Annotated in this window: 105 protein-coding genes; 56 read left to right on the forward strand and 49 right to left on the reverse strand. The window is 61.6% G+C overall.

All coding sequences use genetic code 11. The annotated features are described in order from the left end of the window. Genes dnaA through gyrB form a run of 4 tightly spaced genes read left to right on the forward strand, consistent with a single transcriptional unit; the run spans nt 1 to nt 6,209 of the window. Nucleotides 1–1,521, forward strand: coding sequence for a chromosomal replication initiator protein DnaA (gene dnaA / locus ACI7M0_RS00005; protein WP_010951427.1), 1,521 nt, complete (start codon nt 1–3; stop codon nt 1,519–1,521). Nucleotides 1,522–1,561: 40 nt separating this feature from the next. Continuing rightward, entirely contained in the window at nt 1,562–2,665 is a 1,104-nt protein-coding gene (gene dnaN / locus ACI7M0_RS00010; RefSeq protein ID WP_020192712.1) for a DNA polymerase III subunit beta, read from the forward strand. A 15-nt stretch (nt 2,666–2,680) separates the two neighbouring features. After that, nucleotides 2,681–3,784: a DNA replication/repair protein RecF gene (recF, locus tag ACI7M0_RS00015; RefSeq protein WP_003253154.1), complete on the forward strand. Its 1,104-nt coding sequence runs from the start codon at nt 2,681–2,683 to the stop codon at nt 3,782–3,784. 4 nt (nt 3,785–3,788) lie between these two features. Continuing rightward, the gene (gyrB, locus tag ACI7M0_RS00020) at nt 3,789–6,209 is read left to right on the forward strand and encodes a DNA topoisomerase (ATP-hydrolyzing) subunit B (RefSeq protein WP_003253152.1); all 2,421 of its coding nucleotides are present in this window, start codon (nt 3,789–3,791) and stop codon (nt 6,207–6,209) included. Between the two features lie 64 nt (nt 6,210–6,273). Here the strand turns inward: gyrB and ACI7M0_RS00025 are convergent, their stop codons facing one another. Both ACI7M0_RS00025 and ACI7M0_RS00030 read right to left on the reverse strand, forming a co-directional pair. Next, nucleotides 6,274–6,681: an RcnB family protein gene (locus ACI7M0_RS00025; protein ID WP_010951459.1), complete on the reverse strand. Its 408-nt coding sequence runs from the start codon at nt 6,679–6,681 to the stop codon at nt 6,274–6,276. Nucleotides 6,682–6,812: 131 nt separating this feature from the next. Further along, the gene (locus ACI7M0_RS00030; RefSeq protein WP_003253147.1) at nt 6,813–8,105 is read right to left on the reverse strand and encodes a sigma-54-dependent Fis family transcriptional regulator; all 1,293 of its coding nucleotides are present in this window, start codon (nt 8,103–8,105) and stop codon (nt 6,813–6,815) included. A 222-nt stretch (nt 8,106–8,327) separates the two neighbouring features. On the opposite strand from ACI7M0_RS00030, the gene ACI7M0_RS00035 reads away from it, so the two are divergent. From ACI7M0_RS00035 to ACI7M0_RS00045, 3 genes are read left to right on the forward strand one after another with little or no spacing between them, the layout of a single operon-like run. Then, nucleotides 8,328–9,212, forward strand: coding sequence for an MBL fold metallo-hydrolase (locus ACI7M0_RS00035; RefSeq protein WP_010951461.1), 885 nt, complete (start codon nt 8,328–8,330; stop codon nt 9,210–9,212). A gap of 40 nt (nt 9,213–9,252) precedes the next feature. After that, nucleotides 9,253–10,521: an FAD/NAD(P)-binding oxidoreductase gene (locus tag ACI7M0_RS00040; RefSeq protein ID WP_129931857.1), complete on the forward strand. Its 1,269-nt coding sequence runs from the start codon at nt 9,253–9,255 to the stop codon at nt 10,519–10,521. Beyond that, nucleotides 10,518–11,336: a sulfite exporter TauE/SafE family protein gene (locus ACI7M0_RS00045; protein WP_104886847.1), complete on the forward strand. Its 819-nt coding sequence runs from the start codon at nt 10,518–10,520 to the stop codon at nt 11,334–11,336. The genes ACI7M0_RS00040 and ACI7M0_RS00045 overlap by 4 nt, the downstream gene beginning before the upstream one ends. Here ACI7M0_RS00045 and ACI7M0_RS00050 read toward each other — a convergent pair. Beyond that, on the reverse strand, nt 11,325–12,212 hold the full coding sequence (locus tag ACI7M0_RS00050) for a LysR family transcriptional regulator (RefSeq protein WP_014589207.1): 888 nt from the start codon (nt 12,210–12,212) through the stop codon (nt 11,325–11,327). The genes ACI7M0_RS00045 and ACI7M0_RS00050 overlap by 12 nt on opposite strands. 234 nt (nt 12,213–12,446) lie before the next feature. Here ACI7M0_RS00050 and ACI7M0_RS00055 point away from each other — a divergent pair, with 234 nt between their 5' ends. Both ACI7M0_RS00055 and ACI7M0_RS00060 read left to right on the forward strand, forming a co-directional pair. Further along, a complete protein-coding gene (locus ACI7M0_RS00055) occupies nt 12,447–14,093 on the forward strand; it encodes a GMC family oxidoreductase (protein WP_129931858.1) in 1,647 nt (548 codons plus the stop codon). 97 nt (nt 14,094–14,190) lie between these two features. Then, nucleotides 14,191–15,810 carry an MFS transporter gene (locus tag ACI7M0_RS00060; protein ID WP_010951466.1) on the forward strand — a complete coding sequence of 540 codons (1,620 nt, stop codon included), beginning with the start codon at nt 14,191–14,193 and terminating at the stop codon, nt 15,808–15,810. Between the two features lie 174 nt (nt 15,811–15,984). Here the strand turns inward: ACI7M0_RS00060 and ACI7M0_RS00065 are convergent, their stop codons facing one another. From ACI7M0_RS00065 to glyQ, 4 genes are read right to left on the reverse strand one after another with little or no spacing between them, the layout of a single operon-like run. Beyond that, the gene (locus tag ACI7M0_RS00065) at nt 15,985–16,770 is read right to left on the reverse strand and encodes a 1-acyl-sn-glycerol-3-phosphate acyltransferase (RefSeq protein ID WP_010951467.1); all 786 of its coding nucleotides are present in this window, start codon (nt 16,768–16,770) and stop codon (nt 15,985–15,987) included. A 46-nt stretch (nt 16,771–16,816) separates the two neighbouring features. Beyond that, the gene (gene gmhB, locus ACI7M0_RS00070) at nt 16,817–17,344 is read right to left on the reverse strand and encodes a D-glycero-beta-D-manno-heptose 1,7-bisphosphate 7-phosphatase (protein ID WP_003253129.1); all 528 of its coding nucleotides are present in this window, start codon (nt 17,342–17,344) and stop codon (nt 16,817–16,819) included. Nucleotides 17,345–17,347: 3 nt separating this feature from the next. Continuing rightward, complete coding sequence (gene glyS / locus ACI7M0_RS00075; protein ID WP_020192531.1) at nt 17,348–19,402, reverse strand: glycine--tRNA ligase subunit beta; 2,055 nt, start codon at nt 19,400–19,402, stop codon at nt 17,348–17,350. After that, entirely contained in the window at nt 19,399–20,346 is a 948-nt protein-coding gene (gene glyQ, locus ACI7M0_RS00080; protein ID WP_003253126.1) for a glycine--tRNA ligase subunit alpha, read from the reverse strand. Before glyQ ends, glyS begins: the two co-directional genes overlap by 4 nt. A gap of 83 nt (nt 20,347–20,429) precedes the next feature. On the opposite strand from glyQ, the gene ACI7M0_RS00085 reads away from it, so the two are divergent. Together ACI7M0_RS00085 and ACI7M0_RS00090 are read left to right on the forward strand one after the other, a co-directional pair. Next, the gene (locus tag ACI7M0_RS00085) at nt 20,430–20,981 is read left to right on the forward strand and encodes a DNA-3-methyladenine glycosylase I (protein WP_020192530.1); all 552 of its coding nucleotides are present in this window, start codon (nt 20,430–20,432) and stop codon (nt 20,979–20,981) included. 41 nt (nt 20,982–21,022) lie between these two features. Next, nucleotides 21,023–21,910 carry a lysophospholipid acyltransferase gene (locus tag ACI7M0_RS00090; RefSeq protein ID WP_003253121.1) on the forward strand — a complete coding sequence of 296 codons (888 nt, stop codon included), beginning with the start codon at nt 21,023–21,025 and terminating at the stop codon, nt 21,908–21,910. 96 nt (nt 21,911–22,006) lie between these two features. Here the strand turns inward: ACI7M0_RS00090 and ACI7M0_RS00095 are convergent, their stop codons facing one another. Genes ACI7M0_RS00095 through def form a run of 5 tightly spaced genes read right to left on the reverse strand, consistent with a single transcriptional unit; the run spans nt 22,007 to nt 26,536 of the window. After that, on the reverse strand, nt 22,007–22,321 hold the full coding sequence (locus tag ACI7M0_RS00095; RefSeq protein WP_047603763.1) for a tetratricopeptide repeat protein: 315 nt from the start codon (nt 22,319–22,321) through the stop codon (nt 22,007–22,009). A gap of 11 nt (nt 22,322–22,332) precedes the next feature. After that, nucleotides 22,333–23,706 (reverse strand): Trk system potassium transporter TrkA, encoded by a 1,374-nt coding sequence (gene trkA, locus ACI7M0_RS00100; protein ID WP_010951472.1) that lies wholly within the window; start codon nt 23,704–23,706, stop codon nt 22,333–22,335. 23 nt (nt 23,707–23,729) lie between these two features. Next, on the reverse strand, nt 23,730–25,040 hold the full coding sequence (gene rsmB, locus ACI7M0_RS00105) for a 16S rRNA (cytosine(967)-C(5))-methyltransferase RsmB (protein WP_129931859.1): 1,311 nt from the start codon (nt 25,038–25,040) through the stop codon (nt 23,730–23,732). Then, the gene (fmt, locus tag ACI7M0_RS00110; RefSeq protein WP_129931860.1) at nt 25,037–25,969 is read right to left on the reverse strand and encodes a methionyl-tRNA formyltransferase; all 933 of its coding nucleotides are present in this window, start codon (nt 25,967–25,969) and stop codon (nt 25,037–25,039) included. The genes rsmB and fmt overlap by 4 nt, the downstream gene beginning before the upstream one ends. Nucleotides 25,970–26,029: 60 nt before the next feature. After that, nucleotides 26,030–26,536 (reverse strand): peptide deformylase, encoded by a 507-nt coding sequence (def, locus tag ACI7M0_RS00115; RefSeq protein WP_003253111.1) that lies wholly within the window; start codon nt 26,534–26,536, stop codon nt 26,030–26,032. Nucleotides 26,537–26,742: 206 nt separating this feature from the next. On the opposite strand from def, the gene dprA reads away from it, so the two are divergent. The 3 genes from dprA (at nt 26,743) to ACI7M0_RS00130 (ending at nt 29,205) form a co-directional block, all read left to right on the forward strand. Then, a complete protein-coding gene (gene dprA / locus ACI7M0_RS00120) occupies nt 26,743–27,840 on the forward strand; it encodes a DNA-processing protein DprA (RefSeq protein ID WP_104960525.1) in 1,098 nt (365 codons plus the stop codon). A gap of 42 nt (nt 27,841–27,882) precedes the next feature. Beyond that, nucleotides 27,883–28,440, forward strand: a complete 558-nt coding sequence (locus ACI7M0_RS00125; RefSeq protein WP_014859478.1) for an L-threonylcarbamoyladenylate synthase — start codon at nt 27,883–27,885, stop codon at nt 28,438–28,440. A gap of 447 nt (nt 28,441–28,887) precedes the next feature. Continuing rightward, nucleotides 28,888–29,205: a hypothetical protein gene (locus ACI7M0_RS00130; RefSeq protein WP_129931861.1), complete on the forward strand. Its 318-nt coding sequence runs from the start codon at nt 28,888–28,890 to the stop codon at nt 29,203–29,205. Between the two features lie 127 nt (nt 29,206–29,332). Here the strand turns inward: ACI7M0_RS00130 and ACI7M0_RS00135 are convergent, their stop codons facing one another. Continuing rightward, nucleotides 29,333–30,310, reverse strand: a complete 978-nt coding sequence (locus ACI7M0_RS00135; RefSeq protein ID WP_129931862.1) for an NADPH:quinone reductase — start codon at nt 30,308–30,310, stop codon at nt 29,333–29,335. 134 nt (nt 30,311–30,444) lie between these two features. On the opposite strand from ACI7M0_RS00135, the gene hemF reads away from it, so the two are divergent. Then, a complete protein-coding gene (gene hemF, locus ACI7M0_RS00140) occupies nt 30,445–31,356 on the forward strand; it encodes an oxygen-dependent coproporphyrinogen oxidase (RefSeq protein WP_104886843.1) in 912 nt (303 codons plus the stop codon). Nucleotides 31,357–31,381: 25 nt separating this feature from the next. Beyond that, the gene (aroE, locus tag ACI7M0_RS00145) at nt 31,382–32,206 is read left to right on the forward strand and encodes a shikimate dehydrogenase (protein WP_010951480.1); all 825 of its coding nucleotides are present in this window, start codon (nt 31,382–31,384) and stop codon (nt 32,204–32,206) included. A 129-nt stretch (nt 32,207–32,335) separates the two neighbouring features. Here the strand turns inward: aroE and ACI7M0_RS00150 are convergent, their stop codons facing one another. From ACI7M0_RS00150 to betC, 3 genes are all read right to left on the reverse strand, one after another. After that, a complete protein-coding gene (locus ACI7M0_RS00150; RefSeq protein WP_020192351.1) occupies nt 32,336–33,901 on the reverse strand; it encodes a SulP family inorganic anion transporter in 1,566 nt (521 codons plus the stop codon). A 144-nt stretch (nt 33,902–34,045) separates the two neighbouring features. Continuing rightward, nucleotides 34,046–34,969: a choline ABC transporter substrate-binding protein gene (gene choX, locus ACI7M0_RS00155; protein WP_129931863.1), complete on the reverse strand. Its 924-nt coding sequence runs from the start codon at nt 34,967–34,969 to the stop codon at nt 34,046–34,048. Between the two features lie 14 nt (nt 34,970–34,983). Further along, nucleotides 34,984–36,501, reverse strand: coding sequence for a choline-sulfatase (betC, locus tag ACI7M0_RS00160; RefSeq protein ID WP_129931864.1), 1,518 nt, complete (start codon nt 36,499–36,501; stop codon nt 34,984–34,986). A 108-nt stretch (nt 36,502–36,609) separates the two neighbouring features. Between betC and ACI7M0_RS00165 the strand changes: the two genes are divergently transcribed. Then, entirely contained in the window at nt 36,610–37,509 is a 900-nt protein-coding gene (locus ACI7M0_RS00165; RefSeq protein WP_104960529.1) for a choline sulfate utilization transcriptional regulator, read from the forward strand. Between the two features lie 111 nt (nt 37,510–37,620). Here the strand turns inward: ACI7M0_RS00165 and ACI7M0_RS00170 are convergent, their stop codons facing one another. Next, nucleotides 37,621–38,238 (reverse strand): NAD(P)-dependent oxidoreductase, encoded by a 618-nt coding sequence (locus ACI7M0_RS00170; RefSeq protein ID WP_129931865.1) that lies wholly within the window; start codon nt 38,236–38,238, stop codon nt 37,621–37,623. Between the two features lie 52 nt (nt 38,239–38,290). On the opposite strand from ACI7M0_RS00170, the gene ACI7M0_RS00175 reads away from it, so the two are divergent. After that, nucleotides 38,291–38,623, forward strand: a complete 333-nt coding sequence (locus tag ACI7M0_RS00175; protein WP_020189868.1) for a DOPA 4,5-dioxygenase family protein — start codon at nt 38,291–38,293, stop codon at nt 38,621–38,623. Nucleotides 38,624–38,743: 120 nt separating this feature from the next. Here the strand turns inward: ACI7M0_RS00175 and trpA are convergent, their stop codons facing one another. Continuing rightward, the gene (trpA, locus tag ACI7M0_RS00180) at nt 38,744–39,553 is read right to left on the reverse strand and encodes a tryptophan synthase subunit alpha (protein WP_020189869.1); all 810 of its coding nucleotides are present in this window, start codon (nt 39,551–39,553) and stop codon (nt 38,744–38,746) included. Further along, nucleotides 39,550–40,767, reverse strand: a complete 1,218-nt coding sequence (gene trpB / locus ACI7M0_RS00185; RefSeq protein WP_004575268.1) for a tryptophan synthase subunit beta — start codon at nt 40,765–40,767, stop codon at nt 39,550–39,552. The genes trpA and trpB overlap by 4 nt, the downstream gene beginning before the upstream one ends. Before the next feature lie 110 nt (nt 40,768–40,877). On the opposite strand from trpB, the gene ACI7M0_RS00190 reads away from it, so the two are divergent. After that, nucleotides 40,878–41,774, forward strand: a complete 897-nt coding sequence (locus ACI7M0_RS00190; protein ID WP_129931866.1) for a LysR family transcriptional regulator — start codon at nt 40,878–40,880, stop codon at nt 41,772–41,774. On the opposite strand, the gene ACI7M0_RS00195 is transcribed toward ACI7M0_RS00190, so the two are convergent. Continuing rightward, nucleotides 41,771–42,094 (reverse strand): YqjD family protein, encoded by a 324-nt coding sequence (locus tag ACI7M0_RS00195; protein ID WP_014589231.1) that lies wholly within the window; start codon nt 42,092–42,094, stop codon nt 41,771–41,773. The two genes, ACI7M0_RS00190 and ACI7M0_RS00195, sit on opposite strands and share 4 nt — an antisense overlap. Nucleotides 42,095–42,243: 149 nt before the next feature. On the opposite strand from ACI7M0_RS00195, the gene ACI7M0_RS00200 reads away from it, so the two are divergent. Together ACI7M0_RS00200 and ACI7M0_RS00205 are read left to right on the forward strand one after the other, a co-directional pair. Beyond that, on the forward strand, nt 42,244–42,459 hold the full coding sequence (locus tag ACI7M0_RS00200) for a dodecin (RefSeq protein ID WP_104960532.1): 216 nt from the start codon (nt 42,244–42,246) through the stop codon (nt 42,457–42,459). A 100-nt stretch (nt 42,460–42,559) separates the two neighbouring features. Beyond that, complete coding sequence (locus tag ACI7M0_RS00205; RefSeq protein WP_020191565.1) at nt 42,560–42,781, forward strand: DUF1161 domain-containing protein; 222 nt, start codon at nt 42,560–42,562, stop codon at nt 42,779–42,781. A 71-nt stretch (nt 42,782–42,852) separates the two neighbouring features. Here ACI7M0_RS00205 and ACI7M0_RS00210 read toward each other — a convergent pair whose 3' ends face one another. Beyond that, nucleotides 42,853–43,857, reverse strand: coding sequence for an LLM class flavin-dependent oxidoreductase (locus tag ACI7M0_RS00210; protein WP_129931867.1), 1,005 nt, complete (start codon nt 43,855–43,857; stop codon nt 42,853–42,855). 152 nt (nt 43,858–44,009) lie between these two features. Between ACI7M0_RS00210 and ACI7M0_RS00215 the strand changes: the two genes are divergently transcribed. Continuing rightward, on the forward strand, nt 44,010–44,435 hold the full coding sequence (locus ACI7M0_RS00215; RefSeq protein ID WP_003253070.1) for an OsmC family protein: 426 nt from the start codon (nt 44,010–44,012) through the stop codon (nt 44,433–44,435). A 75-nt stretch (nt 44,436–44,510) separates the two neighbouring features. Then, the gene (locus ACI7M0_RS00220; protein ID WP_020191563.1) at nt 44,511–44,744 is read left to right on the forward strand and encodes a DUF1161 domain-containing protein; all 234 of its coding nucleotides are present in this window, start codon (nt 44,511–44,513) and stop codon (nt 44,742–44,744) included. A 35-nt stretch (nt 44,745–44,779) separates the two neighbouring features. Here ACI7M0_RS00220 and ACI7M0_RS00225 read toward each other — a convergent pair whose 3' ends face one another. Continuing rightward, nucleotides 44,780–45,193, reverse strand: coding sequence for a lipoprotein (locus ACI7M0_RS00225; protein ID WP_010951495.1), 414 nt, complete (start codon nt 45,191–45,193; stop codon nt 44,780–44,782). 55 nt (nt 45,194–45,248) lie between these two features. Further along, nucleotides 45,249–45,662 (reverse strand): hypothetical protein, encoded by a 414-nt coding sequence (locus ACI7M0_RS00230; RefSeq protein ID WP_129931868.1) that lies wholly within the window; start codon nt 45,660–45,662, stop codon nt 45,249–45,251. A gap of 85 nt (nt 45,663–45,747) precedes the next feature. On the opposite strand from ACI7M0_RS00230, the gene ACI7M0_RS00235 reads away from it, so the two are divergent. Further along, nucleotides 45,748–46,824: an aminopeptidase gene (locus tag ACI7M0_RS00235; RefSeq protein WP_129931869.1), complete on the forward strand. Its 1,077-nt coding sequence runs from the start codon at nt 45,748–45,750 to the stop codon at nt 46,822–46,824. Between the two features lie 106 nt (nt 46,825–46,930). Here the strand turns inward: ACI7M0_RS00235 and ACI7M0_RS00240 are convergent, their stop codons facing one another. Continuing rightward, on the reverse strand, nt 46,931–47,581 hold the full coding sequence (locus ACI7M0_RS00240) for an HAD family hydrolase (RefSeq protein WP_129931870.1): 651 nt from the start codon (nt 47,579–47,581) through the stop codon (nt 46,931–46,933). A gap of 121 nt (nt 47,582–47,702) precedes the next feature. Continuing rightward, the gene (locus ACI7M0_RS00245) at nt 47,703–48,251 is read right to left on the reverse strand and encodes a gamma carbonic anhydrase family protein (protein WP_004575263.1); all 549 of its coding nucleotides are present in this window, start codon (nt 48,249–48,251) and stop codon (nt 47,703–47,705) included. Between the two features lie 66 nt (nt 48,252–48,317). Here ACI7M0_RS00245 and prlC point away from each other — a divergent pair, with 66 nt between their 5' ends. From prlC to ACI7M0_RS00275, 6 genes are all read left to right on the forward strand, one after another. Beyond that, nucleotides 48,318–50,405, forward strand: coding sequence for an oligopeptidase A (gene prlC, locus ACI7M0_RS00250; protein WP_019436839.1), 2,088 nt, complete (start codon nt 48,318–48,320; stop codon nt 50,403–50,405). Further along, nucleotides 50,402–50,683, forward strand: coding sequence for a YheV family putative zinc ribbon protein (locus ACI7M0_RS00255; protein WP_010951500.1), 282 nt, complete (start codon nt 50,402–50,404; stop codon nt 50,681–50,683). The genes prlC and ACI7M0_RS00255 overlap by 4 nt, the downstream gene beginning before the upstream one ends. Nucleotides 50,684–50,807: 124 nt before the next feature. Beyond that, nucleotides 50,808–52,802, forward strand: coding sequence for a M3 family metallopeptidase (locus ACI7M0_RS00260; RefSeq protein ID WP_129931871.1), 1,995 nt, complete (start codon nt 50,808–50,810; stop codon nt 52,800–52,802). A gap of 70 nt (nt 52,803–52,872) precedes the next feature. Beyond that, a complete protein-coding gene (locus ACI7M0_RS00265; protein WP_064492522.1) occupies nt 52,873–53,931 on the forward strand; it encodes a PA0069 family radical SAM protein in 1,059 nt (352 codons plus the stop codon). 305 nt (nt 53,932–54,236) lie between these two features. Further along, the gene (locus ACI7M0_RS00270) at nt 54,237–54,956 is read left to right on the forward strand and encodes a carbonic anhydrase (RefSeq protein ID WP_003253046.1); all 720 of its coding nucleotides are present in this window, start codon (nt 54,237–54,239) and stop codon (nt 54,954–54,956) included. Between the two features lie 192 nt (nt 54,957–55,148). Continuing rightward, nucleotides 55,149–56,681, forward strand: a complete 1,533-nt coding sequence (locus tag ACI7M0_RS00275) for a SulP family inorganic anion transporter (protein ID WP_129931872.1) — start codon at nt 55,149–55,151, stop codon at nt 56,679–56,681. A gap of 281 nt (nt 56,682–56,962) precedes the next feature. Here ACI7M0_RS00275 and ACI7M0_RS00280 read toward each other — a convergent pair whose 3' ends face one another. After that, nucleotides 56,963–57,604 carry a hypothetical protein gene (locus ACI7M0_RS00280; RefSeq protein ID WP_064490959.1) on the reverse strand — a complete coding sequence of 214 codons (642 nt, stop codon included), beginning with the start codon at nt 57,602–57,604 and terminating at the stop codon, nt 56,963–56,965. Nucleotides 57,605–57,973: 369 nt separating this feature from the next. Between ACI7M0_RS00280 and coxB the strand changes: the two genes are divergently transcribed. From coxB to ACI7M0_RS00300, 4 genes are read left to right on the forward strand one after another with little or no spacing between them, the layout of a single operon-like run. Beyond that, nucleotides 57,974–59,101, forward strand: coding sequence for a cytochrome c oxidase subunit II (gene coxB, locus ACI7M0_RS00285; protein WP_019436842.1), 1,128 nt, complete (start codon nt 57,974–57,976; stop codon nt 59,099–59,101). Nucleotides 59,102–59,144: 43 nt separating this feature from the next. Continuing rightward, nucleotides 59,145–60,734 (forward strand): cytochrome c oxidase subunit I, encoded by a 1,590-nt coding sequence (gene ctaD, locus ACI7M0_RS00290; protein ID WP_014589242.1) that lies wholly within the window; start codon nt 59,145–59,147, stop codon nt 60,732–60,734. A gap of 9 nt (nt 60,735–60,743) precedes the next feature. Next, complete coding sequence (locus ACI7M0_RS00295) at nt 60,744–61,310, forward strand: cytochrome c oxidase assembly protein (RefSeq protein ID WP_003253035.1); 567 nt, start codon at nt 60,744–60,746, stop codon at nt 61,308–61,310. A 16-nt stretch (nt 61,311–61,326) separates the two neighbouring features. Continuing rightward, complete coding sequence (locus ACI7M0_RS00300) at nt 61,327–62,214, forward strand: cytochrome c oxidase subunit 3 (protein WP_020191170.1); 888 nt, start codon at nt 61,327–61,329, stop codon at nt 62,212–62,214. Nucleotides 62,215–62,246: 32 nt separating this feature from the next. On the opposite strand, the gene ACI7M0_RS00305 is transcribed toward ACI7M0_RS00300, so the two are convergent. Beyond that, entirely contained in the window at nt 62,247–62,450 is a 204-nt protein-coding gene (locus ACI7M0_RS00305) for a twin transmembrane helix small protein (RefSeq protein ID WP_020191169.1), read from the reverse strand. A gap of 51 nt (nt 62,451–62,501) precedes the next feature. On the opposite strand from ACI7M0_RS00305, the gene ACI7M0_RS00310 reads away from it, so the two are divergent. The 6 genes from ACI7M0_RS00310 to ACI7M0_RS00335 all read left to right on the forward strand — a co-directional run bounded on the left by ACI7M0_RS00310 (nt 62,502) and on the right by ACI7M0_RS00335 (nt 67,924). Next, the gene (locus ACI7M0_RS00310) at nt 62,502–63,239 is read left to right on the forward strand and encodes an SURF1 family protein (RefSeq protein ID WP_104960544.1); all 738 of its coding nucleotides are present in this window, start codon (nt 62,502–62,504) and stop codon (nt 63,237–63,239) included. Beyond that, nucleotides 63,208–63,789 (forward strand): hypothetical protein, encoded by a 582-nt coding sequence (locus tag ACI7M0_RS00315; protein WP_020191167.1) that lies wholly within the window; start codon nt 63,208–63,210, stop codon nt 63,787–63,789. Before ACI7M0_RS00310 ends, ACI7M0_RS00315 begins: the two co-directional genes overlap by 32 nt. A gap of 9 nt (nt 63,790–63,798) precedes the next feature. Continuing rightward, a complete protein-coding gene (locus ACI7M0_RS00320; protein WP_104960545.1) occupies nt 63,799–64,878 on the forward strand; it encodes a heme A synthase in 1,080 nt (359 codons plus the stop codon). Continuing rightward, nucleotides 64,863–65,756: a heme o synthase gene (gene cyoE / locus ACI7M0_RS00325; protein WP_010951511.1), complete on the forward strand. Its 894-nt coding sequence runs from the start codon at nt 64,863–64,865 to the stop codon at nt 65,754–65,756. Before ACI7M0_RS00320 ends, cyoE begins: the two co-directional genes overlap by 16 nt. Then, nucleotides 65,753–66,385 (forward strand): SCO family protein, encoded by a 633-nt coding sequence (locus ACI7M0_RS00330; RefSeq protein ID WP_003253019.1) that lies wholly within the window; start codon nt 65,753–65,755, stop codon nt 66,383–66,385. The genes cyoE and ACI7M0_RS00330 overlap by 4 nt, the downstream gene beginning before the upstream one ends. Nucleotides 66,386–66,569: 184 nt before the next feature. After that, nucleotides 66,570–67,924 (forward strand): IS3 family transposase gene (locus ACI7M0_RS00335; protein ID WP_405314508.1). Its coding sequence is split into 2 segments (ribosomal slippage): nt 66,570–67,043 and nt 67,046–67,924, totalling 1,353 coding nucleotides; the frame shifts between segments, so codons are not numbered across the junction. Nucleotides 67,925–68,077: 153 nt separating this feature from the next. Here the strand turns inward: ACI7M0_RS00335 and ACI7M0_RS00340 are convergent. The 3 genes from ACI7M0_RS00340 to ACI7M0_RS00350 form a co-directional block, all read right to left on the reverse strand. After that, nucleotides 68,078–68,848: a MetQ/NlpA family ABC transporter substrate-binding protein gene (locus ACI7M0_RS00340; RefSeq protein WP_020191163.1), complete on the reverse strand. Its 771-nt coding sequence runs from the start codon at nt 68,846–68,848 to the stop codon at nt 68,078–68,080. Between the two features lie 64 nt (nt 68,849–68,912). Further along, on the reverse strand, nt 68,913–69,584 hold the full coding sequence (locus ACI7M0_RS00345; protein ID WP_010951513.1) for a methionine ABC transporter permease: 672 nt from the start codon (nt 69,582–69,584) through the stop codon (nt 68,913–68,915). Continuing rightward, the gene (locus ACI7M0_RS00350; protein WP_003253013.1) at nt 69,584–70,591 is read right to left on the reverse strand and encodes a methionine ABC transporter ATP-binding protein; all 1,008 of its coding nucleotides are present in this window, start codon (nt 70,589–70,591) and stop codon (nt 69,584–69,586) included. Before ACI7M0_RS00350 ends, ACI7M0_RS00345 begins: the two co-directional genes overlap by 1 nt. Nucleotides 70,592–70,818: 227 nt before the next feature. Between ACI7M0_RS00350 and katE the strand changes: the two genes are divergently transcribed. Continuing rightward, nucleotides 70,819–72,954 carry a catalase HPII gene (gene katE / locus ACI7M0_RS00355; RefSeq protein WP_104960546.1) on the forward strand — a complete coding sequence of 712 codons (2,136 nt, stop codon included), beginning with the start codon at nt 70,819–70,821 and terminating at the stop codon, nt 72,952–72,954. A 60-nt stretch (nt 72,955–73,014) separates the two neighbouring features. Here the strand turns inward: katE and ACI7M0_RS00360 are convergent, their stop codons facing one another. The 4 genes from ACI7M0_RS00360 to zur all read right to left on the reverse strand — a co-directional run bounded on the left by ACI7M0_RS00360 (nt 73,015) and on the right by zur (nt 75,879). After that, nucleotides 73,015–73,722 carry a PA5502 family lipoprotein gene (locus tag ACI7M0_RS00360; RefSeq protein WP_010951515.1) on the reverse strand — a complete coding sequence of 236 codons (708 nt, stop codon included), beginning with the start codon at nt 73,720–73,722 and terminating at the stop codon, nt 73,015–73,017. Nucleotides 73,723–73,848: 126 nt separating this feature from the next. Further along, nucleotides 73,849–74,631: a zinc ABC transporter permease subunit ZnuB gene (znuB, locus tag ACI7M0_RS00365; protein WP_004575255.1), complete on the reverse strand. Its 783-nt coding sequence runs from the start codon at nt 74,629–74,631 to the stop codon at nt 73,849–73,851. Continuing rightward, nucleotides 74,624–75,397 (reverse strand): zinc ABC transporter ATP-binding protein ZnuC, encoded by a 774-nt coding sequence (gene znuC, locus ACI7M0_RS00370; protein WP_010951517.1) that lies wholly within the window; start codon nt 75,395–75,397, stop codon nt 74,624–74,626. The genes znuB and znuC overlap by 8 nt, the downstream gene beginning before the upstream one ends. Then, nucleotides 75,394–75,879 (reverse strand): zinc uptake transcriptional repressor Zur, encoded by a 486-nt coding sequence (gene zur, locus ACI7M0_RS00375; RefSeq protein WP_020191160.1) that lies wholly within the window; start codon nt 75,877–75,879, stop codon nt 75,394–75,396. The genes znuC and zur overlap by 4 nt, the downstream gene beginning before the upstream one ends. Nucleotides 75,880–75,945: 66 nt before the next feature. On the opposite strand from zur, the gene ACI7M0_RS00380 reads away from it, so the two are divergent. Next, a complete protein-coding gene (locus ACI7M0_RS00380; protein ID WP_104960547.1) occupies nt 75,946–76,854 on the forward strand; it encodes a zinc ABC transporter substrate-binding protein in 909 nt (302 codons plus the stop codon). Nucleotides 76,855–76,966: 112 nt separating this feature from the next. On the opposite strand, the gene ACI7M0_RS00385 is transcribed toward ACI7M0_RS00380, so the two are convergent. Together ACI7M0_RS00385 and ACI7M0_RS00390 are read right to left on the reverse strand one after the other, a co-directional pair. Beyond that, nucleotides 76,967–77,917: a homoserine kinase gene (locus ACI7M0_RS00385; protein ID WP_003252998.1), complete on the reverse strand. Its 951-nt coding sequence runs from the start codon at nt 77,915–77,917 to the stop codon at nt 76,967–76,969. Nucleotides 77,918–77,986: 69 nt separating this feature from the next. After that, nucleotides 77,987–78,274, reverse strand: coding sequence for a DUF2782 domain-containing protein (locus ACI7M0_RS00390; protein ID WP_010951520.1), 288 nt, complete (start codon nt 78,272–78,274; stop codon nt 77,987–77,989). Nucleotides 78,275–78,349: 75 nt separating this feature from the next. On the opposite strand from ACI7M0_RS00390, the gene polA reads away from it, so the two are divergent. Continuing rightward, nucleotides 78,350–81,097 (forward strand): DNA polymerase I, encoded by a 2,748-nt coding sequence (gene polA / locus ACI7M0_RS00395; protein WP_129933909.1) that lies wholly within the window; start codon nt 78,350–78,352, stop codon nt 81,095–81,097. 637 nt (nt 81,098–81,734) lie between these two features. Here the strand turns inward: polA and ACI7M0_RS00400 are convergent. Further along, nucleotides 81,735–82,793 carry an IS110-like element ISPpu11 family transposase gene (locus ACI7M0_RS00400; protein WP_405314606.1) on the reverse strand — a complete coding sequence of 353 codons (1,059 nt, stop codon included), beginning with the start codon at nt 82,791–82,793 and terminating at the stop codon, nt 81,735–81,737. Nucleotides 82,794–83,072: 279 nt separating this feature from the next. Beyond that, complete coding sequence (gene yihA / locus ACI7M0_RS00405) at nt 83,073–83,705, reverse strand: ribosome biogenesis GTP-binding protein YihA/YsxC (RefSeq protein ID WP_010951522.1); 633 nt, start codon at nt 83,703–83,705, stop codon at nt 83,073–83,075. 201 nt (nt 83,706–83,906) lie between these two features. On the opposite strand from yihA, the gene ACI7M0_RS00410 reads away from it, so the two are divergent. The 7 genes from ACI7M0_RS00410 (at nt 83,907) to ACI7M0_RS00440 (ending at nt 91,140) form a co-directional block, all read left to right on the forward strand. After that, nucleotides 83,907–84,209: a cytochrome c5 family protein gene (locus ACI7M0_RS00410; RefSeq protein ID WP_003252992.1), complete on the forward strand. Its 303-nt coding sequence runs from the start codon at nt 83,907–83,909 to the stop codon at nt 84,207–84,209. A gap of 31 nt (nt 84,210–84,240) precedes the next feature. Beyond that, a complete protein-coding gene (locus ACI7M0_RS00415) occupies nt 84,241–84,858 on the forward strand; it encodes a cytochrome c (protein WP_003252989.1) in 618 nt (205 codons plus the stop codon). 151 nt (nt 84,859–85,009) lie between these two features. Further along, a complete protein-coding gene (gene dsbA / locus ACI7M0_RS00420) occupies nt 85,010–85,642 on the forward strand; it encodes a thiol:disulfide interchange protein DsbA (protein WP_010951523.1) in 633 nt (210 codons plus the stop codon). Nucleotides 85,643–85,654: 12 nt separating this feature from the next. Then, complete coding sequence (locus tag ACI7M0_RS00425; protein WP_003252985.1) at nt 85,655–86,509, forward strand: endonuclease/exonuclease/phosphatase family protein; 855 nt, start codon at nt 85,655–85,657, stop codon at nt 86,507–86,509. 27 nt (nt 86,510–86,536) lie between these two features. Further along, nucleotides 86,537–88,474: a GGDEF domain-containing protein gene (locus ACI7M0_RS00430; RefSeq protein ID WP_129932997.1), complete on the forward strand. Its 1,938-nt coding sequence runs from the start codon at nt 86,537–86,539 to the stop codon at nt 88,472–88,474. Between the two features lie 73 nt (nt 88,475–88,547). Beyond that, the gene (locus ACI7M0_RS00435) at nt 88,548–89,336 is read left to right on the forward strand and encodes an N-acetylmuramoyl-L-alanine amidase (RefSeq protein WP_020191154.1); all 789 of its coding nucleotides are present in this window, start codon (nt 88,548–88,550) and stop codon (nt 89,334–89,336) included. Nucleotides 89,337–89,541: 205 nt separating this feature from the next. After that, nucleotides 89,542–91,140 (forward strand): EAL domain-containing protein, encoded by a 1,599-nt coding sequence (locus tag ACI7M0_RS00440; protein ID WP_019437393.1) that lies wholly within the window; start codon nt 89,542–89,544, stop codon nt 91,138–91,140. A 14-nt stretch (nt 91,141–91,154) separates the two neighbouring features. On the opposite strand, the gene ACI7M0_RS00445 is transcribed toward ACI7M0_RS00440, so the two are convergent. Together ACI7M0_RS00445 and algB are read right to left on the reverse strand one after the other, a co-directional pair. After that, on the reverse strand, nt 91,155–92,936 hold the full coding sequence (locus ACI7M0_RS00445) for a KinB sensor domain-containing domain (RefSeq protein WP_010951527.1): 1,782 nt from the start codon (nt 92,934–92,936) through the stop codon (nt 91,155–91,157). Further along, complete coding sequence (gene algB, locus ACI7M0_RS00450; RefSeq protein ID WP_014589262.1) at nt 92,933–94,279, reverse strand: sigma-54-dependent response regulator transcription factor AlgB; 1,347 nt, start codon at nt 94,277–94,279, stop codon at nt 92,933–92,935. The genes ACI7M0_RS00445 and algB overlap by 4 nt, the downstream gene beginning before the upstream one ends. A 210-nt stretch (nt 94,280–94,489) precedes the next feature. On the opposite strand from algB, the gene ACI7M0_RS00455 reads away from it, so the two are divergent. From ACI7M0_RS00455 to ACI7M0_RS00480, 6 genes are all read left to right on the forward strand, one after another. Next, entirely contained in the window at nt 94,490–95,311 is an 822-nt protein-coding gene (locus ACI7M0_RS00455; RefSeq protein WP_020191152.1) for a BON domain-containing protein, read from the forward strand. Between the two features lie 174 nt (nt 95,312–95,485). Then, nucleotides 95,486–95,776, forward strand: a complete 291-nt coding sequence (locus ACI7M0_RS00460) for a hypothetical protein (protein ID WP_003252968.1) — start codon at nt 95,486–95,488, stop codon at nt 95,774–95,776. Between the two features lie 43 nt (nt 95,777–95,819). Beyond that, nucleotides 95,820–95,981, forward strand: a complete 162-nt coding sequence (locus ACI7M0_RS00465; protein WP_003252966.1) for a DUF1328 domain-containing protein — start codon at nt 95,820–95,822, stop codon at nt 95,979–95,981. 2 nt (nt 95,982–95,983) lie between these two features. Further along, nucleotides 95,984–96,454, forward strand: a complete 471-nt coding sequence (locus ACI7M0_RS00470) for an inhibitor of vertebrate lysozyme family protein (protein ID WP_014861521.1) — start codon at nt 95,984–95,986, stop codon at nt 96,452–96,454. A 743-nt stretch (nt 96,455–97,197) separates the two neighbouring features. Beyond that, a complete protein-coding gene (gene gltP / locus ACI7M0_RS00475; protein ID WP_129932998.1) occupies nt 97,198–98,526 on the forward strand; it encodes a glutamate/aspartate:proton symporter GltP in 1,329 nt (442 codons plus the stop codon). A gap of 147 nt (nt 98,527–98,673) precedes the next feature. Further along, a complete protein-coding gene (locus ACI7M0_RS00480) occupies nt 98,674–99,903 on the forward strand; it encodes a nucleoside recognition domain-containing protein (protein WP_129932999.1) in 1,230 nt (409 codons plus the stop codon). Here ACI7M0_RS00480 and ACI7M0_RS00485 read toward each other — a convergent pair. From ACI7M0_RS00485 to ACI7M0_RS00525, 9 genes are all read right to left on the reverse strand, one after another. Further along, complete coding sequence (locus tag ACI7M0_RS00485) at nt 99,885–100,520, reverse strand: ABC-type transport auxiliary lipoprotein family protein (protein ID WP_014589268.1); 636 nt, start codon at nt 100,518–100,520, stop codon at nt 99,885–99,887. The two genes, ACI7M0_RS00480 and ACI7M0_RS00485, sit on opposite strands and share 19 nt — an antisense overlap. Then, nucleotides 100,517–101,455 carry an MlaD family protein gene (locus tag ACI7M0_RS00490; RefSeq protein WP_010951534.1) on the reverse strand — a complete coding sequence of 313 codons (939 nt, stop codon included), beginning with the start codon at nt 101,453–101,455 and terminating at the stop codon, nt 100,517–100,519. The genes ACI7M0_RS00485 and ACI7M0_RS00490 overlap by 4 nt, the downstream gene beginning before the upstream one ends. A gap of 3 nt (nt 101,456–101,458) precedes the next feature. Further along, nucleotides 101,459–102,250 carry an ABC transporter ATP-binding protein gene (locus tag ACI7M0_RS00495; protein ID WP_010951535.1) on the reverse strand — a complete coding sequence of 264 codons (792 nt, stop codon included), beginning with the start codon at nt 102,248–102,250 and terminating at the stop codon, nt 101,459–101,461. Continuing rightward, on the reverse strand, nt 102,247–103,380 hold the full coding sequence (locus ACI7M0_RS00500) for an ABC transporter permease (RefSeq protein ID WP_129933000.1): 1,134 nt from the start codon (nt 103,378–103,380) through the stop codon (nt 102,247–102,249). The genes ACI7M0_RS00495 and ACI7M0_RS00500 overlap by 4 nt, the downstream gene beginning before the upstream one ends. Nucleotides 103,381–103,511: 131 nt before the next feature. Continuing rightward, nucleotides 103,512–104,537, reverse strand: a complete 1,026-nt coding sequence (locus ACI7M0_RS00505; RefSeq protein ID WP_104960556.1) for a DUF5924 family protein — start codon at nt 104,535–104,537, stop codon at nt 103,512–103,514. Between the two features lie 94 nt (nt 104,538–104,631). Further along, nucleotides 104,632–106,038 (reverse strand): pitrilysin family protein, encoded by a 1,407-nt coding sequence (locus ACI7M0_RS00510; RefSeq protein ID WP_010951538.1) that lies wholly within the window; start codon nt 106,036–106,038, stop codon nt 104,632–104,634. 30 nt (nt 106,039–106,068) lie between these two features. Beyond that, complete coding sequence (locus ACI7M0_RS00515; RefSeq protein WP_129933001.1) at nt 106,069–107,727, reverse strand: Na/Pi cotransporter family protein; 1,659 nt, start codon at nt 107,725–107,727, stop codon at nt 106,069–106,071. A gap of 280 nt (nt 107,728–108,007) precedes the next feature. Continuing rightward, nucleotides 108,008–108,778: a TerC family protein gene (locus tag ACI7M0_RS00520; protein ID WP_129933002.1), complete on the reverse strand. Its 771-nt coding sequence runs from the start codon at nt 108,776–108,778 to the stop codon at nt 108,008–108,010. Nucleotides 108,779–108,847: 69 nt separating this feature from the next. Continuing rightward, a complete protein-coding gene (locus ACI7M0_RS00525) occupies nt 108,848–110,155 on the reverse strand; it encodes a CitMHS family transporter (RefSeq protein ID WP_010951541.1) in 1,308 nt (435 codons plus the stop codon). Between the last annotated feature and the right edge of the window lie 170 nt (nt 110,156–110,325).

Genomic DNA, 110,325 nt, shown 5'->3' on the forward strand with positions numbered 1-110,325 from the left:
GTGTCAGTGGAACTTTGGCAGCAGTGCGTGGAGCTTCTGCGCGATGAACTGCCTGCCCAGCAATTCAACACCTGGATCCGTCCGCTACAGGTCGAAGCCGAAGGCGACGAGTTGCGCGTCTATGCGCCTAACCGTTTCGTTCTCGATTGGGTCAATGAAAAGTACCTGGGTCGCTTGCTCGAGCTGTTGGGTGAGAACGGTAGCGGCATTGCACCAGCCCTTTCCTTATTAATAGGTAGCCGTCGCAGCTCGGCCCCAAGGGCTGCGCCCAACGCGCCGGTCAGCGCTGCCGTTGCGGCTTCGCTGGCGCAGACTCAGGCACACAAGACGGCCCCGGCCGCAGCGGTTGAACCCGTTGCCGTGGCTGCAGCCGAGCCTGTACTGGTCGAGACGTCTTCGCGTGACAGCTTTGATGCCATGGCCGAGCCCGCTGCGGCGCCGCCCAGTGGTGGTGGCCGGGCTGAACAACGCACCGTGCAGGTTGAAGGTGCGCTCAAGCACACCAGTTACCTGAACCGGACCTTTACCTTTGACACCTTCGTCGAAGGTAAGTCGAACCAGCTCGCCCGCGCGGCTGCCTGGCAGGTTGCGGACAACCCTAAGCATGGCTACAACCCACTGTTCCTTTATGGTGGTGTGGGTTTGGGTAAAACCCACCTTATGCATGCTGTGGGTAACCATCTGCTGAAGAAAAATCCGAACGCCAAGGTGGTGTACCTGCATTCGGAGCGTTTCGTCGCGGACATGGTCAAAGCGCTGCAACTCAATGCCATCAACGAATTCAAGCGCTTCTACCGCTCGGTGGACGCGTTGTTGATCGACGATATCCAGTTCTTCGCTCGCAAAGAGCGCTCGCAGGAAGAGTTTTTCCACACCTTCAACGCCTTGCTTGAGGGCGGCCAGCAGGTAATCCTTACCTCTGACCGCTATCCCAAGGAAATCGAAGGCCTGGAAGAGCGTCTGAAGTCGCGCTTTGGTTGGGGCCTGACGGTGGCTGTCGAGCCACCAGAGCTGGAGACCCGCGTAGCGATCCTGATGAAGAAGGCCGACCAGGCCAAAGTCGAGCTCCCGCATGACGCAGCCTTTTTCATCGCTCAGCGCATCCGGTCCAACGTCCGTGAGCTGGAAGGTGCACTGAAGCGGGTTATCGCTCACTCGCACTTCATGGGGCGTGACATCACCATCGAGCTGATTCGTGAATCGCTCAAGGATCTGTTGGCGCTGCAAGACAAACTGGTCAGTGTGGATAACATTCAGCGTACCGTCGCTGAGTACTACAAGATCAAGATCTCCGATCTGTTGTCCAAGCGTCGTTCGCGTTCTGTCGCGCGCCCGCGTCAGGTAGCCATGGCCCTGTCCAAGGAGTTGACCAACCACAGTCTGCCGGAAATCGGCGACATGTTCGGTGGTCGCGACCATACGACCGTGCTGCACGCCTGCCGCAAAATCAATGAACTGAAGGAATCCGACGCGGACATCCGCGAGGACTACAAGAACCTGCTGCGGACGCTGACGACCTGATGGCCGTCTGCGCAGCTAATTGAAGGCAAGGGACTAGACCATGCATTTCACCATTCAACGCGAAGCCCTGTTGAAACCCCTGCAACTGGTCGCCGGTGTCGTCGAGCGCCGTCAGACCTTGCCGGTCCTGTCCAACGTATTGCTGGTCGTACAAGGCCAGCAACTGTCGTTGACCGGTACCGACCTGGAAGTCGAGCTGGTAGGCCGCGTGCAACTGGAAGAGCCGGCCGAGCCTGGCGAGATCACTGTTCCTGCGCGCAAGCTGATGGACATCTGCAAAAGCCTGCCTAACGACGCCCTGATCGATATCAAGGTCGATGAGCAGAAATTGTTGGTAAAGGCCGGCCGCAGCCGCTTCACCCTGTCGACCCTGCCTGCCAATGACTTCCCGACTGTGGAAGAAGGCCCGGGTTCGCTGACCTGCAACCTGGAGCAGAGCAAGCTGCGCCGCCTGATCGAGCGAACCAGCTTCGCCATGGCCCAGCAGGATGTGCGCTATTACCTCAACGGCATGCTGCTTGAGGTTTCCCGCAACACGTTGCGCGCTGTATCCACCGACGGTCACCGCCTGGCGCTTTGCTCGATGAGCGCGCCGATCGAGCAGGAAGATCGACACCAGGTCATCGTGCCGCGTAAAGGTATTCTGGAGTTGGCGCGCCTGCTGACCGATCCTGAAGGCATGGTCAGCATCGTGCTTGGTCAGCATCACATCCGCGCCACTACTGGCGAGTTCACCTTTACCTCCAAGCTGGTGGACGGCAAATTCCCGGACTACGAGCGCGTACTGCCCAAAGGCGGTGACAAGCTGGTCGTCGGAGACCGCCAGGCGCTGCGTGAAGCCTTCAGCCGTACAGCGATTCTTTCCAACGAAAAGTACCGCGGTATTCGCCTGCAGCTGGCTGCCGGTCAACTGAAGATCCAGGCTAACAACCCCGAGCAGGAAGAAGCTGAAGAAGAAATCAGCGTGGACTACGACGGTAGCTCGCTGGAGATCGGTTTCAACGTCAGCTACTTGCTGGACGTGCTGGGCGTGATGACTACTGAGCAAGTTCGTCTGATCTTGTCCGATTCAAACAGCAGTGCGCTGCTGCAGGAAGCTGGCAATGACGATTCTTCCTACGTTGTCATGCCGATGCGCCTGTAACCTGTAGCAGGCGAAATGTCCCTTCGACGTATCATGGTCACCGCGGTGCGCAACTTGCACCCGGTGACACTCTTACCCTCCCCCCGCATCAACATCCTTTACGGCGCCAACGGCAGCGGCAAGACCAGTGTGCTCGAAGCCGTGCATTTGCTCGGCCTGGCCCGTTCATTTCGCAGCACCCGCCTGAATCCGGTTATTCAGTACGAACAGGCTGCCTGTACTGTGTTCGGCGAGGTTCAGCTGACGGAGGGTGGTACGAGCAACCTGGGTGTGTCCCGTGAGCGACAAGGGGAGTTTACTATTCGTATTGATGGGCAGAATGCGCGCAGCGCCGCGCAATTGGCTGAGTTACTGCCGCTTCAGCTTATCAACCCAGACAGTTTCCGGCTGCTGGAAGGTGCCCCAAAAATACGCCGCCAGTTTTTGGACTGGGGGGTGTTCCACGTGGAACCTCGTTTTCTGCCAGCCTGGCAACGCCTTCAGAAGGCGCTGCGGCAGCGGAACTCATGGTTGCGTCATGGTACACTTGACCCAGCTTCGCAAGCCGCCTGGGACCGGGAATTGTGCCTGGCTAGCGCGGAAATAGATGAATACCGTCGCAACTACATCAAGGCCTTGAAGCCCGTCTTCGAGCGAACCCTGAGCGAACTGGTCGAGCTGGATGGGTTGACCCTGAGCTACTACCGAGGCTGGGACAAGGACCGGGAACTGCAAGAAGTGCTCGCCTCCTCCCTCCTTCGCGATCAGCAGATGGGCCATACCCAAGCCGGTCCGCAGCGTGCTGATCTGCGTTTGCGGTTGGCTGGCAACAATGCAGCCGACATCCTGTCGCGTGGTCAGCAAAAGTTGGTGGTATGCGCATTGCGCATTGCCCAAGGCCACCTCGTTAGTCAGGCTCGCCGCGGTCACTGTATTTATCTCGTGGATGACTTGCCGTCCGAACTGGATGACCAGCATCGCCGCGCACTGTGCCGCTTGCTTGAAGAATTACGCTGCCAGGTGTTCATCACCTGTGTAGATCACGAATTACTGAGGGAAGGCTGGCAGACGGAAACGCCAGTTGCTTTGTTCCACGTGGAACAAGGCCGTATCACCCAGACCCACGACCATCGGGAGTGAAGGCATGAGCGAAAATCAAACGTACGACTCCTCCAGCATCAAGGTGCTGAAAGGTTTGGATGCCGTACGCAAGCGTCCCGGCATGTACATTGGCGACACCGATGATGGTAGTGGCCTGCACCACATGGTCTTCGAGGTGGTCGACAACTCGATCGACGAAGCCCTCGCCGGTCACTGCGATGACATCACTGTCATCATCCACCCGGACGAATCTATCAGTGTGCGCGACAACGGTCGCGGCATTCCGGTCGATGTGCATAAGGAAGAAGGCGTTTCCGCAGCCGAGGTCATCATGACTGTGCTGCACGCCGGCGGTAAGTTCGACGACAACTCTTACAAAGTATCCGGCGGTCTGCACGGTGTAGGTGTGTCGGTTGTGAACGCCCTGTCCGAGAAGCTGGTTCTGACCGTTCGCCGTAGCGGCAAGATCTGGGAACAGACTTACGTTCACGGTGTTCCACAAGCGCCCATGGCGGTTGTCGGTGACAGTGAAACCACGGGTACCCACATCCACTTCAAGCCATCGGCTGAAACCTTCAAGAACATTCACTTCAGCTGGGACATCCTGGCCAAGCGCATCCGCGAGCTGTCGTTCCTTAACTCGGGCGTTGGCATTCTGCTGAAGGATGAGCGCAGCGGTAAGGAAGAGTTCTTCAAGTACGAAGGCGGTCTGCGTGCGTTCGTCGAGTACTTGAACACCAACAAGACGCCGGTCAACTCCCAGGTGTTCCACTTCAACGTTCAGCGTGACGATGGCGTGGGTGTTGAAGTCGCCCTGCAATGGAACGACAGCTTCAACGAAAACCTGCTGTGCTTTACCAACAATATTCCGCAGCGTGATGGCGGTACCCACCTGGTGGGTTTCCGTTCCTCGCTGACCCGTAGCCTTAACAGCTACATCGAGCAGGAAGGCCTGGCCAAGAAGAATAAGGTGGCAACCACTGGCGACGACGCCCGTGAAGGCCTGACCGCAATCATCTCGGTGAAGGTACCGGACCCGAAGTTCAGCTCGCAGACCAAGGACAAGCTGGTCTCCTCGGAGGTGAAAACCGCCGTGGAACAGGAGATGAACAAGTACTTCGCCGATTTCCTCTTGGAAAACCCGAACGAGGCGAAGGCCGTCGTTGGCAAGATGATCGACGCGGCTCGCGCCCGTGAAGCCGCCCGTAAAGCCCGTGAAATGACCCGCCGTAAAGGTGCGCTGGATATCGCGGGTCTGCCGGGCAAACTGGCCGACTGCCAAGAGAAGGATCCTGCTCTCTCCGAACTGTATCTGGTGGAGGGTGACTCTGCGGGTGGCTCGGCCAAGCAAGGCCGCAACCGTCGTACCCAGGCGATCTTGCCGCTGAAGGGTAAAATCCTCAACGTCGAGAAAGCGCGCTTCGACAAGATGATTTCGTCCCAGGAAGTGGGCACGCTGATCACTGCGCTGGGCTGTGGCATCGGCCGCGAAGAGTACAACATCGACAAACTGCGTTATCACAACATCATCATCATGACCGATGCTGACGTTGACGGTTCGCACATCCGTACGCTGCTGCTGACCTTCTTCTTCCGTCAGCTGCCGGAGCTGGTCGAGCGTGGCTACATCTATATTGCCCAGCCGCCGCTGTACAAGGTGAAACGAGGCAAGCAGGAGCAGTACATCAAGGACGATGAGGCCATGGAAGAGTACATGACCCAGTCGGCTCTGGAAGATGCCAGTCTGCACCTGGACGAATCGGCGCCAGCAGTTTCCGGTGTGCAGCTGGAAGCGCTGGTGAATGAGTTCCGTAGTGTCATGAAGACTCTCAAGCGCCTGTCGCGCTTGTACCCCGAAGAGCTGACTGAGCACTTCGTCTACCTGCCTGAGGTGACCCTGGAGCAGTTGGGTGACCACGCAGTGATGCAGGCCTGGCTGGCCCAGTTCCAGGCGCGTCTGAACTCCAGCCAGAAGTCTGGCCTGGCTTACAACGCCAGCCTGCGTGAAGACAAAGAGCGCAACGTATGGCTGCCTGAAGTGGAAATTACCTCTCACGGTCTGGCCAGCTATATCACCTTCAACCGCGATTTCTTCGGCAGCAATGACTACCGTACCGTAGTCAACATTGGTGCCAAGCTTTCGAGCCTGTTGGGTGAAGGTGCGTACGTGCAGCGCGGTGAACGCCGCAAGGCAATCGTCGAGTTCAAAGAGGGCCTGGATTGGCTGATGAACGAGACCACCAAGCGCCATACGATTCAGCGATACAAAGGGCTGGGTGAGATGAACCCGGACCAGCTGTGGGAAACCACCATGGACCCGACCGTTCGCCGTATGCTCAAGGTCACTATCGAAGATGCCATCGCCGCTGACCAGATCTTCAACACCCTGATGGGTGATGCGGTCGAGCCGCGTCGTGACTTCATCGAAAGTAACGCGCTGTCGGTGTCGAACCTGGACTTCTGATCAGGTGTAATTCGCCAGACACTAAGAAGCCCGCTGATGCGGGCTTTTTAGTGCCTGCAAACAATCAGTAGCCGGTGAGAATGTTCACGATCACACCGCTGGCAATGGCCACCAGCACATAGTCGCCATTCACATACAGCCAACGATGATCACGAGGTGGCGCATACAGGTGGCGCGCTTTCCAGTCAGTTACCCAGTAACGGTCCCCACGGTAATGTGGATCAACGGCATGACCACGCTGCCACTGCTTATGAGGTATTGGCATGCCTTGTTGTGGGCGGAAGTTTGGATCACGGTAAGCAGGTCCGCGGCCATTGTCATGTCGGCCCTGGTGCTGTGGTTGACCATGTGGCGGGTTGCCTTGGTGCGATGGGCCGCCATCATGCCGATCAGGCGGGCCCGGTTGCGCGAAGCTTGCCAGCGGTGTGCTGAGCATGAGCGCGGCGCAGATCACGGTTAGGGCTTTCTTCATTTTGATGCGGTCCTCTGCCTGTTAATCGCCTGGCAAGTATTGATTGCCAGGTTCGGTTAACTGATCAGACCACGATTTTTCCCTTTCAATGTCAGGGCGCAGGTAAAGGTCCTGTAAAGTCTGGCGTTCTTTCAGTTCAGCCCGAGCGCTTTCAAGCGGCGATACAGCGTGCGTTCACTCATGCCAAGATGACTGGCCAGTTCACTGCGCGAGCCTTTGAACTGCTCCAGCGCCTGCGCCAGCTCACCCAAGTCATTGCGACGGCCACTTCCTTTAGCCGCGCCAGTCAGCCCAGTGTCTTCCGGTAAATGCTCCGGTCTGATTACTCCGTCATCGGCAAACAAACGCGCGCGTTCCAGAATGTTGCGCAGCTCGCGGATATTGCCCGGAAACGGATGCAACGCAAGTTGCTGCAAGGCGTCTTCACTCAGCCTGGGCGTCGGCTGGCCGGCCATGCGCTGCAACAGGCTCTGTGCGAGCAGCGGCAAATCTTCCACCCGTTCGCGCAATGCAGGCAGACGAATCGGGAAGCCGCTGATGCGGTAATACAGGTCTTCACGGAAGGAGCCATCCGCGACCATTTGTTTAAGTGGTTTATGGGTGGCCGATATCAGGCGGAAATCCGAATGCACAGTGCGCAGGCTGCCCACGGGACGGAAACTCCCGGACTCTATCAGGCGCAGCAACTTCACCTGCATCGCCAGCGGCACTTCACCAATTTCATCGAGGAACAAGGTGCCGCCATGGGCTGCCTCGGCCAAGCCGATCTTGCGCTGATTCGCCCCGGTGAACGCACCCTTCTCATAGCCGAACAGTTCACTCTCGAACAACGACTCGGTCAGACCGGTGCAGTCCACCACCACCAGTGGGCCGTTGGCCCTGGGGCTGCCCATGTGCACTGCACGGGCGAACAGCTCCTTACCGGTCCCCGACTCCCCCTGCAACAACACCGGGATCTGCGCCGGTGCCGCACGCTGCAGGCTGGCCAGCGCGGCCTTGAAGGTTGGCGCGCGGCCGACCAACCCTTGCTCCTGAGGCTGCGCCGAGGCGAGGGTGATGGTGGTGAGGCGTTCGACAAAGGCCACTACCTTGCCCTGTTCATCCAGGATCGGCCGCAACTCGACATCCACATGCTCCGGGCCGCGTGGTGTGTGATGAATGTGCAATACCCGCTCCGGTACCTTGCTGTCCCACGCCTTGCGCATCGGGCAATGTTCGCCAGCCTGGTCGCACGGCACAGCGTAGTGATGCGAAACCCTGTGACACTTCTCGCCCAGTGGGGCCTGATCATGCCGCCCAAACTGACGGCGATAGGCCGCATTGGCCGCGAGGATGTTGTAGTCGGTGTCCAACACGATGGTCGGGAGGGCATCGTGCTCGAGGTAGGAAACCAGAGCTAGGATGAGGGGATGGGCTTCAGGCATGACGGCACCGTATGGATGACCGACGCAGGGTAGCAAGGACTGCCAAACACTGCCATTGGCTGTCAGTCGACTGCCATCTGGGCTGCCAGTTTTGCCGGCAGCAGTCTGCAACTGGCCGGTTTTATTGGCCAGTGAGTGGCAAAAAGCCTGGCATGCATCTTGATAAAGCTCCTGTCACTGCCTACGCCTGTACAAGGCGGGGCGGATAAATTGGAGAACGTGATGATCATCGGCAACAACCTTCACGTGGACGCCTTCTACGACGAGGCGACCTCGACCATCAGCTACCTGGTCATGGACCGTGAAACCCGACAATGCGCATTGATCGACAGCGTGCTGGATTACGACCCCAAGTCCGGGCGCACCTGCAGCGCTTCGGCTGATCGCCTGATCGAGCGTGTGAACGAGCTGAATGCCAGTGTGCGGTGGGTGCTGGAAACCCATGTACACGCCGACCACCTTTCAGCCGCTGCCTACCTGAAGGAAAAGCTGGGTGGCCATACCGCAATTGGCGCGCACATTACCCAGGTGCAGAAAGTGTTTGGCGCCTTGTTCAACGCAGAGCCCGGCTTCGCCCGTGATGGCAGCCAGTTCGATGTGCTGCTCGAAGACGAGGAAGGTTTCCGGATTGGCAACCTGCAGGCCCGTGCGTTGCACACGCCTGGGCACACACCCGCGTGCATGAGTTTCATGATCGAAGATGCCGGCGAGATCGCGGTGTTCGTTGGAGACACCTTGTTCATGCCCGACTATGGCACCGCCCGCTGCGACTTCCCCGGGGCCGATGCCCGCACCTTGTACCGCTCAATCCGTCGCCTGCTGGCTTTCCCCGATCAGACGCGGTTGTTCATGTGCCACGACTACCTGCCAGGTGGCCGCGACATGCAGTACGTCACAACTGTCGCCGAGCAGCGCGCCCACAACATTCATATCCACCAGGGTATCGATGAGGACAGTTTCGTTGCCATGCGCGAAGCGCGCGACAAGACGCTCGAAATGCCTGTGCTGATCCTGCCTTCAGTGCAGGTGAACATGCGTAGCGGCCAACTGCCCCCACCGGAGGCGAACGGTGTGAGCTATCTGAAGATCCCGCTGAACAAGCTGTAAGCGCCCTGCCCCCATAATCAGATTTCCAGGATTTACCGCCATGCCTGCCTTGTTGTCCCCTGCCAATACCGACCACCACAAGGTGGTCATCGTCGGTGCCGGTGCCGCCGGGATCGCCACTGCTTCCAGCCTGATCAGCCGCGACCCATCGTTGGACGTCGCCTTGATCGACCCTGCCGAAGTGCACTACTACCAACCCGGCTGGACCATGGTCGGCGCCGGTGTGTTCAAGGCACCCAGCACTGCCCGCACCATGGCGTCGACCATTCCTCGCGGTGTGCGCTGGGTCAAGGCGCGGGTAAAGGGATTCGACCCATTGGCCCAGTTGGTCATCCTCGATGATGGTCGCGCCATCAGCTATGAACAGCTGATCGTCTGCCCCGGCCTCAAGCTGGACTGGGCGGCCATTGATGGGCTCAGCGAGACCCTGGGCCGCAACGGTGTCACCTCCAACTATCGCTACGACCTGGCACCCTATACCTGGGAACTGGTGCAAAAGCTCAAGCAAGGACGCGCGGTGTTCAGCCAGCCGCCCATGCCGATCAAGTGCGCCGGTGCACCACAGAAGGCGCTGTATCTGTCTTGCGACCACTGGCTGCGCCATGGCCATTTGGGGGCGGTGAAAGCCAGCTTCTACAATGCGGGTGCCGTACTGTTCGGTGTCGCGGATTACGTGCCCGCGCTGATGAAGTACATCGAGAAATACGCCGTCGACCTCAACTTCTCCCACAGGTTGGTTGCAGTAGACGGCCCGGGAAGGCGCGCTACATTCTTGCGTACCCTGCCCGATGGCAGCAGCGAAACGCGCATCGAGGCCTTCGACATGCTGCACGTGGTACCGCCACAGGTGGCGCCAGACTTCATTCGCGAAAGCCCCTTGGCTGATAGCTCCGGCTGGGTTGACGTCGATCCGCATACCCTGCGTCATCGCAAATACACCAACGTTCATGCCCTAGGTGACGTGGCTAACACCAGCAATGCCAAGACCGCCGCTGCGGCGCGCAAGCAGGCACCGGTGGTCGCCAACAATGTGCTGGTGGCGCTGGGCAGGCTGGCGACCCTGGCCCAGTACGACGGCTATGGCTCGTGCCCGCTTACCGTCGAGCGCGGCAAGATCGTCCTGGCCGAGTTCACCTATGGCGGCAAGCTGGCACCGAGCTTCCCTAACTGGTTACTGGATGGCCGCAAGCCGACACGTCTGGCCTGGCTGCTCAAGGCACAGGCGCTGCCACCGCTGTACTGGCAAGGCATGCTCAAGGGGCGCGAGTGGTTGGCACGCCCGCAGCTGGTAGCCGAGGGTGGGCAGTGATCGAGCATCAACTGTTAGGGGCGGGCCTGGGCGCAATCATCGGCGCGGTGCTGGCGCTGACCGGCGCAGGCGGTGGCATTCTCGCAGTACCCTTGCTGGTGTTCGGCCTGGGGCTATCGATGGTCGAAGCGGCACCGGTGGGCCTGTTGGCTGTAGGTATGGCTGCAGCGGTTGGTGCGGTGCTGGGCTTGCGCCAAGGGCTGGTGCGTTATCGGGCTGCGCTGTTCATTGCGTTGGTTGGTGTGGCAGCAGCGCCGTTCGGGCTGATGCTGGCGCACCGCCTGCCGAATGCACCGTTGCAGGTGGTATTCGCCGGCGTGCTGGTTTATGCCTGCCTGCGCATCTGGCGCAAGGCGACCAAAGAACTGCGTGGCGAAGCCAATGACGCTCATCGCTTTATCGAGCCGTGTGTGCTGAACCCGCTGCAGGGGCGTTTGCGCTGGACTCTGCCCTGTGCGCGCGCACTGGCATTCACGGGAGCCTTGTCCGGGTTGTTGTCCGGCTTGCTGGGCGTGGGTGGGGGGTTCGTCATCATCCCTGCCCTGAACCGCTACACCAACCTGCGCATGGCCAGCATCGTTTCCACTTCGCTGGCGGTGATTGCCCTGGTCTCTACCGGCAGTGTGGTCAGCGCCAGCCTTGCGGGCGTCATGCACTGGCAGGTTGGCGCCCCGTTTGCCGTCGGCGCAGTGCTCGGTCTGCTGCTGGCGCGGCCCTTGGCAGCCAGGTTGGCCGGGCCGCGTCTGCAGCAGATGTTTGCCGTGGCAGGTTGGGCCGCTGCCCTGTTGTTGGCCGGCAAGGCACTACTCGGCTAGCAACTCGCTTTGTTCGGCCGCGCACAACGCCAGCAGGTAATCCCACACCACCCGCAGGCGCACAGACTTGTGCAGCTCACGGCGGGTGCAGATCCAGTAGCTGCGCTGGATGGTTTCACCCGGCAGCACGCGCACCAGTGTCGGGTCGTGGCGGGCCATGTAGTTGGGCAGCACGGCGATGCCCAGCCCGGCGCGGGCGGCGGCTTGCTGGGCGATCACGCTGGTGCTGCGAAACACCACGTTGGGTGCTCGGCAGAAACTGTTGAGAAACAGCAGTTCCTGGCTGAACAGCAAATCGTCAACGTAGCCGATCCAGCTGTGCCGGGCCAGGTCTTCGCGGTGGCGCAGTGGCGGCGCGCGGTCCAGGTAGTCCTGGCTGGCGTACAGCGCCAAGCGGTAGTCGGTGAGTTTGCGGGTGATCAGCAGATCGGCGTTGGGCCGCTCCAGATGGATGCTGATTTCTGCCTCGCGGTTGAGGATGCTGACGAAGCGCGGCACCGCTACCAGTTCCACCTCCAGGCCGGGGTAGCGCTCGAACAACGCGTTCATGCGTGGGGTGAAGAACATGATGCCGATGCCTTCGGTTACCCCCAGGCGAATCTTGCCCAGCGGGGTGATGGCCTGGGTGATTTCCTCCTGTGCCAGCAGGGCGACGTTCTCCATGGCTTCGGCATGCTTGAGCAGGGCTTGGCCCGAGGGGGTCAGCTCGTACCCCTGGGCATGTTGCACGAACAGCGCGGTCCCCAGGCTCTGCTCGATGCTCTCGATATGCCGGGCCACGGTGCTGTGGGTAGTGTTCAGGCGCTTGGCGGCGGTCAGCAGGCGGCCGCTGCGCTGCAATTCGAGGAAAAAACGCAGATCATTCCAGTCGAACATGCTTGTCCCTTATGGCAGTTCGTTCCGGCCTCTTCACGGGAATGCCCCACAGGTGCGGTGAACACCCTGAAGGTAACGTGATCCCTGAGGTGCGGGCGAGCCCGCGAAGAGGTCGGTACAGGCTTGCCACTGTGCTAAAACGCACAGCGGCTGCGCGAAATCTCGTGTTTCATCCACGAAATTACTCACTAAGATGGATCGGGACAAGAATAAAAAACAGGCGCGAGGTTGCACATGCCATCAGCCGATTCTGTCTTCGACTACGTGGTCGTAGGGGCCGGCCCCGCCGGATGCCTGCTGGCCAATCGTTTGTCCGCCGACCCTTCCTGCCGCGTGCTGCTGCTGGAGGCGGGGGGCCGTGACAATTATCCCTGGATCCACATCCCCGTTGGTTACCTCTACTGCATCGGCAACCCGCGCACAGACTGGTGCTTCAAGACCGAGGCACAACCTGGCCTCGGCGGTCGCGCTTTGGGTTATCCAAGGGGCAAGGTGCTAGGTGGCTGTTCGTCGATCAACGGCATGATCTACATGCGGGGCCAAGCCGCCGACTACGACCATTGGGCCGCGCAAGGCAACGACGGCTGGGCGTGGAAAGATGTGTTACCGCTGTTCAAGGCCAGCGAAAACCACTTTGCAGGCGCCAGCGAGCACCACGGCGCGGAGGGCGAATGGCGGGTCGAGCGCCAACGCTACAGCTGGCCGATCCTTGATGCTTTCCGAGATGCCGCCGAGCAGAGCGGTATTGGCAAGGTCGACGATTTCAACACCGGCGACAACCAGGGTTGTGGATATTTTCAGGTCAACCAGCGCAGTGGTGTGCGCTGGAATGCTTCCAAAGCTTTCCTGCGGCCGATCAAGGATCGCGCCAACCTCACTGTGCTGACCGGCGTGCAGGTTGACCAGGTACTGCTCGACAACACCCGCGCAAGGGCGGTGAAGGCGCTCTGGCAAGGGGCCTGGCATGAGTTTGCGGCGCGCCGCGAGATCATCCTCTGTGCTGGGGCGGTAGGTTCACCGGGCATCCTACAGCGCTCCGGCATCGGCCCGCGTCAGTTGCTGGAAAGCTTGGGTATTGGTGTTCGCCACGACATGCCAGGCGTTGGTGGCAACTTGCAGGACCACCTGCAACTGCGCCTGATCTACCAGATCCGCAACGCCCGTACCTTGAACCAGATGGCCAACAGCCTGTGGGGCAAGATGGGCATGGGCCTGCGTTACCTCTACGACCGTAGCGGGCCGCTGGCCATGGCGCCGAGCCAGTTAGGCGCGTTCGTGCGTTCAAGCCCTGAACAGGCCACCGCCAACCTTCAGTATCACGTGCAGCCGCTGTCACTGGAACGCTTCGGTGAGCCGTTGCATCAGTTCCCGGCCTTTACTGCCTCGGTGTGTAACCTGCGCCCGGCCAGCCGCGGGCGCATCGACATCTGCAGCACCGACATGAACAGCACGCCGCTGATCGACCCCAATTACCTCAGTGCTCCGCAGGACTTGCGGGTTGCTGCCGATGCCATTCGCCTTACCCGGCGCATCGTCCAGGCCCCTGCCCTCGCCGCTTTCGAGCCCAAGGAATATTTGCCGGGCCCAGCGCTGCAAAGCGAGGAAGACCTGTTCGAGGCCGCTGGCAAGATCGGCACCACCATCTTCCACCCGGTCGGTACCTGTCGCATGGGCAACGGTGCCATGGACGTTGTGGATAACCAGCTGCGCGTGCATGGCATCCCCGGTCTTCGCGTGGCTGATGCTTCGATCATGCCGCACATAACTTCCGGCAATACGTGTTCCCCCACCCTGATGATCGCCGAAAAGGCGGCGCAACTGATCCTCAAAGGAGCTGCTACCCAGACCTACCTGAACCAAGACGCGTTACCGACGCCCTGACCCGGGTGCGTGCAGTACCGGCGGCTTGCGGTCAGAAGTCGCCGACAGTGGAACAACAAGAATAATCACTGTGGCCTAAGGGCCGAGGACAGCAACGATGTCGGATTACATCCAAGAGCAGGGGGCGGCGGCCAGCAGCTCCAGCCGCCGTGAAGAACGCAAGATCATTTTCGCGTCATCTCTCGGGACGGTTTTCGAGTGGTATGACTTTTTTCTCTATGGTGCGCTGGCAGCGGTCATTAGCAAGCAGTTCTTCGCTGGCGTGAACGATACCACCGCTTTCATCTTCGCCCTGATGGCCTTCGCTGCGGGCTTTCTGGTGCGGCCGTTTGGCGCGCTGGTGTTCGGCCGCCTGGGTGACATGATCGGGCGCAAGTACACCTTCCTGGTCACCATCGTGCTGATGGGCCTGTCCACTTTCGCTGTGGGGTTGTTGCCCACCTACGCCAGCATCGGCATCGCCGCACCGATCATCCTGGTGATCCTGCGCATGCTTCAAGGGCTGGCGCTGGGCGGCGAGTATGGCGGTGCAGCCACTTACGTGGCCGAGCATGCGCCGCCCGGCAAGCGGGGCTTGCACACTGGTTTCATCCAGTCCACCGCAACGCTGGGCCTGTTGTTGTCGCTCTTGGTGGTGCTGGGTAGCCGGTATATCAGTGGCGACCAGTTCGAGACCTGGGGCTGGCGCTTGCCGTTCCTGCTGTCGATCGTGCTGCTGGCGATCTCCACCTGGATTCGCATGAGCATGCACGAGTCGCCGGCCTTTGTGAAAATGAAGGCTCAGGGTAAGGTCAGCAAGTCGCCCATCCGTGAGTCATTCACCTCCTGGCCAAACCTGAAAGTGGTGCTTACCGCCCTGTTCAGCATCAACGCGGGGCAGGCTGTGACCTTCTACACGGCGCAGTTCTACGTTCTGTTCTTCATGACCCAGATGCTGAAAATGGACTCGGCTCAGGCCAACACCCTGCTCATCATCAGCGTTGTGATTGGCGCGCCGTTCTTCGTGTTCTTCGGCTGGTTGTCCGACCGTATCGGCCGCAAGCCGATCCTGATGCTCGGCCTGTTGCTGGCCACGGTACTGTACTTCCCACTGTTCAAGGCGCTGAGCCACTACGCCAACCCGCAGATCGACGCTGCCAGCCGTCAGGCGCCGATCGTGGTCACCGCCGACCCGCAAGGCTGCACATTCCAGTTCGACCCAGTGGGCAAGGCTCGTTTTGACAGCCCGTGCGACAAGGTCAAGACCTTCCTGGTCAAGCAGGGCCTGCCGTACAGCTCGGTTAGCGTGGCCGGCAGTGAAGTGGTGGTCAACATCGGTGACAAGACCATCAACGGCTTTGACGAAACCGCCATGCGTGCTGCAATCGAGCAGGCTGGTTACCCGGCCAAGGCCGACCCTGCGCAGGTCAACCAGGTAATGGTGGTGGTACTGATCGTGGCGATGATCCTGATCGCGACCATGACCTATGGCCCGTTGGCGGCGGTGATGGTCGAGCTGTTCCCGACCCGCATCCGCTACACCTCGATGTCGCTGCCCTACCACATTGGTAATGGCTGGTTTGGTGGTTTCCTGCCTACCGTATCGTTTGCGCTGGTGGTCTATACCGGGGATATCTTCTACGGGCTGTGGTACCCGGTGCTGGTGACCGGGATCAGCCTGGTGGTTGGGATCTTCTGTCTGAGAGAAACCAAGGATGTAGATATCGACAAAGTCTGATGTCCACATGCCATAAAAAAACCGGCTGTAAAAGCCGGTTTTCTTATGCCTCAAAAAAACTTATGCACGATTTTCAGAAAAAATTCATACAAAGAAATAACTAGCAAATTCATACACTTAGCTATCAATTCAAGCATTTAATCCAAAAACTGCACACAAGTTATCCACAGAAGGTCAAGCCATCTGCTCCTGAGGTTTTTCAGCAGCTGGCGGCAGCGATCCCATGGCCCGCTGGGTCGCTTCGTTCCAAGCTGCAGCGCGGTCGTTGAGTTCGGCGATGGCACGTGGCCCTGTGCCGTTGGCGTACATCGGCTCACCAATTACCACTTCGATTGTACCGGCGCGCTTGCCCCAACCGGTCTTGGGCCAGAACTTGCCGGCGTTGTGGGCAATCGGCAGCACTGGCAGCCCGGCATTCACGGCCAGGGCGGTACCGCCGCGGGAAAACTTGCCGATGGTGCCGAACGGCACGCGGGTGCCTTCTGGGAAAATCAGCACCCATGTCTTCTGCTTGAGCAGTTCGTCACCCTTGCTCGCTACCTGGCGCAACGCTTCCTTGGGGTTGTCGCGGTTGATCGCGATGGGCCGCAGCATGGCCATGGCCCAGCCGAAGAACGGTACATACAGCAGCTCGCGCTTGAGCACCTGGCTAAGCGGCGAGAAGTACTGGGAAAGGAAGAAGGTTTCCCAGGTGCTCTGGTGATTGGACAAAATCACGCAAGGCTCAGCTGGCACGTTCTCGGCGCCAGTGATCTTGTAGTCGATGCCCAGGATGGTGCGCACCAGAAACAGCGCGCAGCGGCACCAGTACACGTTGATGAACTTGTAGCGCTTGGGGAACGACAGGAACGGCGCGACGAAGAAGCTCAGCGAGCACCACAGCAGCGAACTGGTGCCCAGCAGCAGGTAAAAAAGAAAGATTCTGATCGCCTGCAGGATCGACATAGTGGCTTGTACCATTGCGGGGCATGCCCGCCTGAGAAAAATGCGCCAGAAGGCGCACTGTTTAAATTAGTTCTCTGGCGATAGCTGCCAGATCGTCGAAAATCAGTGTAGTTTCCGGGACGCCTTTTTCCAGGGTCCGCTCGCCCTTGCCGGTCTTCACCAGCACGGGTTGTGCACCGACGGCCAGGGCGGCCTCAAGGTCACCTTTGCTGTCGCCGACGAACCAGACGCCTTCAAGGCCAATCTGGTAATGCTCGGCGATCGCCCGCAGCATGCCGGGCTTGGGCTTGCGGCAATCGCACCCTTCGTCCGGCCCATGCGGGCAATACACGATGTGGCCCACCTCGCCGCCCTGCTCGGCCACCAGCGCGCGCAGGCGCGCGTGCATGGCCTCAAGGGTTGCCAGCGGGTAGTAGCCACGGGCAATGCCAGACTGGTTGGTGGCCACGGCCACCGTCCAGCCCGCCTTGCTCAACTGCGCGATCGCATCGACCGAACCGGGGATCGGCACCCATTCTTCCAGCGTCTTGATGTACGCATCGGAGTCGTAGTTGATCACCCCGTCACGGTCGAGAATCAGCAGTTTCAAGGCTTACCCCAGCAGCGAAATGTCAGCCACGCCCAGGAACAGGCCGCGCAGGCGGCTGAGCAGGGCATAACGGTTGGCACGTACCTTGGCGTCTTCGGCGTTGACCATGACCGCCTCGAAGAAGGCATCGACCGGGTCACGCAGGGCCGCCAGGCGGGCCAGCGATTCGCTGTACTGACGTGCTGCAGCCATCGGTTGCACGGCCTGGTCGGCCTGCTGGATGGCCGAGTACAGGGAGAACTCGTTGGCATTGTCGAAGTACTTCGGCTCGACCTGCTCGGCGATGGCACCTTCGGCCTTGCTCAGCAGGTTCGACACGCGCTTGTTCACCGCGGCCAGGGCCTCGGCTTCCGGCAGTTTGCGGAACGCCTGCACGGCCTGTACGCGCTGGTCGAAGTCCAGGGCGGAGCCTGGCTGCAGTGCGCGTACCGACAGGTACGTGGCGACGTCGATGCCTTCGTCTTCGTAACGCGCGCGCAGGCGGTCGAAAATGAACTCCAGTACTTGCTCGGCCAGGCCGGGGGCCTTGACCTTGGCGCCGAACTGCTTGACTGCAAACTCAACCGCACCGGTCAGGTCCAGGTCCAGTTGCTTCTCGATCAGGATACGCAGCACGCCCAGAGCAGCGCGGCGCAGGGCGTACGGGTCCTTGCTGCCGGTAGGCAGCATGCCGATGCCAAAGATACCCACCAAGGTGTCGAGCTTGTCGGCGATGGCCACGGCAGCACCGGTGAGGGTCTGCGGCAGCTCGGCGCCTGCACCGCGCGGCATGTACTGCTCGTTCAGGGCCAGGGCTACGTCTTCCGGCTCACCGTCGTTGAGCGCGTAGTAGTAACCGGCAACACCCTGCATTTCAGGGAATTCGCCGACCATCTCGGTGGCCAGGTCGCACTTCGACAGCAGGCCGGCACGGCCAGCGCGCTGGGCGTCGCCGCCGATAAGCGGAGCAATGAAGGCGGCCAGCCTGGAAACACGTTCGGCCTTGTCGTACACGGTGCCGAGCTGAGCCTGGAACACCACGTTCTTGAGGCGCTCGTTGAAGGTTTCCAGTGGTTGCTTCTTGTCCTGCTTGAAGAAGAACTCGGCGTCGGTCAGGCGCGGGCGCACGACTTTTTCGTTGCCTTGCACGATCTGCTTCGGGTCGCGGCTTTCGACGTTGGCCACGGTAATGAAGCGCGGCAGCAGCTTGCCTTCGCTGTCCAGCAGGCAGAAGTACTTCTGGTTGTCCTGCATGGTGGTGATCAGGGCTTCTTGCGGCACCTCGAGGAAACGCTCCTCGAACGAGCACACCAGCGGCACCGGCCACTCGACCAGAGCGGTCACTTCGTCCAGCAGCGCCGGTGGCACGATGGCCGTGCCTTCCTGCTGCATGGCCAGCTCTGCGGTACGCTTGCTGATCAGCTCGCGGCGCTCGGCGAAGTCGGCAAGGACGTAGGCCTTGCGCAGGTCTTCGACGTAGTTGGCCGGGGTGGTGATGAGCACGTTTTCCGGATGGTGGAAGCGGTGGCCACGGGATTCACGCCCGGCCTTCTGCGACAGGATGGTGCAATCGACCACCTGATCGCCCAGCAGCATCACCAGCCATTGGGTCGGGCGCACGAACTCTTCACGGCTGGCCGCCCAGCGCATGCGCTTGGGAATCGGCAGGTCGTTCAGCGAATCTTCGACGATGGTCGGCAGCAGCCCAACGGTAGCCTTGCCCGGGATGTGCTGGGAGAAGCGCAGCTTGGGGCCGCTCTGGTCGATCTCGGCCAGTTCCACACCGCACTTCTTGGCGAAGCCCAGCGCAGCCTGGGTCGGCTCGCCTTCGGCGTTGAAGGCAGCCTGCAGGGGCGGGCCGTCGATGTTGATGCTGCGGTCAGGCTGCTGCACGTCCAGCTGGCGAATCAGCACGGCCAGACGACGCGGCGCGGCGTACACCTGCTTGCCGGTGTAGTTAAGGCCAGCAGCCTGCAGGCCTTTTTCGATACCGGCCAGGAAGGCGTCGCCAAGGCTGGCGAGGGCCTTGGGTGGCAGCTCTTCGGTGCCCAGTTCTACCAGGAAATCTTGAGCACTCATTGTGCAGCCTCCAGCTTAGCCAACACTTCGTCACGCAGTTCAGGGGTGGCCATCGGGAAGCCCAGGCGTGCGCGGGCTTGCAGATAGCTTTGCGCCACGTCCCGGGCCAGGGTACGTACACGCAGGATGTAACGCTGGCGCTCGGTTACCGAGATGGCGCGGCGGGCGTCCAGCAGGTTGAAGGTGTGCGAGGCCTTCAGGACCATTTCATAGGTCGGCAGCGGCAGCTCCAGCTTGATCAGGCGGTTGGCTTCGCTTTCGTAGAAATCGAACAGTTCGAACAGCTTGTCGACGTTGGCATGTTCAAAGTTGTAGGTCGACTGCTCCACCTCGTTCTGGTGGAACACGTCGCCATAGGTAACCTTGCCGAACGGGCCGTCGGCCCACACCAGGTCGTACACCGAATCGACGCCCTGGATGTACATGGCCAGGCGCTCCAGGCCGTAGGTGATTTCACCGGTGACCGGGTAGCACTCGATGCCGCCAACCTGCTGGAAGTAGGTGAACTGGGTGACTTCCATGCCGTTGAGCCAGATTTCCCAGCCCAGACCCCAGGCGCCGAGGGTCGGCGATTCCCAGTTGTCTTCGACGAAACGAATGTCGTGCACCAGCGGATCCAGACCGATGGCTTTCAGCGAGCCGAGGTACAGCTCCTGGAAGTTGGCCGGGTTCGGTTTGAGCACCACCTGGAACTGGTAGTAGTGCTGCAGGCGGTTGGGGTTTTCGCCATACCGCCCGTCGGCAGGACGACGGCTAGGCTGCACATAGGCGGCGTTCCAGGTTTCTGGACCCACGGCGCGCAGGAATGTAGCGGTGTGGAAAGTGCCGGCGCCTACTTCCATATCGTAGGGCTGAAGTACCACACAACCTTGAGCTGCCCAGTAGTTCTGCAGGGCGAGGATCAGGTCTTGGAAGGTACGCACGGCTGGCGTAGGCTGGCTCACGAAATTCACCTGTATCTGGGGATGCGGATGTAAAGAGCGGGAGTATAACCTGATTCGCCTCGCCCTCTACTCATTGGAGCCTTATGCCACGCTGCTTTTGGTGTACCGACGATCCGTTGTACCAGGCCTACCACGACCAGGAATGGGGAATGCCACAGCGCGACCCGGCGTTGCTCTTCGAGATGCTTTTGCTCGAAGGGTTCCAGGCGGGGCTTTCGTGGATTACCGTTTTGCGCAAACGCGAGCGTTATCGCGAGGTGATGTACGGCTTCGACCCGGTAAAGCTGGCGGCCATGAGCGACGAACGCATCGAAGAATTGATGCAGGATGCAGGCATCATCCGCAATCGCCTCAAGCTCAAGGCTGCGCGGCGCAATGCCCAGGCCTGGCTGGCTGTGGATAACCCTGCCGAATGGCTGTGGTCGTTCGTCGGCGGCTCACCGAAGATCAACCACTTCAAGCAGCGCAGCGACGTGCCGGCGGTCACCGATGAAGCCAAGGCAATGAGCAAGGCCCTGCAGAAAGCTGGCTTCACGTTCGTCGGTCCGACCATCTGCTATGCCTTCATGCAGGCCACCGGCATGGTCATGGACCACACCACCGACTGCGATCGCTACGCCGCCTTGTTGCGCTGAGGGGTTACAATGCGCGCCTTGCTGAAATAAGGAATTCGCCTGTGGAAAAGTTCAAGGGCGCCCTGATGGTCGGGGTGCTGCGCCTGTTTGCCAAGCTGCCCTGGGGCGCTGTGCAGCGTGTCGGCGCCGGTATTGGCTGGCTGATGTGGAAAATCCCCAACAGTTCGCGCAACGTGGTACGGATCAACCTGGCCAAGTGTTTCCCGGAGATGGACCCGGTTGCCCGTGAGCAACTGGTGGGCCAGGCGCTGCGGGATATTGGTAAATCCTTTGTCGAAAGTGCCTGTGCCTGGATCTGGCCGCCACAACGCTCGCTGGAGCTGGTCAAGGAAGTGCATGGCCTGGAAGTGCTGGAGCAGGCCCTGGCCTCGGGTAAAGGCGTGGTCGGCATCACCAGCCACCTGGGCAACTGGGAAGTGTTGAACCACTTCTACTGCAACCAGTGCAAACCGATCATCTTCTATCGCCCGCCGAAGCTGAAGGCGGTGGATGACCTGCTGCGCGAGCAGCGCGTGCAGATGGGCAATCGCGTGGCACCGTCGACCAAGGAAGGCATCCTCAGCGTGATCAAGGAAGTGCGCCGTGGTGGCCAGGTGGGTATTCCTGCCGACCCGGAGCCGGCGGAATCGGCGGGCGTGTTCGTACCGTTCCTCGGTACCCAGGCGCTGACCAGCAAGTTCGTGCCGAACATGCTGGCCGGTGGCAAGGCGGTAGGTGTGTTCCTGCATGCGCTGCGGTTGCCGGATGGCTCGGGCTTCAAGGTGTTCCTCGAAGCTGCGCCGGAAGAGATGTACAGCACCGATGTGAATGTGTCGGCGGCGGCGATGAGCAAGGTGGTCGAACGCTATGTGCGCGAGTACCCCAGCCAGTACATGTGGAGCATGAAGCGCTTCAAGAAGCGCCCGGCTGGCGAGCCGCGCTGGTATTAAGCCATTCACCGCCCCTGTAGGAGCGGGTTTACCCGCGAATGCGTCGGTGAATCCAACATCGCATTCGCGGGTAAACCCGCTCCTACAGGGGCCGCGTCAACCCGCTGCTCTGTTGAGCTTCTTCAGGAATACGGTCATTTCTTTTTCGGCCTGCTTGTCACCATGGGCCTGCGCCGCCACGATCCCGTCTTCCCACGCCTTGCGCGCCGCCGCCAGCTCGCCCTGCAGCTGATAGGCCTTGCCCAGCAGCTTCCATGCTGCCGAGTATTTCGGGTCCTGCTCTACACAGCGCGCCAGGTGCACCGCTGCTTCAGCGCCGTTGCCTTCATCCAGCCAGGCCTTGCCCAGGCCAAACCTCAGCAGCGGGTTATCCACACCTTTGGCCAGCATCTTCTCCAGCGATTCGCGCATGCTCTTTTCTCCTAGAAGAAACTCAAGCCGACGTGGAACAGCTTCTCCACATCGCGAATATGCTTTTTATCCACAACGAAGAGGATCACATGGTCCCCTGATTCGATCATGGTGTCGTCATGGGCAATCATCACCTCTTCATCACGGATGATCGCACCAATAGTGGTGCCCGGTGGCAGCGTGATGTCCTCGATTGCCTTGCCGACCACCTTGCTCGACTTCGAGTCCCCGTGTGCCACCGCCTCGATAGCCTCGGCTGCACCACGGCGCAGCGAGTGCACACTGACGATGTCGCCGCGACGGACGTGCGCCAGCAGGGTGCCGATGGTGGCCAGCTGCGGGCTGATGGCAATGTCGATATCGCCGCCCTGCACCAGGTCGACATAAGCCGGGTTGTTGATGATGGTCATCACCTTGCCTGCGCCTAGGCGCTTGGCCAGCAAGGACGACATGATGTTGGCTTCGTCATCGTTGGTCAGGGCCAGGAAAATATCGGCGTCGGCGATGTTCTCTTCGAGCATCAGGTCTTTGTCCGAGGCGCTGCCCTGCAGCACCACAGTGCTTTCGAGGGTATCGGAGAGGTGCCGGCAACGCGCCGGGCTCATCTCGATGATCTTCACCTGATATCGGCTTTCGATGGCCTCCGCCAGGCGCTCGCCGATCTGCCCGCCGCCGGCGATGACAATGCGTTTATTGGTTTCGTCGATGCGGCGCAGTTCGCCCATCACCGCACGGATATCCTTCTTCGCGGCAATGAAGAACACCTCGTCGTCGGCTTCGATCACCGTGTCGCCACGTGGGGTGATCGGCCGGTCGCGGCGGAAGATGGCTGCCACGCGGGTGTCGACGTTGGGCATATGCGCACGGATCTGGCGCAACTGCTGGCCGACCAGCGGGCCGCCATAGTAGGCCTTCACTGCCACGAGCTGGGCCTTGCCCTCGGCGAAATCGATCACCTGCAGTGAGCCTGGGTGTTCGATCAGGCGCTTGATGTAATTGGTCACCACCTGCTCGGGGCTGATCAGAACGTCGACCGGGATATGGTCGTTGTCGAACAGCTCTTCGCGGGTCAGGTAGGACGATTCGCGCACCCGTGCAATCTTGGTCGGGGTATGGAACAGCGAATAGGCCACCTGGCAGGCAACCATGTTGGTCTCGTCACTGTTGGTTACCGCCACCAGCATGTCGGCGTCGTCGGCACCGGCCTGGCGCAGCACCGTCGGCAGTGAGCCGCGGCCCTGGACAGTGCGGATGTCCAGGCGGTCGCCGAGGTCGCGCAGGCGGTCGCCGTCGGTGTCGACCACGGTAATGTCGTTGGCTTCGCTGGCCAGGTGTTCAGCCAGCGTACCGCCTACCTGCCCTGCGCCGAGGATGATGATCTTCATGCGCTACTCCCTATCCTTTGTTCTTATCCGCGCGAGGCGGCGATCTTGATCAGCTTGGCATAGTAGAAACCGTCGTGGCCGCCTTCCTGGGCCAGCAACTGACGGCCGTGGGGCTGGCGCAGGCCGGCTTCGGTCGCCAGGTCCAGCTCACGGGCGCCCGGGGTGCGGGCGAGGAAGGCTTTGATCACTTCAGTGTTCTCGGTCGGCAATGTGGAGCAGGTGGCGTATAGCAGCATGCCGCCCACTTCCAAGGTCGGCCACAGGGCATCGAGCAGCTCGCCTTGCAGCTTGGCCAAAGCCGGGATGTCGTCGGCTTGGCGGGTCATCTTGATGTCCGGGTGGCGGCGAATCACGCCGGTGGCCGAGCACGGCGCGTCGAGCAGAATGCGCTGGAATGGCTTGCCGTCCCACCAGCTGGCAGTGTCGCGGGCATCGCAGGCGATCAGCTCGGCGTCCAGCTGCAGGCGGTCGAGGTTTTCTCGCACGCGGGTCAGGCGCTTGGCTTCGAGGTCGATGGCCACCATGTGCGCCAGGCCAGCCTCGGCCTCCAGCAGGTGGCAGGTTTTGCCGCCCGGTGCGCAGCAAGCATCGAGCACGCGTTGGCCGGGGGCCAGTTCCAGCAGGTCGGCAGATAGCTGCGCGGCTTCGTCCTGCACGCTCACCCAGCCTTCGGCGAAGCCTGGCAGGCCGCGCACGTCGCAGGCTTCAGCCAGCACGATGCCATCCCGGCTGTACTGACATGCGCTGGCGCCAATGCCTGCTTCGGCCAGCAGTGCCAGGTAGGCATCGCGGCTATGGTGACGGCGATTGACCCGCAGAATCATCGGAGGGTGGGCATTGTTGGCGGCGCAGATGGCTTCCCACTGCTCTGGCCAGAAAGCTTTCAGCGCTTTTTGCAGCCAGCGCGGGTGCGCGGTACGCACCACCGGGTCGCGCTCCATGCCGGCGAGCAGCTCCTCGCCTTCGCGCTGTGCACGGCGCAGCACGGCATTGAGCAGGCCCTTGGCCCACGGCTTCTTCAGTTTGTCGGCACAGCCCACGGTCTCGCCGATGGCGGCATGGGCCGGAATGCGCGTGTAGAACAGCTGGTACAGGCCGACCAGCAGCAGCGCCTGAACATCGGCATCGGCTGCCTTGAAGGGCTTTTGCAGCAGCTGTGCGGCCAGCAGGTCGAGGCGTGGCTGCCAGCGTGCGGTGCCGAACGCCAGGTCCTGGGTCAGGCCGCGGTCGCGTTCATCTACCTTGTCCAGTTGCGCCGGCAGCGAGCTGTTCAGCGAAGCCTTGCCGCTGAGCACAGCGGCAAGCGCACGGGCGGCGGCGAGGCGTGGGTTCATTGGCCCAGCACCTTGCCGGCGGCGAACTTCTCGCGGCGGCTGTTGAACAGGTCACTGAAGCTCAATGCCTTGCCGCCAGGCAGTTGCAGGCGGGTCAGGCTCAGGGCTTGGTCACCGCACGCAACAACGAGGCCGTCCTTGCTGGCGGAAAGTATCTCGCCTGGGGCGCCTTGGCCTGTGGACAGGTTGGCGGCCAGCACCTTGATGCTTTCACCATCCAGAGTGCTGTGACACACCGGCCATGGGTTGAAGGCGCGGATAAGGCGTTCCAGCTCGACAGCCGGGCGGGTCCAGTCGATACGCGCTTCGTCCTTGTTCAGTTTGTGCGCGTAGGTGGCCAGGGCATCGTCCTGTATTTCGCCTTGCAGCGAACCGTCAGCCAGGCCGGCGATGGCCTGAACCACTGCGGGCGGGCCCATTTCGGCCAGGCGATCGTGCAAGGTGCCGCCGGTGTCCTCAGCGCTGATCGGGGTGACTACCTTGAGCAGCATCGGGCCGGTGTCCAGGCCGGCCTCCATGCGCATCACGGTCACGCCGCTTTCGGCGTCGCCAGCTTCCACGGCACGCTGGATCGGCGCGGCACCGCGCCAGCGTGGCAGCAGGGAAGCGTGGCTGTTGATGCAACCCAGGCGCGGGATATCCAGCACCACCTGCGGCAGGATCAGGCCGTAGGCGACCACTACCATCAGGTCTGGTTTCAGTGCGGCCAGTTCGGCCTGCGCATCGGCATTGCGCAGGGTCTGCGGCTGGAACACCGGGATGTCATGGGCCACGGCCAGTGCCTTGACCGCACTTGGCATCAGCTTCTGGCCACGGCCGGCCGGGCGGTCGGGCTGGGTGTAGACGGCCACGATCTCGTAGGGGCTGTCGAGCAGGGCCTTGAGGTGTTCGGCGGCAAACTCTGGAGTGCCTGCAAAGACGATGCGCATGGAGTTCTCGCTTCAAAAAAGAAAAAGGCTTGCCGGAGCAAGCCTTCAGGAAGGTGGGGATCAGGCTTGCTGGCGATGCTGCTTTTCCAGCTTCTTCTTGATCCGGTCGCGCTTGAGCTGCGACAGGTAGTCGACGAACAGCTTGCCGTTGAGGTGATCGAATTCGTGCTGTACGCACACCGCCAGCAGGCCTTCGCATTCCAGTTCGAACGGCTTGCCGTCGCGGTCCTGGGCCTTGACCCGGACACGCAGCGGACGGTCGACGTTCTCGTAGAAGCCCGGTACCGACAGGCAGCCCTCCTGGTACTGGCCCATGTCATGGGTCAGCTCTTCGACCGACGGGTTGATGAAGACGCGTGGTTCGCTGCGGTCTTCGCTGAGGTCCATGACCACAACCTGCTTGTGCACGTTCACCTGGGTAGCGGCCAGGCCGATGCCAGGGGCTTCGTACATGGTTTCAAACATGTCGTCGATCAGCTGACGCAGGGCGTCGTCGAACTCCGTCACCGGTTTGGCGAGGGTGCGCAGGCGCGGGTCCGGGAATTCGAGAATGTTCAAGATGGCCATAAGGTCAGGCAGTCACTGTGCGTTCGGTTGAAAACTGAGCACACATAATAAAGGGAAACGGGGATTTCGGCACCTGGCAAGCTCGTCTAGGGTGACTATGGGCTTGATAGCCCCCAATCAATGGACAGCTTTTCAAAGTGTTACTCACAGAGTTATCCACAGGTTGTGCCACGTAATTGGCCCCCTTTCGATCAAGGATGATCTCAATGCCCAGTCACCATTCGTCGCCCTGCCCGCCTGCCGAACTGGAGGCACGCTTACGCCTGCATCGCCTCCCCGATGCTGGACTGCGACGCTTTCGAACGTTGCTCGAAGCCTTCGGCAGTGCCTCCTCCGCGCTCAGTGCTCCCGCTTCGGCCTGGCGAGCGTTGGGCATTCCCCAAGCCACCATCGATGCCCGGCGCAGTGCCGAGGTACGCGATGGCGCACTGGCTGCTATGGCTTGGCTGGAGCGCCCTGGCCAGCATTTGCTGATGTGGGACGGCCCAGACTACCCAGCCTTGCTGGCAGAAATCGACGATGCCCCGCCGCTGCTTTTTGTCGCTGGCGAACCTGCCTTGCTCGATCGTCCTCAGCTGGCCATCGTGGGCAGCAGACGTGCCACACCCCCGGCGCTCGACACCGCCCGGGCATTTTCCCGCTACCTCGCGCAGGCTGGTTTCACCATTACCAGCGGGCTGGCGGTAGGTGTCGACGGTGCCGCTCATCGGGCCGCGTTGCAGGCTGGCGGCGGCACGATTGCCGTGCTCGGGACGGGGTTGCAAAAACTTTATCCACAGCGCCATCGGGACCTTGCGCAGGCGATGATCGACAACGGCAGCGCGCTGGTTTCCGAGTATCCCCTGGATGCCGGGCCGCTGCCTGGCAACTTCCCACGGCGCAACCGCATCATCAGTGGCCTGTCGCTAGGTGTACTGGTGGTTGAGGCGAGCCTCGCCAGTGGCTCGCTGATCACGGCGCGCCTGGCCGCAGAGCAAGGCCGTGAGGTGTACGCCATTCCGGGCTCTATTCATCACCCGGGGGCCAAGGGCTGTCACCAGCTGATTCGTGATGGGGCGCTGCTGGTGGAAACTGTGGAACAGATCCTGGAAAGCTTGCAGGGTTGGCAGAACCTGCCGCCTGCGGTTGTGGACAGATTCGACCACCCCCTGCTCGCCCTGCTGCATGCCGCACCCCAGACCAGTGAAAGCCTGGCCCACTGCAGCGAGCAGCCGCTGGCCGACGTGCTGGCGCAGTTGACCGAGCTGGAGCTGGAAGGCCGGGTCAGCAATGAAGCCGGGCGTTGGTTTGCCCGCGCGGGCTAAGTACACTGCTCACATGCAAGGTATATAGGCGGAGAAACAGCAATGGTGAGCAGTTTTCGTGTGCAACAAGCCGCACGTGAGATCCGGGCGGGCGCGGTGATCGCCTACCCGACGGAAGCGGTCTGGGGCCTGGGCTGCGACCCATGGAACGAGGACGCGGTGTATCGCCTGCTGGCGCTGAAGTCGCGTCCTGTGGATAAAGGGCTGATTCTGATCGCTGACAATATCCGTCAGTTCGACTTCCTGTTCGAGGACTTCCCCGAAGACTGGATCGACCGCATGAGCAGCACCTGGCCGGGGCCGAACACCTGGCTGGTGCCGCACCAGGACCTGTTGCCCGAATGGGTGACCGGGCAGCATGACACGGTGGCGCTGCGGGTCAGTGATCACCCGGTGGTGCGTGAGCTGTGCGCGCTGGTGGGGCCGCTGATTTCCACCTCGTGCAACCCTGGCGGGCGCCCGGCGGCGAAGACCCGCTTGCGGGTTGAGCAGTACTTCCATGGCCAGTTGGACCTGGTGCTTGGCGGGGCGCTGGGCGGGCGGAAGAACCCGAGTGTGATTCGCAACCTGGCAACCGGCGAAGTCGTTCGCCCGGGTTGATACCTATCCACAGGCCTGGCTCGGGACTCGGGCCCCTGTGGGAGCGGGCGCGCCCGCGAAGAATACAACTCGGTGCCTGGCACGGGCTTCGCCCGTGTTCGCGGGCATGCCCGCTCCCACAGGTTCGGGCCTAGCCACCGGAGATTTTTCTGATTTTGTCTCGAATGGTTGTCCGGTTTGAGGATTGGGAAATATCCTACGACCCGCGTCTCCTTCCATCACCTTCTAAGTGGGAACCTCTGCCTCTAGGCTCTATCCGTCGCCGAATAACTTGGCGATCGGGTGTGGTAGCCCGGATGCATTTTTTCCATGACAGTCTATGGTGGCTGTGCGTGGGAGGCTTTCGAGCCTGCCTGGATTGGAAAATGCCCAGGTCTACCACCTCGCGTACAGTCGCCACCCATTCACGTGGTAGTGAGGGTTGGCGGCCTTGAGGAGCATTTTCCAATGATGAAGAAAATAGTCCCCGATCCACCTCTCCCATGCACCTCCACCCGCCCCTTCGGCCACTGCGATGCCGGCCACGATCCACTCTTCACCGTCAACCCAAACATTTCTGCCGAGGACGCTCTGGTCCACGTAGCCCTGTACCTGCGCAGCGCTTACGAAACCGGCTACAAAGCTTTGGACTACATGCGTGAAGAAGGCCGTGGCATGTTCTGGTCGAACCTGCATGCGATTGAAATGGCAGAGGGTGTGATCGAGGCGATACTTGATGGCATCGAGTCGACTCCATCGCCATCACGCCCAGCCTCCAAGGCATAGCGCTGCTATCGAGGCCGACTCAATACCTGTAGGAGCGGGCTTGCCCGCGAACACCGGCAAAGCCGGTGCCATCCATTGCGGTGGCTTCTTCGCGGGTAAACCCGCTCCTACAGGGAATGTGTGTGGCTCAGGGGATTAGTACAGTCGATCCTACAGTCCGCCGCGCCGACAGCTCTGCCTGCGCCTTGGCCGCCTCGCTCAGTGGATACCGCTGCTGGATATCCACAACCAGCTTCCCGCTCGTAATCATCGCAAACAGGTCATCGGCCATGGCCTGGGTGTTCTCGGCATTGTTGGCATAGGTGGCCAAGGTCGGCCGGGTGACATACAGCGAGCCCTTTTGCGCCAGGATCCCCAGGTTCACCCCGCTCACCGCACCGGAAGCGTTGCCAAAGCTCACCATCAACCCACGCGGGCGCAGGCAGTCCAGCGAGGTCAGCCAGGTGTCGGCACCCACGCCGTCATACACCACCGGGCATTTCTTGCCGTCGGTCAGCTCCAGTACGCGCTTGGCCACGTCTTCACGGCTGTAGTCGATGGTCGCCCAAGCCCCCAGCGCTTTGGCCCGTTCGGCCTTCTCGGCAGAGCTCACGGTGCCGATCAGCTTGGCGCCCAGGGCCTTGGCCCATTGGCAGGCCAGCGACCCTACACCACCGGCTGCGGCATGGAACAGGATCACATCACCCGCCTTCACCTCATAGGTCTGCTTCAACAGGTACTGTACGGTCAAACCCTTGAGCATAACCGCCGCCGCCTGCTCGAAGCTGATGGTGTCCGGCAGCTTGACCAGGTTGGCTTCCGGTAGCGTATGCACCTCGCTGTAGGCGCCCAGCGGGCCGCCGGCATGTGCCACACGGTCTCCTACCTTCAGCCGGGACACGCCTTCGCCCACGGCCTCTACCACACCTGCCGCTTCGGTACCCAGGCCAGAAGGCAGGGACGGCGGCGCATACAGCCCGCTTCGGAAGTAGGTATCGATGAAGTTCAGGCCGATCGCATGGTTACGCACACGCACCTGCTGCGGCCCGGGCGGGGTGGGTTCGAATTCCACAAACTGCAGCACTTCCGGGCCGCCATGCTGGCTGAACTGGATACGCTTGGCCATCTCGCACTCCTGTAGTCGGGATCGGGAAAGGCCTTCTATCGGACGCCTTTGCTTGGTCGTCGTCAACTGCGGCGCGCGCGCTGGCGGTGGTATGCTACGCGGCGAATTCTTCCCTGCCCGTTCCTGGTGACCCGATGACTAGCCGCACCGAGGCCGTGAAAGCCTACCTGCTCGACCTGCAAGACCGCATCTGCTCTGCCCTCGAAACCGAAGACGGCGGTGCCCGCTTCGTCGAGGACGCCTGGGTGCGCGAAGCCGGTGGCGGGGGCCGCACGCGGGTGATCGGCGACGGTAAGGTGATCGAGAAAGGCGGAGTCAACTTCTCCCATGTGTTTGGTGCCGGCCTGCCTCCCTCGGCCAGCGCCCACCGCCCTGAACTGGCGGGCCGTGGCTTCGAGGCCCTGGGGGTGTCGCTGGTGATCCACCCGCACAACCCGTATGTGCCTACTTCCCACGCCAATGTGCGGTTCTTCATCGCCGAAAAGGAAGGTGAAGAGGCCGTATGGTGGTTCGGCGGCGGCTTCGACCTGACGCCGTACTATGGCAACGAAGAAGACTGCATCCACTGGCACCGCGTGGCCGAACAGGCCTGCGCACCGTTCGGCGCCGACGTGTATCCGCGTTACAAGGCCTGGTGCGACCGCTACTTCCACCTCAAGCACCGTGGCGAGCCACGCGGCATCGGCGGCCTGTTCTTCGACGACCTGAACGAGTGGGACTTCGACACCTGCTTCGCTTTCATCCGCGCCATCGGCGATGCCTACATCAACGCCTACTTGCCGATCGTCCAGCGCCGCAAAGACACGCCTTACACCCCGCAACAGCGCGAGTTCCAGGAATACCGCCGCGGCCGCTACGTGGAGTTCAACCTGGTCTATGACCGCGGCACCCTGTTCGGCCTGCAGTCCGGTGGCCGCACCGAATCCATCCTCATGTCGCTGCCACCGCAGGTGCGTTGGGGCTATGACTGGAAGGCCGCGCCCGGCAGTGAAGAAGCGCGCCTGACAGAGTACTTCCTGCAAGACCGCGACTGGCTCGGCCAGTAAGCCTGTGGATAAACAAGGAGCCGTCATGGACCAGTACGTCGTTTTTGGTAACCCCATCGGCCACAGCAAGTCGCCGCTGATCCACCGCCTGTTCGCCGAGCAGACCGGTCAGGACCTGGAATATGCCACGCTGCTGGCGCCACTGGACGAGTTCAGCGACTGCGCGCGCGGCTTCTTCAAGCAAGGCAGTGGCGGCAATGTCACCGTGCCGTTCAAGGAAGAGGCCTTCCGCCTGTGCGACAGCCTGACCCCACGTGCCCGGCGCGCAGGCGCAGTGAACACGCTGAGCAAGCTGGCTGATGGCACCCTGCAGGGCGACAACACCGACGGCGCTGGCCTGGTGCGCGACCTGACGGTGAATGCCGGGGTCGAGCTGGCGGGCAAGCGCATTCTCATCCTCGGTGCCGGTGGCGCCGTGCGCGGCGTGCTGGAGCCTATTCTGGCGCACAAGCCGCAGTCGCTGGTGATTGCCAACCGTACCGTGGAAAAGGCCGAGCAGCTGGCGCGCGAGTTCGATGAACTGGGGCCGGTGGTGGCCAGCGGATTTGCCTGGTTGCAGGAGCCTGTGGATGTAATCATCAACGCCACCTCGGCGAGCCTGGCCGGGGAGTTGCCACCGATTGCCGACAGCCTGGTCGAGGCGGGTCGTACGGTTTGCTACGACATGATGTATGGCAAGGAGCCGACGCCGTTTTGCCAGTGGGCTACCAAGCTGGGGGCTGCCAAGGTACTGGATGGGTTGGGGATGCTGGCTGAGCAGGCGGCTGAAGCCTTCTTTATCTGGCGTGGCGTGAGGCCGGATACGGCGCCGGTGTTGGCTGAACTGCGCCGGCAACTCGCTCGGGGCTGAGATGGCCGGGGCCGCTTGGCGGCCCTATCGCGACGCAAGGCCGTTCCCACAAAGTACGTCGTACGCCGATCCTCTGTGGGAGCGGCCTTGCGTCGCGATGGGCTGCAAAGCAGCCCCAGAATCCCAACCTCATTCCTCAAACCGGATCGGGCACAACTCCACCCCTTCCAGCTTCTGCAACTCCTCGATCACCTGCGGCCTGGCCCGGTGCAAGGTCAAACTCCCCCCCAATCGCCGCAACCGCCGCGCCTCGCGGTGCAACATGTCCACACCCGAGTAATCGATGAAATTCACCTGCCGGGCATCGATCACTACATGCGGCCCTTGGCAGCGCTGCAAGCGCACCTGCAGGTAATGCGCCGCACCAAAGAAAATCGACCCACCTACCCGCAATACATCCGCGTCCCCTTCACGGCTTTGTTGAATCCGTGGTCGTGAGGTGCGCTTCAAATAGAAGAACAGCGAAGCCAGCACCCCGGCATAGATGGCCGTCTGCAGCTCCAGCAGCAATGTCGCTGCAGCCGTCAGCGCCATCACCAGAAACTCCGAGCGGCTGACCCGGAACAATGCACGGATCCCTCGGTGGTCCACCAACCCCCAGCAGATCAGCAGAATGCTGCCGGCCATGGCCGGTATCGGCAGGTGCGCGATCAGGCCGGCGCCAGTCACCGCGAACAACGCCACCCACAGCGCTGAAAACACCCCGGCCATGGGCGAACGGGCGCCCGCCTCGTAGCTCAGACCCGAGCGGGTGAAGGAACCGGCAGACAGGTAACCAGAGAAAAATGCACCGGCAATGTTTGACAGGCCCTGTGCGCGTATTTCCTGGTCCGGGTCGATCAGTTGTTCTGAACGTGCCGACAACGAACGGGCAATCGACAGACTGGTGACCAACCCTAGCATGCCTACCGCAACGGCGCTGGGCAGCAGACGCAACATGAGCTCCACGTCTAGCAAAGGCAGCGGGCTGAAAGGCGGGAGTTGCCCGGTGAACGCTGCCACCCGCGGCACATGGCCAAAGAAGCCCGGCAGCAGCCAGGCCAGCAAGCTGACCAGGATCAGGCTTATCAACAGGCTCGGCCAGCGTGGGCGCCAGAGTTTGAAGGCCACACCGATCACTACGGTGGCCAGGCCCAGCAGCAAGGAAGGCAGGTCGACCTCGCCTGCGTGGCTGGCCAGGTCCTGTACGGTCATCAGCGCGGTGGCCTGGCTGGGCAGGGCCATGCCCAGCAGGTTGGGTAGCTGGCCCAAGGCAATGACGATGGCGGCACCCAGCGTGAAGCCGAGCACCACGGAATGGGAGACGAAGTTGACCAGCGCGCCGAAGCGCAATAGCCCGAGCAGCAGCTGGAAAATGCCGCCGAGGAAGGTCAGCAGCAACACCAGCGTGATGTAGTCAGCGCTGCCGGCCACGGCCAGCGGGCTGATGCTGGCGTAGAGCACGATGGAAATGGCAGCGGTCGGGCCGCAGATCAGGTACCAGGAAGAACCCCACAGGCAGGCGATCAGTACCGGCACGATGGCGGCGTAAAGCCCGTATTCGGCGGGCAGGCCGGCGATCAGGGCGTAGGCGATGGATTGCGGCAGGGCGAGGATGGCGCCGCTCAGGCCTACCAGCAGGTCCTGGCGCAGGCTGCGGCCCGATTGGCGGGGAAGCCAGGTGAGGAAGGGCAGCAGTAAAGAGAGGCGATGCATGGGTTATCCACAATCCTTAATGGGTCGCCAAGCCCTGTGGGAGCGGGCATGCCCGCGAAAAAGCCAACGCGTTGCTTGGCACCGGCTTTGCCGGTGTTCGCGGGCGCGCCCGCTCCCACAGGGTTGGTGTGTTGCTTTGTGAGATTACAGTTTGGCTTTGACGGCCTCCAGGGCATCCCCATCGGCCTTGGTGGTAACTCCGGCCAACCACCCATCCAACCGTTCAGGATGCGCTTTCACCCAGGCCTTGGCCGCTTCATCGAAGCTGATCTTCTTGTCTACCACCTCGGCCATGATGCTGTTTTCCATGTCCAGTGTGAACTTGAGGTTACCCAGCAGCTTCGCGGCATTCGGGCAGGCTTGTGGATAACCCTTGCGCGTCAGCGTGTATACCTCGCCCTTGCTGCCGAACCACTTTTCCCCACCGGTCAGGTAATGCATTTTCAGTTTCACGTTCATCGGGTGCGGGGTCCAGCCAAGGAAGGTGATGAATTGCTGCTTCTTCACCGCCCGGTCGACCTGGGCCAGCATCGCCTGCTCGCTGGACTCCACCAGCTTCCACTGGCCGAGGTTGAATTCATTCTTGTCGATGATTGCCTTGAGCGACAGGTTGGCCGGGGCGCCGGAGCCGATTCCGTACAGCTTTCTGTCGAACTGCCCGGCGTGTTTCTGCAGGTCAGCGAAGTCCTTCACCCCGGCATTCCACACATAGTCGGGCACTGCGAGGGTGAACTCGGTTCCCTCCAGGTTGCGCGACAGCTGCTGCACATCGCCGTTGGCGATGAACTTGTCATGGAAGCCTTGCTGCGCCGGCATCCAGTTGCCGAGGAAGGCGTCGACCTGGCCGTCCTTGAGGCCGCCGTAGATGATCGGTACGGCCAGGCTGTCGATCTTCACCTGGTAACCCAGGCTTTCCAGTAACAGGCGTGCCACGGCATTGGTCGAGGCAATATCACTCCAGCCGGGGTCGGCCATTTTCACGGTACTGCATTGCGCATCACTGTCTGCGGCGTGGGCCGTGGTGGCGCTCAGGGCCAGGACGAACACGGCGGCGGAGAACTTGTGCATGGCGGCCTCTCTTCTCAATCCAGGGGGGCGGGCTGTGGATAACGTGCCTTGCGCTCGAGGTCATCGAGATCGATGTGGTTGCGCATGTACTGTTGGCTGGCGTCCACCAGTGGTTGGTGATCCCAGCTTTTCAGCTTGCCGATGGCCAGCGCTTCGGCCACCAGGCGGCGGCGGCGCTGGCTGGCCAGCACCTGCTGGCGCAGGCTGGGGATGTCCCAGCGCTGTTGCGCTTCATCGACAAATGCCTGCAGCAGCACCTGGTGGTCCGGGCTGCCGGTGAGGTTCTCCCGCTCGTGCGGGTCGCGGCTCAGGTCATAGAGTAGGCATGGGTCGTCTTCGCTGTACACGAACTTGTAGGGCCCGCGGCGGATCATCATCAACGGGCCGACGGTGCCTTCGGCCATATACTCGCCGATCACCTCGTCGTGACCGCCCTGCCCTTGCAGGTGGCCCAGCAGTGAGCGGCCGTCCAGCTGCAGGTCTTTATCCACAGCGCCGCCAGCCAGTTCGACCAAGGTTGGCAACAGGTCGCAGGTCGACACTGAAGCAGTGACCCGGCCCGCTGCAAAGCGCTTCGGCGCATGGATCAGCAGCGGCACCCGCGCCGACATTTCGAACCAGTGCATTTTGTACCAGAGGCCACGCTCGCCAAGCATGTCGCCGTGGTCGCCGGAAAACACGATCAGTGTGTCATCGGCCAGGTTGCATTCCTCCAGGGTCTGCAGCAATTGGCCGATGTTGTCATCGATATAGCTGCACGCGCCGAAGTAGGCGCGGCGGGCATCGCGGACCTTATCCACAGGCAGTGGCTTGTTCCAAAGGTCGTAGACCTTCAGCAGGCGCTGTGAATGCGGGTCGAGTTCTGCCTGGCTGAACTCGGCACGGGGCATGGGGATATCCACACCTTCGTAGCGGTCCCAGTAGCGTTTGGCAATGGTGTAGGGGTCGTGCGGGTGCGTCATCGAAACGGTCAGGCAAAATGGCCGGCCATCGTTTTCGCGCACATGGTCGTACAGGTACTGGCGCGCCTTGAACACCACCTCCTCGTCGAAATCCAGCTGATTGGTGCGCACGCATGGACCGGCCTGCAGCACCGAGGACATGTTGTGGTACCAGCTTGGACGCACATCGGGTTCGTCCCAGTTCACCGCCCAACCGTAGTCGGCCGGGTAGATGTCGCTGGTCAGGCGTTCTTCATAGCCGTGCAACTGGTCCGGGCCGCAGAAGTGCATCTTGCCCGACAGCGCGGTGCGGTAGCCCAGGCGACGCAGGTAATGGGCGTAGGTCGGCACATCGGCAGGGAAGTCGGCCGCGTTGTCGTAGGCGCCAATGCGGCTGGGCAACTGACCGCTGACCAGGGTGAAGCGTGATGGCGCGCACAGTGGGCTGTTGCAGTAGGCCGAGTCGAACACCACGGCTTGCTCGGCCAGGCGGCCGAGGTGCGGCATCTTGATGGGCGAAGGGCCGTAGATCGGCAGCAAGGGCGCGGCCATCTGGTCGGCCATGATGAACAGGATATTCGGACGCGTCATGGTGGCTTCCATCGTTGAGAGTTATGCGAACCGCTTGCCTACCAAGATGCGACTGTGGATAACATGGGTAAAGCCCATGGCGGGCAATGACTGGGATTAGCCAAGCTTATGTTTGAGCACCTTGCCGGGTTGTCGCTGGATACCTTGCGCGTATTCGAGGCTGCTGCGCGCCTGCGTGGCTTTACCGCTGCGGCGCTGGAGTTGGGTACCACGCAGCCGGCAGTGAGCCAGCAGGTGAAGCGCCTGGAGGCACAGTTGGGCACGCGCCTGTTTGACCGCATTTACCGGGGCATCGAGCTGACCGAGGCTGGCCAGTTGCTGTTCGAACAGGTGCATCAGGGGCTGCAGTCCATGGATGACGGTATTGCCCAGGCCGGCGGGCGCGGCCAGCGCGAAGTGCTGCAGGTCGCCACCGACTTTGCCTTTGCGGCGTTCTGGCTGATGCCAAGGCTGCAGCGCTTTCATGAGGCTTATCCACAGGTGGATGTGAGTCTGGTGACGGGTGAGCGCAGCCAGGGCATGTTGCGCCCGGACATTGATGTGGCGGTGCTGTTTGGCGATGGACGCTTTCACCAAGGAGAAAGCCGCTGGCTATTCGATGAGGAAGTGTTCCCGGTGTGCAGCCCCCATCTGACTCATGGCAAAGCCTTGTCAGCTGTGGCTTTGCAACGATTGCCGCTGCTGCATTTGAAGGGCGAGCAGGCCAGCCGCTGGTTTGACTGGGCGGGGGTATTTCGTGGGTTTGGTGTGGAAAGCTCACCGCCGGCGGGGCAGCTGCGGTTTGATAACTATACCTTGCTGATTCAGGCAGCGATTGCCGGGCAAGGGGTGGCGATTGGCTGGGCGCACCTGGTGGACAGGTTGGTGGAGCAAGGGTTGCTGTGCCGGCCGCTGGAGGGGAGTTTGCGCTCGGAACGCGGCTATTACGTAGTCTTACCGCCGCGCAAGCGGCGTGGGGCGTTGATCGAGCGGTTCGTGGATTGGTTGGAGCAGGAGCGCAGCCTTTGAGATTTTGGGGGCCATCGCGACACAAGGCCGCTCCCAGAAAAACACTGCACACGCCGGCCCATGTGTGTGCGGCCTTGCGTCGCGATGGGCTGCGCAGCAGCCCCCGGCAATCTAGACCACGAAGTTCAGGTGCTCGCCCCGGTGCAAGTCCAGCTCCAGCATGTCCACCATCCCCGCTGCGATCCTGGACAAGCGCCGCAACGGCTCAGCCAGCCCAGGCTCCAGCGTGCCTTCGGTACTGCGAAAATGCTCCATGCCCAACCCGGCCAGTTCCTGCGGTGCATTGATCAGCGTCCAGTGCAAGGAACTGCGCTGCAACCCATCAACCACCTGGGCCACGCATTCCCGCTCCACCTCGCTGTACTTGCCCGGTTTATCCAGCACATCGAAATCGCCCACAAGCAGCAGCCGGCGTATAGTCGTACGCGCAAGCCCCGCCACCAGCGCCTCGCTCAAGCGTGCCTGCCCCGGCAGGTCACCCGGCGCCAGCGCTGGTAACAGGGCGATCACCGCCGAGCCGCCCGCTGCGCCCTGCTCCGCCTGGTGGGCATCACCCAGCCCCCCTATCTTGAAGTGCAGGCCCGGGCGCGGCGAATGGCGGTTGAGGTCGTCCACCACGGCGATGACTTCGTGCTGGCGCGACAGCAGCTCGACCATCAGGGCATTGCCCAGGCTGCTTTCAGGCCCGAACAGGACCAGTTTGAACACTGGGGTTTCGGCGTTTTTCACTGCATCACTCCCGTTGCAGGTGGTGATGGTTGGACCGCAATCAGGAGTTATCGTGCAGAGGATCAAGGGTTACCACGCCCACGTTTATTACGACGCAGCCACCATGGAGCAGGCCCGGGAACTGTGCGAGGAGGCGGCGCGGCTGTTCCCCGTGACCATGGGGCGCATGCACCAGAAACCGGTTGGGCCGCATCCGGACTGGAGTTGCCAGCTGGCGTTCGGGCCCGAAGTGGTGGGGGTGGTATTGCCTTGGTTGGCGCTGTACCGCAAGGGCCTGGTGGTATTCATGCATCCGGAAACCGGGGATGAACTGGCGGATCACCGGGATCATGCGATCTGGATGGGGGCCGTGCGGCCATTGAATCTATCGGTTTTTGGGGGCTAGGCGGGGGTTGCCTGTGCTGGCCTCTTCGCGGGTGAACCCGCTCCTACAACGATATCGCAGAGCCAGAGGGTGGCACTGGCCCCGTAGGAGCGGGTTTACCCGCGAAGCAGACGACGCGGTTTAGCGGCGTGCGCCACGCACCCCTTCAGCCAATGCCGAGCACAGGCTCAATACATCGGTCACCGCCTGATCGGCGCTTTTGGCCTGGGCGATCTTGTCGACCAGTGCCGAGCCCACCACCACACCATCCGCCAAGCGGGCAATGTTCGCAGCCTGTTCCGGCGTGCGAATGCCGAAGCCAACGCTGATCGGCAGATCGGTATGCCGGCGCAGGCGGGCAATGGCTTCGGTCACATGCTCGGTGGTCGCCGAACCGGCACCGGTCACACCAGCCACCGACACGTAGTAGACGAACCCGGAGCTGCGCTCCAGCACGCGCGGCAGGCGCGCGTCGTCGGTGGTCGGGGTGGTCAGGCGGATGAAGTCGATGCCTGCGGCCTGGGCCGGGGTAGCCAGTTCGGCGTCGTGCTCTGGCGGAAGGTCGACGATGATCAGGCCATCGACGCCCGCTTCCTTGGCTTGAGCCACGAACGTGTCCACGCCAAAGCGGTGGATAGGGTTGTAGTAACCCATCAGCACGATCGGCGTGGTCTGGTTATCCACACGGAATTCGCGAACCATCTGCAGGGTCTTGGCCAAGGTCTGGCCAGCTTCAAGGGCGCGCAGGGTGGCCAGCTGGATGGCCACGCCATCGGCCATCGGGTCGGTGAACGGCATGCCCAGCTCGATCACGTCGGCGCCAGCAGCCGGCAGGCCCTTGAGGATCTGCAGCGAGGCGTCGTAGCCCGGGTCGCCAGCTGTGACGAAGGTGACCAGTGCCGAGCGGCCTTCGGCCTTCAGCTCGGCGAAGCGTTGTTCAAGACGGCTCATGCGTGTTTCTCCTGGGCGGCCATGTGGTTCATGACGGTTTGCATGTCTTTGTCGCCGCGGCCCGACAGGCACACGACCATCAGGTGGTCCTTGGGCAGCTTCGGTGCGCGCTTGATCGCTTCGGCCAAGGCGTGGGAGCTTTCCAGGGCTGGAATGATGCCTTCCAGACGGCAGGTTGCGTGGAACGCATCCAATGCTTCGTCGTCGGTGATGCTGACGTACTCGACGCGCTTCACCTCATGCAGATAGGCGTGCTCCGGGCCGATGCCCGGGTAGTCCAGGCCCGCGGAAATCGAGTGGGCATCGGTGATCTGGCCGTCTTGGTCCTGCAGCAGGTAGGTGCGGTTGCCGTGCAACACGCCCGGTACGCCGCCGTTCAGGCTGGCGGCGTGCTTGTCGGTGTGTACGCCGTGGCCACCGGCTTCAACGCCGATGATCTGCACGCTCGGCTCTTCGAGGAACTCATGGAACAGGCCCATGGCATTGGAGCCACCGCCGACGCAGGCAACCAGGCTGTCTGGCAGACGGCCTTCCTTCTCTTGCAACTGGGCACGGGTCTCTTTGCCGATGATCGACTGGAAGTCGCGGACCATGGCGGGGTACGGGTGTGGGCCAGCCACGGTGCCGATCAGGTAGAAGGTGTCTTCGACGTTGGTAACCCAGTCACGCAGGGCTTCGTTCATGGCGTCTTTCAGGGTGCCGGTGCCGGCGGTAACCGGCACGATCTCGGCGCCCAGCAGCTTCATGCGGAACACGTTGGCCTGCTGGCGCTCGATGTCGGTGGCGCCCATGTAGATCACGCAAGGCAGGCCGAAGCGCGCGGCGACGGTGGCGGTGGCGACACCGTGCATGCCGGCGCCGGTTTCGGCGATCAGGCGCTTTTTGCCCATGCGCTTGGCCAGCAGCACCTGGCCGATGCAGTTGTTCACCTTGTGCGCGCCGGTATGGTTGAGCTCTTCACGCTTGAAGAAAATCTTCGCCCCGCCGCAATGCTCGGTCAGGCGCTCGGCGAAGTACAGCGGGTTGGGGCGGCCGATGTAGTCGCGCTGAAAGTAAGCCAGCTCTTCAAGGAACTTGGGGTCTGCCTTGGCCGCTTCGTATTCGCGGGCCAGGTCCAGCACCAGTGGCATCAGGGTTTCGGCCACGTAGCGGCCGCCGAACGAGCCGAACAGGCCATTGGCGTCGGGGCCGGGGCGGTATTGGGACTGGGTCATGGGGCGCTCCAAGGCGTAGTGAATGAGTGATGGGCTTTACTCTAACCACGGCAAGCTCGGCTGAAAACCGATAAGATTGCGTAAACTTGTCAGAAAAACTCACAGGTAAAATGGCCCACGACCTCCCTCCCCTCAATGCCCTGCGCGCCTTCGAGGCTGCCGCCAGGCTGAACAGTGTCAGCCAGGCGGCGGAAGCGCTGCACGTCACCCACGGCGCTGTCAGCCGGCAGATCAAGGTGCTTGAGGAGCATCTGGGCGTAGCCCTGTTCGTCAAGGACGGGCGTGGCATCAAACTCACAGATGCCGGTGTGCGTCTGCGCGACGCCAGCGGTGAGGCCTTCGACCGGCTGCGTAGCGTGTGTTCCGAGCTCAGCCGTGATGTGAGCGAGGCGCCATTCGTGCTGGGCTGCTCGGGCAGCCTGCTGGCGCGGTGGTTTATTCCGCGGCTGGGGCGGTTGCAGGCGGATTTGCCTGAGCTGCGCTTGCACCTGTCGGCGGGTGAGGGCGACCTTGACCCGCGGCGGCCCGGGCTGGATGCGTTGCTGGTGTATGCCGAGCCACCGTGGCCAGCGGACATGCAGGTGCATGTGCTGGCCGAGGAATGCATCGGGCCGGTGCTCAGCCCGCATTTCGCAGGCTTCCAGCGCTTGCAGGGCGCGCCCGCCAAGGCACTGCTGGGTGAAGCCTTGCTGCACACCACTTCACGCCCGCAAGCCTGGCCGACCTGGGCGGTGCAACAGGGCCTGGACCCGGCGGCCATTCACTATGGCCAGGCCTTCGAGCACCTGTATTACCTGCTGGAGGCTGCCGTGGCCGGATTGGGCGTGGCGATAGCACCGCAGCCGCTGGTCGCCGATGACCTGCGGGCGGGCCGATTGAGTGCGCCTTGGGGCTTTTCACCTACCCAGGCGGCGCTGGCATTGTGGGTGCCACGGCGCGCCGCAGACGGGCGCGCCGAGCAGTTGGCGCAGTGGTTACGGGCGGAACTTGCGCGGCAGAGCGCTTAGTTTCGCTTGCATATCAGGTAGGCCGCCAGCAGGCCCAGCGCACCAATGGCCACACCGGCGGTGGTGTAGGGGTGTTCCTGGGCGTAGTCCCGGGTGGCTTTGCCGGTCTGGCGGGTGCGCTGCTTCACTTCCTCGTACGCATCGCTCAGTAGGCTGCGCGAATGACGCAGTGCGCTTTCAGCGTTGCTGCGGATTGCCTTCACCGACTTCTGGGACTCTTCCGACGCATCATGCTTGAGGTTTTCCAAGCTTTTCAGAAGGCTCTCGATCTCCGCTTCCATGCTTTCCAGGGACGTTTTACGCAGCGAGTTGCGGTGCATGTTGACTCTCCTTTGCAGTATGGGCTGTAAGATTGCGACCCTTGGGCTGCGTGAAAGTGCGATCGAACTTTCGCTGACAGTGACCGCTCGCAGGTAAACCAGGCCTGCGCTGCTAGGCTGAATCTCACTGTCACCCATGGAGAGCACTCATGACCGATCATCACACCTACAAGAAAATCGAACTGGTCGGGTCTTCGCCCACCAGTATCGAAGAGGCGATCAACAATGCTTTGGCCGAAGCCGCTAAAAGCATCAAGCACCTGGAATGGTTCGAAGTGGTCGATACCCGCGGCCATATCCGCGACAACAAAGCGGCGCACTTCCAGGTCACGCTGAAGGTCGGCTTCCGTATCGCCAATAGCTGAAACAACGTCGGGTTGTATGATCCCGGCGTGATGAGGTATTCAGAAAAGGGGCGCCTTGGTGGGGCCCCTTCTGATTTCATCTGCACAAGGAACGCGAGTGATGAACAAACTGATTCTGGCGCTGGGCCTGATGACCCTGGCCGGTGGTGCGCTGGCAGCGGGCAAACCGTGCGAGGAACTGAAGGCGGAAATTGCGGCCAAGCTGGATGCCAAGGGCGTCACTGGCTACAAGCTGGAGATCGTCAAGAAAGGCGAGCCGGCGGGCAAGGTGATTGGTAGCTGCGAGGCCGGTACCAAGGAGATTGTTTACCGCCGCGGCTAATGTGTTTGCTCATTCGCGGGCTTGCTCGCTCCCAAGTCAACCTATGGGAGCGGGCGAGCCCGCGACGAGGGTCACTCGGTCTTGAGGGCCTGCGCCATCAGCTCATATGACCGAATGCGGTCCGCATGCTCATACAGGTCACAGGTAAAGATCAGCTCATCCGCACCCGTCTGTTCCAGCAGCACTTCTACCTTGGCCTTTACCTTCTGCGGGCTGCCGATCATGGCCAGCCCCAGGAAGCTGCCCACCGTCTCTCGCTCATGGGGCAACCACAGCCCATCCATGCTTTCCACGGGTGGCTTCTGCATCAGGCTCTGTCCACGAATCAGCGCCAGGATGCGCTGGTAGACCGAGGTGGCCAGGTATTCGGCCTTCTCGTCGGTTTGCGCCACCACCATGGGAATGCCCAGCATCACATACGGCTTGTCCAGCGTGGTCGAGGGCTTGAAATGGTTGCGGTACACGCGAATGGCCTCGTGCATGTAGCGTGGCGCGAAATGCGAGGCGAAGGCGTAGGGCATGCCGCGCATGCCAGCCAGCTGGGCACTGAACAGGCTGGATCCCAGCAACCACATCGGCACGTCGGTGTCGTGCCCCGGTACGGCGATCACTTTTTGATCATCAGTGCGCGGCCCGAGGTAGCGCGAAAGCTCCTCGACATCGTCCGGGAAGTCGTCCGGGCCGCCAGCGCGGTCGCGTCGCAGGGCGTAGGCCGTCATCTGGTCCGAACCCGGCGCACGGCCCAGGCCAAGGTCGATACGCCCCGGATACAGGCTGGCCAAGGTGCCGAACTGCTCGGCGATCACCAGTGGCGCATGGTTGGGCAGCATCACCCCGCCAGAGCCCACGCGAATACGTGAGGTCCCCCCGGCCAGGTAGCCGATCAGCACCGAAGTCGCCGAACTGGCGATGCCGTCCATGTTGTGGTGCTCGGCCACCCAGAAGCGGTTATAGCCAAAGCGCTCGACATGCTGCGCCAGGTCCAGCGAGTTGCGCAGCGATTGCGCGGGGCCAGCGTCGGCGCGTACGGGCACCAGGTCCAGGGTGGAAATCTTCAGGTCACGCAGCTGCGTCATGGAGCCTCCGCAAAAGTGATTGGCCAGAGGCCTTTTTGACTCTGTATGGGCGCGTTCGTTGGATTCAATGCCTGCAAGCATATTGCTCTGAACTTGCGGCAGGCGGCAGGCCTCTGAACCCTAGGTAAGCAACCCAGTGACCAGGAGGCATCATGAAAAAGACAGCATCGGCGATCTGGCAAGGTGGCCTGAAGGATGGAAAAGGCCTGCTTTCTACCGAAAGCGGCGCACTCAAGCAGAACCCTTATGGCTTCAACACACGTTTCGAGGGCACGCCCGGCACCAACCCGGAGGAGCTGATTGGCGCGGCCCATGCCGGTTGCTTCTCGATGGCGCTATCCATGATGCTCGGCGAGGCGGGGCTTACCGCAGAGCGGATCGACACGGCTGCAGAGGTGACGCTCGACAAGCAAGCTGACGGTTTTGCCATTACCGCGGTGCATCTGGTGCTCAGGGCCAAGGTACCTGGGGCCAGCGAGGCTCAGTTCCTGGAGATTGCCAACAAGGCGAAGGAAGGCTGCCCGGTGTCCAAGGTTTTGAATGCAAAGATCAGCCTGGATGCGGCGCTGGTGGGGTGAAACGGTGCAACGGTGGTGGTTTGCTGTAGTCTAAAGAACGTCGGCAGCGCCACTGCCCTTTCCAGGAGCCGTTCCATGATTCGCGTAGCTATCGCTGTGTTGGCTTCCCTTGTCGCCACGTCTGCGCTGGCGGCCGTCAAGCCTTGCGAGGAGCTGAAAGCCGAGATCGAGGCCAAGATCCAGGCCCAAGGGGTTTCGTCCTACACGCTGGAGATCGTGCCCAACAGCGAGGTCAAGGACCAGAACATGGTCGTCGGGACCTGCGATGGCGGGACGAAGAAGATCATCTATCAGAAGAACGATCGATAAGCATCAGGGCCCGGGGCTGCGAAGCAGCCCCCCACTCACGGGATGCAGAACACTTCGCTAGGCTCGTTCACTACCACCTTGCGGTTGGCGTCATATAGCAGCACCTGCGGCTCCATCACCGGCGCCCGCGCTTCCAGGCGATAGCGCTCGCCGGCCTTGAAGTTGTCAAAGCGGACGGTCAGGTAGCAGGTTCGGTCCCTGGGTTGTGACATGAGGCCGCCCGAGTAGATTTCATAATCGAAGCGCACCACCAGTTCATGCTTGCCCGGTGTCACCTGAAAGTAACGGCCATCGTCCAGGCGCTTGCCATCGAGGCGGTCGGCCATGATCACCCGACCGGGGGTCATGGTGTACAGATCGACCCAAGCCTGCTTGGGGTCGACGGGCGGCAAGGGGCTGGCGCAAGCCCCCAGTGTACTGAGGGCGATCAGCATCATGGGCTGGCGCATGGCAAAACTCCCACTTGCGATTTACAAGTAACAAGCATAGCGCCGTTTGTGCAGTTCAGGTGCGCTGACAACCCGCCGGCAGCCCTTGACCCAGCAGTTTTTGCTGGTGGTCGTAGAGTTTTATCCAAGGGCGGAAGCCAATGCTGCCAGCCTGCAGCTGATAACGCTGCCCGGCGCTGAAGTCCTTGAAGGTCAGCTTGACCTGGCAATCGCGCCACAGTGGCTGATCGACGGGGCCGATATTGCTGGGGTTAACCGGAAACTGATAGCGCACGGTCAGTTCGTGGCTGCCGGGTTGAACCTCGAAATAGCGGCTGTCAGCCCAGTCACGCTCATCGACCTGCACGGCATCCAGCGAGGTATTGTCGTAGCGGGTGAGGTCGATCCAGGCCTGGTTCGGGTCTGGGTCTGGCAATGTTGAACAGGCAGAGATCAACAACACTGAGCCGGCGACCAATAATGCACGCATGGCGAAACTCCCCCTTGGCGAGATAGTCTTGGAGCGAAATGGTCTTGAGCGAGTCAGACAGTCCCGGATGCTTCGACTTTTTCTTATGCAGCGCTCAGGCCTTGGGGCACTCGACCGCATTTTCACCCGTTTGGTTCCACTGCTTGCGGCGTTCCTGCTGAACGGTTGCAGCAATGTCGCCTACTATGGGCAGCTGGCCCAGGGCCAGTGGCAGTTGCTGCGGGCGCGGCAGCCTGTAGAGCAGGTATTGGCCGACCCTGCTACCCCTGCACCCTTGCGCGCGCACCTGCAACAGGCCGAACAGGCGCGGGTGTTTGCCAGCCAGCAATTGAAACTGCCAGACAACCGCAGCTACCGGGTATATGCCGACCTTGGCCGCCCCTACGTGGTGTGGAATGTGTTCGCCACGCCCGAGTTGTCGTTGCAACCGGTAACGCACTGCTTTCCGATTGCCGGGTGCGTGGCGTACCGCGGCTACTACCAGCAAGGCGCGGCGCGAGGTGCGGCGGCGTTGATGCGTCAGGATGGCCTGGATGTGTACGTGGGCGGCGTGGAAGCTTATTCGACCCTGGGTTGGTTCGATGACCCGATTTTGTCGTCGATGGTGGGCTGGGGCGATGAGCGCCTGGCTACGTTGATCTTTCATGAACTGGCCCACCAGCGCTTCTATGTGCAGGACGATACCGAGTTCAATGAATCGTTTGCCTCGTTCGTCGAGCAGGAAGGCACGCGGCAATGGCGGGCGGCGCGTGGGCTGGCGGCGGTTGACGCAGAGCAGAGGCAGCAGCAGCGTGACCAGTTCATCCGCCTGGTGCTGGCCTGTCGTGAGCGGTTGCAGGCCATTTATGCCGGGCCTTTGGATGATGCGCACAAGCGCCGGGCCAAGCAGGCCGAGTTTGAGCGTTTGAGGCGTGAATACCGGCAGCTGCGTGATGGCCAGTGGGGTGGTGACAAGCGCTATGACGCGTGGATGTATGGGCCGATGAATAATGCCAAGTTGTTGCCGTTCGGGCTCTATGACCAGTGGGTGCCGGCGTTTGCGGCGCTGTTTCGTGAGGTGGGTGGGGATTGGGTTCGGTTTTATGCGCGGGTCGAGCATTTGGGGCGGTTGCCGATTGAAGAAAGGAAAGCGGCGTTGCAGCGTCTGATGGTTAGCCTTTGAGATTTTGGGGCCGCTTTGCGGCCCATCGCGACACAAGGCCCCCACAAAGGCCCTGCGTACGCCGATCGAGGTGGGAGGGCCGGCTGCAAAGCAGCCCTGCTGGCGCTCAAGCCTTGATAAAAGCCTGATGCAAATCGGCTACCGTGGCGAAGTGGAAAGCGGGTTCTTCTGCCATCAGCTCTTCCCGGCTCCCAAACCCGTACCCCACCGCGACTGCTTGTAGCCCGTTGCTGCGCGCGCCGATCAGGTCATGCTTGCGGTCCCCGATCATCAGGGTGTGCGCCGGGTCCAGCCCTTCTTCATCCAGCAAATGGCGAATCAGCTCGACCTTGTTGGTGCGCGTGCCGTCCAGTTCACTGCCGTAGATCACCTTGAAGTGATGATCGAAAGCAAAGTGCCGGGCGATTTCGCGGGCGAACTCCCACGGTTTGGAGGTGGCAATGTACAGCGTGCGGCCCTGCCCGGTCAGGGCCTCAAGCAACTCCGGCACACCTTCGAACACGAGGTTCTCGTATAGACCGGTCACGCGGAAACGCTCCCGGTAGAAGTTCACCGCATCCCAGGCCTTGGCTTCGTCGAAGCTGTAGAACTGCATGAAAGCCTGCAGCAGGGGTGGGCCGATGAAGTGTTCGAGGCGGGCCAGGTCTGGTTCGTCGATGCCCAGCTTGGCCAGGGCGTACTGGATCGAGCGGGTGATGCCCAGGCGTGGGTCGGTCAGGGTGCCGTCGAGGTCGAAGAGGATGTTTTGCTGGTGCATGTACAGGGTTCCACTTGAGTGCTGCGTGGCCTTCTTCGCGGGCATGCCCGCTCCCACAGGTACAGCGCAGGCCTTGATGGCTCCACTGAACCCGTGGGAGCGGGCGTGCCCGTGAATGCGGTCATTCAGGTTGATCGTAGCCTTCGGCCAGGTGCTGGTCCTTGAGCTTCACGTAGTTGCCGGCGCTGTAAGAGAAAAATGCGCGCTCCTTGTCGTTCAGCAGCCGGGCCTGTTTCACCGGGCTGCCCATGTACAGGTAGCCACTGACCAGGCGTTTGCCCGGCGGCACCAGGCTGCCAGCGCCAATGATCACTTCGTCCTCGACGATGGCACCATCCATGATGGTGCTGCCCATACCCACCAGGATACGGTTGCCCAGGGTGCAGCCATGCAGCATCACCTTGTGCCCGATGGTCACTTCGTCGCCGATGATCAGCGGGAAACCGTCCGGGTTGAAAGGCCCGGCGTGGGTAATGTGCAGCACGCTGCCGTCCTGCACGCTGGTGCGCGCGCCAATGCGGATGCGGTGCATGTCGCCGCGCACCACGGTCAACGGCCAGACCGAACTGTCTTCACCGATCTCCACGTCGCCCAGCACCACCGCCGAACGGTCGACGAAGGCCCTGGGCCCAACTTTCGGAGTGTGTTGCTGGAAGCTGCGAATGGCCATGATAGCGTCTCTCATCTGTGCCGATAGGCAGGCTGCCTGCTGCGGTCGGCGTCGATTGTAATTAAGATGGGGCAGTGTTTCTTCTGCCAAGGTATCCAAACCGTGACTGCGAACAACCCGCTTCTGCAATCCCACGATCTGCCGCCCTTCTCGCAAATTCGTGCCGAACACGTGTTGCCGGCGATCGAAGCGATCCTGGCTGACAACCGTAAAGCCATTGCCGAGATCCTTGAAAAGCAGGGCAAGAACCCTACATGGGCCGGCCTGGTGCTGGCCATGGACGAACTGAACGACCGCCTGGGCGCCGCCTGGAGCCCGGTCAGCCACCTCAATGCGGTGTGCAACAGCGCCGAGCTGCGCGAGGCTTACGAGTCTTGCCTGCCAGCCCTGAGTGCCTACTCTACCGAACTGGGCCAGAACCGCGCGCTGTTCGAAGCCTACCAGGCGCTGATCGACAGCCCTGAGGCTGCCGGCTTCGACGTGGCGCAAAAGACTATCCTCGAGCACGCCTTGCGTGACTTCCGCCTGTCGGGTATCGACCTGCCGGCGGACAAGCAGCAGCGTTACGCCGAAGTGCAGAGCAAGCTCAGCGAGCTGGGCAGCCGTTTCTCCAATCAGCTGCTTGACGCCACCCAGGCGTGGACCAAGCATGTTACCGACGAAGCTGCGCTGGCCGGCCTGACCGATTCGGCCAAGGCGCAGATGGCCGCTGCAGCCCAGGCCAAGGGCCTGGACGGCTGGCTGATCACCCTCGAGTTCCCCAGCTACTACGCAGTGATGACCTACGCCAGCGACCGCGCCCTGCGCGAAGAGCTCTACGCCGCCTACTGCACCCGCGCCTCCGACCAGGGCCCGAATGCCGGCCAGTTCGACAATGGCCCGGTGATGCGCGAAATCCTCGACCTGCGCCAGGAGCTGGCCGAACTGCTGGGCTACAAGAACTACGCCGAGCTGAGCCTGGCCACCAAGATGGCCGAGTCCAGCGATCAGGTGCTGAGCTTCCTGCGTGACTTGGCCAAGCGTTCCAAGCCGTTCGCCGCCCAGGACCTGCAACAGCTCAAGGCCTACGCTGCCGAACAAGGCTGCCCCGAACTGGCCAGCTGGGACGCCGGCTACTTTGGCGAGAAGCTGCGCGAGCAGCGCTACAGCGTGTCGCAGGAAGCCCTGCGCGCCTACTTCCCGATCGACAAGGTGCTGGGCGGCCTGTTCAGCATTGTGCAGCGCCTGTACGGCATCGAAATCGCCGAGCTCAAAGGCTTCGACAGCTGGCACCCGGACGTACGCCTGTTCGAGATCAAGGAAAACGGTCAGCACGTTGGCCGTTTCTTCTTCGACCTGTACGCCCGCGCCAACAAGCGTGGTGGCGCCTGGATGGACGGCGCCCGTGACCGTCGCCGCACCGCCGGCGGCCAGCTGCAAAGCCCGGTGGCCAACCTGGTGTGCAACTTCACCCCGGCCGCGCCCGGCAAGCCCGCGCTGCTGACCCACGATGAAGTCACCACCCTGTTCCACGAATTCGGTCACGGCCTGCACCACATGCTGACCCGCATCGAGCATGCCGGCGTGTCCGGCATCAACGGCGTGGCCTGGGATGCGGTCGAGCTGCCAAGCCAGTTCATGGAAAACTGGTGCTGGGAGCCGGAAGGCCTGGCACTGATTTCTGGTCACTACGAAACTGGCGCCGCCCTGCCCCAGGACCTGCTGGACAAGATGCTGGCCGCGAAAAACTTCCAGTCGGGCATGATGATGGTGCGCCAGCTGGAGTTCTCGCTGTTCGATTTCGAGCTGCACGCCAGCCATGGCGACGGCCGCAGCGTATTGCAGGTGCTCGAAGGTGTGCGTGACGAGGTGTCGGTCATGCGCCCGCCGGCTTACAACCGTTTCCCCAACAGCTTTGCGCACATTTTCGCGGGCGGTTACGCGGCGGGCTACTACAGCTACAAGTGGGCCGAAGTGCTGTCGGCTGACGCCTTCTCGCGCTTCGAGGAAGAAGGCGTGCTGAACGCCGAGACCGGCCGCGCCTTCCGCGAGGCGATCCTGGCCCGTGGGGGTTCGCGCGAGCCGATGGAGCTGTTCGTCGACTTCCGTGGCCGTGAGCCTTCCATCGATGCATTGCTGCGCCACAGTGGTCTCACCGAGGACGCTGCAGCATGAGTGAGGTAGCTGTGAACAAGACCAAGAAGCGCTTCATTGCCGGTGCCGTGTGCCCGGCGTGCAGCGAGCCCGACAAGCTGATGATGTGGAACGAAGACGGCGTACCGCACCGCGAGTGTGTGGCCTGCGGCTTTACCGACACCCTCAACGAGCAGGGCTTGTCGGTGCCGAAGGAACTGGGCACGCGGGTCAACCACCTGGCGCCGAAAGCCGCGCCGGCCAAGGTGCAGACCGTGCAGTTCTTCCCAAATCCGAAGCTGAAAAAGCCGGCTGAGTAATCCTGTCATGCCGCCCGGGTGCAATGCCCGGGCTGGCATGGACAGGTGTTAGATAGTCAGGCCACCTGGCACACGCTGGCCATGCAAGCTCTCTTGCTCATTTCTATCAGCAAGGTGATGCACCATGGCCAACCCTCTTCTGCAAGATAGCCATATCCCCGTCGATTACTCTTCCATCACCCTCGAAAACATGCAGGCGGCATTCGCTCACGTGCTGCAGGCACACGAGAACGGTGTCGAACGCATCATCCGTGATCAACGAACCATGCCCACCTGGGATGACATGGTGCTGGCGGTGGATGGGCTGGATAGCCGGCTGCTGGCAGTGTTGTATGCCACCTCACCACTGGTCGGCCGGGATACGGCGTGGGCCAACGCGATCATTGATTTCTACGGGAAAGTGACGGCGCGCTTCGAGCAAAAATTCGCCAACACGGCTTTGCATGACCTGTATGCACGCTTGGCCGGCAGTGACATCGGCAAGCAACTGGATGTCGGGAAGCGTGCCACTTTGCGTTGGCACCTGGGCAAGTTCGCCGCTAGCGGGGCGTTACTCGACACCGCAGGCAAAGCGCATCTGGCAGACCTTCAAGCGCAGATTGGCACTGCACGCGAGGCGTTCCGCAGCAACATCGACCGGCCTGGGTTGAATATCACCGATGAAGCGGAGCTGAGCGGCATCCCGCAGCGGGTACGTGACGAATTGGCTGCAAGCGCACAGCAAGCAGGTAAGCAGGGGTGGTTGATTGCGTGTGACACGGTGACTACGCGTGAGGTGCTCAAACATGCTGACAACCGCCAGCTCCGTGAGCGCGTCTACCGGGCTTTTCACGCCCGTGGCGTCAGCCATGATCGGCAACAGGACAACCGCACGTATTTGCAGCAACTGGCGCAATTACTTGAGGAGAAGGCCCTCCTGCTCGGTTATTCCGGCCATCTGGAGCAGAGCCTGCAGGTGAAGAGTGCGGGTTCGGTAGCCCAGGTGTGCAGCTTTCTCCACGATCTGGCCGATCATGTGCGACCTGCCATGTTGCGGTGGCGTTCGCAGGTGGAGTGTTGGGCTGCCGAGCAGGGCCTGGGCAAACCCCAACCCTGGGATTTCGAGTACCTGCGGTGTGCTTCGCGCAGCGAGTTTCCTGCCGAAGCGCTGCGCGATTACTTCCCGCTGAATACTGTTGTCAGTGCGTTGCAGCAATTGGCGCAGACGTTGTTTGGTGCAGTGCTGCAGCCCAAAGCGCTGCCTGTCTGGGATGACAGCGTGCAGCCGTTCGAGGTTTGGCAGGACAGCGCTTTCATTGGCTTTCTGTATCTGGATGCCGTGCAACACGCAGGCAAGCAGCCAGACGCGGTGTTCACCACCTATGCAAGGAATCGCCGGGTCGATGCAGAGGGTATCTACCAGGCAGCCTCGGTGGTGGTGTTCAGTGATGTGCCGCAAGCGCTATCAGGCTCACAGCCGTTGCTCGATCATTTGTCACTGCGCAAGCTGTTCCATGAATTCGGCCATGCCCTGCACCACCTGCTGGTACGTACGACGAACCACGTCATGTCCAATGTGACCGAGCTGGGCACCGATGGTGTGGAGTTGTTCGGCAAGCTGTTCGAACGTTGGGTCTGGGACGCGGACTACCTGGTGGCGATCTCGGCGCGCACCCACGATGGCCACCAACTATCCCGCAAGCAAGCCGATGAGTGCCTGCGGCAGCTACGGCAGCAGAGCGTGGAGGAGATCGCGGGTGATCTATGCCTGGCGCTGTTCGACATGGACCTGCTTGGCACACCAAACGATGGCAGGACCTTTGAACAGCGACTGGGTGATGCCCGCGCGCGTTGCGGTTACTGGCCACTCGCTGATTTCGAACATCCGGCGCATGCCTTCGACCACCTTGTGAACGGCTACGATGCAGGTTACTACGCCTACCTGTGGTCGGATGTGCATGCCTTCGATGTGTTCACCCGCTTCGAAGCCGAGGGCCTGTTGAACGGAGCTACGGGTCGGGCACTGCAGGAAGCACTGTTCGCCCCAGGGGCATCGCGCCCATTGCGTGAAGGCATCGAGGCGTTTCTTGGGCGGCAATCGAGCCAGGCAGCGTATCTCGGCTGGCATGGCCTGAAGTAGTCAGACCAGAGGTGCTGGAAAGATCCCGGCATGCACGATACTGTATATGAATACAGTACTCGGGTGAGCCATGATTCCTCCAGCACCGCAAAAGGGCCGTGGCACGGCGCACAATCCACACAACCGCTTTGCCCCTGGTCGTTCGGTGGCGGAAGATGATGGCTGGTACCAGGAAGTGCCGCAAACCCAGGGTACCGAGGTGCGGATCGAGACAGCCAAGTCGGTGATCAGCCGCAACACTTCACCCGACCTCCCTTTCGATCGTTCCATCAACCCTTACCGTGGCTGCGAGCATGGCTGCATCTACTGCTATGCCCGCCCCTCACACGCCTACTGGGACCTTTCTCCCGGCCTGGATTTCGAGACCAAACTGATTGCCAAGACCAACGCCGCCGAGGTGCTGGCACAGCAATTGAGCAAACCGGGCTACGTGTGCGCGCCGATCAATCTGGGCTCCAACACCGACCCGTACCAGCCGATCGAGCGGGAACAGTTGCTGACCCGGCGCTTGCTCGAAGTGTTACTGCGTTTTCGTCACCCGGTGACCATTGTCACCAAGGGTTCACTGGTGCTGCGCGACCTCGACCTGCTGGCCGAGATGGCCCGCCAGCGCCTGGCACGGGTGATGATCAGCCTGACCACGCTGGACGACGGCCTCAAACGGGTGCTCGAACCCCGAGCAGCCTCACCCGGTGCGAGGTTGAGGGCCATCCGGGTATTGCGTGAAGCGGGCGTACCGGTGGGTGTTTTGTGTTCGCCGATGATTCCGATGATCAACGACAGTGAACTGGAACGCCTGCTGGAGGCGGCCAAGGAGGCTGGCGCCCAGAGTGCGGCCTACATGATGCTGCGCCTGCCGCTGGAAGTGGCGCCGTTGTTCGAGCAGTGGTTACAGGACCATTACCCGCAGCGGGCGGCGCATGTGTTGAGCCTGATCCGCCAGAGCCGCGGTGGCGAGCTGTATGACAGCCGGTTCGGCGTGCGCATGCGTGGTGAAGGGGTATTTGCCGAGTTGCTGGCGCAGCGCTTTGCCAAGGCAATGAAACGGCTGGATTTCGAAGGGCGCGAGGCGCAGGCGCTGGATTGCTCGGCGTTTTGCCCACCGGGTGGGCAGATGGCGCTGTTCTGACATGAACCCCACCCCCACAGGGGGCTGCGCATTGCTCACAACGCAACTAATAACAACCAATAATTGCGCTAATACATATTGGCAGCTGATGTTTTTTTGCTATTATCCAGTTCCCGCCTTTTTCATCTGGAACGCCCGTTCTAGAGCCTTCGAATTAAGTTTCAGTTAAGTTTTCCCCGCTAGCGTAGGTAACAAGTCCACACCGACTGTGATCTATGGCCCGTGCGTGTCATCTAAAACCCTGCATAGCCTGAATCTTTCACCGGTAAAATGGATTTACCTACACACCGTCAAGAGGATGAATCATGCCCGTCAAGGACCCATCCAAGGTCGTACCGCAGGTCCCCGCGGAAAGCGCCGATGCTGCCCTCAAGCACATCGTCGACGGCTTCCTGCGCTTTCACCATGATGTTTTCCCTGATCAGCAAGAGCTGTTCAAGAAGCTCGCCACCGCGCAAACACCACGCGCCATGTTCATCACCTGTGCCGATTCGCGCATCGTTCCCGAGCTGATCACCCAGAGCTCGCCAGGCGACCTGTTCGTGACCCGTAACGTGGGTAACGTGGTACCGCCTTATGGCCAGATGAACGGGGGCGTTTCCAGCGCCATCGAGTACGCCGTAATGGCGCTTAAAGTGCACCACATCATCATCTGTGGCCACTCCGACTGTGGCGCCATGCGTGCGGTACTCAACCCGCAGTCGCTGACCAAGATGCCTACAGTTGGCGCCTGGTTGCGCCACGCTGAAGTGGCCCGCACCGTGGTCGAGAACAACTGCTCCTGCGGCAGCGAACACGAGACGATGCAAGTGCTGACCAAAGAGAACGTCATCGCCCAGCTGCATCACTTGCGCACCCATCCTTCGGTGGCCTCGCGCCTGGCAGCCGGTGAGCTGTTCATTCATGGTTGGGTGTACGACATCGAGACCAGCAAGATCGAAGCCTACGACGCCGCCAGCGACAGCTTCCTGCCCTTGGCCGCGGGTGAACCCGTTCCCTGCGCCACTCCGAGAGGCCGCTACTAAGCGACCCGTCCGCCGCTAGAACCTTGATAGCCGGCTGCACCCTGCAGGGGTGTGGCGCGGCCTTCGGCTGCCTTGAATTCCCTGACTGCCCTGCCGGCGTGCTCGCTGGCGGCCCGCGCCTGCGCGCTTGTCAGGGGCAAACGTGCCCACGGCCAGGGGAATGGCCGTACGACTAGAGAAAGGAGAAACACGGTGAACATTACACAGTTGAAAGCGGCCCTGCCGCGTGAGTTGCTGGCGTCGGTGGTGGTCTTCCTGGTGGCCTTGCCGTTGTGCATGGGCATTGCGATCGCTTCTGGCATGCCGCCGGCAAAAGGCCTGATTACTGGGATTATCGGCGGCATTGTCGTCGGTTTCCTTGCTGGATCGCCGCTACAGGTCAGCGGCCCTGCTGCCGGTCTGGCGGTACTGGTGTTCGAGCTGGTACGCCAGCACGGCATGGCGATGCTCGGGCCAATCCTGTTGCTGGCCGGCCTGTTGCAGTTGCTTGCCGGTCGCTTGCGCCTGGGCTGCTGGTTCCGCGTGACCGCGCCGGCGGTGGTTTACGGCATGCTCGCCGGGATTGGCGTGTTGATCGTGCTTTCGCAGGTGCATGTGATGTTCGACACCGCGCCGCAACCGTCGGGCCTGCAGAACCTGCTGGCGTTCCCGGCAACTTTGTCGGCTGCCCTGCCACAGGAGAGCACCGGCGCCGGCTGGATGGCCGGTGCGCTGGGCCTGGGGACCATCGCCATCATGTGGGGCTGGGAGCGCTTGCGGCCGCAGCGGCTGCGTTTCGTGCCGGGTGCATTACTCGGCGTGGCCAGCATGACCGCTATCAGCATGTGGCTGGCCTTGCCGGTGAACCGCGTGCAGGTACCGGCCGACCTGTCCGAGGCCATCGACTGGCTTCGTCCGGAGGACCTGTTGCAGCTGGCCGACCCTGCCCTGCTGGTCGCCGCCTTTGCCTTGGCGTTCATTGCCAGCGCCGAAACCTTGCTGTCGGCCGCAGCAGTGGACCGCATGCACAGCGGCCAGCGTTCGGACTTCGACCGCGAACTGTCGGCCCAGGGCATCGGCAACATGCTGTGCGGGGTGCTGGGTGCCCTGCCGATGACCGGGGTAATCGTGCGCAGCTCGGCCAACGTCCAGGCGGGGGCGCAAACCCGGGCGTCGGCAATCTTCCATGGCTTGTGGTTGCTGGCCTTCGTGGTGGCGCTGAGCAGCGTGCTGCAGCAGATCCCGGTAGCGAGCTTGGCGGGGGTGTTGGTGTTTACCGGGGTCAAACTGGTCGACTTCAAGGCGTTCCGCGGGCTGGGCCGTTATGGGCGCATGCCGATGTTTACCTATGCGGCGACTGCGCTGGCGATTATCTTTACCGACCTGCTGACCGGTGTGCTGCTGGGCTTTGCCCTGACCTTGCTGAAGCTGGCGTTCAAGGCGGCGCGGCTGAAGATCAACCTGGTGAGCCTGGCCAAGGATGGGCACATGGAGCTGCGCCTCAGTGGCGCGGCGACCTTCCTGAAGGTGCCGGCGCTGACCCAGGTGCTGGATACCGTACCGGCGGGCACCACGCTGCATGTGCCGCTGGGAAACCTGAGTTATATCGACCACTCGTGCCTTGAATTGCTGGAGGACTGGAGCCGCAGCAATTCTGCCAATGGGTCACGGTTGCTGATAGAGCAGCGGCGCCTGAAGCGTCGGATCGAGGGGCGGTTGCGGACTACGGCGGGGGTTGGGGCGTAGGAGCGGGTTTACCCGCGAATACGGTAGCGGCGGCAACGGTGAACGGCGGGTTGAGATTGGCCAGCAGGGCCGGCCCTTTCGCGGGTGAACCCGCTCCTACGACGGCCTGTGCCGAACCACCGATGCGTGTGTAGGGGCGGGTTTACCCGCGAATACGGTAGCGGCGGCAGCGGTGATCGGCGGGTGGAGATTGGCCAGCAGGGCCGGCCCTTTCGCGGGTAAACCCGCTCCTACCACGGCCTGCGCCGAACCACCGATGCACCTAGGCCGTGACAGGTATATCAGGCCGGCTGACCCAGCTCGACACCCAGTTGGCGCGACAGGCACGGCCAGCGCTTCCACGCCGCGCCAGTTGCCGGGCTGCTCAGCTTCTCTCGATAAGCCTCCACCGATTCAACCGCAAAGCTCTCGTCATTGAGCATTTCGTCGACCGAGTGGTGCACCACCTCATCCAGCTGGTTGGCAAAGCTTTCGCCAATCAACTGGTGGGCAATCAGGTTGGCGACCGTGGTGTCGACCGGGATCAACGGCTGCTGGAAGTGGCGGATGTACAAGTCATTCACCTCTTCCACCAGGCGGTGCGCCAGGTATGCTTCATCCAAAAGGCAGTCCAGGCCTACATGCCCTTGCATCACGCTGGGCGGCTGCAGGAAGTAGGCTTCGGCAATTTTCAGTACAGGTTTGATCTGCGATTCAATCCCGGCTTCGCGGGCGACCTCGTGGGCGGCCTCCAGCAATTCCGGAACCTGATCGATGTAGGCGCTGACGAAGCGCGCCAAAGTACCCTGGGCGTCCTGCTCAGGCAGTTGGATCGAGGGGTGCAGGTGGGGCAGTTGCAGCTCGAGACGCTCTTTCAATTGGCCGGTCTGGCCTTCATGTTGATGGGCTTGGCTTACCTGCTCGCGTACAGCAGCGATGTTCATGACAACTCCAGGGACATTACGTTTCAAACGGAAGACACTAAATTAGCTCGGTATACAGAATACCTAAGACGTATTTGTTATAAGCCTCGCAAACGTGTGCGCTATCAGGCATATCGACGTGCCATTATTACGCCATGCCCTGTCAAGCACGCGGTTTTCCGGCCATTCGGCCATTTCATGAAGTTCATTTCACAGGCTTCATTGCGTGCCATTGGTCGCTGTCTATACTCCCGTTGAACGTGATTCGTTGATGAGGCCCGACTGCTTTTAGCAGGGGCTCGGTCGTCGAAGCCATGCAGTCTTGACCGCCGTTCCCTCTTGCCGCAGGCCATGCCTCCGGGACAACAAGAATTAGAAGGGGAACCCGCAATGATGCGACATCCACATGTCTGGATGGGCCTCCTGTTGTGGTCGGTTTTTGGTCAGGCCAACGCCGCCTGGACCGTGAACATGCACCCAGGGGCGACGGAAGTCTCCAACGCCGTCTTCGACCTGCACATGACCATCTTCTGGATCTGCGTGATCATCGGCATCGTGGTGTTTGGCGCGATGTTCTGGTCGATGGTCATCCACCGCCGCTCCACTGGCCAGCAGGCCGCGCATTTCCATGAGCACACGTGGGTGGAAATTCTCTGGACGGTAGTGCCCTTCCTGATTCTGGTGGTGATGGCCATTCCGGCTACCAAGACCTTGATCGACATCTATGACGCCAGCGAGTCGGACATCGACGTCCAAGTCACCGGCTACCAGTGGAAATGGCACTACAAATATCTGGGCCAGGACGTGGAGTTCTTCAGCAACCTGGCCACCCCCACCGACCAGATCCACAACAAGGCGCCCAAGGATGAGCATTACCTGCTGGAAGTCGACCAGCCGCTGGTGCTGCCGGTGGGCGCGAAAGTGCGCTTCCTGGTCACTGCTGCCGATGTGATCCACTCCTGGTGGGTGCCGGCCTTCGCGGTCAAACGCGACGCCATCCCAGGCTTTGTCAACGAAGCCTGGACCCGTATCGAAAAGCCAGGCATCTACCGCGGCCAGTGCACCGAACTGTGCGGCAAGGACCACGGCTTCATGCCGGTGGTGGTCGAGGTCAAGTCCAAGGCTGACTACGACACCTGGCTGGGCGAGCGCAAGGCTGAAGCCGCCAAGCTCAAGGAGCTGACCAGCAAGGAATGGACCCTGGAAGAGCTGGTGGAGCGCGGCGACAAGGTCTACCACACCGCCTGCGTGGCCTGTCACCAGGCCGAAGGCCAGGGCCTGCCACCAATGTTCCCGGCGCTCAAGGGCTCGAAGATTGCCACCGGGCCGAAGGAAGACCACCTGAGCATTGTCTTCCATGGCAAGCCCGGCACGGCCATGGCCGCTTTCGGCAAGCAGCTGTCGGAAGTCGACATCGCTGCTGTGGTCACCTACGAGCGCAATGCCTGGGGCAACAACAAAGGCGACATGGTGACGCCGAAGGACGTGCTGGCGCTGAAGCAGGCAGAAGCCAAGTGAACCGGGTTACTCGCGGCAATCAATGGATTGCAGGAGACAGGACATGAGTGCAGTGATCGACGACCACGCCCACGGCCACGACCATGCGCACGGCCCGGCCAAGGGCCTGATGCGCTGGGTGCTGACCACCAACCATAAAGACATCGGCACGATGTACCTGTGGTTCAGTTTCATCATGTTCCTGCTGGGTGGCTCGTTCGCCATGGTGATCCGCGCCGAGCTGTTCCAGCCTGGCTTGCAGATCGTGGAGCCGGAATTCTTCAACCAGATGACTACCATGCATGGCCTGATCATGGTGTTCGGCGCGGTGATGCCGGCCTTCGTCGGCCTGGCCAACTGGATGATTCCGCTGATGGTCGGCGCGCCCGACATGGCACTGCCACGGATGAACAACTTCAGCTTCTGGTTGCTGCCGGCGGCCTTCCTGCTGCTGGTATCGACGCTGTTCAGCCCGGGCGGAGGGCCAAACTTTGGCTGGACCTTCTACGCACCGCTTTCCACCACCTATGCGCCAGCCAGCGTCACCTTCTTCATCTTCGCCATCCACCTGATGGGTATCAGCTCGATCATGGGGGCGATCAACGTGATTGCCACCATCCTCAACCTGCGTGCCCCCGGCATGACGCTGATGAAAATGCCGCTGTTCGTCTGGACCTGGCTAATCACCGCGTTCCTGCTGATTGCGGTGATGCCAGTACTGGCCGGCGTGGTAACCATGATGCTGATGGATATCCACTTCGGTACCAGCTTTTTCAGTGCCGCAGGTGGCGGTGACCCGGTGCTGTTCCAGCATGTGTTCTGGTTCTTCGGCCACCCTGAGGTGTACATCATGATCCTGCCCGCCTTCGGTGCGGTCAGCTCGATCATCCCGGCATTCTCACGCAAGCCGCTGTTCGGTTATACCTCGATGGTGTATGCCACCGGCGCCATTGCCTTCCTGTCATTCATCGTCTGGGCCCACCATATGTTCGTGGTCGGCATCCCGGTGGTCGGCGAGTTGTTCTTCATGTACGCCACCATGCTGATTGCCGTGCCCACCGGGGTGAAGGTATTCAACTGGGTCAGCACCATGTGGGAAGGTTCGCTCACCTTCGAAACGCCGATGCTGTTCGCCATCGCCTTTGTCATCCTGTTCACCATCGGTGGTTTCTCCGGGTTGATGCTGGCGATCGCCCCGGCAGACTTCCAGTACCACGACACTTACTTCGTGGTGGCGCATTTCCATTACGTACTGGTGCCTGGTGCAATTTTCGGCATCTTTGCCTCGGCCTACTACTGGCTGCCGAAATGGACCGGCCACATGTACGACGAAACCCTCGGCAAACTGCACTTCTGGCTGTCGTTCGTCGGCATGAACATGGCCTTCTTCCCCATGCACTTCGTAGGCTTGGCCGGCATGCCACGGCGCATCCCCGACTACAACCTGCAGTTCGCCGATTTCAACATGGTGTCGTCGATCGGCGCGTTCATGTTCGGCGCCACGCAGATCTTCTTCCTGTTCATTGTCATCAAGTGCATCCGCGGTGGCGCGCCGGCACCGGCCAAACCCTGGGATGGCGCCGAGGGCCTTGAGTGGTCGATACCCTCGCCTGCGCCCTACCACACCTTCCAGACACCCCCGGAAGTGAAATAGGAACCCGCCATGAACGGCCTGTCGGTGAAACGCCTGGTAACGCGCCTGTTGATGCTGACGGTGGTGATGTTCGCCTTCGGCTTCGCGCTGGTGCCGATCTACGACGTCATGTGCAAAGCCTTCGGTATCAACGGCAAGACCGGCGGCCAGTACGAAGGTAGCCAGGTCAGTGACCCGACGCGTGCTGTGCGGGTGCAGTTCATGTCGACCAATGCCAGCGACATGGTCTGGGACTTCTACTCCACTGCCGACCAGCTGGAGGTCAACCCGGGGGCGGTGAACCAGATGATCTTCATTGCCCACAACCCGACCGACCGGCCGATGAGTGCGCAGGCAATACCCAGCATTACCCCGGCCGAGGCCGCGGCCTACTTCCACAAGACCGAGTGCTTCTGCTTTACCCAGCAGGTGCTGCAGCCCGGCGAACGCATCGAGATGCCGGTGCGCTTCATCGTCGACCGCGACCTGCCGGCCAGCGTGAAGCACCTGACACTGGCCTACACCTTGTTCGACATCACCGCTCGCCACCCGCCGGTCGCGCACGTTGCGGCGCAGGACGTCCAGGGCGCCCGTTAAGGGAAGGAGAACAGCAATGGCAAGTCATGAGCACTACTACGTTCCGGCGCAGAGCAAATGGCCGATCATCGCCACCATCGGCATGTTCATCACGGTATTCGGCCTGGGTACCTGGTTCAACGACATGAAGGCGGGCCACCCGGATTCCCACGGGCCGCTGATTTTCTTCGTGGGTGCGTTGTTTCTGGCCTACATGCTGTTCGGCTGGTTTGGAGCAGTGGTCAAGGAGAGCCGCGCCGGGTTGTACAGCCCGCAACTGGACCGCTCGTTCCGCTGGGGCATGAGCTGGTTCATCTTCTCCGAAGTGATGTTCTTCCTGGCCTTCTTCGGTGCGCTGTTCTATGTGCGCGTACTGGCGGGGCCGTGGCTGGGTGGCGAAGGAGCCAAAGGTGTTGCACACATGCTGTGGCCAACCTTCGAATTCACCTGGCCGCTGCTGCATACCCCCGACCCCAAGCTGTTTCCACCCCCCAAGGAAGTGATCGACCCGTGGCACCTGCCGCTGATCAACACCATCCTGCTGGTCAGTTCCAGTGTGACAATCACCATTGCCCACCACGCCTTGCGCCGTGACCACCGCGGCCCGCTGAAATTCTGGATGGCGCTGACCATTGTCCTGGGCATCAGCTTTATCGCACTGCAGGCCTTCGAGTACCACGAGGCCTATACCAAGCTGGGGCTGACACTGGGTTCAGGGATCTACGGTGCGACGTTTTTCATGCTTACCGGGTTTCACGGCGCCCACGTGACATTGGGCACGATCATTCTGATCGTGATGTTCGTGCGCATTCTGCGCGGGCATTTCAACCCAGAAAAACACTTCGGCTTCGAGGCAGCCAGTTGGTACTGGCACTTCGTCGATGTGGTGTGGGTGGGGTTGTTCATCTTTGTCTATGTGTTGTGAATACGAAAACCCTGTAGGGGCGGGTGAGCGCTTCAGAAAGGGGCGTGGGAGACCAGTTGACCGCTGATCAAGCCCCAGGCGACCAGGCCTATGGTCAGGGCTGCCAGGGTCACCCGTATGGTCAGCGCCTTGAGCAGACGGGTCGAGTTTTCATCATCCTTGACCAGAAACACCAGGCCACTGAACAGGCTGGCAATCGTGGCCAACAGCATCAGGACAATCGCGGCCTTGAGCATGGCGTTACTCCCGGGGGATGCGGTGATGTGGATAAGTATAGCGAGGCGCCCGTGAGGCCGTTTCGCCCAGGCTGGGTACCGACGCTGGTGGTGCTTGCATTGCTGCCGGGGCTGATTGCGCTTGGTTGCTGGCAACTCGGCCGTGCCGAGGAAAAGCGCGTGCTGCTGGCCACCTATGCAGAACGGCGGGTTGAAGCACCGATCGCCACCGCCCAGCTCTTCTCGAAAGAAGACAACGCCTTCCGCCGCGTGCACCTGTATGGCCGCTTCGACGCCGAGCACAGCGTGCTGCTGGACAACCGCATGCGCGACGGCAAAGCCGGTGTCGAGCTGCTGCAGCCCTTCCACGACCAAGCCAGCGGCCTGTGGTTGCTGATCAATCGTGGCTGGCTGCCGTGGCTGGACCGCCGGGTGCCGGTGCACTTCGAAACCCCTGCCCAGGCCTTGGCGCTGGATGCCTCTGTGTATGTCGCGCCCGGTAGCACCTTCCAGCTGCACCCGGACCCCATCGGCGGGCAATGGCCGCATCTGTTGACCGCTATCGATGCCGCGCAGCTATGGCAACAGCTTGATCGCGAAGGCTTCGCCCAGGAATTGCGCCTGGAGCCGGGCCCTGCGAGCTATCGCCTGGACTGGCCGGTTGTCGCCATGAGCCCCGATAAACACGTCGGCTATGCCGTGCAGTGGTTTGCCCTGGCTACCGCTCTGGTTCTGCTCTACCTCTACTTCGGCTGGCATCAAAACAAGGAGAAACGCCATGGCCACCGCCACTCCACTGGACGCGCCTGAACGTAGCAAACCCAGAGCCCGTGGGCGTTTGCAGCTTTTGCTGATCCTGCTGGTGGTGCTTGGGCCAATGGTTCTGGCCACCAGCATGTACAAGCTCAAATTCTGGGTACCGGAAGGCCGCAGCTACCATGGCGCCATGATTGGCAATGGGGAAAGCCGTGCCGATCTCGGCGTGGCGGGGCAGGACGATCGCTGGCAGTTGCTGGTCAGCGCACCCCAGGCCTGCACCGAAGACTGTCAGCGCCTGGTGTACCTGGCTCGGCAGATTCAGGTCGGGCTGGGGCGTGATGCCAGCCGCGCCAGCCATGCGCTGGCCGCCGCCCAGCCGCTGAGTGCCGACTATCAGGCACTGCTCGGCCGCGAGTACCCGCAGTTGCAGCGCTACCCGCTGGATGCGCAACGCTACCAGCAGAAGGTTGCCGAGCCCGGCCCGCAGCTGTGGATCGTCGACCCGCACGGCAACCTGGTGCTGCGCTACGACGGCAAGGTCAACGGCAAGCATGTGCTGGATGACCTGCGCCACCTGCTCAAGCTGTCCAATATCGGCTAGGAGCCTGCCATGGCCAGACCTGGATTTCGCCTTGCTGTGTTCGCCACCCTGCTGGCACTGCTGGTCGTCCTGCTCGGTGCCTATACCCGCCTGACCCACGCCGGCCTCGGTTGCCCCGACTGGCCCGGGTGCTATGGCTTTATCAGCGTGCCCAAGAGTGAAGCGCAGTTGGCCCATGCCGAGCTGCACTTTCCTGAGCACCCGGTGGAAGCTGCCAAGGGCTGGGCCGAGATGGTCCACCGCTACTTTGCCGGTAGCCTGGCCGTGGTGATCGCCCTGCTCGCTTTCCAGGCAATGCGCCGGCATGCACGCGATGGGCAGCCTTATCGCCTGCCGATGCTGCTACTGGGTGTGGTGCTGGCCCAGGCAGCCTTCGGTATGTGGACGGTCACCCTGAAACTATGGCCGCAGGTGGTCACGGCGCACTTGCTGGGTGGCTTTACCACGTTGAGCTTGCTGTTTCTGTTGTCTCTGCGTCTGTCCCGGGCCTTTGCGCCCTTGCCGAAACTGCCGCTGAGCCTGCGCCGGATCGCTGCGCTGGCGCTGCTGGTGGTAATCGGCCAGATCGCCCTGGGCGGTTGGGTCAGCGCCAACTACGCCGCCGTGGCCTGCATCGACCTGCCGACCTGCCATGGCCAGTGGTGGCCAGCGGCGGACTTCAGCAACGGCTTCCACCTGACCCAGCACGTCGGCCCCAATTACCTGGGCGGACAGCTGGACAGTGATGCGCGTACGGCCATCCACATCAGCCACAGGCTGGGCGCGCTGCTGGTGACCTGCGTGCTGCTGATGCTCAGCTGGAAGCTGCACCGCTGTGGTCTCCCCGGCCTGTCGCGGCTGGTGCTGCTGGCGCTGGCCCTGCAAGTGGGCCTGGGCATCAGCAACGTGGTGTTCCACCTGCCGCTGGCGGTGGCTGTTGCGCACAATGCCGGCGGGGCGATGCTGCTGCTGAGCATGGTGCTGGTGAACTACCGCATTCGAGTGGTCGACAAGGTTCGAGTGGGTGTCGGCCATGGCTGGCGTCTGCGGCCGGTGGTCGGGGTGGGCATTTCCCATCATATGAGGAACGACTCGTGGCGACGCTTCTAAGCGTACGACGGGCCCGCTGGCGCGATTACCTCGAGCTGACCAAGCCCAAGGTGGTGGTGCTGATGCTGATCACCTCGCTGGCGGGCATGTTCCTGGCCACCCGGGCGGGCGTCAGCTGGAGCGTGCTGTTGTTCGGCAACCTGGGTATCGGCCTGTGCGCGGGTGGCGCGGCAGTGGTCAATCATGTGGTGGATCGGCGCATCGATGCGCTGATGGCACGCACCCACAAACGGCCTTTGGCTCAAGGCCGAGTCGAGCCCCTGCCGGCGCTGTTGTTCGCCTTGGCCCTGGCGCTGCTGGGCATGGTCCTGCTGCTGGTGTTCACCAACGCCCTCACCGCCTGGCTGACCCTGGCCTCATTACTCGGTTATGCGGTGCTCTACACCGGCTTTCTCAAGCGCGCCACGCCACAGAACATCGTCATCGGTGGCCTGGCCGGGGCCGCTCCGCCGTTGCTCGGCTGGGTGGCGGTAAGCGGCCATGTCAGCGCCGAACCCTTGCTGCTTGTGCTGATCATTTTCGCCTGGACCCCGCCGCATTTCTGGGCGCTGGCCATCCACCGCAAGGAGGAATACGCCAAGGCCGATATCCCGATGTTGCCGGTGACCCACGGCGAGCGCTACACCAAACTGCATATCCTGCTGTACACCCTGATCCTTTTGGCAGTGAGCCTGCTCCCGTATGCCATCCACATGAGTGGCCCGCTGTACCTGGTCTGTGCCCTGGCCTTGGGCCTGCGCTTCCTGCAATGGGCTTGGGTGTTGTACCGTAGCAGCCGGCCGCACGCGGCGATCGGCACCTTCAAGTACTCTATCGGCTACCTGTTCGCGCTGTTCATTGCGTTGCTTCTTGACCACTACCTGTTGCTGAACCTATGACCCGAACCCAGAAAACCGTCTTCATCCTCGTTGCCCTGGTCGCGTTGATCCTGGGCCTGACCGTCAACAAGGTGCTTAATGGTCGTGACCAGCCCAACCCTGCCGAGCTGATCGATGCGGGCATCATCCTGCTGCCGCAGAGCCGAGCCGTGGCTGATGTCACCATGACCAACCAGGACGGCCAGCCGGTGCAGATGGATGACCTCAAGGGCAAATGGTCGCTGCTGTTCTTTGGCTACACCTACTGCCCGGACATCTGCCCGACCACCCTGGCCCAGCTGCGCCAGGTGAAGAGCGAGCTGCCCAAGGATGCCGTCGACCGGCTGCAGGTGGTGTTGGTGAGCGTGGACCCTAACCGCGATACGCCGAACCAGCTAAAGCAGTATCTGGGCTATTTCGACAAGGACTTTGTCGGCGTGGCGGGGTCGATCGAGGATACCCAGAAGCTGGCCAATGCCTTGAGCATTCCGTTCATTCCGGCGGATACCAGCAAGCCGGGGTATACCGTGGATCACAGCGGTAATCTGGCGATCGTCGGGCCGGATGGGCGACAGCGGGGGTTCATTCGGGCGCCGTTCAACAACCAGAAGCTGGGGGCGCAGTTGCCGGGGCTGGTCAAGCGGGATTGAGAGTGCTGGGCCTGCTGCGCAGGCCTTTCGCGACACAAGCGTGAGCCGCGTGGAAGCGGGCTTGCCCGCAAAGCCAACACCGTGGTGGATGGCACGGGCTTCGCCCGTGTTCGCGGGCAAGCCCGCTCCCACAGGGTGGACTGCCCCCAAGAAGTTGGACACCAATCCAACCCTTGGGGGATCTATGGGTAAGTACACCGAGCAATTCAAGCTCACAGCGATCACAGCCTACCTGGATGGCAGCAACGGTTTCAGAAAGGTGGCTCAACACTTAGGTATCGATTTCAGCCTGCTTCGACGCTGGGTGGCCAGTTATCAGGCCAATAATGGCATTGGTCCAGGCTCGCATGGGCGGCGCTATACCAGTGATTTCAAACAGCAGGTGCTTAGCTATATGCACGAGCATCGGCTTTCGCTGCGCCAGACTGCTGCCCACTTTGGTCTTGGGCAGTCCTCTCAGATAGGCATTTGGCAGCGGCAGTACTACAGTGGCAGTCCTGCACCCTCTACTGCCACCAAGCCAAGAAAGCCAATCGACGTGTCGAAGAAGATCAAGCCTGCCAAACCCACCGATACCAATGATGATCAGAAGTCTCGAGATCAGCTGATGGCTGAACTTGAGTACCTGCGCATGGAGAATGCTGTCCTAAAGGAGCTCAAGGCTCTGCGCGAGGAAAAGGAACGAACACGCGGGAAAAAGTCCTGATCGTTTCCAAACTCAAGCGCAGGTTTCCTTTGCCTGACCTCCTTCAGTTGGTCGAGCTGGCGCGCAGCACCTTCTACTACCAGCTCAAAGCTCAGCAGAAGCCAGACCGGCATGCTGAGCTCAAGGCATTGGTGCATCGCGTCTATCACGAGCAGAAACGGCTTTATGGTTATCGCCGTGTCGCACTCGTAATCAGGAAGGAAAAGCGGGTGAACAAGAAGGTCATTGAACGGCTGATGGCTGAGCAGGGATTGAAATCAGTAGTGCGCCCCAAGAAATATCGCTCCTATCGAGGTACCGTCGGCAAAGTGGCAGCGAATGTACTGGAGCGAAATTTTGTCGCTCAACGCCCAAACCAGAAGTGGGTGACTGACGTAACCGAGTTCAAAGTAGCTCAACAGAAGCTCTATCTGTCGCCCGTGATGGATTTGTACAACGGCGAAATCGTGGCCTACGAAATGGCCAGCCGCCCGTGCTATAGCCTGGTTGGGAACATGCTTGGCAAAGCGCTCGATTGCCTGGGAGAGAAACCGAAGCTCGTGCTGCATTCGGATCAGGGATGGCATTACCAGCAGGCGCAATACCGCCGTAAGCTAAGCGAATGTGGGGTAAAGCAGAGCATGTCTCGAAAAGGCAATTGCCTGGACAACGCGGCCATGGAAAGCTTCTTCGGCACGCTCAAATCTGAGTTTTTCTACCTGAAGCGTTTCGAGAGCATTGATGAGCTGAGAGCGGGTCTGGATGAGTACATTCACTACTACAACCATGATCGCATCAAGCTGAGGCTCAATGGCCTGAGCCCTGTGGAGTACAGGGCTCAGGCTGCAGCTTAAAACTGTCCAACTTTTGGGGGGCAGTCCAGGGATCGCGCCAGCTTTTAGAAATTGAGCAAGACAGTTGCTCCCACATGGATCGGCGTACGCCTTACCTTGTGGGAGCGGCCTTGCGTCGCGAAAGGGCCGCAAAGCGGCCCCGGGGATGTTGGATCAGAACGCCGGAACCACAGCGCCTTTGTACTTCTCGATGATGAACTGCTTCACCGCAGGCGAGTGCAGTGCAGCCGCCAGTTTCTTCATGTCGTCCGAGTCCTTGTTGTCCGGGCGGGCAACCAGGATGTTCACGTAAGGCGAGTCGCTGCCCTCGATGGCCAGCGCGTCTTTTTCCGGGTTCAGCTTGGCTTCCAGCGCGTAGTTGGTGTTGATCAGGGCGGCATCTACCTGGGTCAGCACACGCGGGATGGTGGCGGCTTCCAGCTCACGGAACTTCACGTTTTTCGGGTTTTCGGCAACATCCTTCACGGTCGACAGGATGTTCTTGTTGTCCTTGAGCTTGATCACGCCCGCCTTGTCCAGCAGCAGCAAGGCGCGGCCGCCGTTGGTGGCGTCGTTGGGGATGACCACGGTGGCGCCGGAGGACAGCTCGTCCAGTTTCTTGATCTTGGTCGAATACACGCCCAGTGGCTCGATGTGCACGCCGGCCACGCTCACCAGCTGGGTACCCTTGGCCTTGTTGAATTCATCCAGGTAAGGCTGGTGCTGGAAGAAGTTGGCGTCCAGGCGCTTTTCCGCCACCTGCACGTTCGGCTGGATGTAGTCGGTGAATTCCTTGACCTTCAGCTCTACGCCTTCTTTCGCCAGCTGTGGTTTGACGAAGTTGAGGATCTCGGCGTGCGGCACCGGGGTGGCGGCGACGGTAAGGGTATCGGCCTGGGCCGAGAAGGCCGCGACAGCGGCAGCGACAGCAAGCAGCTTCTTCATTGATCACTCCTTGTGAGGGCCGCGACGGCCCCCGAACGGGTCGGCCAGGCCGACCCCATTGGGGTTATTTACGGGAAAAATGCACGACCAGTTTGTCGCCCACGCTCTGCAGGACTTGAACCAGTACCAGCAGCAGTACCACGGTCACTACCATCACATCGGTCTGGAAACGCTGGTACCCGAAGCGGATAGCCAGGTCACCAAGGCCCCCGGCACCCACCACACCGGCCATGGCAGTGTAAGAAACCAGGGTGATGGCGGTTACCGTTATGGCCGCGAAGATGCCCGGACGGGCCTCCGGCAGCAGCGCACTGGTGATGATCTGGCGGGTGGTGGCGCCCATCGACTGGGTGGCTTCGATGATGCCGCGGTCCACTTCACGCAAGGCGGTTTCAACCAGGCGCGCAAAGAACGGCGTGGCACCCACCACCAGCGGCGGGATGGCGCCTGCAACGCCCAGCGAGGTACCGGTGATCAGCACGGTGAACGGGATCATCACGATCAGCAAAATGATGAATGGCAGCGAGCGCAGGATGTTGACCACCAGCGACAGCAGCGCATAGACGCCCTTCTGTTCGAACATCTGCTTTGGCCCGCAGAGGAACAGCAGCACGCCCAGTGGCAGGCCCAGCAGCACGGTGAAGAACAGCGAGCCGAACAGCATGATCATGGTATCGACGGTGGCCAGCCAGATTTCGGCCCAGTCGACGTTGGCAAAGAAATTCAGGGCGTCCATCAACGCAGTACCTCCATATGTACGTCAGCTGCCTTGAAGCGGGCGAACGCCGCTTCCATGTCTCCGCCGATCAGGGCGAGAGTGAGCTGGCCATAGGGGACATCCTTGATGCGGTCGATACGCCCGGCGAGGATGCTGTAGTCCACACCGGTTTCGCGGGCCACGGTGCCCAGCAGCGGCGCGTAGGTGGCGTCGCCCTGGAAGGTCAGGCGTACGATGCGGCCTGGCACGTGGGCAAAGTCGTCGCGCTGCTCGCCTTCGTCGACCTGCTCGTCTTCCTGGACGAAGCGCTTGGTGGTGGGGTGCTGCGGGTGCAGAAACACCTCGGCCACCGAGCCTTGCTCGACGATCTGACCGGCGTCCATCACTGCCACGCGGTCGCAGACACGGCGGATCACGTCCATCTCGTGAGTGATCAACACGATGGTCAGCTTCAGTTCACGGTTGATCTCGGCCAGCAGTTGCAGGACCGAGGCCGTGGTTTGCGGGTCGAGGGCACTGGTGGCCTCGTCGCATAGCAGGATCTTCGGGTTGGTGGACAGGGCGCGGGCGATGCCGACGCGCTGCTTCTGGCCGCCAGACAGCTGCGCCGGGTACTTTTTGGCGTGGTCCGACAGGCCAACGCGAGCCAGTAGCTCGGTGACGCGCTTGTCGATTTCGCTGCGCGACAGCTCACCGGCCAGGGCCAGTGGCAGGGCGACGTTGTCGGCGACGGTCTTGGAGGCCAGCAGGTTGAAGTGCTGGAAAATCATCCCGACCTGCTGGCGGAAGCCGCGCAACTGGCTGGCGTTGAACGCGGTGACATCTTCGCCGTCGACGATGATCGTGCCGCCGGAGGGCTCCTCCAGGCGGTTGATCAGGCGCAGCATGGTGCTTTTGCCAGCGCCGGAATGGCCGATCAGGCCGAACACCTGGCCATCTTCGATGGTCAGGCTGGTCGGATTCAGTGCGGGGATTTCCCTACCGGCAACGCGGTAGGTTTTATGTACCTGTTGGAACTCGATCACGTAGCGAACCTTGTGGGGCGCATTGAAATTTGGGTCAGCGGTTAGCTGGGGTCGCGCATTTTAGCCTTTTCCCATAGCTGTTCTTAGCATTTATTTCGTCATGCACCAATCCATCGGGCATATCGCGACAACCGGTAATCCTGATTGAACGCTCGGCAACGCCCTCCAGTCACTACTTGGACAAGCCCTGAACGGGCACGCCTTAAGACTGATGAGGAGAGCCGATCATGCCCAGCAAGAAAACGGATGCGCCCAAGCACAGCGAGGCCGCCGGTACCCAGACCCCTGACAGGGCCAACACCAATGCCAAGCTGCAGAGCCTGGAGGCCGACCGCAGCGATGCGACCGGGCAGGCGCTGCGGACCAACCAAGGCGTGCGCATTGCTGACAACCAGAACTCCCTCAAGGCGGGTGATCGCGGACCTTCGCTGCTTGAAGACTTCATCATGCGCGAGAAAATCACCCACTTCGACCATGAGCGTATCCCCGAGCGCATCGTGCACGCCCGCGGTACCGGGGCACACGGGTTCTTCCAGAGCTATGGCAACCACGCCGAGCTGACCAAGGCCGGCTTCCTGCAAGATCCGGAAAAGATCACCCCGGTTTTTGTCCGCTTCTCGACGGTTCAGGGCCCACGCGGTTCGGGCGATACGGTGCGAGATGTGCGGGGCTTTGCTGTCAAGTTCTATACAGATGAAGGCAATTTCGACTTGGTCGGCAACAACATGCCGGTGTTCTTCATCCAGGATGCCATCAAGTTCCCCGACTTTGTCCACGCGGTGAAGCCAGAGCCACACAACGAAATACCGACCGGCGGTTCGGCTCATGACACTTTCTGGGATTTCGTCTCGCTGGTGCCGGAGTCGGCTCATATGGTCATGTGGGCCATGTCTGACCGCGCCATCCCGCGCAGCCTTCGGATGATGGAAGGCTTTGGCGTGCATACCTTCCGCCTGATCAATGCCGAGGGCGTGGCCAGCTTCGTCAAGTTTCATTGGAAACCACGCCAGGGCGTGCATTCCCTGCTGTGGGACGAAGCCCAGAAACTGGCGGGCAAGGACACCGACTTCCAGCGCCGTGACCTATGGGAAGCCATCGAAACCGGTGACTACCCGGAATGGGAGCTGGGCGTGCAGATTGTGCCTGAGGCTGACGAACACAAATTCGACTTCGACCTGTTGGACCCGACCAAGATCATCCCGGAGGAACTGGTACCCGTCACGCCGCTGGGCAAGATGGTGCTCAACCGCAACCCGGACAATTTTTTTGCCGAGGTCGAACAGGTGGCGTTCTGCCCAGGCCATATCGTGCCAGGTATCGACTTTACCAACGACCCGCTGCTGCAGGGCCGGTTGTTCTCGTACACCGATACCCAGATCAGCCGCCTGGGTGGGCCGAACTTCCACCAGATCCCGATCAACCGGCCGGTAGCGCCGAACCACAACAACCAGCGTGATGCGCTGCACCAGCACGTCGTGCACAAGGGCCGGGCTTCCTACGAGCCCAACTCGATTGACGGCGGCTGGCCGAAGGAAACCCCGCCTGCGGCGCAAGACGGCGGCTTCGAGAGCTATCAGGAGCGTATCGATGCGCACAAGATTCGCCAGCGCAGTGAGTCGTTCGGCGATCACTTCTCGCAGGCTCGGCTGTTCTTCCAGAGCATGAGCCCGACCGAGCAACAGCACATCATCAAGGCTTACAGCTTCGAGTTGGGCAAAGTGGAGCGTGAACATATTCGCGCCCGGGAAGTGAATGAAATTCTCGCCAACATCGACCTGAAGCTGGCGGCGGCAGTTGCGGCCAACCTGGGCCTCCCTGCGCCGAAAGCGGGTACGGTGAAGGTGAAGGGTAGCCAGTTGGCGCAATCGCCTGCGTTGAGCCAGATGAACCACCCAGGTTCGGTGGGTATCAAGGGGCGCAAGATTGCTGTGCTGGTGGCCGATGGCGTGGACGCTGTCAGCGTGGACAAACTGGTAAAGGCCCTGGAAGCGCACAGTGCCCGGCCGATGCTGCTGGGGCCGACCTCGGCGCCGGTGAAGGCGGCGGATGGCAAGCAACTGCCGGTAGCGGCGTCGATGGAGGGGATGCCTTCGATCATGTTCGACGGGATTGTCGTGCCAGCGGGCAAGGCCTCTACGGATGCGCTGGCGGCTAGCGGATTGGCCAAGCACTTCGTGCTGGAGGGTTACAAGCACCTGAAGGCGCTGGTGCTGACCAAGGAATTGGCGAAAGCGTTGGGGCTCAAGGAGGACAAGGGGCTGTTGCTCGGGGATGAGCAGAAGGCAGTGGATGCCTTTGTAAAAGCGGTTGAAGGTCACCGGGTGTGGGAGCGGGAGGCGGCAGCTGAAGCTGTTCCTGCCTGACAAGGCCTTTTCGCGGGTAAACCCCCTCCTGATGTAGGAGCGGGTTTACCCGCGAAGCTTTTACTGCTGATGCGGGACCAGCACCACCTGCGCCGGCAGCGAGCGCTGGATCTGATGCTTCTGCTTCAGCTCGAACCCACTGTCAATCTTGCGCACGCGCTTTTCCAGCAAAGTCTTCAGCCAAGGCGCATCCTCGGTGCGCGGTACCTGGAATACCACCTCACACTGGTAACTCACCACATCGGCGGCAATGTCGTCCAGTTGGCGGCGCAGCGCACGGCTGTCAGTGGTCTTCAAGGCCACCACGGTACTTGGCGCTGTCGGGTCGATGATGCGTGCCTCGGGCTTGGCCTCGGCGGCTTTCAGCGCCGCTTCAGCCTTTTCCAGCTCGGCCTTGCGGGCCTGGGTCACGGCATCCCCGCCGGTCACCGCTGGCGCCTGCGGCATCAGTGCCCGGGCACGAGCCAGCGCGGTAGCTGCCGCGTTTACATCGCCCTTCTGCAGAACGATCTGGCTACGTTGCAGGTAAGCTTCGGCCAGTTGGCGCTGGTATTGCTCCAGGCGTGCATCATCCGGCGACTGGGCCTGCAGTGCAGCAAGCTGGTCTTCGGCGGTAGCCAGCTCATTGCTGGCGATGTTCTGTTGCAACTGCTGCCAGGCATCTGCTTGAGCAGGTGCGGTGGCCTGTTCGACCGGCGCATTGGAACAGGCAGCCAGGATCAGGGAAAACGCGGCAACAAGCAGATAACGGGAGGCGAACGGCTTCATTCCTGCGACTCTCTATTTGCGCAAAAAGCGAGCAAGTCTACACCCAGGTGCGCACGCTCGAAAATAGGCCTTACAGACCCTTTACGGGCCGAAGGTTGCAAGGCGTGCCTGCACACGCCTTGCTTTTCAGCGTTTTGGCAGAGCCAGGCTCAGCAAGAATAGCACCGCGGCGCAGACCACGATCGAGGGCCCGGCGGGGGTGTCCTTGAACCAGGACATGGCCAGGCCGCCGCACACTGCGGTGACACCCAGCAGGCTGGCACCCAGGGCCATCTGCTCTGGTGAGCGGGCGTGACGCTGTGCCGCAGCGGCAGGAATGATCAGCAGTGAGGTAATCAGCAACACGCCAACGATTTTCATGGCAACCGCAATCACCACCGCGATCAGCAGCATCAGCGCCATGCGCAAGCCGGCCACGGGCAGGCCTTCTACCATGGCCAGTTCTTCGTGCACGGTAACCGCCAGCAGCGGCCGCCACAGCACAGCGAGCAGCAGCAGGACCAGTGCACTGCCGCCGAGGATCCAGGCCAGGTCGGTGGTGCTGATGGCCAGCAGATCGCCGAACAGGTAAGCCATCAGGTCGATGCGCACATCGTGCATGAAGCTCAGCACCACCAGGCCCAGCGACAAGGTGCTGGGGGCCAGGATACCCAGGAGGGTGTCGGAGGCCAGCGGCTGGCGTTGCTGCAATGTCACCAGCAGAATCGCCAGCAACAGGCAGCCCACGGTTACCGCCAGTGCGGGGCTGACATCCAGGGCAAAGCCCAAGGCCACACCGAGCAGCGCGGCGTGAGATAGGGTGTCGCCAAAATAGGCCATGCGCCGCCATACCACGAAGGAGCCCAGTGGGCCTGCAACCAGTGCCAGGGACAAGCCGGCAAGCAAGGCGTAGAGAAGAAAATCAGCCATGCTTGCAGTGCTCTCCGTGAACATGGGTGCCAGGGGCGACCACCGAGCCATGCAGGTCATGGCTGTGGTCGTGATGGTGGTGGTAGATGGCCAGGCTCGGTGCGGTCTTGCCGAACAGCTCGACGAACGCCGGGTCACCGCTGACTTGCTCAGGGTGGCCCGAGCAGCACACGTGGCGGTTCAGGCACACCACCTGGTCGGTGGCGCTCATGACCAGGTGCAGGTCGTGGGACACCATCAGTACGCCGCAGCCGTGGCGGTCGCGCAGGCGGGTGATGAGGTTGTAAAGCTCGGTCTGGCCGACCACGTCCACACCTTGTACCGGTTCGTCGAGCACCAGCAGCTGGGGTTCGCGCAGCAAGGCGCGGGCCAGCAGCACGCGTTGCATTTCGCCGCCGGAAATAGTCTGGATCGGGCTGTCGATGACCTGCTCGGCGCCCACTTCCTGCAGCGCCGACAAGGCTGCCGCGCGGTCTACGCCGGGCACAAGGCGCAGGAAGCGCAGCACCGACAGCGGTAGCGTGGCATCAACCTGAATCTTCTGCGGCATGTAGCCAATGCGCAGCTTGGGCTTGCGCCATACCTTGCCGCGATGTGGCTTGAGCAGGCCAAGTACGGCGCGCACCAGGGTCGTCTTGCCTGCCCCATTGGGGCCAATCAGGGTGACGATCTGGCCTGGGGCGACCGACAGGTCGATGCTGTCGAGCACCGCCTCGCCGCCAAAGGTGACGCCGACCTGATCCAGGCGAATCAGGGCGTCGCTCATGCCGCGCTCCGGCAGTTACCGCACAGGCCGACCACTTCCACGGTCTGGGTCTCGACCGTGAAACCCACGCCTTTGGCGCTGTTGATGATGGCCTCGCTGATGCTGCTCTGCTCGAGCTCGATGGCTACATGGCAAGCCCGGCAGATCAGGAACTGGCCTTGGTGCACGTGCTCGGGGTGGCTGCAGCCGATGAAGGCGTTCAGCGATGCGATGCGATGTACCAGGCCGTTTTCCAGCAGGAAGTCCAGCGCGCGGTACACCGTGGGCGGCGCGGCGCGGCGGCCGTCCTGCTCACTGAGCACAGCGAGGATGTCGTAGGCGCCCAGTGGCTTGTGGCTCTGCCACACCAGCTCCAGCACACGGCGGCGCAGGGCTGTCAGGCGCAGGCCCTGGCGGGTGCACAAGGTGTCGGCTTCAGCCAGTGCGCTGTGTACGCAATGGGAGTGGTCGTGAGGACGGTTGGCCAGCGGTGTGATGGACATGGGCAGCGACGGTTCTGGACAGAGACGTTATTATGTTACCTGTTTCTGAAGATTCGAGTATCCACCGTGTCCCGATTCCTGGCTCTGTTTGTCGCTTTCATCGCATTATCCGCGCAGGCCGACGTGCGTGTGCTCACCACTATCAAGCCCTTGCAGCAGATTGCCGCTGCCGTGCAGGAGGGTGTTGGCAGCCCTGACGTGCTGCTGCCGCCCGGCGCTTCACCCCACCACTATGCGCTGCGTCCCTCCGACGTGCGGCGGGTAGGCGATGCCGACCTGCTGTACTGGATCGGCCCGGACATGGAGAACTTCCTTGCGCGTGTGCTGGGAAGCCGCAGCAAGGCCACAGTGGCTGTGCAGTCGCTGCCGGGCATGAAGCTGCGCCACTTTGGCGAGGACAGCCATTCCCATGAGGAAGAAGACCATGACGATCATGACCACGATCACCGCCCAGGCAGCCTGGATGCGCATTTGTGGCTATCGTCGGTCAATGCGCGAGTAATCGCGGCAAAAATGGCAGCTGACCTGGCCCAGGTCGACCCGGCCAATGCGGCTCGCTATCAGAGCAACCTGAAGGCCTTCGATGAACGCCTGGATGCGTTGGATGGGCGTATCAAGGCGCGCGTGACCGGTATTGCCGGCAAGCCGTACTTCGTCTTCCACGAAGCCTTCGACTATTTTGAAGCTGAATATGGCTTGAAGCACGCGGGCGTGTTCAGCGTGGCATCCGAGGTGCAGCCTGGGGCGCAACATGTGGCGGCCATGCGCAAGCGTCTTCAGGAAGTGGGCAAGACCTGCGTGTTCAGCGAGCCACCACTGCGGCCGCGATTGGCCGAGACCCTGACTGCCGGGTTGCCGGTTCGCCTGGCCGAGCTGGATGCCTTGGGTGGCACCGATCCGGTGGATGGCAAAGGGTATGAGCGCTTGCTGGAGAAGCTGGGCGGTGACCTGGCAGGCTGCCTGGAGCAGTTGTAAGCCTGTACCGGCCCCTTCGCGGGCACGCCCGCTCCCACAGAGATAAACTCAAACCTTGAGTTTGTCATTGTACCTGTGGGAGCGGGCGTGCCCGCGAAGAAGCAGGCGCGGTCTACAGCGCGAACGGCAGGTGCAAAGCCACCTGCTGGCGCTGCGCCAGACGCACTTCGAACTCGCTCGGATCGTGGATCATCACATCCATCCCGGCGAACGACTCGGCCGCAATCAGGCGCGACAGCCAGAAACGCACGCAGCCTACCCGCAACATTTCCGGCCACAGCTCGGCTTCGGCTGCAGTGAACGGCCGTAGCGCCGCATAAGCTGCCAGCAGCGCCTGGGCGCGTGGTACATCCACCGCGCCCTGCTCATCCAGGCACCAGTCGTTCACGGTGATGGCGATGTCATACAGCATCGGCCCGGAGCAGGCATTGTAGAAGTCGATCACACCGGTCAGGTGGGTGCCTTCGAACATCACGTTGTCGCGGAACAGGTCGGCATGCAGGTTGGCCCGCGGCAAGGCCAGGATCTGCGCCTTGTGTGCGCTGATTTCGTCCAGCGCTGGCTGCAGCAATGCGGCTTGCTCCGCAGTCAGGCGTGGCAGTAGCTCGGCACCCGAGGCCAGCATCCAGTCCAGGCCGCGGTCGGTGCGGCGCTCGATGATGTGCTCGCGGGTGGCCAGGTGAATGTGTGCCAGTAGTTCGCCGACCTGGGCGCAGTGCTGGTTGTTGGGTGCCTTGATGTGTTTGCCCGACAGCCTGGGCTGCAGCAATGCCGGCTTGCCGCACAGCTCGCGCAGGCCGTTGCCGTCGCGATCACGAATGGCATAGGGCACCGGCATGTCGGCACCGTGCAGGGTATCGAGCAGCTCGATGAAGAACGGCATGTCCTCGCTGGGCCCACGCTCGATCAGCGTCAGGACGAACTCCCCCTGTTCGAGGCTGACGAAGAAATTGCTGTTCTCGGTACCGGCGGCAATGCCCTGGAAGTCGAGCAGACGGCCCAGCTCGTACGGCGCCAGAAAGGTTTCCAGCTCAGGCCGGGTCACGGGGGTGAAGACTGACATGATGAAAAATTGCCCATACGGGCACTTCCGCCGGGAAGTGCCGGGTTGATGTGAACGGTGCGCGTCAGCTTACCACTCGAAGATCTTCCAGGACGGAATCAGCATGTCCGGCTGGTCGGATCGAATGAAATTGGCATCAGTGCCATCAGCGCGTACCAGAAAATAAGGCTTGCCGTTTTTCGGCGTGATCTTGATCGCATACAGGAAGCCGTTCTGCCGGTATTCCTGGATGGTTTTATCGCCTTCCGTGCGAATGGTCACCTCGGGATCGGCCGAGGGGGCGTCGTCCGCCGCCAGGGTGACGACAGGCATGGTTGCCAACAGGCCGAGCAGTAACAGGCGATTGAGTGTGCGCATGATAACCTAGTCCCTTTGTCGTCAATGATTCTGGCTATTCTAGCGCCGGACCCGTCGAAAAGGTTGATTCTGCTCATGAGCCAAGCGCCCCTCGTCCTGGTGGACGGTTCCTCCTACCTTTATCGCGCCTTCCACGCGCTGCCACCGCTGACCACCTCCAAGGGCATGCCGACCGGCGCGGTGAAGGGTGTGCTGAACATGCTCAAGAGCCTGCGCAAGCAATACCCCGACAGCCTCTTCGCCGTGGTGTTCGACGCCAAGGGCGGCACTTTCCGCGATGCCATGTTCGCCGAGTACAAGGCCAACCGCCCCAGCATGCCGGACGACCTGCGGGTACAGATCGAGCCGCTGCACGCCAGCGTCAAGGCGTTGGGCTACCCGCTGCTGTGCGTGGAGGGCGTCGAGGCTGACGACGTGATCGGCACCCTGGCGCGCAGCAGCGCCGCCCTGGGTCGCCCGGTGATCATCTCGACCGGTGACAAGGACATGGCGCAGCTGGTGGACGGGCACATTACCTTGGTCAACACCATGACCGGAAGCGTGCTGGACGTGGCTGGCGTGCACGAGAAATTCGGCGTCGGCCCGGAACACATCATCGACTTCCTGGCCCTGATGGGTGACAAGGTCGACAACATCCCCGGCGTGCCGGGTGTGGGCGAAAAAACGGCGGTGGGGCTGCTGACCGGCATCGGCGGCGGTCTCAGCGACCTTTACGCCAACCTGGACAAGGTGCCAGCGCTGGCCATTCGCGGCGCCAAGACCTTGCCGGCCAAGCTGGAGGAGCACCGCGACGCGGCATTCCTGTCCTACGAGCTGGCCACCATCAAGGTTGACGTGCCGCTGGATGTGGAGGTCGAGGCGCTGGTGTGCGGTGAACCTGACCGCGAGGCGTTGCTGGCGTTGTACACCGAGATGGAGTTCAAGAGCTGGGTCGCCGAAGTGCAGCGCGATGCGGCCAAGGCTGGTGATGATGTCGCCCCGGCCGTGGAGCCTGCGGCCAAGGTCGAGCCCAAATACGAAACCATTCTCGACCAGGCCCGTTTCGACGCCTGGCTGGAGAAGCTGCGCCAGGCACCGCTGTTTGCCTTCGACACCGAGACCACCGGCCTGGACGCCCAGCAGGCGCAGTTGGTCGGCCTGTCCTTCGCAGTCGAGCCGCATGAAGCGGCCTATGTGCCGCTGGCCCACGATTATGAAGGCGCGCCGGTCCAGCTGGACCGCGAGGCCGTGCTGCTGGCGCTGAAGCCACTGCTGGAGGACCCGGCCAAGGCCAAGGTCGGGCAGAACGCCAAGTACGACATCAACATCCTCGCCAATGGCTCCCCTGCCATCGAGATGCGCGGCGTGGCCTACGACACCATGCTCGAATCGTACGTGCTGAACTCCACCGCCACCCGTCATGACATGGACAGCCTGGCGCAGAAGTACCTCGACCACACCACGATCGCCTTCGAGGACATCGCCGGCAAGGGTGCCAAGCAGCTTACCTTCAACCAGATCAACCTGGACAAGGCCGGCCCCTACGCCGCCGAAGACGCCGACATCACGCTGCGCCTGCACCATGCATTGCAGGCCCGCCTGGCACAGACGCCGAGCGTGCAACCGGTGCTGATGGATATCGAGATGCCGCTGGTGCCGGTGCTGGCCAGGATCGAGCGCCAGGGTGCGTTGGTCGATGCCGAGCTGTTGAAAGTACAGAGCGGTGAGCTGGGCGTGAAGATGGCTGAGCTGGAGCTGCGTGCCTACGAGCTCGCCGGTGAGACGTTCAACCTCGGCTCGCCCAAGCAGCTGGGCACGATCCTTTACGACAAGCTGGGCATGCCGGTGTTGAGCAAGACCGCCAAGGGCCAGCCATCCACCGCCGAAGCAGTGCTCGACGAACTGGCCTTGCAAGGCTACCCGCTGCCAGAGGTGCTGATGCAGTACCGCAGCCTGAGCAAGCTCAAGAGCACCTACACCGACAAGTTACCGGGGCAGATCAACCCGCGCACCGGGCGTATCCACACGTCCTACCAGCAGGCCGTGGCGGCCACCGGCCGGTTGTCGTCGAGCGACCCGAACTTGCAGAACATCCCGATCCGCACCGCTGAAGGGCGGCGTATCCGCCAGGCGTTCATCGCCAGTCCGGGCTACAAGCTTCTGGCGGCGGACTATTCACAGATCGAGCTGCGCATCATGGCCCACCTGGCCAAGGACGAAGGCTTGCTGCATGCCTTCCGCAATGACCTGGACGTGCACCGCGCCACAGCAGCCGAAGTGTTCGGTGTGGCCCTGGAAGACGTGACCACCGACCAGCGCCGCAGCGCCAAGGCCATCAACTTCGGCTTGATCTACGGCATGAGCGCCTTTGGCCTGGCCAAGCAGATCGGCGTCGACCGCAAGCAGTCACAGGACTACATCGACCGCTACTTTGCCCGCTACCCAGGCGTGCTGGCCTACATGGAGCGCACCCGCGCCCAGGCGGCCGAGCAAGGCTTTGTCGAAACCCTGTTTGGCCGCCGGCTGTACTTGCCAGATATCAACGCCAAGAACCCTGCCCTGCGCAAGGGCGCCGAGCGCACGGCGATCAACGCTCCGATGCAGGGTACTGCTGCCGACATCATCAAGCGTGCCATGGTCAAGGTAGATAACTGGTTGAGCGAGAGCGGGCTGGATGCCCGGGTGATCCTGCAGGTGCACGACGAACTGGTGCTTGAAGTACGCGAGGACCTGGTGCAGCAGGTGAAAGATGAAATTCGCCAGCACATGAGTCAGGCCGCGCAGCTGGATGTGCCGCTGGTTGTCGAAGCAGGCGTTGGTGCGAATTGGGACGAAGCTCACTGATTGAGCAGGTAAAACTGTGTAGGATCTGCGACGTAGTGACGCGGATCCGAGCACCGCTCAGTGCCGGGGGTGCTTAAGTTTCATGAAACTATCGCAAATAGTTTTGTGGGCTTCGGAACTAAACCGGTGAAGCGGAACTCAGAGTAACTGAATGGCTGGTGAAGCCCTTCGATGCTCCTATGTTGTGTTAAGTGTTGGCAGATATCTGGACCCCGCCCTAGCGGTCCGGACTTGGACCCCGAACTTCCCCCTCCCCATACGAAGTCCGGGGTTTTTTTTGCCCGGAATTTGCCGGATGGCTTGTACTGAGCCCCCGTAGGAGCGGGTTTACCCGCGAATGCAGCGGTGAATTCGACATCGCATTCGCGGGTAAACCCGCTCCTATGTATGGACTCGCCCACACTGTCTAGCTGCTTTTTTGAACATAGGAACCCGGTTGCATCTATGTATCAGGCCTGTTCGAGGAAGCTTTTTGCTTCTGGCCAACATCGTGGTGAGCTCGCAGTGTGCCGTTTACATTGAGGCCACTATCAGGCCTGTAGGAGCGGAGGCATCGGTCTGCGACGGTCTTACCTAGGGTCAATGTTCACTAGCAGGGGTTGGAGCGCCTAGCGCCCCGGTGGCATTACCCGGTGGGTCAGAGGCTCATAGCCGCCTCCGGTTTTTCGTTCGGTTTGCGTTGGTAAACCTGATCGCTCTGTAACAGGGCCCAGATAATCCGCAGATTTCGATTAGCCAGCCTGATCGCCGCCTCCTTGCGCCCAAGGCGGGATAGCCAACGCAAGAGGCGGCGATCATCTGGCTGATCGGAATCAGGCCTTAGCTGGCTCAAGACGGAATGCGCGCCCTGGATCATCAGGCTGCGTATGTAGCCGTCACCGCGCTTGCTCATCTTGCCCAATCTGATTTTGTTTCCGCTGCTGTGCTGATCGGGCACGATACCGAAGAAGGCGGAATACATTCGGCCACTGGCGAAGCGGCTGGGGTCGGTCTGTTTCGCCACGATCGCCGTGGCAATGATAGGGCCGACGCCGCGAATGGTGATCAGTCGCTGAGCGACTTTATCCTCTTGGGCAGTCGCTTCGAGCCGGCGGCTCAGCGCCGCTATGCGTTCACCTAGAGACAACCAGTCCATCAGCAACTCATCGAGCAACTCGCGCAACAGGTCGGGTAGAGGCAAGGAAGCATCCTCAAGCGCCTGAGGCACATGCTTATTGATCGCGGCATCGCCCTGGGGCATGGATACGCCATGCTCAAGTAGCAAACCACGGATCTGATTGCCCAGCGCGGTATGTCGCTTGATGTTACCGCGCCGGATACGGTGCAGCGCTTGAATAGCCAGTGCTGTGGTGCTCTTGATCGGTATCGAAGCGATGCTCGTATCGCGACCGGCACGCAAAATGGCATAGCAGTCGTTACGATCGTTCTTTGCACCGCTGCGATGTTCGGCGACACGTTGCGCCGGCAGGATGCGAACCGGATTACCTTTGGCCTGCAGCAGCCTGGCCCAGGCTTGCGCACCTGGACCGCACTCCATCAAGACGGCCACGGTCGTTGGCAGCCTGAGCAGGAAATCATGGAACGCTTGGCGGGATTTGATGCGATCTTCGTAGATCACCCGCCCAGTAGCGTCCTCGCCTGCTAATTGGAAGACCTGTTTGGCCAGGTCTACGCAGATGGTTGTGCAAAGCTCCACATCAGTGGAAGACAGGGAATCGTGTTTCGAACTATGCTTTTTCATGGTCTCGCCCTCGCTGCCGTTGGCTTCTTCGAACACCACCGTGGCACTGTGATGCCTCGGCGGGGGCGAGTCCATCGATTACAAGGGCCTGCGCCCAATCACCAAAGCGTGTCCAACCTCGATCAGGTGTAGGAGCGGGTTTACCCGCGAATACGGTAGTGGCGGCAACGGTGAACGGCGGGTGGAGAGCAGGCCCGGCCCTTTCGCGGGTAAACCCGGGTCAGGCGCAAACCACTAAACGACCGGCTTGTCTTCCAGTTCCATCCAGTCCGCCAGCACACGGTAGGCGTCTTCCACGCCCAGGCGCTTGGGTGCCGAGAACAGCTGGATGGTCACGCCATCCCCCCAGCCCTTGCGGATTTCCGACTGCACTTTCAGCAATGTGTTCTTGCCCGCGCCGTGGGTCAGCTTGTCGGCCTTGGTCAGCAGGATGTGCATCGGCATGCTGCTGGCCTTGGCCCAGTCGAGCATCATCTTGTCGAAGTCGGTCATCGGGTGACGCACGTCCATCATCAGGATCACGCCACGCAGGCACTCACGGCTGCCCAGGTAGGCTTCCAGGTGTTTCTGCCAGTGCTGCTTGAGCGGAATCGGGACTTTTGCATAACCATAGCCCGGCAGGTCGACCAAACGCCGTTCATCGTCCAGACTGAAGAAATTCAACAGCTGGGTGCGCCCGGGAGTCTTCGAGGTACGCGCCAGGCTGGCATGGGTCAGGGTATTGAGGGCGCTGGATTTGCCGGCGTTGGAACGGCCGGCAAAAGCCACCTCGTAACCCTGGTCGTCCGGGCATTGTTCGACCTTGGCTGCGCTGAGGGCGAATTTGGCTTTCTGGCAGAGGCCGAGGATGGGGTTCTTGACTTGCATGGGATATCCGATGTGGGTGTTGCCTGACTTTGTAGAGCCAAGCCTGGCAAGCGGTGTCGTTTCCGTTTGGATGGCGGAAGTATATAATGCCCCAGTTTTTGTGTGCTCATTCTCCCAGCGAAGGAGAACGGGCATGGGGTGTCGAACAATAGCTCGCGCAACAGAACGCAGCGCGGCCCCCAACCCTGAAGGTCGTTCCGCATGGCGAAATGGCTGCTTGCTGTCGGTATGTTCCTGCCGTTTTTCAGCGCACAGGCTACACAGGATCCCGAGGTGTTGTACAACCGCACGTGTGCGGCCTGTCACACCGGACAGTTGCCACAGGCACCCAGACGGGGTGACCGGGCAGCATGGGAGCCAAGGCTGGCGCAAGGCATGGATGTACTGGTGAAGCACGTGACCCAGGGTTTCAAGGCTATGCCGCCGCGTGGATTGTGCATGGACTGCAGTGCCGAGGACTACCGTTTGGTCATCCTTTGGATGAGCGGCAGTCCCGATACATAACATTTCACCCTTAGCCGTGTTGGATTAGCTGATGAACAAACTAGTCGTGAGTCTGCTGTTGACCTTGGGTGTCGCTGGTGCGGCCACTGCTGCGCAACCTATCAAAGGCGATGCCGCCGCTGGCCAGGCCAAGACCGCCGTGTGTGGCGCCTGCCACAACCCCGACGGCAACAGCCTGGCACCGAACTTCCCGAAACTGGCCGGCCAAGGCCAGCGCTATCTCGAAAAACAACTTCACGATATCAAGTCGGGCAAGCGTACCGTGCTGGAAATGACCGGCATGCTGGCCGCATTCAGCGACCAGGATCTGGCCGATATCGCTGCCTACTTCTCCAGCCAGAAAGGCAGCGTGGGTGCCGCCGATCCCAAGCTGGTCGAGCGCGGCCGCGCGTTGTTCAATGGCGGCGACCTGGAAAAGGGCATGCCGGCCTGCACTGGCTGCCACTCGCCCAACGGCGCGGGCATCGCCCTGGCCGGCTTCCCGCACCTGGGCGGGCAACACTCGCAGTACGTGGCCAAGCAGCTCACTGACTTCCGCGAAGGCAACCGCACCAACGATGGCGATGCCATGACCATGCGCACCATCGCTGGCAAGCTGAGCAACCATGACATCGAAGCGTTGGCCAGCTACATCCAGGGCCTGCATTAACTTTCGGTTAATGTTGTAGGTCAATGATGAAAGGGCGGCCGGGCTGCCCTTTTTTCCGTCCGCAGCCGTTACACTACAGAACTCGAGCCCTTCCCGGCCTGTCTCAGTGCAGGTCGCGTCGTGGCGACCCATGACTGCTCAGGAGTAAAGCATGCGTAAACTGATTCTCAGCGCTGCGCTGGTCGCCGCCAGCGTATTCGGTATGACTGCCGTTCAGGCTGCCGAGCCTGTCGCCGGCAAGGAATACATCGAGCTGAGCAACCCTGTTCCGGTTTCCGTGCCTGGCAAGATCGAAGTCGTCGAGCTGTTCTGGTACGGCTGCCCACACTGCTACCACTTCGAGCCGACCATCAACCCTTGGGCTGAAAAGCTGCCGAAGGACGTCAACTTCAAGCGCGTACCGGCCATGTTCGGTGGCCCGTGGGATGCACACGGCCAGATGTTCCTGACCCTCGAAGCCATGGGCGTCGAGCACAAGGTTCATGCTGCGGTGTTCGATGCCATCCAGAACCAGCACAAGCGCCTGACCGACAAGAACGAGATGGCCGACTTCCTCGCCACTCAAGGTGTGGACAAGGACAAGTTCCTCGCCACCTTCGACTCGTTCGCCATCAAGGGCCAGGTCAAACAGGCCAAGGAATTGGCGAAGAAGTATGAGATCACCGGCGTACCGAGCCTGGTCGTCAACGGCAAGTACCGCTTCGACCTGGGGACTGCCGGCGGACCGGAAGGCGTGCTGAATGTCGCCGACCAGCTGATCGACAAGGAGCGCGCTGCCAAGTAGGCGGCGTCACCCATGCCCCGCTTCAGAGCTACGCGTGGCATTGGCCTGCACGAGCCGCAGGTCAACGAGCATCACCTGCAGGCCCCGGGCCTGCCCGAGGATGGCCGTCTGCGGCTGCTCAGTTTCAACATCCAGGTGGGCATCAGCACCGAGCGCTACCGCCATTACCTGACGCGTAGCTGGCAGCACCTGCTGCCGCATAACGGGCGTGCCGGTAACCTGCAGAAGATCGGCAGGCTGCTGGGCGACTTCGACCTGGTGGCCCTGCAGGAAGCCGATGGTGGCAGCCTGCGCTCGGGCTACGTCAACCAGGTCGAACACCTGGCCCACTTGGGGGCCTTCCCCTACTGGTACCAGCAGCTCAACCGCAACCTTGGGCGTTTTGCCCAGCACAGCAACGGTGTGCTCAGCCGCCTGAAGCCGCAACTGCTCGAAGACCATCCGTTGCCTGGCCCGGCCGGGCGTGGCGCGATTCTGGTGCGGTTTGGCGAAGGCGAAGATGCGCTGATAGTGGTGATGATGCACCTGGCATTGGGGGCCAAGACCCGCGCCCTGCAGCTGGGTTATATCCGCGAGCTGATAGGCGGTTACCGTCACCAGGTGCTGATGGGTGACATGAACACCCATGCCACTGACCTGCTGGAGCATTCGCCGCTGCGCGATTTGGGCCTGGTCGCCCCACAAGTCGAGGCCACCTTCCCCAGCTGGCGACCGCAGCGTTGCCTCGATCATATTCTGCTCAGTTCAAGCCTCACGCTGGAGCGTGTCGAGGTGCTGGCGCAGCCAATTTCGGACCACCTTCCCGTTGCTGTCGAGATTCGATTGCCTGATGCATTGACTGTGGATACGCTGCCGGTTTTGAGCTAATTGCCATCACCGTTTGCGGACCCGGGCATGACTGAAGACGCTGAGCGCTGGAAAGAAAAATACCTTAAAAGCATCGAGCAGCAAGAAAAGCTCGAGCGCCGTTGGGATGCCCGTCTTGACCTGCTGCGCCGAGGCCTGGTGCGCAGCACCCTGGCTGCTGAAGGCAGTGACAAGGTGGTAGACGAGTGCATGAAGGAAATGCGCGATGTCATTCGCAGCGACAATATGGACGCCGGCCTCGCTGGCTTGATTCCGCGCCTTGAGAAAGCGGTACTGGATTCCGAACAGCGTCGCGAAACCCGCATGAACCAGGTCAGCGATGCGCTGACCGCACTGGTTGGCCAACTGCAAGGCCTGCCCCTGCCCAGCGATATCTCGCGGCCATTGAAAAAACTGGCGAAGAAGCTCGAGGGCGGGGTTGCCCAGTCACGCGAGCTGCCGCCGCTGTTGGGCGAGTTGAGCGGCTTGCAGGGGCGCGCGCTGTCGGCCCTTGGCAAGCCGAGTGAAGAAGCCCGACCCGGTTTTCTGCAGCGGTTGTTTGGAAGCCGTGAGGAAGATGCACAGGCAGGAGCAGAGCTTGCGCCGGTAGCGTTGCCTGCAGCCGCGGTTGTGCCCCAGGCAGCCGGCAGTGCCGAGCCATTGCGGCACGATGACGTCGATGCGCTACAACCGTTGCCGGCCCCTGCTGCTCCGACTGCCGAGGTGGCCGAAGCGCCCGAGCTTGAGCTGGAGGCATTTGGCCCGGCGCTGATCGAAACGGCCGAAATGCCGCCAGCCCCGTTGCCAAGGGACAAGGCGCCATTGCCGGAAGCTGAAGTTTCCGCCAGCGAGCCGTTGGCAGAGGCAGAACCCTTACAAGCCCTTGAAGAAACCTTTGGTGAAGACGGCCCCTATGCCCTGCCCTACGCAGTGGAGCCCCCTTACAGCCAGGTTGCCGCGCACATCGAGCAGACCCTGATCGGTCTGCTCGATGACCTCAGCCTGCCCGAGCGACACAAGGCTCAGGCGCTGGAAATGCGCGAGCGGGTTGCTCGCGGCTTGAACTGGTATGAACTGATCCCGGTGTTGGATGACTTGGCAGTACTCATGCTGGCGATCACCGACAGCGGCCAGCACGAATTCGAAACCTACCTGCAGCAGCTCAATGAACGCCTGGAAGGTTTCCAGAGCCACCTGCACGAGGCCAGCGCCGGCCACGCGGACAACAGCACCGCTGCCCGCGAGCTGGATAGCCAACTGCGTGAGCACGTCGACGGCCTGCAGAGCAGCGTGCAAGGTGCCGCCGATGTAGACAGCCTCAAGCACATTCTGGAAAACCGCCTGGAAGGCTTGCTGGTGACGATGGACGAACACAAGCACGAGCGTGATCGCCGCGAGCAGGAACTGGCCGGTCGCCTGCAAGGCTTGTCGGAGCGGGTGGCGAGCATGGAGCATGAGGCGCTTGGCTATCGCGAGCACCTGGAAGAACAGCGCCAGAAAGCCCTGCTGGACCCGCTCACCGGCCTGCCCAACCGTGCGGCCTGGAGCGAGCGAGTCGAACGCGAAATGCTTGACTGGCAGGAAAACGGCGGCCATCTGGCGATGGCGATTCTTGACCTGGACCATTTCAAACGCATCAACGACAACTATGGTCATCTGGCTGGGGACAAGGTCCTCAAGATCGTGGCCGACCAGTTGCGCAAGCGTCTGCGGGGCCGGGATTTCATCGCCCGTTTTGGCGGCGAGGAATTCGTCCTGCTGCTGCCGCAGACTACGCCCGCAGTCGCTGCGCAAGTGGCCGAGGTATTGCGTGCCACAGTCGAAGCCTGCCCATTCCACTTCAAGGGAGAACGGGTGGTGATCACCACCTCCATCGGCCTGGGTGCATTCCGTTCTGGCGAACGCAGCGACCAGGTGCTCAAACGGGCCGATGCAGCGCTGTACCGGGCAAAGGAGCTGGGGCGTAATCGCGTCGAGCATGGTTAGCCAGCCGCTGTCCGGCAGGCACAGCGCAGGTGAGCACGTTATACTGTAGCGCTCATACGCTGAGGCCACTGACGTGCTTTCCACGCTTAAAAAAACCCTGATTTCCTTTTTGCTGTTGTCTGTCGCCGGTTGCTCGACGGGCCTGCGCATCGACCGCAGTCACCCTTCGGCCAATCAGGACAACCGCATCCAGTTCGTTGTCCTGCATTACACCAATGCTTCGCTGGAGCGCTCCCTGGCGCTGCTTACCCATGGTGAAGTCAGCAGCCATTACCTGATCGGCGATGGCCCGGCTACGGTGTATCAGCTGGTAGATGAAAACCGTCGCGCCTGGCATGCCGGTGAGAGCCAGTGGCAGGGGCGTACCTGGCTGAACTCCTCGTCCATTGGTATCGAGATCGTCAACCCAGGCTTCACCGACACCCCGAACGGCCGGGTCTGGCACCCTTACAGCGAGGCGCAGATCCAGTCGCTGATCGCGCTGCTCAAGGACATTGTCAAACGCAACAACATCGAACCACGCCATATCATCGGCCACAGTGACATCGCCCCGCTGCGCAAGCTGGACCCGGGGCCATTGTTCCCGTGGAAGCGCCTGGCCGACGCCGGGCTGGGTATCTGGCCGGATGCCAACGCCGTGGCACGGCAGCAAGCCTACTTCAGCGTCAACCCGCCAAGCGTTGGCTGGTACCAGCAGGAGCTGGCACGGTTTGGCTATCAGATCGAGCAGACCGGCGTGCTGGATGTCGCCACACGTCATGTGATCGCCGCCTTCCAGATGCGCTTCCGCCCGCAGCGCTTCGACGGCATGCCTGATGCGCAGACAGCAGCGATGCTGCAGGTACTAAACCGCATGCGTTGAGTCACGGCGGGCGGGGTCCTTGTTGCAAAGCCTTGCGCTGCGAAGAGGCGAGTTGGATCGATGCAGTTGTATAGACTTTGACGGTCTCATCGCAGCCACAAGGCTGCTTCTACAAAGAGCGTGGCTGGATTGCAGCGAAGCGCCAAACGGTGAGGGTGATTATTGATTCCGTTGCTATACCTTGGTTATCAACTGGATGCCTTCGATGTCAGCCTTCATCGCCTTGCTGCGCCAAATTTTTTACCGTCCCTGGATGCTGGCCACTTTGGCAGCGCTGGCCAGCGCCGCGGTGTTGCTCTCTGCCAGCATCGGCATTGCCCTGCAACAAATGAAACAAAGCGAAAGCGAACAGATGAATGCCCAGGGCGAGCGTTTTCTGGAACGGCTCGAACAGGTGTTCGGCCAATTGCGCGAAGGGGTCGACCTGCTGCAGGCCCAACCCTTGCGCGGCTGCAGCCCGGCAATGCTGGCAGCCTTGCAGCAGGTTGGCCTGAACTCGCGTTTCATCTATGAAGCGGCTTATGTAGATGGCAATGTTGCCTGCTCCAACCGCGGTGATGAGCGAGCGTTCGTTCCCTTGCGGGCGCCAGATATCCAGGGGCCGACGTACAGCTACTGGCTTAACACCACCACCGAGCCGAACGAGAACCTGGCAGCACTGATGCTGGGTCGGGGCAAGTTTCTGGTTTCCACCTCCCGTGGGCATTTGACCGATGTGGTGGACCTGCCCCCAGGTGGCAGCCTGGTGGTGGTGCTGGACAACGGCGCCCGGGCCATTCCGGTGCTCGGCCCGCCACAGGTATGGCCACCACCCTCGGCCTGGTCGACCAGCCACAAGTCGCTGCTGGAACTCAGTGATCGGCTGATCTACCGAATGCCGACCAAGTCGCCGGATTACCAGTTGGTGCTGATTGCCCCGAGGGCCAGTCTGCCGTTGAAGATGAACGGCATGCTCTGGTTGCTGTTCCCCGGTAGCGTGCTGGCGGCCTGCTGCATCGGTTGGTTGGTACTGCAGTTGATTCTGCAACGACGGTCGATGAGTTCAGAGTTGCAGAATGCCTTGCGTCGTGGAGAGCTGCAGGTGCTCTACCAGCCAATCATCGAGCTCGACAGCCGGCGCTGTGTGGGCGCCGAGGCCTTGGTGCGCTGGCGCCGCCCGGACGGCACCCTGACCAGCCCGGACCTTTTCATTCCGCTGGCGGAGAATACCGGGCAGATTCGCCAGATCACCGACTTTGTCCTGCAGCGTGTGCTTGAACAGCTCGGACAGCTACTGCGCTCGCACCCCAAGCTATACATATCGATAAACCTGGCGGCCTGCGATGTGATGGTGCCACGTATTGGCCGGGTGGCGGCGCGCTTGCTGGCCTTGCATCGAGTGGCGCCCAGCCAGATTGCCTTCGAGGTGACCGAGCGCGGCCTGATCGACGTGGTGGTCGCCCGTGACAATCTGCAGGCGCTACGTGCCGTGGGGCACCAGGTGCTGATCGACGACTTTGGTACCGGTTATTGCAGCCTGGCCTACCTGCAAACCCTGCCAGTGGACTGCCTGAAGATCGACAAGGCATTCATCGACGCTCTGGGCCACGATGCCGCCAGTAGCGGTGTGGCCCCGCATATCATCCGCATGGCCCATGACTTGCACCTGCGGGTAATTGCCGAAGGAATCGAGTTCGAGGACCAGGCGGTGCTGCTGAACAGCGAGGGGGTCAATTATGGCCAGGGCTGGTTGTTTGCCCGGCCGCTGAACGCCCGGCAGTTTGCCGAGTTGGTGACTCGTGGGCACCTGCCGCGGCGGGTGTAGGCGCGTTGAAGCAATCAGACCGGCAACGCCATGTAGAACTGGGTCCCCTGCCCCGGCCGCGAAAACACGCCCATGCGCCCTCCGTGCAGCTGCACAATTTCCTTGCACAGCGCGAGCCCCAGCCCAGCGCCGCCTTTCTTGCGACCTACCTGCACGAAAGGCTCGAAGATGCGCGCTTGTTGCCCATAGGAAATGCCCTCTCCGTTGTCCTCGACGCTGATGATCACCCGTTCTGCATGTCGTCGGGCATGCAGGCGGATGCGCCCGCCGTTGGCGGTATGGCGGATGGCGTTGTGCAGCAGGTTGTCCAGCACTCGGTCCAACTGGGCGACGTCGGCCTGGATGCGCGGTAGCGGCGGGTCCAGTTCCTTGATCAACTCGATCTGCTTGTGCGCGGCCTGTTCGGCAAAGCGCGATTGCGCGTGGTCCAGCAGGTCGTCGATGGCACAGGGGGCCAGCTCGAGCTTTTGCAAACCGCTCTGATAACGGGAGAAGTTGAGCAGGTCGTTGATCAGTTGGGTAAGACGCTGCATTTCTTCGCCGATGGTTTCCAGCAGGTCGTTCTCGCGGGCTTCGGGCGGGAACTTGACCCGCTCGCGCAGCAGGCCGAAGGCCATGTGCATGCCGGTCACCGGGGTACGCAGTTCGTGGGAGGCACGCAGCACGAATTCGCTGCGCACCCGCTCGAAGGCCCTTTGCTCGGTTACATCGTGCAGCACCATCACCGCGCCGAGGATTGGTCCCTGCGGGTGGCTGACCGGGGTCAGGCTGTAGGTGAGCAGACGTGATTCTTCATCGACCTCCATGTTCAGGTCGTCCGGTGGGCGGTCGAGGCTGCCCCCGCGCAGAACCTGGCGCAGTTGTTGCTCAAGCTCGGGGCGCTGCAGGGCTTCGACCAGGCTGCTGCCCAAGCGGCTGTCGTTCCAGCCCAGCTGGCGCTGCGCCACCGGGTTGAGGTGCTCGAGGCGGCCCTGACGGTCGATGATCAGCAGGCCGTCGTCGATGCTGTCGAGTACCGCCTGTAAACGCTGCTGGCCGGCCAGCAGCTCGTCGACGTTGGTGGCCTGGTGCTTGCGCAAGGCATCGGCCATCAGACCAAAACGGCGGGTCAGCTGGTTGAGCTCGGCGGCCTGGGTGACCGGCAAGGTCACATCGAAATTGCCCTTGCCCAACTGGTCGGCCGCCTTGGCCAAGGCTTCGATCGGCTGGCCGAAACGCCGGGCGATGTTGTGCGCGGTGATAAAGCCCAGTACCAACACCACCAACCCCATCAGGCCGAGTACACCACTGACCAGCAAGGCGCGGTCACGGGTGCGTTCCTCGCTACGGGTAATCAGGTCCAATGCCTGCTTGTGGGAATCGATGAGGTCGGTGCGCACCTGATTGAACGCGGCCCCAAGCGGCTGATCGACACCCATGCTGCGAGCGGGTGTGGCGCTGTCGCGATAGGTCTGGAGGAAGGCCTGGTAATTGCTGCTCGCCTTGCTGAAACCGGTGCGCTCACCGCCTTGTTCCAGCCCTTGGTTGAGCAGGTCCTGGAAGTTGTCCTGCAGCAGCCGCAGGCTTTCTGGGGCGGTGTCTTCATCGAGAATCAGCATCAGCTGTTCGCCCAGGTTCTGGCGCAACTTCAGCCCCACTTCCAGGGCATGGGTGGTATCGCGCACCAGTCGCTGTTGCACTGTAGCCATCTGCAGCATGCTGACCAGACCCAGCAGCAGCCCCAGCAACGCCACGGTGACGAGCGTCGAGATGCTGAGGAAAAGCCGCGTACGCAGCTTCATGGGCGGCCATTTCATAGGTTGTACTGCTTGCGCTTGCGGTACAGGGTAGAAGCATCGATGCCCAAGGTCTTGGCGGCTTGGTCGAGGGTATCGCTGGCGGCCAGTACGGCACCGATATGGGCACGCTCCAGCTCATCCAGGCTAAGCGCGGCACCTACGCGCGGGGCATTGCCGGCGGGTTGTTCACCCATGCCCAGGTGGCTGATTTCCACGCGTTCCTGCGGGCAGATGATGCTGGCCCGTTCCACTACGTTGCGCAGTTCGCGAATGTTGCCAGGCCAGCGGTAGTTGAGCAGGGCAGTGCGCGCCTCGTCACTGAAACCGCGGGCGGGCCGGGAGTATTCCTTGACGAAACGGGCGAGGAAGCGGTCGGCCAGGATGAGGATGTCTTCACTGCGCTCGCGCAGGGGGGGCAGGTGCAGGGTAATCACGTTCAAGCGATACAGCAGGTCTTCGCGAAAGCGGCTTTCGCGCACCATCTCTTCAAGGTTGAGGTTGGTGGCAGCCAGGATACGTACATCGGCACGCCGGGTAACCGGGTCGCCGACGCGTTCGTATTCCTTGTCCTGGATGAAACGCAACAGTTTGGGCTGCAAGGTCAGCGGGAAATCGCCGATCTCGTCGAGGAATAGCGTGCCCCCGTCAGCCTGGCTGACCCGCCCGAGGGTGCTTTCGCTGGCGCCGGTGAAGGCGCCGCGGGTATGGCCGAATAGCTCGCTTTCCATCAGCTCGGCGTTAAGCGACGGGCAGTTGATGGTCACGCAGGCTTTGCGTGCACGCTTGCTCCAACCATGGATGGCCCGTGCCAGCTCGCCCTTGCCGGTACCCGATTCGCCAAGGATGAGGATGTTGGCGTCAGTGATGGCGACTTGGCGGGCGGTTTCAAGCACCGCCATCATGGCCGGGCTATGGGAGTCGAGGCCGTCCTTGGGTTTGCGTATTTCGCCTTCCAGCGCTTCCAGGCGTGCAGAAAGCTGGCGCACCTCCAGTTGCTTGGCAGTGGCCAGGCGCAACTGGTCGGGGCTGCATGGCTTGACCAAGTAGTCGGCAGCGCCGGCCTGGATGGCATCTACTGCGGTGTCGATCGCCGAGTGCGCGGTGACGATCACCACCCGCATCCACGGGGCCTGGATACGCATCTGTGCCAGCACGTCGAGGCCGTTGTCTTCACCCAGGCGCAAATCGAGGAAGCATAGGTCGAACACCTGGCGTTGCAGTAGGGTTTCTGCCTGGGCGGCGCTGTTCGCCGTGGCCACGCTGTAGCCCTCGTCTTCCAGGCAGTAGCGGAACGTGCGCAGGATCGCGGACTCGTCATCCACCAGCAGAATTCGGCCTTGGTTGTCCTGGGCTGATTCCATTTCCTGTGCTCCTTAGGGAAAGATCTTTATTTAGTGTGGGAAAAATCGGGCAAGTTGCATGGTCAATTCTGAAGGATTCTGTCCTTTGCATGCTAGCCAGTGGCCAAACGATGTCTACAAGCCGTGATTCTTCAATGATTTGCTTAGAGGCACGCGCTGGCACATTGGTTGCGATGATTTTCAGATTTTGCCCACGAAGGAGGCGCTGTCATGCCCTTTTCCCTGCGTACAGCCGTTTTGGCCGCCACCCTGCTGCCAATCTTTACCCCGGCATTCGCCGACCCTGTGCAGGACGCGCGCCTGGAAGGCGCCCTGCAAACCGCCTTGTCACTGAACCGCATGCTTGATTCATTTCGTATCAAGGTTGAAGTGGACGGCAAGCAGGCGCGGCTTTCCGGTGAGGTGGAGAACGAGGTCGAGCGGCAGCTGGCCGAGGACGTGGCCCGTGCTACCCGGGGCATCGAACAGGTAGAGAACCTGCTGCAACTCAATGCCCAACTGGTGGAGCGCCCGCAGGAACTGCGTGCCTACGCCCAGCGCCTGGAGGACGTGACCCTGGCGGCGGTGATCCGTGCTCGGCTGTTGTGGAGCCGTACCACCGAAAAGGCACCTATAGAAGTACAGAGCAGCGAGGGTGTGGTGACGTTGCGTGGCAAGGTCGACAGTGCCGAAGCCAAGGAGCTGGCGGGCGTGGTAGCGCGTACCACCGACGGCGTGTACCTGGTCAACAACCTGGTCAGCCTCGATACCGCCGCCATGGCCAAGGCGCGGGAAACACCGGCGGGCGCGCCAATCGGGCCGCAACCAAGCGACAGCTGGATCGTCGACAAGATCCAGAGCAGCTATCGCTTCAGCCGCAACCTCGATGGCCTGAACCTGAAGGTGGCCAGCGAAGCAGGCATGGTGCGGCTCTCGGGCGAGGTGGTCAGCGCGGAGCAGAAAACCATCGCCGTGGAGATCGCCCGGCAGATCATCGGCGTACGGGGCGTGGATGCTGATCTGCTGAAAGTCGCGACCAAGGTGGAAGGCTGATCGTGCAATTCGCACGACCACACAGGCGTCATCGTGCAGGATACGTCCTCACGGTGTCTTTTAATAATCACTAACTAATTGATTTGTAAGGGTTTTATTTAAATCAAAAGGCTGGCATGCAGGCTGCAATTACCTGTTCAGGTTTGAACAAAAAATACAGCAGGAGGAGCCAGCATGAACCGCCAATCCGTCAACCGCTCGCAGAGCGCTGCACTGCCTTTGCGCCAGATGCTGACACTCGGCATGGCGATGCTGCTGACCTTGGCCGCTGGCCTCTTCTATTACAGCTTGCAGACGGCGCGTCTGGCTGAGCAGGTGGCGGCTCAGACTGCCCTGTTGACGCAAATTCAGGCAACTCGTGCCAACACCTTGGTCAAAGCCGCTGACTGGCAACCAGCTGGCCAGGCCATTGCCTCACCGGCCACTGTGGAAAAAGTTGTTCCCCAGGAACGCTGGGTTTTCTGACCAGGCGGCCGGATCGATTCCGCAAAAAGAAAGGAGAACTACCATGCTGAGTTGGGCTATCACTTTCCTCATCATCGCCATTGTCGCCGCCGTACTGGGCTTCGGTGGTATCGCGGGCGCTGCTACAGGTATCGCCAAGATCCTGTTCATTGTCTTCCTGGTGTTGTTTGTAGCCTCCTTCTTCTTTGGACGCGGACGAGGTTGAAGATGAGCAGGAAGCTTCGTTCAGCCGTGGTCGCCGCCCTGCTGCTGGGCGGCAGCGCGGCGGCCATGGCGGCCAATGACGGCCAGGTTCGGGTCGACCAACTGCTCGGCTCCGACCCGGAGTACCGGGAAACCTGGCAGGACACCCTCGAAGGCGAGGAACGCCTGCCCGATTGGGTGGTCAATCTGACCGGCAGTGCCCAGCAGCAGATGTCTGCCGTTACTGAAGACGGCGACAAGTACCTGGTCGGGCCGCTGTGCGAAAAACAGGACAATTGCACCTACAAGCGGCTGATCGTGGCGTTCAGCTGGGACAAGGATGATGCCTACGGGATGCTCGTCGAGGTGCCCGAAGGTTTGCCGAGCGACAAGTCGCCCACCCGTCACGCGCAGTACCGCTGGCTGGGCGAACCTGACGACGGCATGAAGGCAATGCTGCAGGAGCAGCTCAAGCGTGACCCGAACTGGTACTGAGCATTGTTGCCGGTACGGATAAAAGGTCACTCACTGTCACGTAATAGAAGCTGAAGCTTTCTATAGTTCAGCCTTCTATGATGCGCCGCCCCGAGGAGGGGTAGCACATGACCAAGGGGTCGGGCTGCTCTGATTGTTACAGGACCGGAGTGGCCTAGGGGTACAGGGAGTGCCTCCAGTAATGGGCCGGGTCAGGAAAGGCGGAATCGGAAGTCTCAGGTCGGCGGTGTCACGGGATGCCTTGCCAGACCTGACTTCCGAGGAGCCATGTAGGAAACGTCGCCTCTCTTGCGCGTTTTTTCCCCTGGGACACATTTTGTCTCGACCGTACATCAATTTTTTTTCGACCTTCCTGGCGCTGCTACAAGTGGCATTTCCGCCATTCGGATTGTCGAACAGGCCATCTTTCGTGTCCTATCTGTCCCGCCAAATCTGCCGAAATATGGCGGTTTGGTCTTGTTCGGGATTCCGAATGTTATAAATCAAGCACTTGCGAAGCTGCCGGCTAGGTCGAAAACAGTATGCATAAACGGCATGGGCTATGCGTTTCAGGCATTAGCTTTCGCCCCTTGCCGTCGCAATAGTTGCCGCCTTTTTCGCTGGCCAGAGCGCCCTGTCGCTCGCCTGCGGTGTCCTTACATGACGTCGCCTGACGGAAGTCCTTACTGCTCGTGACCTTGCCTATGGCTCTGTTACGCGTGTTTCCGCCAGGTGCCATGACCACTAAAACAAAGGGTAAAGACATGAAGAAGGCAAAACTGAGCCTCGCCTGGCAGATCGTTATCGGTCTGGTCCTGGGTGTTGCAATCGGCGCGCTACTGAATCATTTCAGTGCAGAAAAGGCATGGTGGATCAGCAACGTCCTTCAGCCCGCTGGTGACATCTTCATCCGCCTGATCAAGATGATCGTCGTCCCGATCGTGATTTCGTCGCTGATCGTGGGCATCGCCGGTGTTGGCGACGCGAAGAAGCTGGGCAGCATCGGCCTGAAGACCATCATCTACTTCGAAGTGGTGACCACGATCGCCATCGTCGTAGGCCTGGTGCTGGCCAACCTGTTCCATCCGGGTGCCGGCATCGACATGAGCACCCTGGGCACTGTGGATATCTCCAAGTACCAGGCGACAGCGGCCGAAGTGCAACATGAGCACGCGTTCATCGAAACCCTGCTCAACCTGATTCCGTCGAACATCTTCGCAGCGCTGATGCGTGGCGAAATGCTGCCGATCATCTTCTTCTCGGTGATGTTCGGCCTGGGTCTGTCGAGCCTGCAGGCAGAGCTGCGTGACCCGCTGGTGCGTACCTTCCAGGCTGTTTCGGAGACCATGTTCAAGGTCACCCACATGATCATGAACTACGCCCCGATCGGCGTGTTCGCCCTGATTGCGGTGACCGTGGCCAACTTCGGTTTCAGCTCGCTGCTGCCGCTGGCCAAGCTGGTTGTGCTGGTGTACTTCGCCATCGCCTTCTTCGCCTTCATGGTACTGGGCCTGGTTGCCCGCCTGTTCGGCTTCTCGGTGATCAAGATCATGCGCATCATGAAAGATGAGCTGATCCTGGCCTACTCCACCTCCAGTTCGGAAACCGTGCTGCCGCGGGTGATCGAGAAGATGGAGAAGTACGGCGCGCCGAAGTCGATCTGCTCGTTCGTGGTACCGACCGGCTATTCGTTCAACCTCGACGGTTCGACCCTGTACCAGAGCATCGCGGCGATCTTCATTGCCCAGTTGTACGGTATCGACCTGTCGTGGAGCCAGCAGCTGCTGCTGGTGCTGACCCTGATGGTCACTTCCAAAGGTATCGCGGGTGTGCCGGGCGTATCGTTCGTGGTACTGCTGGCCACCTTGGGCAGCGTGGGCATTCCGCTGGAAGGCCTGGCCTTCATCGCGGGCGTGGACCGCATCATGGACATGGCCCGTACTGCACTGAACGTTGTGGGCAACGCCTTGGCTGCATTGGTCATTGCTCGCTGGGAAGGCATGTACGACGCGGTCAAGGGCGAGCAGTACTACGCCTCGCTGATGGCCGAGAAGCGGGGAGCTGTAGTGGTTGGCGAAACCGCCAAGCGCTGAGCCTGATGGCTGTTTGACCAAGAGCCCCGACTTATCGGGGCTTTTTGTTATCTGCGAGATCTTGAACCGCGCCTACAAAGGCTCGCGATCGCCAGTCACAGGCTGCGATACGCTATTATTCGGGCACTTTTCAGGGGGAACATACGGATGCTCAACGGCCTTTGGCTCGGCTTTTTCCTGGTGGCGGCGGTGTCCGCCATGGCCCAATGGCTGGTGGGTGGCAACGCAGGCATCTTCGCGGCAATGGTCGAAAGCATCTTCGCCATGGCCAAGCTGTCGGTCGAGGTGATGGTGCTGCTGTTCGGCACACTGACCCTGTGGCTGGGCTTTCTGAAGATCGCCGAGAAGGCCGGTATCGTCGAATGGTTGGCCAGGGTGCTGGGCCCGTTGTTCGCCCGCCTGATGCCGGAGGTGCCGCCCGGCCACCCCGCCCTGGGCCTGATCACCATGAACTTCGCTGCCAACGGCCTGGGACTGGACAACGCTGCTACGCCGATTGGCCTGAAGGCCATGCGCGCGCTGCAGGAGCTGAACCCCGGCAGCACCACCGCGAGCAACGCGCAGATCCTGTTCCTGGTGCTCAACGCCTCGTCGCTGACCCTGCTGCCGGTAACCGTCTTCATGTACCGGGCCCAGCAAGGCGCGCCAGACCCGACCATGGTGTTTCTGCCAATCCTGCTAGCGACCAGCGTCTCGACCCTGGTTGGTCTGCTGTCGGTGGCAGTGATGCAGCGTTTGCGTCTGTGGGACCCGGTGGTGCTTGCCTACTTCATCCCCGGCGCTTTGCTGCTGGGAGGCTTCATGGCTTTTCTTGGCACCCTGTCGGCCGCCGCGCTGGCCAGCCTGTCGTCGCTCCTGGGCAACCTCACGCTGTTTGGCGTGATCATGCTGTTCCTGGTGGTGGGCGCCCTGAAACGGGTGAAGGTGTATGAAGCCTTTGTCGAAGGCGCCACGGAAGGCTTCGATGTGGCCAAGAGCCTGCTGCCCTACCTGGTGGCGATGCTGGTGGCGGTGGGTGTGCTGCGCGCCTCTGGTGCTCTGGAGCTGGCCCTGGACGGTATCCGCCATGCGGTTAGCTGGATGGGCCTGGACACGCGCTTCGTCGAGGGCCTGCCCACCGCGCTGGTCAAGCCGTTCTCTGGCAGCGCAGCGCGGGCAATGCTGATCGAGACCATGCAGACCCAAGGCGTGGACAGTTTCGCTGCCTTGGTGGCAGCGACGATTCAGGGCAGCACCGAAACCACCTTCTACGTACTGGCCGTGTACTTTGGTGCCGTGGGCATCCAGCGCGTGCGCCATGCGGTCGGTTGCGCACTGCTGGCCGAGTTTTCAGGGGTGGTCGCGGCGATCTTCGTCTGCTACTGGTTCTTTGCCTGAAGCTTCAGTTGTGCCTGGTTGGCCTGGGTGATGGTCCAGTTCACGACTTGCCCCACCAGCTGGTCGCTGGCCTGGCCGAAGCCGGCGACCACTGCTGATACCTGTTTGTCGTCCAGCGGTTGGCGGATTTCGAAGCGCTTGCTGGCCAGGATGCGTTGGTTGCGGCCCTGGACCAAGCGAGCGTCATAGCGGATCACCACCTCCACTGCCCCATCCGTGCGGTATTCACTCTGAAATGCCTGCAGCTCGCCGGCCAGCTCGTAGTCTGCCTGCAGGTTACTGTCGTCAGCGCTCAGGCGCTGTACCTGGCCCTCACGCTGGAACCCGTCGAGCAAGCGGTTACGCAGCAGCACCGGGGCCGCATCGCTCCAGCGCGCGCCCTTGTAGCTGCTCACCACATTGCCCTGGGGAACCACGGCAATCCTTGGCCCGGCCAACACTTCACTGGCCAGCGGCTTGTTCAGGCGCAATGACCAGTCCAGCGGCGGCGCTGTGCGGCTGGGCTGGTTCACCGGCAGGCGATAAAGATCCACAGGTTCGCTCTGCGGCAGGATCGAGCAGGCACTGGCCAGGCTCAGCGAGGCCGCCAGGGTCAGCAGGCGCAGCGACGGATTCATGGCTGGAACTCCTTGTTGTTGTCGCGGCCAAGCAGGTAGCCGCTTGGGTCGGCCTCCAGTTGCCGGGAAATGCCTTTGAGTGCGTTCAGGGTTTCGCGCAGTTCACGAATGGCCGGGGCGAGCTGGTTCAGGCTCTGGGCGCCGTCACCGATAGCCTCGCTGTTGTTCTGGAGCAGGTTATTGATGGTTGCCGTGCTTTGGGCCAGTGACTGCATGGCCTGTTCGGCGCTGCCGATCGCCTGTTTGCCTTCGCTATCCAGCAGGCCGTTGGCATTGCGCATCAATGCCTGGGTTTCGGCCAGGGTGGCGCTGGCCTGCTTGCCCACCTGCACCAGCTGTGCGATGGCCTCGGCGATGCTGCCGTGCTGGCCGGCAAAGGCGCCGGTGGTCTTGTCGAGGTTGGCCAGCGTGTTGCTGAGGTGGCCTATGTTGTCCTCGGAGAACATCTGGTTGGCGTTATGGAGCAGCATGTTGATGTTGGTCACCAGGTCGCTGCTGTCGTTGAGCAGACGCGAGATTGGCGATGGCGAAGCGATGATCACCGGCAGCTTGCCATCCTTGCCTTTAAGCTCGGGGCTTTGCGGGGTGCCGCCGCTGAGCTGGATGAACGAGTTGCCGGTGACGCCGGCCAGGGTCAGCTTGGCCTGGGTGTCTTCCTTCACCGGGGTATCGGCGCTCAGGCGCACGCGTGCCAGTACCCGGCGCGGGTCTTTCGGGTCCAGACGCAGGGTGGACACGTCGCCCACCTTGATGCCGTTGTACTGGACCGTGCTGCCGGGAGAAAGGCCGGACACGGCTTCGTTGAACACCACTTCGTAATCCTTGAAGGCGTCGTCGACACTGGACTTGGCCAGCCACAGGCCGAACAGCATGGCCCCTGTCACCACCAGAACGGTGACCAGGCCTATGAGGACGTGATGGGCTCGGGTTTCCATTGCTCAGCGCTCCTGCCCGGCACGGGTGGCAGCCTGTTCGGCTGCGCGCCCGCGTGGGCCGTGAAAGTATTCTTGGATCCAGGTGTCGTTGGTCTTCTCGACCTCGGCCAGCGGGCCGGCCACCAGGACCTTCTTTTGCGACAGCACCGCGATGCGGTCGGTGATGGTGTACAGGGTGTCGAGGTCGTGGGTGATCAGGAACACCGACAGGCCCAGCGCATCGCGCAGGGTAAGGATCAACTGGTCAAATGCCGCGGCACCGATCGGGTCCAGGCCTGCCGTGGGTTCGTCGAGGAACAGGATGTCCGGGTCCAGGGCCAAGGCGCGGGCCAGCGCTGCGCGCTTGATCATGCCCCCCGACAACGAGGCCGGGTACTTGTCGGCAGCCGAGATCGGCAACCCGGCAAGGGCCAGTTTCACCCCGGCCAGGTGCTCGGCATCGCTACGAGACAGCCCAGCGTGCTCGATCAGCGGCAAGGCCACGTTTTCGGTCACCGTCAGCGAAGAGAACAGCGCCCCCTTCTGGAACAGCACGCCAAAGCGCCGCTCGACCAGTGAACGCTGTTCTTCGCGCAGGCCGGTCAGGTCCTGGCCGAGCACCTTGATCTGCCCTTCATTGGGCCGGCGCAGCCCAATGATGCTGCGCAAAAGCACCGATTTGCCGCTGCCTGAGCCGCCTACCACGGCGAGGATTTCGCCGCGGTACAGGTCAAGGTCAAGGTTTTCATGCACCACCTGGCGGCCGAAGCGGTTGCAGATGCCGCGGGCTTCGATTACGCAATTCTGGCCACTCACCAGCCCATCTCCATGAAGAACAGCGCTGCCACCGCATCCAGCACGATGACCACAAAAATCGACTGCACCACTGCCGAGGTGGTGTGTGCCCCCACCGACTCGGCGCTGCCGCTGACCTTGAAGCCTTCCAGGCAGCCGATGGCGGCGATCAGGAAGGCGAAGAACGGTGCCTTGGCCAGGCCTACCAGGAAGTGCTGCACGCCAATGTCGGTTTGCAGCAGCGACAGGAACATGGCCGGTGAAATATCCAGTGTCAGGGCGCATACCACCGCCCCGCCAACGATGCCGCAGATCATGGCGACAAAGGTGAGCAACGGCAGCGAAATCAGCAGGGCCAGTACCCGCGGCACCACCAGCAGCTCCATGGGGTTGAGGCCCAGCGTGCGGATGGCGTCAATTTCTTCGTTGGCCTTCATCGAGCCGATCTGCGCGGTGAACGCGCTGGCAGTGCGGCCGGCCATGAGAATGGCTGTAAGCAGCACGGCGAACTCGCGCAGGAACGAGAACGCAACCAGGTCGACGGTGAAAATGGTCGCGCCGAAGTCGGCCAGCACCGTGGCACCGAGAAAAGCGACTACGGCGCCTACCAGAAAGGTCAGCAACGCAACGATGGGCGCGGCGTCCAGCCCGGTCTGCTCAATATGTGCCACCACAGGAGTGAAGCGCCAGCGATGTGGCTGGAAGGCGCGGCGCAGCAAGGTTTCCAGAATCACACCGACGAAACCAAGCAGTTGCATGCTGTCCTGCCACAGCGTGCCGACGGCGCGGCCGATACGCTCCAGCAGCAGCAACAGCACATTGCGCTCGGGCTCCTTGACCGGGATGCAGTAATCCTGGACCGAACAGTAGACGTTTTTCAGCAGCGCCTGGCTGGCTTCAGGCAGCGCGTGGGTGCAGCGCGACAGGCGCTCGGAGCCTAGCAGTTCGGCCAGCAGCGAAGCGCCGGCAGTGTCCAGGCGCCCCAGCTGGCTGAGGTCGGCGACGGTGTCGGCAGGGCACTGCGAGCGCAGGCGCTCGCTCTCGCGCTTGAGGTTGGCGTAGTGTGCCAGGGTCCAGTCACCGGTAATACGCAGGCAGGCCGGTTGGCTGCTGGTGTCCAGGGTGGCGCTGGGGTTGGTCATAGGCTCCATGCAATTGACTCGGCGCTAAGGCTTAGGGGCTGATCATAGCGCAGGGGGCATGGGCTGTTTGGTGATTATGTGCTGTGTGTACGCTTGGCAACAGTGACCTGCAGCCGCCTTGTGCTGCGCAAGGCAGGGGGTCAACTACCCGCGGGTGCATCATTGACCACCTTGAACCGCAGCACGCCGATCACTTGCCCATCCTCGGTCAGCACCCTCACCTGCCACTTGCCTACCGGGTTGGGCGGGAAGTTCTGCTTGTGGGTCCAGGCACGATAGCCTTCCTTGCGCCCGCCGTGGATGTCCAGGGCAATGCGGTCGACCTCTTGGCCGTCCTTCTGCCACACGTGGTAGATCCGCTCGTTCAGGCCGCGTGGCGCGTTGATGGCGGTGTAGGCATACAGGCCACTGCTGCGGATGCGGCTGGCGGCAATCTCGTCCAGCGAGTCGCCCGGTTGGCGGTTCATTACTTCGGTACTCACCGCCACCTCGGTCATCCACAGGGTTGCCGGCGGTACCCAGGAGCGCAGCAGCCAGCCGCCGGCACCGACCGACAGGGTAACCAGCACCAGTGCCACGGCGCGGCGCCAGTTGTTGATCGGGAAGCTGCTGGCCAGGCTGGGGAACGATAAGGCCATGGCTGCGATCAGGGCCAGCTTGAAGCTTTGTGCGGTGGTCAGGTGCAGGATGATCGGTAGCGCGGTCAGCAGAGCGGCGAACAACGTCAGGGTATGCAGCGCCAGGAACAGCCAGCGCCGTGGTGCCAGCCACTTGTAGTACAGCGGGTCGGTGATCGAAACCAGGCCGGCGGCGCCGAGCAAGCCGGTGAAGACCAGCTGACCGCTGTTCCAGGTGGTGGTGATGAAAAAGAACGGCAGCACGAAGAACAGCGTTTCCTGGTGGATCATCTGCGTTGCGTAGCGCAGCAGCGGCTGAGGGATCTCGCGGTTGAAAGTGCGCGCGAATAGCCCGGTGAGGGTGTTCTCCAGCATCAGCCAGACCCAGCTGACCAGCATGAGCACGGCGACCCAGCTGGCCAGGCCAGCCTGGCGGTCGACCAGGATGAAGCTGCCGATACCGGAGAGGAAACCGCCGAGCGCAATGATGCCGGGGTAGCGCTTGAGTAGTTCGATGATGCGCTGGACGATATGGGGGATTTGGGGCATTGGGGGGCTACGACAGAAAAGTAAGGTGGCTGTGCCAGCCTCTTCGCGGGCAAGCCCGCGAAAGGGTCGGTACTGGCAAAAGGATACCGCCGATTTACCGCTGCCGTGTAGCACCACTGGGCCGTTCAGGTCCATGCCGCCGCCAGCGCAACAGCCCCGCCGCCAGGCCCAGCCCCACAAGCAAGGCCATCAGCCCGTAAAGCTCGTCATAGCCTAGCAACGGCTTTTCGATGCGCACATAGCCATCTTCCTTGAGCAGATCCTTCAGTGCCTCGTTGGCCTGTTCCAGGCTGACCTGGCGCAGCTTGCGCATCGGGTTGGCAAAGCGCCCGTCGGTATAGTCGTTCAGCGCCCCCCAGTAGTAGTCGGCCAAGGCGCTGTTGCCTTGGGTGCTCCAGCTTTCCTTGGCGATGCTGGCTTCCTTGATGCGGGCGAAGGTGTCCGGGTCCAGGCCTTCCTTGCGCAGGTGGTCGAACAGGGCCTGCATCACCTTGACAGCCTTGTCGATGTCATCGCGCTCAAGGTCCGCATTGAGGCTGAGCAAGCCGGTGTCGCCAAAGCTCTCACGCTGCACGGAGGGGCCGTAGGACAGCTCGTTGCGCAGGCGCAGCTGGTCGTACAGCGCCCAGTCCAGGTAGCGCGACAGCAGGTCGAGGGTGGCTTGGTGGTCATTGTCCAGCACCGGCTCTATGAACAGCCAGTGCAATTTGACGCCATCACCCAGCCAGCCGCGGGTCAGGTTGCGACGCTGCTCGGCCTGTCGGGTGATGCTTTCAAGGTTGCGGCGCTCTTCGGGTTCAGTGGCGGGCAGTTCGCCAAACGACCGCTCCAGATAGGCCGGAAGCAGGCGGTCGAGGCCGCCGACCATGATCAGGGTCATGTTGTTGGCGGCGTACCAGCGGTCACGCAACGCCTGAACTTGCGCCAAGGTCATGTCGTCGAGGTTGGAACGCTCCGGGCATTTCAACCCCAGCTCGGTGGCCAACTGGTCGCTGGCGGGGTGGCCGATATCCTGGCGGTCGAGCCAGCGCTGCAGATGGCCATAGTGGCCGCCATCCTCGCGCTCTATGATGCGCTTGGCGGTGGCCAAGGCCTTGGCGTCGATGGTGGTATCGCGGATGACTGCCAACAGCAGGTCGAGGACCTTGCGCTGGTTGCGTGCCGGGGCCTCGATGACAAAGGTGGTGTCGGCACTGCTGGTATAGGCGTTCCACTCTCCGCCGAGCGCTTGCAGGCGCTCTTCCAGCCCGCCTTCGCCTGTCTCGTCGATGCCACTGAACAGCAGGTGCTCAAGCAGGTGTGGCAGCTCTTTCTGCTCGCAGTCGAAATCATCCAGGCCCACGCCGACCACCAGACGAATCGCCACATGGTCACGTTCGTAGCCGTCTTTCAGGATGACCTGCAGACCATTGGGCAACAGGTAGCCTTCAACCCGCGAGCGGTCGAGGGCGAACGAGGGCAGGCTGCAGATCAGCAGGCAAACGAACATCAGGCAACGCATGGGCGAGCGAGGGTCCTCAGCTAGGAGAAATCACGGCAGGCGGGCTTCATCGGGCACACTGTCGAGCATCAGCCCTCCGGTGTCCGAGCCGCCCAGTACCACATAGGCACTGCTACAGAACAAAGAGTTCAACCGCTTCATGTCGGCGATCAGCTCCAAGTGTAGCGAACTGGTCTCGATACTTTGCACGACCTTGCGCTGCAGGCGGCTGACATGGGCGTGTGCGAGGCGCCGTTCCTGGGCACGGAACCGGCGTTTTTCCCGCAGCAGCAAGCGGGCGCTTTCCGGGTCGGCACTGAGGAACACCGACAGGCCCAGGCGCAGGTTGGCCAGCAATTGCTCCTGCAGGCCGGTCAGCTCTTCCAGGCCTACCTGGGAAAACTCCCGTCGCTGGCTGGTTTTCTGCTGCTGGACCTTGCGCAGCATGCGTTCGATCAGGTCGCAGGCGAGTTTGAGGTTAATCGACAGCTCGATGATTTCGGCCCAGCGGCGGTTGTCCTGTTCGCTGAGGTCTTCCCGTGACATCTGCGCCAGGTACAGCTTGATTGCGCTGTACAAGGCTTCGGCGTCTTCGCCCAAGGCGCGAACTTGCTGTGGCATGGCGGTCTGGGTGCCACGCAGGGCTCCAAGCATGGCTTCGAGCAGGCTGTCGACGATGTCCCCCAGGCGCAAAGTCTCGCGGGCGGCGTTGGCCAGGGCCAGGCTGGGCGTTTCCAGGGCCGAGGCGTCAAGGTGGCGCGGGCGCACCTGACCATTGCCGATTTCCCGTTCAGGTAGCAGGGCGTTGCACAGCCGACCCATCGGTTTGACCGTGGGCAGCATGATCAGACAGCGCAGCGTGTTGTAGAGCAGGTGAAAGCCGATGACCAGTTCCTGAGGGCTGAAACTCAGCGAGTCCATCCATGCCACCAGCGGGTGCAGCACAGGGATGATCAGCACCAGGCCGATCAGCTTGTACAGCAGGCTGCCCAAGGCCACCCGGCGCCCGGCGGCGTTCTGCATGCTGGTACTGATGAAGGCCAGCAGCCCGCTGCCGATGTTGGCGCCGACCACCAGCCCGATGGCGACCGGCAGGCTGATCAGTTCGGCGCCGGCCAGTGTCGCTGTGAGCAGAACGGCGGCCAGGCTGGAATAGGAAATCATGGCGAACATTGCCCCGACCAGAGCGTCGAGCATGATGTCGCCGGTCAGTGAGGCAAATAGCACTTTCACGCCCTGGGCATGGGTGATCGGCGCAGCTGCCTGCACGATAAGCTCGAGTGCCAGGATGATCAGGCCAAGCCCGATGCCTACTCGGCCCAGTTGGCCGGCCCGTGTCTGCTTGCGCGAAAGGAAGAAGATCACGCCAAGGAAGATCAGCAGTGGCGACAGCCAGGACAGGTCGAAGGTCAGTACCCGGGCCATCAGTGCGGTACCCACGTCGGCACCCAGCATGATGGCCAAGGCCGGGGTCATGGCCATCAGGCCTTGGCCGACGAAAGAGGTGACCAGCATGGCCGTGGCGTTGCTGCTTTGAACCATGGCCGTGACCAGAATACCGGCGATGAATGCCAGCGGGCGCTTGTCCATGTTCTGGCTGATGATGCGTCGCAGGTTCGAGCCGAATACCCGGAGGATGCCGGTGCGCACAATGTGGGTACCCCAGACCAGAAGCGTCACGGCCGAGAGCAGGTTGAGCAGGGTCAGCATGGCGAAGGCCCCCTGTTGCATAGGCCCATCGGGCCAAGAAAAGAAACGTGAGCATTTGAAGAATTTTCGGTGCTCACTCAAAGCTTTAGTTGTTTTGCCCAGCTGTCGCCAGCTTCGCATGGCAGTCATTTATTTGAAACAGATCTTGAAACGAATGACTGCCCGTGGGGCTGCTTCGCGGGCAAGCCTCCACAGTGACAACGCGCAGGAAAAACGCACAGAAAAAAGGCATTAAAAAGGGCCCTGCGAAGGGCCCTTGTTGTGCTGCACTTCCTTGGCCTTATTGACCCGGAATGTCCTTGCGCAGTTTCACCGGTTCATGATCCTTGCCATCCTTGCGGGCCATGGCGGTGCGCATGCGGATGTTGATGGCTTCCACCGCCAGCGAGAAGGCCATGGCGAAGTAGACATAGCCCTTCGGCACATGCACTTCGAACGCTTCAGCGATCAGTACAGTACCGACCACGATCAGGAACGACAGCGCGAGCATCTTCAGCGACGGGTGCTTGTCGATGAAATTGCTGATGGCGCCGGCGCACAGCATCATCACCAGCACGGCCACAACGATGGCGGCGATCATCACCGGTACGTGGGAAACCATGCCCACAGCGGTAATCACCGAGTCCAGCGAGAACACGATGTCGATGATGGCGATCTGGATGATGGTGTAGAAGAACTTGCCACCTGCGCCTTTGGGCTCCTCTGCGCTCTCGTCCTCGCCTTCCAGGCCGTGGTAGATCTCTTGCGAGCTCTTCCACAGCAGGAACAGGCCACCGAAGAACAGGATCAGGTCACGCCCGGAGATGCCTTGGCCAAAGACCACGAACAGGTCGGCGGTGAGGCGCATGACCCAGGTGATCGACAGCAGCAGCATGATACGGGTGACCATGGCCAGGGCCAGGCCGAAGATCCGGGTGCGTGGCTGCATGTGCTTGGGCATGCGGCTGACCAGAATCGAGATCATGATGATGTTGTCGATACCGAGGACGATCTCAAGCGCGGTAAGGGTGAAAAAGGCAACCCAGATTTCCGGGCTGGTCAGCCATTCCATGTATTTTCCTTCGAGCGGTAATGGCAACGCGCCCCGGTCAGGGCGCGTCGCGTACGTGATACGGATGTATTAAAGACTACTGAACAGCGGGAAAATCCCCATCAGCAGTGCGCCGAGCATTATGCACAGGCATACCAGCACTGCCCACTTGAGCGTGAAGCGCTGATGATCGCCGAACTCGATACCGGCCAGGGCTACCAGCAGGTAGGTGGAGGGTACCAGCGGGCTGAGCAGGTGTACCGGCTGCCCGACGATCGACGCACGGGCCATTTCCACCGGGGTGATGCCATAGTGGCTGGCGGCTTCGGCCAGCACCGGCAGCACGCCGTAGTAGAACGCATCGTTGGACATGAAGAACGTGAACGGCATGCTCACGATCGCGGTGATTACGGCCAAGTATGGGCCCAGCGCCTCGGGGATGACCGCCAGCAGGCTCTTGGACATGGCGTCGACCATGCCGGTGCCGGACAGGATGCCGGTGAAGATGCCGGCGGCGAAGATCAGCCCGGTCACGGCCAGTACGCTGCCGGCGTGGGCGGCGATGCGGTCTTTCTGCTGTTGCAGGCACGGGTAGTTGACGATCATGGCGATACTGAAGGCAATCATGAACAGCACTGGCAGCGGCAGCAGGCCGGCGATCAGCGCGACCATCAGGGCAGCGGTCAGGGCACCGTTGAAGTACAGCAGCTTGGGCCGGCGTGCGTCCGGGTACTGCGAGACGGTGATTTCGCTGTGGTCGATGTCGTCGGTAGGCAGATGCAGTTCGCCCAGGCGGGCACGCTCACGCTTGCCATACATGTAGGCAATGGCCAGGATCGCCAGTACACCGAACAGCATGGCCGGGATCATCGGCACGAAGATGTCTGACGGGTCTACGTGCAGGGCGCTGGCAGCACGCGCGGTCGGCCCACCCCATGGGGTCATGTTCATCACGCCGCCGGCGAGGATGATCAGGCCGGCCATGATCCGCGGGCTCATGCCCAGGCGGCTGTACATCGGCAGCATGGCGGCGCAGCAGATCATGTAGGTGGTGGCGCCGTCACCGTCGAGCGAGACCACCAGGGCCAGTACAGCGGTGCCGACCGAGACTTTCAGCGGATCGCCCTTGACCAGCTTGAGGATCTTGCGAACGGCCGGGTCGAACAGGCCGGAATCGATCATCAGGGCGAAATAGAGGATGGCGAACATCAGCATCACGCCGGTAGGTGCGAGCTTGCTGATGCCCTCTAGCATCATGGGGCCGATCTTGGCGGAAAAACCACCGAACAGGGCGAACAGGATCGGTACCAGAATCAGCGCGATCAAGGCCGAAAGGCGCTTGGTCATGATCAGGTACATGAACGTGATGACCATGGCAAAGCCGAGGAAGGTCAGCATGGCAATACTCCAGGCGTGGCGCGGCGAAAGGACAGTCGATTCGGGCGTATCAGCGCGTAGGGCGCTGTGCGGGGAGCATGCGGAGGGGGACTACGAAAAGGCGGGCACAGGAAGACATCAGAATCACCATTGTTGTTGTTGATTGGGCCGGGCGCGGTATTGACCGGGTG

The sequence above is a fragment of the Pseudomonas sp. 10(2024) genome, from assembly GCF_045164175.1.
In the GTDB taxonomy this organism is placed as follows: Bacteria; Pseudomonadota; Gammaproteobacteria; order Pseudomonadales; family Pseudomonadaceae; genus Aquipseudomonas; species Aquipseudomonas alloputida.

What these genes read in the sequence shown, in the direction of transcription:
- polA (WP_129933909.1), top strand. Translation starts at nt 78,350, where the DNA reads ATGAGCCAAGCGCCCCTCGTCCTGGTGGACGGTTCCTCCTACCTTTAT.
- ACI7M0_RS00300 (WP_020191170.1), top strand. Translation starts at nt 61,327, where the DNA reads ATGGCAAGTCATGAGCACTACTACGTTCCGGCGCAGAGCAAATGGCCG.
- ACI7M0_RS00485 (WP_014589268.1), bottom strand. Translation starts at nt 100,520, where the DNA reads ATGAATCCGTCGCTGCGCCTGCTGACCCTGGCGGCCTCGCTGAGCCTG.
- ACI7M0_RS00520 (WP_129933002.1), bottom strand. Translation starts at nt 108,778, where the DNA reads ATGGAATGGCTGACCAGCCCGGAAATCTGGGTTGCCTTTTTCACCCTT.
- ACI7M0_RS00190 (WP_129931866.1), top strand. Translation starts at nt 40,878, where the DNA reads ATGGCCCACGACCTCCCTCCCCTCAATGCCCTGCGCGCCTTCGAGGCT.
- ACI7M0_RS00050 (WP_014589207.1), bottom strand. Translation starts at nt 12,212, where the DNA reads ATGTTCGACTGGAATGATCTGCGTTTTTTCCTCGAATTGCAGCGCAGC.
- fmt (WP_129931860.1), bottom strand. Translation starts at nt 25,969, where the DNA reads ATGCGCATCGTCTTTGCAGGCACTCCAGAGTTTGCCGCCGAACACCTC.
- ACI7M0_RS00055 (WP_129931858.1), top strand. Translation starts at nt 12,447, where the DNA reads ATGCCATCAGCCGATTCTGTCTTCGACTACGTGGTCGTAGGGGCCGGC.
- aroE (WP_010951480.1), top strand. Translation starts at nt 31,382, where the DNA reads ATGGACCAGTACGTCGTTTTTGGTAACCCCATCGGCCACAGCAAGTCG.
- ACI7M0_RS00030 (WP_003253147.1), bottom strand. Translation starts at nt 8,105, where the DNA reads ATGCCTGAAGCCCATCCCCTCATCCTAGCTCTGGTTTCCTACCTCGAG.
- ACI7M0_RS00515 (WP_129933001.1), bottom strand. Translation starts at nt 107,727, where the DNA reads ATGCTGACCCTGCTCAACCTGCTCTCGGCCGTGACGCTTCTGGTCTGG.
- ACI7M0_RS00280 (WP_064490959.1), bottom strand. Translation starts at nt 57,604, where the DNA reads ATGAACATCGCTGCTGTACGCGAGCAGGTAAGCCAAGCCCATCAACAT.
- ACI7M0_RS00230 (WP_129931868.1), bottom strand. Translation starts at nt 45,662, where the DNA reads ATGCGTGCATTATTGGTCGCCGGCTCAGTGTTGTTGATCTCTGCCTGT.
- ACI7M0_RS00130 (WP_129931861.1), top strand. Translation starts at nt 28,888, where the DNA reads ATGATGAAGAAAATAGTCCCCGATCCACCTCTCCCATGCACCTCCACC.
- ACI7M0_RS00415 (WP_003252989.1), top strand. Translation starts at nt 84,241, where the DNA reads ATGAACAAACTAGTCGTGAGTCTGCTGTTGACCTTGGGTGTCGCTGGT.
- ACI7M0_RS00165 (WP_104960529.1), top strand. Translation starts at nt 36,610, where the DNA reads ATGTTTGAGCACCTTGCCGGGTTGTCGCTGGATACCTTGCGCGTATTC.
- ACI7M0_RS00390 (WP_010951520.1), bottom strand. Translation starts at nt 78,274, where the DNA reads ATGCGCACACTCAATCGCCTGTTACTGCTCGGCCTGTTGGCAACCATG.
- ACI7M0_RS00255 (WP_010951500.1), top strand. Translation starts at nt 50,402, where the DNA reads ATGAGTGAGGTAGCTGTGAACAAGACCAAGAAGCGCTTCATTGCCGGT.
- ACI7M0_RS00260 (WP_129931871.1), top strand. Translation starts at nt 50,808, where the DNA reads ATGGCCAACCCTCTTCTGCAAGATAGCCATATCCCCGTCGATTACTCT.
- ACI7M0_RS00035 (WP_010951461.1), top strand. Translation starts at nt 8,328, where the DNA reads ATGATCATCGGCAACAACCTTCACGTGGACGCCTTCTACGACGAGGCG.
- trpB (WP_004575268.1), bottom strand. Translation starts at nt 40,767, where the DNA reads ATGACCCAGTCCCAATACCGCCCCGGCCCCGACGCCAATGGCCTGTTC.
- ACI7M0_RS00425 (WP_003252985.1), top strand. Translation starts at nt 85,655, where the DNA reads ATGCCCCGCTTCAGAGCTACGCGTGGCATTGGCCTGCACGAGCCGCAG.
- ACI7M0_RS00295 (WP_003253035.1), top strand. Translation starts at nt 60,744, where the DNA reads ATGAACGGCCTGTCGGTGAAACGCCTGGTAACGCGCCTGTTGATGCTG.
- gltP (WP_129932998.1), top strand. Translation starts at nt 97,198, where the DNA reads ATGAAGAAGGCAAAACTGAGCCTCGCCTGGCAGATCGTTATCGGTCTG.
- ACI7M0_RS00060 (WP_010951466.1), top strand. Translation starts at nt 14,191, where the DNA reads ATGTCGGATTACATCCAAGAGCAGGGGGCGGCGGCCAGCAGCTCCAGC.
- ACI7M0_RS00385 (WP_003252998.1), bottom strand. Translation starts at nt 77,917, where the DNA reads ATGTCAGTCTTCACCCCCGTGACCCGGCCTGAGCTGGAAACCTTTCTG.
- zur (WP_020191160.1), bottom strand. Translation starts at nt 75,879, where the DNA reads ATGTCCATCACACCGCTGGCCAACCGTCCTCACGACCACTCCCATTGC.
- ACI7M0_RS00225 (WP_010951495.1), bottom strand. Translation starts at nt 45,193, where the DNA reads ATGCGCCAGCCCATGATGCTGATCGCCCTCAGTACACTGGGGGCTTGC.
- katE (WP_104960546.1), top strand. Translation starts at nt 70,819, where the DNA reads ATGCCCAGCAAGAAAACGGATGCGCCCAAGCACAGCGAGGCCGCCGGT.
- recF (WP_003253154.1), top strand. Translation starts at nt 2,681, where the DNA reads ATGTCCCTTCGACGTATCATGGTCACCGCGGTGCGCAACTTGCACCCG.
- ACI7M0_RS00440 (WP_019437393.1), top strand. Translation starts at nt 89,542, where the DNA reads ATGTCAGCCTTCATCGCCTTGCTGCGCCAAATTTTTTACCGTCCCTGG.
- ACI7M0_RS00460 (WP_003252968.1), top strand. Translation starts at nt 95,486, where the DNA reads ATGAACCGCCAATCCGTCAACCGCTCGCAGAGCGCTGCACTGCCTTTG.
- ACI7M0_RS00525 (WP_010951541.1), bottom strand. Translation starts at nt 110,155, where the DNA reads ATGCTGACCTTCCTCGGCTTTGCCATGGTCATCACGTTCATGTACCTG.
- gyrB (WP_003253152.1), top strand. Translation starts at nt 3,789, where the DNA reads ATGAGCGAAAATCAAACGTACGACTCCTCCAGCATCAAGGTGCTGAAA.
- choX (WP_129931863.1), bottom strand. Translation starts at nt 34,969, where the DNA reads ATGCACAAGTTCTCCGCCGCCGTGTTCGTCCTGGCCCTGAGCGCCACC.
- ACI7M0_RS00500 (WP_129933000.1), bottom strand. Translation starts at nt 103,380, where the DNA reads ATGGAGCCTATGACCAACCCCAGCGCCACCCTGGACACCAGCAGCCAA.
- ACI7M0_RS00040 (WP_129931857.1), top strand. Translation starts at nt 9,253, where the DNA reads ATGCCTGCCTTGTTGTCCCCTGCCAATACCGACCACCACAAGGTGGTC.
- trpA (WP_020189869.1), bottom strand. Translation starts at nt 39,553, where the DNA reads ATGAGCCGTCTTGAACAACGCTTCGCCGAGCTGAAGGCCGAAGGCCGC.
- coxB (WP_019436842.1), top strand. Translation starts at nt 57,974, where the DNA reads ATGATGCGACATCCACATGTCTGGATGGGCCTCCTGTTGTGGTCGGTT.
- znuB (WP_004575255.1), bottom strand. Translation starts at nt 74,631, where the DNA reads ATGGCTGATTTTCTTCTCTACGCCTTGCTTGCCGGCTTGTCCCTGGCA.
- ACI7M0_RS00315 (WP_020191167.1), top strand. Translation starts at nt 63,208, where the DNA reads ATGGCCACCGCCACTCCACTGGACGCGCCTGAACGTAGCAAACCCAGA.
- ACI7M0_RS00360 (WP_010951515.1), bottom strand. Translation starts at nt 73,722, where the DNA reads ATGAAGCCGTTCGCCTCCCGTTATCTGCTTGTTGCCGCGTTTTCCCTG.
- def (WP_003253111.1), bottom strand. Translation starts at nt 26,536, where the DNA reads ATGGCCATCTTGAACATTCTCGAATTCCCGGACCCGCGCCTGCGCACC.
- ACI7M0_RS00235 (WP_129931869.1), top strand. Translation starts at nt 45,748, where the DNA reads ATGCAGCGCTCAGGCCTTGGGGCACTCGACCGCATTTTCACCCGTTTG.
- ACI7M0_RS00195 (WP_014589231.1), bottom strand. Translation starts at nt 42,094, where the DNA reads ATGCACCGCAACTCGCTGCGTAAAACGTCCCTGGAAAGCATGGAAGCG.
- ACI7M0_RS00465 (WP_003252966.1), top strand. Translation starts at nt 95,820, where the DNA reads ATGCTGAGTTGGGCTATCACTTTCCTCATCATCGCCATTGTCGCCGCC.
- ACI7M0_RS00095 (WP_047603763.1), bottom strand. Translation starts at nt 22,321, where the DNA reads ATGCGCGAATCGCTGGAGAAGATGCTGGCCAAAGGTGTGGATAACCCG.
- trkA (WP_010951472.1), bottom strand. Translation starts at nt 23,706, where the DNA reads ATGAAGATCATCATCCTCGGCGCAGGGCAGGTAGGCGGTACGCTGGCT.
- ACI7M0_RS00305 (WP_020191169.1), bottom strand. Translation starts at nt 62,450, where the DNA reads ATGCTCAAGGCCGCGATTGTCCTGATGCTGTTGGCCACGATTGCCAGC.
- ACI7M0_RS00480 (WP_129932999.1), top strand. Translation starts at nt 98,674, where the DNA reads ATGCTCAACGGCCTTTGGCTCGGCTTTTTCCTGGTGGCGGCGGTGTCC.
- ACI7M0_RS00085 (WP_020192530.1), top strand. Translation starts at nt 20,430, where the DNA reads ATGCCACGCTGCTTTTGGTGTACCGACGATCCGTTGTACCAGGCCTAC.
- ACI7M0_RS00150 (WP_020192351.1), bottom strand. Translation starts at nt 33,901, where the DNA reads ATGCATCGCCTCTCTTTACTGCTGCCCTTCCTCACCTGGCTTCCCCGC.
- betC (WP_129931864.1), bottom strand. Translation starts at nt 36,501, where the DNA reads ATGACGCGTCCGAATATCCTGTTCATCATGGCCGACCAGATGGCCGCG.
- dprA (WP_104960525.1), top strand. Translation starts at nt 26,743, where the DNA reads ATGCCCAGTCACCATTCGTCGCCCTGCCCGCCTGCCGAACTGGAGGCA.
- ACI7M0_RS00445 (WP_010951527.1), bottom strand. Translation starts at nt 92,936, where the DNA reads ATGAAATGGCCGCCCATGAAGCTGCGTACGCGGCTTTTCCTCAGCATC.
- dnaN (WP_020192712.1), top strand. Translation starts at nt 1,562, where the DNA reads ATGCATTTCACCATTCAACGCGAAGCCCTGTTGAAACCCCTGCAACTG.
- yihA (WP_010951522.1), bottom strand. Translation starts at nt 83,705, where the DNA reads ATGCAAGTCAAGAACCCCATCCTCGGCCTCTGCCAGAAAGCCAAATTC.
- ACI7M0_RS00430 (WP_129932997.1), top strand. Translation starts at nt 86,537, where the DNA reads ATGACTGAAGACGCTGAGCGCTGGAAAGAAAAATACCTTAAAAGCATC.
- ACI7M0_RS00210 (WP_129931867.1), bottom strand. Translation starts at nt 43,857, where the DNA reads ATGACGCAGCTGCGTGACCTGAAGATTTCCACCCTGGACCTGGTGCCC.
- rsmB (WP_129931859.1), bottom strand. Translation starts at nt 25,040, where the DNA reads ATGAACCCACGCCTCGCCGCCGCCCGTGCGCTTGCCGCTGTGCTCAGC.
- ACI7M0_RS00200 (WP_104960532.1), top strand. Translation starts at nt 42,244, where the DNA reads ATGACCGATCATCACACCTACAAGAAAATCGAACTGGTCGGGTCTTCG.
- ACI7M0_RS00125 (WP_014859478.1), top strand. Translation starts at nt 27,883, where the DNA reads ATGGTGAGCAGTTTTCGTGTGCAACAAGCCGCACGTGAGATCCGGGCG.
- ACI7M0_RS00270 (WP_003253046.1), top strand. Translation starts at nt 54,237, where the DNA reads ATGCCCGTCAAGGACCCATCCAAGGTCGTACCGCAGGTCCCCGCGGAA.
- ACI7M0_RS00065 (WP_010951467.1), bottom strand. Translation starts at nt 16,770, where the DNA reads ATGGTACAAGCCACTATGTCGATCCTGCAGGCGATCAGAATCTTTCTT.
- glyS (WP_020192531.1), bottom strand. Translation starts at nt 19,402, where the DNA reads ATGAGTGCTCAAGATTTCCTGGTAGAACTGGGCACCGAAGAGCTGCCA.
- ACI7M0_RS00220 (WP_020191563.1), top strand. Translation starts at nt 44,511, where the DNA reads ATGATTCGCGTAGCTATCGCTGTGTTGGCTTCCCTTGTCGCCACGTCT.
- ACI7M0_RS00455 (WP_020191152.1), top strand. Translation starts at nt 94,490, where the DNA reads ATGCCCTTTTCCCTGCGTACAGCCGTTTTGGCCGCCACCCTGCTGCCA.
- ACI7M0_RS00505 (WP_104960556.1), bottom strand. Translation starts at nt 104,537, where the DNA reads ATGCCCCAAATCCCCCATATCGTCCAGCGCATCATCGAACTACTCAAG.
- ACI7M0_RS00340 (WP_020191163.1), bottom strand. Translation starts at nt 68,848, where the DNA reads ATGAAGAAGCTGCTTGCTGTCGCTGCCGCTGTCGCGGCCTTCTCGGCC.
- ACI7M0_RS00245 (WP_004575263.1), bottom strand. Translation starts at nt 48,251, where the DNA reads ATGGCCATTCGCAGCTTCCAGCAACACACTCCGAAAGTTGGGCCCAGG.
- ACI7M0_RS00330 (WP_003253019.1), top strand. Translation starts at nt 65,753, where the DNA reads ATGACCCGAACCCAGAAAACCGTCTTCATCCTCGTTGCCCTGGTCGCG.
- ACI7M0_RS00510 (WP_010951538.1), bottom strand. Translation starts at nt 106,038, where the DNA reads ATGCGTTGCCTGATGTTCGTTTGCCTGCTGATCTGCAGCCTGCCCTCG.
- prlC (WP_019436839.1), top strand. Translation starts at nt 48,318, where the DNA reads ATGGGGCAGTGTTTCTTCTGCCAAGGTATCCAAACCGTGACTGCGAAC.
- ACI7M0_RS00240 (WP_129931870.1), bottom strand. Translation starts at nt 47,581, where the DNA reads ATGCACCAGCAAAACATCCTCTTCGACCTCGACGGCACCCTGACCGAC.
- ctaD (WP_014589242.1), top strand. Translation starts at nt 59,145, where the DNA reads ATGAGTGCAGTGATCGACGACCACGCCCACGGCCACGACCATGCGCAC.
- ACI7M0_RS00205 (WP_020191565.1), top strand. Translation starts at nt 42,560, where the DNA reads ATGAACAAACTGATTCTGGCGCTGGGCCTGATGACCCTGGCCGGTGGT.
- ACI7M0_RS00025 (WP_010951459.1), bottom strand. Translation starts at nt 6,681, where the DNA reads ATGAAGAAAGCCCTAACCGTGATCTGCGCCGCGCTCATGCTCAGCACA.
- znuC (WP_010951517.1), bottom strand. Translation starts at nt 75,397, where the DNA reads ATGAGCGACGCCCTGATTCGCCTGGATCAGGTCGGCGTCACCTTTGGC.
- ACI7M0_RS00410 (WP_003252992.1), top strand. Translation starts at nt 83,907, where the DNA reads ATGGCGAAATGGCTGCTTGCTGTCGGTATGTTCCTGCCGTTTTTCAGC.
- ACI7M0_RS00490 (WP_010951534.1), bottom strand. Translation starts at nt 101,455, where the DNA reads ATGGAAACCCGAGCCCATCACGTCCTCATAGGCCTGGTCACCGTTCTG.
- dsbA (WP_010951523.1), top strand. Translation starts at nt 85,010, where the DNA reads ATGCGTAAACTGATTCTCAGCGCTGCGCTGGTCGCCGCCAGCGTATTC.
- ACI7M0_RS00320 (WP_104960545.1), top strand. Translation starts at nt 63,799, where the DNA reads ATGGCCAGACCTGGATTTCGCCTTGCTGTGTTCGCCACCCTGCTGGCA.
- ACI7M0_RS00215 (WP_003253070.1), top strand. Translation starts at nt 44,010, where the DNA reads ATGAAAAAGACAGCATCGGCGATCTGGCAAGGTGGCCTGAAGGATGGA.
- ACI7M0_RS00470 (WP_014861521.1), top strand. Translation starts at nt 95,984, where the DNA reads ATGAGCAGGAAGCTTCGTTCAGCCGTGGTCGCCGCCCTGCTGCTGGGC.
- ACI7M0_RS00345 (WP_010951513.1), bottom strand. Translation starts at nt 69,584, where the DNA reads ATGGACGCCCTGAATTTCTTTGCCAACGTCGACTGGGCCGAAATCTGG.
- ACI7M0_RS00265 (WP_064492522.1), top strand. Translation starts at nt 52,873, where the DNA reads ATGATTCCTCCAGCACCGCAAAAGGGCCGTGGCACGGCGCACAATCCA.
- ACI7M0_RS00135 (WP_129931862.1), bottom strand. Translation starts at nt 30,310, where the DNA reads ATGGCCAAGCGTATCCAGTTCAGCCAGCATGGCGGCCCGGAAGTGCTG.
- algB (WP_014589262.1), bottom strand. Translation starts at nt 94,279, where the DNA reads ATGGAATCAGCCCAGGACAACCAAGGCCGAATTCTGCTGGTGGATGAC.
- hemF (WP_104886843.1), top strand. Translation starts at nt 30,445, where the DNA reads ATGACTAGCCGCACCGAGGCCGTGAAAGCCTACCTGCTCGACCTGCAA.